The sequence below is a fragment of the Parachitinimonas caeni genome, assembly GCF_030129945.1.
Lineage (GTDB): Bacteria > Pseudomonadota > Gammaproteobacteria > Burkholderiales > Chitinimonadaceae > Parachitinimonas > Parachitinimonas caeni.
In genome coordinates, this window is the sequence record NZ_JARRAF010000009.1 from 57,672 (window position 1) to 173,014 (window position 115,343).

The window sequence follows — 115,343 nt, forward strand, 5'->3', positions numbered from 1 at the left end:
TGATGACCCGTTTTTCGATAACCAGCATGCTGTCATAAAAATGCAGGCCGAATGCCGAGCGGGTGATCTGGGTCGGGTAGAAGCTGTTTGGATCACGGCTATACCAGCCATGCAGATCATCAATAAACCGCTTGGCGTATTCAATGAACGTATAGGGGCTGCGATAGCCACCACCGAATTCCTGATAATACGAGGTGTGCAAATCCTCGCATAAATACAGACCATCCTGCTTGACGTGCGGATACAGCTCTTCAAAGGAAACAATCTGCTGGCTCATGGTGTGGCCACCGTCATCCAGCACAATATCGAAAGGCCCGTGCTTGGCAACCAGCTCTTTCAAAAAACCGCGATCTTCCTGGCTACCAATCTCGATGGTGATATTTTTCTCTTCGAACTCCTTGCATTTCGGGTTGATATCGACCCCGATAATCTCGGCCTGATCGCCAAAATAATGCTTCCACATTTGCAGCGAGCCACCATGAAAGACGCCAATTTCCAGAAATTTGATGGGCCGATGGCGAAACGGGGCGAAATGGCGCTCATAAATGTCGAAATAGTGCAGCCATTTGTAGATCAGTCTGCCTTGATTGTCACAGAAGTAATCAAATAATTCGCTCATGCTGCCCCCGATTATTGATGGATGTTGAATAGTTGATCTCAGAGCGGTTTGCGCCAATAGACGCTGTATTTGTCGATTGGAATTAACTCCTGGGTAATGCCATGCGTCTGGCGAAATTCCTCGATGGCGATCTTGCAGGGTGGAAAGGATTCATAGTCATCCACCACCACAAAGCCGCCCGGTGCCACCTTGTGGTAGAGCGCATTGAGCGCGTCCATCGTTGATTCGTACAAATCGCCATCCAGTCGCAACAAGGCCAGTTGCTCGATGGGAGCGCCAGGCAGCGTGTCTTTGAACCAGCCCTTGAGGAAGCGCACCTGTGCATCCAGCAAGCCATAGCGCTCGAACAATGCCTGCACGTCTTCCAGGCTGATGGCGAGGTAGGGCAGCATGTCCTTGCTGAAGTCGTAGGGGGCATCCTGGCGGAGGGTGGGAGGCGGTAAGCCCTCGAATGAATCTGCGGCCCAGACGGTACGATCGGCGATGTCGTGAGCTGCCAGATACCCCCGCATAAAGATAGTCGCCCCGCCGCGCCAGACGCCGGTTTCGATCAGGTCGCCCGCAATGCCCTCTGCGGTGATCTGATCCAGGCACCAGTGCAGGTGGTTCATGCGCTGGCGGCCAATCATTGTGTGGGCATTGGCGGTGAAGTTACGGGATGCCACGTTTTCAATCAGCCGGCCGTCCTGGGTTTTTTCGAGGATCAGCATCTGCGCGCCTACTTCACGGTTGCCTTCCAGTGTGGCGAAGATCTGCGACTGGCGGATATTTCTGAACGCGCCGACGATATCCTGCGGGCTTTGTGGTTGTTGGCTCATCTGAGTTACGGCCAGATGAATGATGCGGGCGTCGTTTTCAATATACAGGTCGTTGAGCAGACTCTTTTTCAGCAAGGTCAGATAGCGCTCAGCCAATCTAGTCAACATTGCTCTCCTTGTGGGTGGGCTGCGCGCCGGGCGCTGCCTGCCGGCCTGGCGCCGAGCGACTCAGGGTGAAGAACCGTGAGCGCCTCGGCCCGGTACAGGTTTTCGCCGCCCTTTTGCAATTTGCCGCTTAGTCCGCTTCGACGGGGTCGGTTCCCGTCACTTCAGGTTGTTCCTGTTTCTGGCACCATTCCTGCCAGACACGGCGTAGCTGTCGTTCCAGATCGCGCGTTACCAGCTCGGCATCCATCAGGGGCGACGCCTGCAAGTGGCCGCGCAGCTCGGCGCGAATCCTGGCCAGTCCAGGCAAGTCGCTGGCCCAGCGTTCAGCCAGCGCCACATAGCCGCCTTCATCGTTGGCCACGAATTCGGCCGCGAGATCAACCGCTCCCATCATCGTCGCCCCCATGCGCTGGATGGGCTTGCGGCCCGCCAGCGAGAGGACCGGCACGGCCATCCACAAGGCATGCGCGGTGACGGTGCCACCGTTGTAGGGGAAGGGGTCGAGCGCGATGTCGATTTCGTTATGGAAGGCCAGATATTCCGCCATCGGTTTCTTGCCGAACAGCCGCAGGCGCTCCACCGGAAAACCGCAATCGGCAAACACCGACCGGACCTTTTCGTTGAGCACCTCGTCATCATCCTTGCCGCCAGTGGCCATATACAGCACTGCGCCAGGAATCGCCTGCAGCATGCGTCCCCACAGGGTGATGACGCGGGTGTTGATCTTGCCGAAGGCATTGAACGAGGCAAAGGTCAGATGGCCGTTGCGCAGGGCTGGCAGCTCTCCAACCTCGGTGGCCCGGCCTTCGTCATTGGGGCGATAGCACCAGCCCGATACCAGCCGCAGCAGCTTTTCCGAGTGCAGGGCTTCGGTCATGCCGGGCGGGTCCATGCGCGCATCGGTGATCCGGTAATCAATCGCCGACAGGCCGGTGGTGGTTGGCATCCCGATCCAGGTCATCTGAATGGGTGCGGCGCGGCGGGCAAACATATAGAGACGGTGAAAAGCTGTGTGATTGGAGAGGTCGATCAGAATGTCGATCTGATCAAGCCGGATCATCTCCAGCACGGCTTCGTCGGTCAGATCGTGAATCCAGCGCCAGTTGTCCGCAAAGCGGATGAACTTGCGCGTCATGTTGTCGATGTAGTTGTGGTTGGCGTAGCAATAAATCTCGAAGTGCTGATGATCGTGGTGTTCGAGAATCGGCTCGGCAAAAAAGCCCACCGAATGCCCGCGAAAATCGCCCGAAACATAGCCAATACGCAGTTTGCGGTCGGGGTCGGGGTCGTTGGCAAAGTCCACTACCCGGTCTCGATAGTGGGCATTGAAGCGTGTATCCCAGTCTTTGTAGGCATCGGCCAGGGCTTCCGGGCTCATGTCCGGGTCGTAGTTCATGCAGAACAGCATGCCCGACATTGCGTCCGGGTTGCGGGGCTGCTCGGCCAGAATTGCCCGGAATTCGGCCATGGCGCCGGCAATGTCGGCACGCTTCAGATAAAGGTCGGCCCGCGAATGACGGACTTCCTGTGCCGAAGGCCAGCGCTTTTCTGCTTCCTGCTGCAGTGTCTCGGCTTCTTCGTAGTCCTCGGTTTCCTTGCAGAAGGCAATCAGGTTGAGATAGAGCTGCTCCCAGTCCGGATTCAGGGCAATCGCTTCACGCAGCATCTCTTTGGCTTCTGCAACCTTGCCCGCTTCTTTGCGCCGGGAGGCAAGGCGTGCCAGGGTATCGACGTGTTTGGGGTCCGCTTTGAGGGCCTTTTCGTAGGCTTCCATCGCCCGCGGGTAATCGCGCACCGATTCGTACACCATGCCGCACCGGCAATAGGCCTCTGCGCAGTCATCGGCAATCTGGGTGGCTTTATTGAAGTAGAACAGCGCTTCGCCGGCCTGACCAAACGTCTGCAGGGTGATTCCCAGATTGACGCAGGCATCAACGTCGTTCGGAAACAAGGCATAGAGCTTGCGCAGGTATTCGATGCCCAGATGTGGCGAGCCCTGTTCCTGACATTCCAGGCCCAGCGAAAACAGGATGTCCTTTTCTGGCGGCAGGCCTTCGATGATCTGTGAGACGCGACGGGTGGCCTCGGCAAAGTGGCCCATGCGGACCATGCAGATGGCAATGCAGTTGCGCAGCCAAGGGTCGCCTGGTGCATAGGCCAGCGCTTTTTCACAGGTCTGGATCGCCAGCGGCAACTGGCCGAGTTCGCGCTGGCAGACCGCCAGCAGACGCAATACCTCGACCTGCTCAGGCTCCTTTTCGGTAGCCCGCAGCAGATGGCCCAAGGCCTCGGGGTAGCGCGAATCCATGATGTTGAGCCGCCCGAGCTGGGCGTTGACGGCAAAATCCTCGGGACTGATGGCTGCTGCGGCTTCCAGCGGTTCGCGGGCTTCCTTGGGCTTGTCGGCGCTCAAGCGGGCAACGCCGGCATTCAGATGAAAGCGCGCTTCTTCCGGCAGTAGCCGGCGGGCCTTGTCGAAGGACTCGGCGGCAGCTTCGTAGTCTTTGTCGATCAGATACAGAATGCCCTGATAGCTCAGGGCTTCTGCGTCATCGGAATTGTGCTGCAGACGGGTAGTCACCATGCGGCCGGCGGCGGGCCAGTCGCCCGCCTGCAGCTGCTGTTCGATGATGTCGTCACTGGGGAGTCGATCTGCCTCGGGAGCGCTCATGGCGATACTCAGGCAACCATGCTGATATTGGCGTATTCAGGCCGGATGGTGATGGCTTGCGCTCGCATCTCGGCCGCCTCGATGTTCTTGCCTTGTTTCGATAGCAGCAGCGAGAGGTTGATCATCGCCTCGGCGTAGCGGTCATCCAGCCGGATCGCCTCACGGAAGGCAGCCTCCGCTTCGTCCACCTGCTCCAGCTCGCACAGGGCCAGCGCCATATTGTTGGGGATCTCCGGTGCATTCGGGATCAGCTCGGCGGCCTTCTTCAGGGCTCGCACCGCCTCGTCGAATTTTTCGGACAGCATCGAGACATTGCCCAGCTCATACCAGGCCGGGCCAAGGTTCGGGTCGAGCAGGGTAGCGCGGCGCAAAAAGCTGCGGGATTCCACATAGTCGCCCAGCTCTTTCAGGGTGAGGCCCACCCAGTAATAGGCTTCGGCGTTGTCGGGTTGAAAGTCGAGGGCATGGCGAAAACTTTCCAGGGCACCTTGCAGATTGCCCAGCGCGGCGCGGCAGCGGCCTTGCATCAGCAGGCGTGGCACCACGGATTCGGTGGCCGAACTGGCTTTGTCCAGGCAGTCGAGGGCGTCCTGATAGCGAGCCTCGGCATGCGCGACCAGGGCCTTGAAGAACCAGGCCTGGCCGTGGTCTTCACGCCAGGCAATCAGCTTGTTGCATAGCGTATCGGTGTCTTTGAATTTGCCTTGAGCGAGGTATTGCACGGCCATCTCGATCATCTGCTGAGCGTTGACGACCAGTGCGCTGTCTTCTTCGTTGCTGACGGGGGCTTGCGTGCTGTTCTCCATGATTCCTCTCGCTACGTAAGGGGCGTGCTTCAAGGGGATGGTCCGCCGGGCATGGGACTACGCAGCGCACCTAGGTATGCCGCATCAAGCCTGCTTACGCCTTGCCGGTATGCTGGAAAGTACTGCGATTGGTGCCGTGGTGGCGGCTGTCCAGGGTTCCCTGCCGTTTGTCTGCTACATCCCCATCCAAGTCTATATAGGTTGGATCTGCGCAATGTGCCAAGGAGTGAATGGGGCCAAGATCGGCTCTGGAAGCGGGCTTGACGCAGATTGAACAAGACTTGTCTATCGAATCAAATGCTTGCACGACTCCTGCCGCCAGGTATGAAGGGTAACGATGCGAGCCCGGTGTATTCTGGCATGGCCGTGACGGTCGCGCCGGGGCAGAACGAGGGGAGCCCTCGTTCTGCTGAGGGCCGGTGTCTGCTACTTGAAATTGCCGTCGTCTCGGCGGGCGGTGCCCGTGGCGGGGATGGCATAGCTGCGATTGCTGCCGGTTTCCCACATGGTAGTGCTGCCATTCCGCTTGAGGTATTTGTATTCGACGGTCTGACCTGTGGGCAACGCTACTGACTGGCAGGTCCACAGTGGATAGGTGCTGGCGGTGGTGGTGCAGGGCAGGGCCGCCGTGACCGACCAATTGCCCAGCGCGCCCGTGTTGCCAACGACATGAATCGCCTCGCCCCAGCTGGTGGTCGCCCGCACGGTGAAGGTCACACGGGTTTGGCCACCGTCCCCGTCGTTGGCTTTGGCGCCGATATGAATCGCCAGTGCATCCATCGGCCCGACGCTGAGCGTGGCAAAGCCGCTGCCATCGACCTGCACGGTCTTGCCTGAGCAGCGGCCATCGGCTTGCAGGCCGCCGCTGATCACATCGCAATAGCTGCCTGCTGCCAGCCCGGTTTGAAAGCTGCGCGCCCATTGATGGGTGTCATGACGATTGATGACGACAAAGCCCCGGTTGCCCCGGCTGAAGGCAATCTGATCGGCCGAATCGCTGACCCAGTTGCTGACATACCAATTGGCGTTGGTCCAGTTGCGAAAGCCCACCATACCGGCAATGAAGCGGCTTCGATGTGTGCAATCCCAGCCACTGGCCCCGGTCGGATTGACATCCGCCGTGCAATTGACTGCGCTGCCATTCGGATCGTTGTAAACCGGGCTGGAGGGAGGCCCCATATCGTGGTCGTGGTTGAAGTAGTAGCCCGACATCACCTGCGGATAACCATAGGGCCAGGCCAGCATGAAGGTATGGGCCAGCCGGTGCATGGCGCCGAAGTAGACATTCATCGAGTCGTAATGCACGCCATCGGGCTTCTTGCGCTCGGTATCGTGGTTGTTGACGAAGACGGTGGCATTGAGGGATGGCACCAGTCCCCAGGGGTTGGCCACCGGATCAAGAACCGCTTTCAGCTGCGACAGACTTTGTCCGCCCTGGCGGTCGAAGGCATTGCGCATGGCATAGATGTACTTGAACTCGTTGACCGTACCGTTCTTGAAGTAATTCGCCAGCGGTGTCACGCCATCGCCAATGGTTTCCTGGGTCACGAAGTAGCTGCCCGGCACCTTGTTGAGAATCGCCCGGATATCGTCTTCGTGCATATGCTTGGCGGCATCAATACGAAAACCTGCTACCCCCAGCGAACGCAGATGATTCAGATAGTCGGCAATCTTGTTGCGGACAGGGTCTTGTGCAGTATCCAGATCGGGCAGCCCCGGCAACGAACAGTTGAGTACCCGTCCCCGGTTGTTGTCGTAATCGGCCGGAACAATGTCGCAGGCGGCGTGGAAGTTGCCAGGACCATAGGGCACAGCCGGATAGTCGCGGCTATTGTTGGCCGCCATGTGGTTGAACACCACATCAACATATACGTCCACCCCGGCCTGGGCGCAGCGGCTCACCATCGCCCGGAACTCCTCCTCAGAACCACTGCGGCCGCTGATCTGGTACGACACCGGCTGGTAGCGCGTCCACCACGCGCTTCCGGCTATGGAAGCCTGGGGCGGCGACACCTGCACGGCGGCATAGCCACGCGGCCCCAGATGGTTACGGCACTCGGCGCCGATGTCGCTCCACTTCCACTCGAACAGATTGACGTAAGCCGTGCGCGGAACGCCGGGGGCGTATTCGCTGGCAGCCATCACGGGCGATGCCAGTCCAAGCAGGCCACACAGCACGGCAGCGCCATGGCGGCGCAGGAAGCTGGCAGACCCTGGCGCACAAAGCGGGGGCACAGACAGCTGGCGAGAGGTTCCTTGCATGATGTTTTCTCCTTGTTATGTGACATTCAGTGCGGCAAAAGGCCGAAAAATGATTTGCCGCGCCGAAAGCTAGCAAATGAAAAATAGGGATTCAATAGATGCAAGCATTTATTTTTAAATGAGAAAATGCTTATTTTGCAGGGCGGAAATTTTCATGTAACTGGCAAATTAAAATCAGAATAAAACTACTGAAAATACCAAAGTATTTGATGGTTTTCGGGTTACGGGTCACGCCCAAGCCTGCCGGTGCTCGCACGGCACGGGCCTGCCGCCACGGCAGGTCCGCATCGTTTCCACCCACCTGCTGCACCGCAATGGTGCAACCCCGGCATTTTGTTGTGCTGACGGACCGGACTACGCGGGATTGTTGTGCATTGCCGCAAATGAAACAAGCGCTTGCTTGATTGGCGGCGAGCAAGCCACTATCGCCTGTATCCAGCCTCAACGGGGCAAGATTGCTATCTCCATCCCAACAGAGCTTGGCGATGAAATGTGCACGAAACCTGATAAAGGCAGACCAAACACGAATTGCGGGGCTGAATTTGCCATTGTCAATAGAAATGCATTGAATTGGCAGAAATGAATATGACGAAGCATTAGCATGCCGCAATGACAAAATCATGTCAGCGACTGACGGATCTGAAGTGTATTGCTTTGCCAGCAATCTAGCGTGGGGGTTTGGCAATCGAAAAGACCAAGGGCAATTATATTGTGCGCAATATAATTGGTATATTTCCATGCCCGGAAATGGTAGTGGCGTTGGGGAATAAATCTTTTGGCAGGCTGAGTTTGTGGTAACGCAGTGTTGAAAATGCCGGTTATTGAGTAAACCACTCCCTAATGGCAAGACGGGCACCAAAGCCTTCCAGAATCAAGCCTCTGGACGGTGCCTTGCCAATCGACAAGTTCAGAAACACCGCTGCCAGATTAATCCAAATGGCTAATAGCCGGTGAGATAGGTGTAGGTAAATGGGAGGTTAATCCACAAATGAAAAGGCCACCCTTTTGCAAGGGTGGCCGGGTAGACACAATCAAGATTGGAATGTGTTTTAGGTGATGCTAATCCGCTTGATTGCACGGATAAAACCATATTGCGCTTGACATGCGACGACTACGATATAGGGGATAACGTAATTTGCATATTCATATGGTAAAGCATGGTCTACATGAGGGGGTTTTGCTTATATTCTCAAGTAGTATTTGCTTATGTAGATAATCTTCGCATGTTGAAAATTTCTGGTCAACAATAAAATCAGGATTTGCTGATCCTTGGGAGCCACATGCACAGGCCGGGCCGAATGGCTGATCGGGCAAAATGGCTTAAGTATCTGGCAAACAAGATAAAAAACAGGGTCAGGTGTCCTGATGGAATTGTTGCGGATCGGGCGACTGGCATATTGCTTGCTATGCTGATTTGAGCTTATTCACGCTGATCCGGACACCTGCAATGCACGCTCTTGCCCTGCCTGATGCCCGTCACTACGACGAAATGCTGCTCGCCAGCGGTGCGGTGCGACCGCACTATCAGGGGTTCGCCGGCTGGTTGCAGGCACAGAGCCCGGAGGCACTTGCCCGTAAGCGGCGTGAGGCCGATCTGTTGTTTCGCCGTGTCGGGATTACCTTTGCCGTGTACGGGGATGAAGCCGGCGCCGAGCGCCTGATTCCGTTTGATCTGGTGCCCCGCGTTATCCCCGCCGCCGACTGGCAGCGCCTGGAAGCCGGCCTGCGGCAGCGGGTGATGGCGCTCAACCGGTTTCTGGCGGACATCTACCACGAACAGGCTATCGTACGGGCCGGGGTAGTGCCGGCCGAGCAGGTGCTCACCAACAGCCAGTATCAGCCAGCCATGCGTGGTCTGACCCTGCCTCATGGCATCTATGCTCATATCACCGGCGTGGACGTGGTGCGCGCCAGCGATGGCGAGTTTTATGTGCTCGAAGACAATCTGCGGGTGCCCTCTGGCGTTTCTTACATGCTGGAGAACCGCAAGATGATGATGCGGCTGTTTCCCGAGCTGTTTGCCCGCTATGCCGTTGCGCCGGTGGCGCACTACCCCAATTTGCTGCTGACAACCTTGCGCCACGCCACAACAGTCGAGAACCCGACGGTGGTGGTGCTTACCCCCGGCCAATACAACTCGGCGTATTTCGAGCATGCCTTTCTTGCCCAGCAGATGGGCGTCGAGCTGGTGGAAGGTCAGGATCTGTTCGTCAAGAACGACTATGTCTATCTGCGCACCACGGCCGGGCCAGTGCGGGTGGATGCCATCTACCGGCGTATCGACGATGCGTTTCTGGACCCGCTGGCGTTCCGCGCGGATTCGATGCTGGGCGTGCCGGGGCTGCTGTCGGTTTACCGCAAGGGCCATGTCGCCCTGGCCAATGCCATCGGCACCGGCGTGGCCGACGACAAGTCGATTTACCCCTATGTGCCGGAGATGATCCGTTTCTATCTGGATGAAGCGCCGATATTGGCCAATGTACCCACCTGGCAGTGCCGCAAGCCGGTGGAGCTTGATCATGTGCTGCAGCACCTGCCCGAGCTGGTGGTCAAAGAGGTACACGGTGCCGGCGGTTACGGCATGTTGATCGGGCCAGCGGCAAGCCAGGCTGAACTCGCAGATTTCCGGGCCCGGCTGCGGGCTAACCCTGGCAACTATATCGCCCAGCCGACGCTGAGCTTATCCAGTTGCCCCACTTTCGTCGAAAGCGGCATTGCGCCACGACATATTGATCTGCGTCCCTTTGTGCTGACGGGCAAGGAGATCTGCATGGTCGCAGGCGGCCTGACCCGCGTCGCGCTGAAAGCGGGTTCGCTGGTGGTCAACAGCTCGCAGGGCGGTGGCACCAAAGACACCTGGGTGCTGGAGGAAAACGGCAGCAGCACGCCGGGGGATAAGTCGTTTCTGCCAGTTTGATTGCCTGCTATGAGGGCAGTAATTTTTATGAGGGAAGTGAAAACAATGACAACGCATGAATCATTCGCTACAGCAACCTTTCCGGTAGACATCAGGCCCTTGACGGGTGATGAGACCAATGCCGCCTTGCCCGACTTGATCGGGTTATTAAGGGATGCGGTCGATAACGGCGCTTCAGTGGGCTTCATGGCCCCCCTGGCTGAGAGTACGGCTCGGCAGTACTGGCTGGATGTATTCGCCAGCTTGTCGCGTGGTGAGCGCGAGATCTGGGTCGCCCAGGCCGGTGACAGACTGGTTGGTGCCGTTCAGCTCGAACCTTGCGGCAAGGCCAATGGCCGGCATCGGGCAGAGGTTCAGAAGCTGTTTGTTCACTCGCACTGGCGGCGCAAGGGCCTGGCCCGACGCTTGATGCAGGCGCTGGAGCAATGGGCGCTTGAGCACGGGCGCAGCCTGCTGGTGCTGGATACTGAAACCGGCAGCGCGGCTGAGCAACTGTATCAGTCGCTGGGTTTTGCGCTTTCCGGGCAGATTCCCGATTTTGCCTTGAGCCCCGATGGAACCCTGCGCCCCACCTCGGTTTATTACCGCCAGCTGTCTCGCTGACAGCGCCGGGAGTCTGCCATGCTGAGCCGCACCGCCGCGCAGCTTTACTGGATGTCACGCTATCTGGAGCGAGCCGAGAATCTGGCCCGCATGCTGGATGTCAGCTACAGCCTGTCGCTGCTCCCGCAGTCGCGGGGGGCGGCTGCCGAGATTGGTGCGCCGCTGGTGATCACCGGCAGCTGGCAGGCTTTTCACCAGAAACACGCCGGGTTGACGGCTGACCGGCTGGTGGACTTCATGGTGCTGGACCTCGACAACCCGTCGTCGATTGTGTCCTGCCTGCGTTGCGCCCGCGAGAATGCGCATGCCGTGCGCGGCAAGATCACGGCCGAGATGTGGGAGAACATCAACGCCACCTGGCTTGAAGCCCAGGCCCTGCCACGTAGCGATCTGGCCGATGCCGGCGCCTGCTTCGACTGGGTAAAGGAGCGTTCGCACCTGTTCCGGGGTGCCACCTACGGCACCTTGCAGCGCAACGATGCGTACTGGTTCATCCGGCTGGGCACCTTCATCGAGCGAGCCGACAACACGGCACGCATTCTGGACGTGAAAGCCCATCTGATCGGCCCCGGCGTGGCGGAATCGGCCCCGGATTACTACGCCTGGAGTGCCTTGCTGCGCTCGCTGTCTGCCTTCGAGGCGTATCACGAAGCGTATCGCGATACCTTGAGTGCCCGGCGGGTGGCTGAGCTGCTGATTCTGCGCCGCGATATTCCGCGCAGCCTGCGCGCCTGTTGCGATGAGATCCTGCAGATTCTGCCGCAGATCGAAAGTGGCGAAGGAGCGGCCGACCGTGGGCGCCCAGTGAAGCGCATGGCTGCCAGCCTTGCCGCCAGTCTGCAGTATGGCGCCATCGACGAGATCCTGGTCGAGGGGCTGCACCGCTATCTCAGCCATTTTCTTGGCGAAGTCAGCCGCTTGGCTGATTCGATTCACCATGCTTATCTGGAGGCTGCATGAAACACTGCCATCCATCGCTGGTGCGTGATTCGGCACGGGGGTGTTCGTGAGGCTGCATGTCGAACACACCACCGTCTATCGCTATGCCAGCCCAGTGGCCTACAGCGTCCAATACCTGCGGCTAACCCCACGCTCCGGGCCGAGGCAGACGGTTATCGACTGGCAGCTGGCCTTGCCCGGCCCGGCCCAATACTGCACCGATGCCTGGGGCAATGTGCTGCATGTGCTGACGCTTGATCACCCTCATGACGAGATCAGCATTCACGCTCACGGCGAGGTAGAGACCGAAGGCGACGGCTTGCAGGCAGAAGACGATGGCTTGCCCCCCTTGCTGTTCCTGCGGGAGACATCGTTGACCGGTGCCGATGCCGCGATTCGCGACTTCGCACAGACCTTCCAGCAGGCCATCGTCCAGGATCGGCAGGCGGGGTTGGGTCTGATGATGGAAGGCCTGCTCGAACGCATGCCTTATGAGGGGGGAAGCACGGAGGTGGCAACTTGCGCCGCAGAAGCCTTTGCCGGCGGGCGAGGGGTGTGCCAGGACCACACCCAGGTTTTTGTCGCAGCCTGCCGCAGCCTGGGTTTGCCGGCCCGCTACGTCAGTGGCTATCTTTACACCGGCGATTCGACCCATGTTGCCAGCCATGCCTGGGCAGAAGTCTGGCTGGGGCAGGGTTGGCTTGGTTTTGACATCAGCAACCAGCGCCACCCCGGCATGGGCCACCTCAAGCTGGCGATTGGCCTGGATTACCTCGACGCCTGCCCGATCCGGGGCGTGCGACGCGGCGGCGGACAAGAAGCAATGCAGGCCGTGGCACGGGTTTCGCAGGCAGACCAATAGTCAGATATCAGCGGTCAGACATCCTTCGTTGGCACCGCCGGAAACAAGTCATCAAGATGCGACCCGACGCCTGCCAACCGGACTGCAGCAACCGGTTAAGTCGCACAGTGCAATACCAGGCCCCCTTTGAGCAGTACCTGATCAACACGGCAAAATCCCGCCGCTAACAAAGCTTGCTTCTGTTCATCAACAGTCATGTAAAGCTGATCGTTCGACATGCCGCCGTCGCCCACAATGTGATCGCAGACAAGATAGCTGCCTCCGGGTGCCAACACCGACTTCACTTGTCTGTGCAACGCCGGGGCGTATTGTTTGTGGCGAAGCTCATGAACGGCTTGGTTCGTCACAACAAAATCGAATTGTCCAAGGCCGTTAAACCATGTTGGCTCACGGAAGCTACGCTCAATGAACACCACGCGTTCGGCCATGGCGCCCAGGCGAAGTCTGGCGAGTTCATGCATCGCCGCCGAAAAGTCCAACGCCACATAACTAAGTTGCGAATTCGAACGAAGAAGATGCTCCGCTAGAAACGCGGGCCCGGAGCCCAATTCGAGTACTCGGCTCGAGTCACTCGACGACGAGGATTCGATGATCGAGGCAAAGGCCGCAAAGAACTCTACACGCCAGGGGCGCTTGGTCATGGCAGTCTCTGCCCACTCGCGCGCATCTTTCAGGCAACGAAGATCTATTGGACTGGGGATATCTGTGATCATGGCATGCAACCTCATGTTGGAAATAACGAGCCGCCGGGCCGCCGGGGTGTCGAAGGCACATAAGGAACTCGAAGCATCGCTTTGGCGGTCAGTTGATGGAATGCAGTGAGTAGTGGCCACCTTAACCGGACACTGCAATAGGTGCGCGCCCCTCTGGTCTCCGGTCGAAAGCGTTGGGTGATGCTAAGGCCACACCAAGCCTACTCATCCCACACCAGCTCTGAAGCCCGCCCCGTTTGCCCCGCCATGACGGCAGGCAAGCCAAAACGCCGGGCCAGATGCGCGGCGGCGGAAGAATCCAGCCCCACTACCAGCAAGCCAGGGTAGAGCGCACCCGACACCAGCTTGGCCTCACCCTCGAAAAAGCGCAGATGCGCTTTCTCCAGCGCAATCTTGATCTCGGAATACTTGAAGATGTCACCGGCTGCCTGGTGCAGATCGGCCAGGGCGGGTAGCACAAAACACCAGGCATTCAGCCTAAGCCCGTTCAGAATCGCATCCAGCTCGCCAGCGGTTTGGCCGAGCACCCACTCTGGCCGACCTTCGGGCAGCTGGGCGCTCAATGTTGCCTTCTGAGTCTGCGACAGTACCTGTGCCCGAGCATGCAGGTCGAACTGCACACGCTGTTGTTGCCCGGCCCGAGACAAAGGCTGCGCCAGCGTGGCGGGGACCGCCTGGCCAAGCAGCACCCACAGATCGGCCAGACTATCGCGATAGTCTTGATCAAAGCTGGCGACCGCACTGGCGGGCGCATCAAAACCCAGCCACCAGAACCAGTCGGAACTCTCGGCCCGAGCCAATAACATTTCGGCTCGCAACAAGGCTGGCCCCGCCAGAACGCCGGCCGTTACGGCGGTATCGAAGGCCTGCTTGACCTCGCACAACAGATCCCAGGCGCGGTTGCGCATGCTGTCACCAATCCACAGCGAAAATCCGCCTTGCGCCCAGCTACCTGCCGTTAAACCACCCAGGGTTTGCGCAGGGAGGTTGCGCTCTGCCAACGGGGCGGTTTGCAGTGAGGATGTCTTCGCCACTGCGCTATAGAGCGCATCAAAAAAGTCATACGCATTGGCGGGGTAATGCTCCCAGGCATTTTCCCCATCCAGAATCACACAAACATGGCCACCTTCGGCTGTCGCCTTGCCAACCAGACGCTGGAAATCCGCTACCGCTTCGGCTGGCTTGCGCTGCGAATACTCAAAGCCAAACCGCTCCGAAATCGCCTCGTGCCGGAAAAACAGCACTGGCGAACCCTCCGCAAGCTGCCAAGCATGCAATACCGCACGCTCCGCACCCCAGTCAGGCGGCAAGCGGCTTGCGGCCAGCACGCTCTGATTACTGGCTACCCAGCGAATGCCTTCCTCCCCGGCGATGCGCACAAACGCCTCGGATACCGCCGCCTCGGCTGGCCACATACCGATCGGCCGCATCCCAAAACATGCTTCATGCGTGGCCAGCGCCTGCCGAATCTGCCAGCGCACACGTTCTTCACCGCCTGGATAAGCCACGGTCTGCGGCAAGGGCACCTCGGGGCTCTGCGCGTGGGCGGCAGCAAAATCCAGCATCAAGGGTGCGAGCGGATGCGAATATGGGGTACACGACAACTCGACCTGACCGCGCTCAGCCAGCGCGCGATAACGCGGCAGAATACCGGTGATCAAATCCGCCAGCAGGCACAGCAAATCCTGCCGTTGCTCCGGTGAAAAATCGCGCGCTTGCGCAAGCCAAGCCTGCACCCGTGCGTCATGCCGGCGCACGCTCTCCCCCAGCCAGGCGAGGTGATACCAGAACAGCAGGTCATCAAAGGTCTGCTCGGGCAAACCCGCCAGCGCAGCCGGACCCACCAGCGCCAGCGGCTCGAACAACGCCTCCAGCTTTCGATAGGCCGGATACGGATGCACCATCGTCTCGCGCTTGATGCGCAAACACTGATCCGCCAGATGCTCGCGCTGCGCACCAGTCAACAACTGCCCGGCCGGCCGTGCCAGTGCCTGTAACAGCGGGTCGCGCCACGGCCCAAGCGCCGCCTGCTGTCCGTAATCCTGCAGCTGTACCAACAACACCGACGAAAAATTCACCCCCACCCGCACCCCGGCATGCTGCTCCAGATGCCAGGCCATGTCGGCGTAGTCTTTGATGGCATGCAAATACACCCAAGGCTGCCGAAACCCCCCGGCCGCATCACGGTAATCGGGTTGATGAAAATGCCAGAGGAAAGAAAGGGGAGGGGTAGCAGGGTGAGTCATTTTGTGGGTTTTGGTTAGCCGAGAATGTCTAGGTTTTGTTGATATTTTAATGTAAGTGGTTGATTTTAAATTGGTAATTTAAATTTAAAACTTATTGATCCCCTTTATAAACCAAACAGGCATTTTAAGAAATCAACAGAGACTGGGTACTTTTTGGTAAAAAGCGTCGTTTCAGTCAGAAGGCGCCCTAGCACGATACTCTACCATGAGTTATAGGGTTGATATATTCAGATTCAATAAACCAACCCCTCATGGTTCAGATCTTGTTGCATAAATGTATTATCTGAAAATATTGTCAAGCAAGATATTCGATGCGCTGATTTTATTTTCATTTTTATCTATACGGTCTCGGAGTATATGGAAATGGCTGATGCGGATTTTTCAGTATTCAATCAGGAAAGAATGCTGTCAATACAATCATGATATTGTGCTCAGGTTAATTCCACAATATCCATATTTTCCGAAAATATTTCCTCTCGACAGGTAATGACAAATAGGGAATGCCCGGCACCACATAGCCGCTGGAGCTCCAATCATCATGATGGGTGATGTCTGGAAGTTGATCGATATTCGCTGCATTGACCAAATTACTGCTCAACAAACCTGCTGCTAGCAGAGCGCAAAGGAATTTGAAGTTTTGCATGACATGCCCTCTGTGGGGTTTAAATGATAGATGTTTTTATAAGCAATGCTGAAAATGAAAACACTGCATTTATAAAAAGAGAAAACGCCCGCAAGGTTGCGGGCGTCTTCTCTTTAAAATAATCTATTAGCGCGAAACTGGAAAAGTGATGATGGATTTTCCGGTTACGAAAGGCATATAACTGTAACGGCGAAGCATGGCATTAAATGCGAGATTAATACCTTCCTGCCCAGTTAGACCTTCGTCACGTTCATAGCCAAAGTAAATGGTCCATTCTTCACCACTTATCATGCGTAGAGGAGGGCCCGACGACATATAGTCGATAATCATCGAGCGCAGAGCACCTGTCAGGTTCCACCATATCCATTTCAAAACATAGCTGGCCGTTTTACAGGATTTGGGTACGCTAATCGACCGACTTGAGAAACCGTTTCAATCATGGACTTATGACTTCAATGTAATGACCGAGAATGTCGTCAAGCAAGATTTTCGATACGCTGAATTTATTTTCGTATTTGTCAATACGCTCGCGGAGTAATTGGCAGTGCCTAATACGGATTTTTCCGCCATTCAGACCATCAATGATACCACCCATGCAATCGGACACTGCATCTAGGCCAATCCCACAATATCCGTATTTGCCGAAAATCTTTTCTCCCAATAGGCAATAGAAATCCATATCATCTCGAACCTCCATGCCGTCGATGTCTATACCCGACTCTTGATTACGGGGTTGGAAATAATAACTGCCATGCTGGTCCATACAAGCTAACAGCCAAGACTTCCTTTCTTCCCTGCTGGTAATTTCTCGCCATTCAACCAGATTGCCAAATTCCAAAGCTTCTGCAAAACAAAGCCGGGCTTCGTCGATGTAGTCGGAAATATCAAAGAAACCTGCAATCGAGTGGGTATTGATGTCGATCGATATATCCTGCTTGGGGTAAAGATCGTGTAATGGGCCATGCTTTGGCTTTTCTCCACCCCAAATAAATTCGGCCTGCAGGCAAATGCCGGCCGGGATGCGTAGCGGTTCTTTTGCCTGAATGCCAGAAAACAGCAAGTGCTCGGAATACTGTTTCTTGCGCTTGGTGTCATATTTGCCTTGGCTCATGCCATGAATCCAGTGGCATTCAAACGCGAGTTCCGAAGGGTAATCACTCCATATTTTTACTTTCACTGCTTCCCTTTTTTGATGATCGGCCAACTCTGACCTGTATGCGTTCGTCTTTAAGTCATATCGAAATGGATTGAGGTACATCGATAGACCACAATGCCAGTCAGCAGTGCCGCCTGCTCATCGAAAAGAAAGTGGCAACTGCTGAAGGTCATGTTGTTAAATCAACGCCCTTTGGGGTAGAAAATATTGAATTCCTTTGGGGCTGGTTTCAGATCGACATAGTGCTCTTTGAGCGAATAGTAATACTCAACCCGCTTCGGTGATCCATCCGCATAGTATGAGCGTTTTTCAACAACTCGTTTCCCATTTCCTAAATCCCATTCAACAGATCGGATGCTGCCATCTGACGCATAAAAAGTACCTTGGCGTGGATCTCTACCCTCATACAGCTTTTGGTCACCTTCTTTTATGTGTTTGAGTTCAGGGTATTTTTGTCTCACTTCCGCAGCTTCAGCGGCAGTGTAAGTTCGAGGTTTGCCATTGCCTGCCTTGATCGCCTCTAGTGCGCTTTTGACTTCTTTGGGGAAGCAATTGGTGTTATGTACCCAGACCCCTAGTTGGCCGACATAGTAAGTGTGAAACCCATCCACTTCGAAGTTGTAGACCTGATCAAACCTACCGGTGTCGCGAATTTCGGCAATGACTGCCAGGCTACCATCGTGTAATTCAACGACGTCGCCAGCCTCCAGATACTCGGCGCCTGTCCATCCTGTGCCATGCACAAAGAAGGGGTGATTAGGCGTTGCTTCTATCGATTCGGAATTGCCAAACGCATCGATGTAACTTACCAGGAAGATCGATTTCTCTTCGAAAGTGAAGACATCGTTGACGCGTCGATAGGCGCGTTCGCCAGTCAGTTCGGGCTGTGAGAGGACATAGTCACCGATCTGGATGGCTTCAATCGCTTTTAGCCCCTCACGCGTCCAGACCGGTGTGCCAGCAACGAAGCAGCCTTTTGTGGATGAAGGGGTTTGCTTCTCACCCACGGCCTCTGCGGCAGTTGGCCCGGTTGGTGTGGGAGTTTTGCTGGGTGCTCGGGTTTCCAACTTCGCAGCCAACTCTCCCGCCAGCTTGCCGGCCTGCCTTCCTACCGTCGCAATCGTCTTCGCGGCCTTGCCAACAGCGATTAGTGTGAGGGCGACATCTACGGCCAGGCCGCCCGCCGCATAACCTTCGGCGAAGGCCTCCTTGATGGCGGCTTGGCCGCCACGGCTGCGGGCTTCGTATTTGCTGCTGGCTTCCTGGTATTCGGCGAAGCCTTTTACCAGTGAGCCGACCAACAATTCCGATCCCAGCGCCTTGGCCTCTTGCCATGGGTTGTCGGCAAAGCGTTTGGCGTAGGCGGTGGCCTGGGCGGACAGGTTTTGCATCGCCATGTAGTCGTCGCGCAGCTGCGATTTGCCCCACTCGGCGAACGAGTTGTTCATGCCCGAAGCGTCGAGTGCGGCGTAGAGCAGGGCGTTTTCTGCCATGTTCTTCAGCTCGACCAGCTGAACCAGGCCATCGACCATCTCGATGCCTTTGCCGGCGATGCCGCTATAGAAGCCGACATCTCTGGCCAGGCCGTTGGCGAGCGCAGGCGCGATGCCGCCTCGTTCGTTGAGCTGGTCGGAAACCCAGTCGGCAATCTGGCTGGCGTTCTGCTTGGCCAAGCCCAGCTTCTCGGCAATGAAGCCACGGACGTTTTTGCCAAACAGATTGTCGCTGAGCCCGTTGAACTGGGTGGTGTTGACGGCGGCATTGCTGGCGACCATGACGTCGCGATCGAAGACCTTGGCAGCGATGGCGCCACCGAGGCGGCTGACTTCGGGCATCAGGCTGCGGAAGGCATCGACGAGGCCGGCCGGGTTGTCCGAATCGGGCAGGGCTTCACCAAGCCAGCGTTTACCCACTGAATCCAGATACGAGGCGGTGGCCCCGCCAAGGGCGCCGGCCCAGCCATCTTGCCGCTGGATGCGGGCGCTGGTGGCACCGAGGGCGGCATGGGCGGCCATGTGGGTCCAGCCGCCTTCTTCGCCAAACAAGGCACCCTCGCCGGTGTTGTCCCCGATATAGGTGGCACCGACCTGACTCACGGTGTTGCCGAACAGCTGGCGGCCATTGAAGCCGCGCTGCGCGACCAGCTGATTGGTCGCACCGCCCACCAGCCCCTGTACCGCTGAAATGCCGTATTTGCCGAGCAGGTTGCCAACGTCGGTGCCTTGCAGCGCCTGGCCGACCCCGGCCGAGGCGGCACCGCCGGCTGCACCCGCGGCAATGCCACGCCAGTTGAAGCGCCCCTGGCTGAGCTGACCAACCAGCGATCCGGTGGCGCCCTGGATGGCGCCGGCAGCGATGCGGCTCCAGGTGGCGCCAAGCGGCTTGAGGAATTCAGCACCCTTGAGCGCACCACCGACGCCGGCGCTGATGCCAGCGGCCAGGGCGGAGGTGCCGACCTGTTTCCAGCTGAATTTGTCCTGGGCGCCGATGGCAATGCCAACGCCCTGGCTGACCGCCGAGCCAACCGCCGCGCCGATCATGGCGGCACCGGCGCCGGCCAGGGTGGCGCTACTCATGGCGGCGGCGCCAGCGGCCATGGTGGCGCCGAAGCCACCAATTGATCCGCCCGCCATCAGGGCCGAGGCAGCGCCGGCCGTGTAGATGGTGACGATGACGGCGACGACAATCATGATGATCTGGCCCAGCCCGCCACAGGCTTCCTTCGGTGAAGGTGGCGGTGGCGGTGCCGGCAGGGTCGGATCGGTATTACCCAGCGCCTCACCGGGGTTGTACGGTTTGAAGGTGCTGGCGTTGTGGTGCAGGTTGGTGACCTTGTTGGGCAGGACCAGGGTCTGGCCGGCGCGCAGGGGCTCGCTGCCCTTCAGGCCGTTGGCGTCGGCGAGCAGGGTCCACAGGGCCGAGTCGCCCCAGACAGCCAGTGCGATCGACTGCAGGGTGTCACCATCGTGGGCGGTGTAGCTGCCGGCCGCTGCACCGGGGTATTCCGGGCTGATGGGTTCGTAGTTCTGGTCGAAGTCGGCCGACGAGACGGGCGTCCAGTTGCGGTATTCCTCGTCCTTGCTGCGCGGGGTCTGCGCCAGTCGGCTCAGGGTCTGGGCATAGTCGTCACGCGAGGGGCCGTCGTTCGAGACATCGCCGATCCGCTTGCCATCGAGGTAGTAATACTGGCGATAGCGGTGGATGGTGTCTTTATCGAGCTCGTCACGCCGCAGGATGATGCCCTGCGAGTTGTTGAAGTAACGCAGCGCCCGCTTGCCTTCTTCGTCGTAAACCGCCTTGGTGTGGCCGTTGACGTCGTATTCAAAGCGCGAGAAGCCCGGTGCCCAGGTGTCCGGCAGATTGGTGTTGCGGGCCGATACCTTGATTTCGGACTGCTTGGCTGCATCGAACCACTGGTAGCTGTAGCGGGTGGTGGTCGTGGTGTCGTTGCTCTTGCCGTCGGTTTTGCCGGTTTGGGTGGTCTTGTCGAGCGTGCCGTCGGCCAGGTAGTCGTAGACCGTGGTCGATTCGTCGGTGGTCAGTCCGCCGTCGCTCTTCTTGCGGGTGATCGCCTCGATCTGCGTCTTGACGTGGTTGTCCTTGTCGTAGGTGGTGACGCGGTTCTGCAGGATGGTGCCATCCGGGTTGTAGCTGAAGTACTTGGCAACACGGCCCGCAGCATCGTTGACGCGACGGGCGCGCAGTTTGCCGTCGATCTTCACATCTTCCAGGAAGCCATCGGTGGAATAGCTGTACTCCTCCAGATGGGCGCGATCCGCCGTGCCATCGGCCCCCATCGTGGCCTGGGCGCCATAGTTGGCACTGATACGCTGGCCGGCGACGTTGTAGCCGATCTCAACGCCGGTACGACCATTGACGATTTTCACCGAGACGTCATCGGCGCGGCTGGCGCGGGCGCCGGTCGAGAGTTCGCCCATGGTCACGGTGAAGCGGTTCATCCGGTCGTAGGCATACCAATAGTCCTGTACGCGCAGGGTGCCGTTTTTGCCGTCGTGGTAGCTGGCCCACACATGGCGCACATTGCTGGCCGCGTCGTATTCGTAGCGGATATTGGCGGTCGGGTCGGTCACTTCTGCGACTCGGTTCAGCTCGTCGTAGCGGATGCGCGATACCTGGAAGTACTGGCGGTTGCTGGCATCGCCCGAGAGCTTGCCGTAAGCCTCGAAGGTCTTGTTGCCTTCCTCGTCGTAGCCGTATTGGGTCAGGCTGTCGATGGCGCTGTCGCGCATTTCCTTCACATAGCCATTGGCGTAATGCTCATAGCTGATGTTCTGGCCATTGCTGCCAATCTGCTGCTTGAGCCAGCCGGCTGTGTTGTAGCGGTATTCGAAGGTATTGCCGCCCAGATCCTTGTGCCAGGTGGTACGACCGAAGTAGTCGGTCTTGTCGATCATGGTGCGGCCATTGGCATCGGTAGTGGTCTTGATGTAACCGCCTGCCGCAATGCCGCCCACGCCCATCACCCCCTTGTCGTAGACGTAGCTGTACTGCGTTGCACGTTGTTCGGCAGTGAGTGTGCGGGTGACGCGGCCCTGAATGTCATAGTCGGTGGTGCTGCGGAAGCCGTTGGCATCGGTATAGGCGATGCGGTTGCCAGCTTCGTCGTACTCGAAACGGTCTGTTGGTACGGTGCGACTATTATCAGGCAGGGTGCGCTCAGGACGGGCGACTTCGGTTAATCGGCCCATCCGGTCGAAGGTCTGGCTGGTGACCTGATCCAGCTCGTTACGGGTACGACGGATCTGGCCAAATTCGTCATAGCTGAATTGTTTGCGTCCGCCGTCGGCGTGGCGCTCTTCGGCCAGCAAGGCTTCACCGCTGCGGCTATCGGTAGCGGCCAGATAACGGAAGCGGTTGGCATTGCCGTTGGCATCGACGGTCTGCACCAGACGCCCACCCAGACTGTACAGCTGGCGGGTGGTCGGCCGGATGCGGTAGGTAAAGCCGTTCTCGCCGGTGACCGAGGTTTCCGGTGCGCGTTTCTCGATCAGCTTGCCCAGCGTGTTGTAGACCAGCTCGGTGGTACGGCCGAGGCCATCGGTTTCGCTGCTGATCTCCCCAAAGGCGTTGTGTGCCTGCTTGCGGTGGATGGCGACATCGTGTTTGCCCACGCCGTCGATGACCCACTTCAGTTCGGTCATGCCTGAGGGGCGATCCAGCCCCAGGGTGACCGACCCTGGCACGCGGGCGATGATATTGCCGGCTGCATCGTACAGATCGTAGAAGAACTCGTATTCCTGGCTGCCACTCTTGGGGACCAGGGCGGTGGCATCCAGCGAGAAGCGGTTGCCGCCGCCGCTGTTGTCGCGGTTGAACGTAGCATGCAGATAGCCATCGGTCTTGGTCTGGTCGGTGACGGTCTGGCGTGGCGCATCGTCCTTGCGGGCACGGTAGTACATCTCGAAGCGCACGGCACGCGGGTCGCTGGGGCTGAACTCCAGAATCGTTGGCTTGCGCTCGGCAACGGGGGCGCCCAGCGCCTCGCCGTGGGCACCCAGACGGACCAGTCCGCTGGCGCGGTTGACAACCTGGCCACTGCCGGTGCGGGCTTCGATCACGTATTCATAATCGACATCGGCTTTCGGGTCGGTGACCAGATTGCGGGCATCCCAGGTAAAGACGCCGGCCTCGCTGGCCGACTTGGCGGCGGTGGTCCAGGTCCAGGCCGCATTGCTGCCAGGGCGGCGGTGGCCGACGCGCACTTCGCTGGCTTCGGCAGGCTGGCCCTTGATCCGCACCGTGGCGGGCTGCACCGTGATCGGGTAGTACTCCAGCACCCGGCTGGCCTGATCGGCAACGGTGAATTTGCCGCCAATCTGGTTGAGTACCCGTCCTGACTTGTTGTAGCCCTCGTAAGCCGTGAATTCGAACTCGTACGGGCCTTCCAGGCCATCTACCGGCCACTGGAACCAGCCTGGTACTTCGCCAGCCGAGGTGGCAAAGCGCGCTGGATCAGATGCGGTCCAGTTCTGCGTGCCGACCCGGCGGAAGAGCAGGCTGCTGCTGCGGGCACCCACCGGATTCCCCGGCGTGCGGCCCTGATCAAACAGATGCAAGGTGTTGCCGACAAACAGGGCGCCGCCATTGCCGCCCAGCGGCAGCGGCGATTGCTCGATCTGTGGCCCGCTGTCGCTGACAAAGAAGCTGCCCCGCTCGCGGTTGAGGATCTTCTGCACGCCATCTTCATTGCCATAGGCGAAGTACTGGAATTCATACTGGCGGCCGGTGACGAACTGGTTGCCATTGAGGGCAAACCAGCCACTGGTGTTCACCCAGCCATCCACGCCCTGAAAACCGAAGCGCGGCACACTGGCCTGCCGGTAAGCACCGTTGCTGCCGGCTTCGCGGTAGTAGAGGTAGACGTCGTTGACGCGCGCGTCCTGATCCTTGATATGGAACTGCAGCGGAATCGACTGCTTGTTGGTGGGGGCCCAGATATTGAAGCCTTCGCGCGTTTCCGAATTGCCCCGCATGCCGACTTCCTGCTGCCGGCTGCCGGCCGGCAGCTGCACGCTGCCCTCGGCCACCAGCATGCGCCCCCCCGCCACGTACTTATACAGCTTGTAGCTGGCATTGCCCGACACCTGGGCGTTGATGCCAACGGTGATGGTGGTCTGACCACTGTAGGAGAGGCCCTGACGGCGCACATCGCCACAGACGAACTCGATCTGGTACTCCGGCGAGCCGCCTGAGGTGGTGGACGGCAGGTTGGGCAGATTGAAGGTGGCGTTGTCGATCTGGTAAGTCACCGTGGTGGTGGTGTACGGGATCGTGCCGTTCATCTGGCTGGTGACGGTGGTGATCTTGGTGGCACTGATATTGCCGGCCATCTGCTCACCGGCCGACTGGGCCACCGCCATCACGCTGCCGGCCTGGCTGATACCGACATTCGGCTTGCTGGTCGGGCCCTGCGGGGCGGCGGCGCCACCTGACTGGACGATGCGGCTGCTGGCCCCGCCGATTCTGGCCTGACCGTCGCCGGTGTTGATGACCTGGCCCGCGCTATTGAAAGCCTGATACTTGTATTCGTAATCGCCAGCGGCGACCTGACTCCAGTCAATGACAAACCAGCCGGGCTGGGCACGGCCCTCGACCACCATCTGCGGTAGATCGATAGCTGTGAAGGCCGCATTGCTGCCTGCCGTGCGGAAAGAGAAGGACAGACGTGTCGTGGCATCCGGCTGGCCGGCCAGATGGAACTGCTGCAAGGGTTTCAGACTCAGCGACGCGCGCTGGTTGTAGTTGCTGATGCTGGGGCGGGCGGACCCGATGGCCGACCAGCTGCCGAAACTGGCGTGGCTGGCGGTCTGCTCGCCCAGCAGCAGGCGGCCCGAGCCGGCAATGCGGCGGAACAGCCGCAAGGTGTAATCGCCTTTCAGCTCGCGGTTGAGCGCGAGCGTGGCCTGACTGTTGGTACTGCCGGCCGTGGTGGTGACCAAGCCCTGGCTGTCCTGATATTCCAGTTCGAACTGGCCCTCGCCATACCAGCCCAGCGCCGGCAGGCTGACGGTCATGCTCTGGCCTTGATAGCGGTAATAGCCCGCGAAATAAGGAATCGAGCCACCGCCCCGTTCGGTCGTGACCGATTCCAGCGTGCCATCAATGCTGACCGCCTGTGTGGTGCCGGTGGTAATGGCGCTGGTGTGGACATGGCCGACACTACTGACGCTGCCACCGCCACTGCCGCTCACATAGGTACGGTTGACTTCCAGTGTGGTGGGGGCGTAAGGCTCGCCGGCCTTGACGTCGCGGCGGGCGGCGTCGATGCGGGCCAGTGCTTCTTCGGCCGTAAAGCGGGGCTGAATGGTCTCACTGATCAGGTTGCGACGGTCGAACACCGAAATGGTGGCCGCTGTGCCGCTCAGATTCTTGGCTTGGTCGAGCGTCAGATTGCGCAGATCGGCGCCGGTCGATTCGATACTCAGTGTGGCATTGCCGTTGGCATCGAACACATAGGCTTTGCTGACGCCCTTGCCGCTATTGGTTTTCCAGGCACGTCCCAGCGCATCGAACTCGGCGTATTCCTGCCACTCGGCCTTGTCGTTACCACCATTGAGGCGCTTGCCGGTGATCTCGCCATGCGCGTTGTAGCGGATCTCGCGGACGTCACCCGCCTGGGGCGAGAGCGCGCCCGCCAGCTGCCAGCTCTCGCTGCGTTTGATTTCGCGACCCAGCGCGTCGTATTCGGTTTTGATCCACTCGGTACGCTTGGCGCCTGCCGCATCGCTGCGGCTCGTTTGCATCAGCGTGCGGCGGCCGGCGGCGTCGTAGCCATATTCGGTGCGGGCGTTCGCGGCATTGACTTCCGCCGTGTTACGCCCCACGGCGTCGTACTCGTAGCGTGTGATGCGGTCATCGTCGCTGCTGGCATCGTTACGACCGAGTTCGGTGCGACGGATGATCTGGTCATGGCCGTCATAGTCGGTGGTGATGCGACGGCTGACGGTGGCGTTGTCGAAGCCGGTAAAGCTGCCTTCCTCGCGGCGGGTTTCCCGGCCCAGGGCGTCGTAGCTGAAGGTGGTGACGAGGCCATCGGCATCAGTGCTGCGAATGACTTTGCCCAGCGCGTTGTAGGCCAGTCGGGTTTCGGCCGAGCCGGCTTTCTGGCTGTAGCTGCCATCCCATTTGCCATCGCCAGCCTTGCCGGCTTCACCGTATTGCAGATTCAGCAGGCGGCGGACGGTGACCCGGCCGGCCATATCAAATTCCTGCTCGATAACGCGGTTGTCCGCTGCCGTGCCGTCGAGCTGCGCCAGTACAGTGGCCAATGGCGTGGTTTCGGTGGCATTGCCGGTATAGGGCTTGGCGTAGCGGGTTTCGATGAGCTTGCCGGCGCTGTAGTCCCAGCGGGTGGCGTAGCCTTCGCGGTCCAGCATCAGCCGCTTGCGGCCGGCTTCGTCATACCAGCTGAATTCGCTGTTGCCGCGCCCGTCTTCTTCGCGCACCAGATTGCCGGCAAGGTCGTAGACCTTGCGGGTCTGCACATTGCCCAGATAGTACTCGTAGCGGTCCTGCTGACTGTTGTACTCGCCCAGATTGACGTTGCGAACCAGGGTGCTGGTAATGCGGCTGGCGACATCGAAGAACACTTCGGTCTCGCGCCGTTTGGCGGCATCGACCGGTGCGGGAGGCGTGCCACCTGCATTGGTCGGCAGGCTGAGCGGGGTGTCATAGACACGGACGACGCCAGCGTTGCCGGCCGGGTCGCGCAGCCATTGGGTGTAGGTGCCGCTGGCGCTGATCTCGGCGGATTTCTGGTTGGTGGCGTCGTAATAGCTGAGCGTGCGGCCACCGGCGGCATCGGTTTTGCTGATCAGATTGCCACGGGCGTCGTAGCGGAACTGCTCGGTCGGGGTGACATCCTGCCAGCCACCGGCGACGGTGTAGCTGCGCACAGAATTGTTGCGCTGCTCCAGCAGGCGCCCCGCCTTGTCGTAGACGAGGATGGTGCTGCGCTTCTCGGGCAGGCCGTCCGCTTCGATCGCCTGGGTCCGGTTGCCGCTGGCATCGTAGACATAGCGGTTGACCACGGCCTGTGGCTGACCACCGGTATCGGGCGAGGTGATGGGCAGGGTTTCCCGGATCAGCTTGCCGCGTCGGTCATATTCATAACGCCATTCGCCGGTTTGCGCGCCATCCACCGTTACCCGCACGCGCTGCAGGGTTTTCTGGCCGAAAGCGTCCAGTTCATAGCTTTCCGACTTGCCGCTGTTATCGCTGACGCTGGTCTGACGGTTGAGCTTGTCGCGGCCGAAGGTCGTGACCAGATTCAGCGCGGCCGGCTGGTTGCCGGCGGTGACGGTTGGCAGGTAATCGACCGACAGTTCCCCCGTTACCGGGCTGCCGAACCTGGTGATCTGGCTGACATTGCCGAAAGCATCGTAAACGGTTTGGGTGTACTCACGGGCCGTGGTGATCTGGCCAATCTGCCTGCCGGCATGATCAAAATAGAAATAGCTACTCTGGCCGCGCGGGTCGGTGGCTTTGACGGCATTGCCGAAGGCGTTGTACTCGGTCTGGCTGGCGGCGCCGGCGGCATCGCGTACTTCCACCTGACGGCCGGCGGCGTCGTAGCGATAGCGGGTGGTGTAACGGGCCATCAGCGCTTCACGCTCGGCAGCACTCAGCTGGCTGGCCAGCACGCCGGCCTTGCGGGCCGGGGCGTTGCTGTCCTGTACCCGGTTTTCCAGATTGCCCCGGTAGTCGAAGCCGTAGCTGTCGCGCCAGAGCTTGGCGATGGCGGTGCTCTGGGCGGCGATGTCGCTGAACAGTGCGTCACGTCGCACTTGCAGCACACTGCCATCGGCCGCGCGGAAGGTGGCGGTGTCACCCGCATTGCGGGTGAGCTGGCCGCCGGCGTAGGGGCTGACCTGGCCTGCACTGCTGCTGGCCCAGTAGCCGTTCCAGTCGCTGCGCAGTTGGTCGAGCCTGGCGCCATCAACGAAACCGAGGCGGGCCCGCTCGGCGCGCGCCCAGTCGCTATCGCTGCTGGCCAGTGCCACGCCACGCGGATCAATGGTGGCAATACGGTTGCCCGCGCCGTCATAGCGATGACGCACCGTGGTGGCTTCGGCGGTGCCCAGTCCTTGGGTCTGTTCGATCAGGCGACCGGCATCGTCGTAAACCTGCTCGCTACGGCTGGCGTCGGGACGGCCGTAGCCGACCGTGGTCTGCACGGCATGGCGTTTCAGATCGTAGTCGTAGTGGGTAAAGACGTTCTCGCCGTCGACGGTTTCGATAACGCGACCGGCCAGATCGGTGCGGCTGCTGTTGACGATGGCAGTGGCGGGTGCGCCGGTTGGCAGCGCGCCGGCCAGTTGGCCGATCAGGGCTTCCGTGCGGGCAGAGCTATTGGCCTGCTGATCGGCACTGAGGGTGATCGGGGTAGCGTACCGGATGGTACTGATCTGCCGGGTATTCAGTTCGTAGCGGGTTTCGACGACATAGCCTTCGCCATCCACCGCAAAGCGGGGGCGTCCGGCGAGGTCGTAGACGGTGTAACTGGCACGGTCGCGGGCGGCATCCAGCGCAATGCGGGACCAAGCCGCCTGACCCGTCAGCTCCTTGGTCAGCAATGCCATGTCTTCGCCATTGCCAAGGGTGACTGCCTTGGCCAGCTGGCGGGTTTTGACCAAGCGGCCCGTGGCGTCGTAATCGGCAATCGTCAGGGTGTTGAGCGCATTCAGACTCAGGGTGGGGCGATTGGCCGCGTCGTAGGCCGTGCGGCTCACACGGTCGGCCGCGTCTATCGTGGCAAAGCGATTGAGCAGCGCGCTGGTGCTGAGGTCGGTGCGCTCGCTCAAGGCCAGCGTCTGGCCGTGGACGATCTGCATGACCACATTGCCGTTGCCGTCGTAACGGTTCTCCGACACCGTGCCTTCGCCATTGATGGCAAACCGCAGGTGACCATCGCGGTCGTAAGTCAGCTGTTCAAGCCGGTCGCCGTCGGTGGTAGTGGTCAGTGCCTGCAGCTCCTGCAGGCTGTAACCCCGCTCGGGATTCTCCGCTGGTGTCAGCGAGCCCAGATCAATGGCCAGGGCATAGGCCAGGGTCGCGGTCAGCCGGCCTTCTGCATCGTAGCTGCGGGTGCTCAGGGCACCTGTTGCATCCAGCGTGGCCACCAGCCGGTTGTTTTCGTCATAGGCGTAACGGGTGCTGGCCAGCTGCTGGGTATTGGCATCCAGTACCACGTCTTTCTGGATGACATTGCCCAGCTTGTCGTACTGGTAGCGGGTGGTGAGCTTGGCGCCGTCCGGATCGACGATTTCGGCGATGCGCCGGCCGTGGATATCGTATTCATAGCGGGTCAGCGCCGGCTGACCGGGGTGATTGCTGCGGACCGTCAGCTGGCGGCCCTGTGGGTCGTAGCTGTAGCGGGTGCTTAGTTTGGCACCGTCCGGATCAACGATGATCGCGGCTACCTGCCCCTTGAGGTCGAACTCGGTACGGGTGACGCGGCCGTCAGGCTCGGTCTGCTTTACCGTGCGGCCCATGCCGTCGAATTCAAAGCGGGTGACCAGCTTCAGGCCGGCCGGATCGACGGTCTTGCTCAGCACACGGCCGGCGGCGTCGTAGTCGAAGCGGGTGACGAGGCCATTGGCATCGCGGGTTTCGGTGAGCAGGCCGGCTTTGTCGTAGCGGTTGTCGGCAGTCTTGTTGCCATCGGCACCGGTCGATTCCTTGAGTCGGCCCGCCTTGTCGTACAGGAAGGTACTGACGCCGCCGCGACCATCCTTGACCTGCAAGGTCTGCCCATGGCGGTTGCGGGTGGTGACGGTGACCACGCCTTCCTGCGTGGTGGTCGTGATGCTGCGCGCCGTGTCGTCATAGACCACGGTGGTGGTCTGATTGGTGGCGTCGGTGACGGTCAGTACCCGGTCAAAAGCATCGTAGCTGCTGCGGCGCACGCCTTGCAGCGGGTCGGTGCTGGCGACCACGCGGCCCTGACGGTCGTATTCCTTGTGGTTGACCCGGCCCTGGCTGTCGAGCACATCGGTGACCCGGCCGAAAGCGTCATAGACCCTCTGGCTGACCAGGTTCAGCGTGGGTTGCAGTGGGTTGGGGTGAGCGCTTTCCTTTTTCAGCAGACCGCGCCGGTCGTAGTCGTAGCGAACTTCCAGGGTGCGGCCGGCAGATTGCGGCAGGAACTTGCTGCTGATTTCACCGAAGGCGTTGTATTGGAAGCGGCTGGCAACGCCGTCTTCGTCATATCGCACGCTCAGTTCACCACGCTGGTTATAGGTCTGACGGACTCGGGCATCGGTGGCGCCCCACTCGATGCGGGCTAGCGCCGCCAGCAAGGTCTTGCCTTCAGTACTGCTACGGTCGAGCAGCCCGCCCTTGAGTGTCTTGAAGCTGGCAGCCGGCAGTCGGCGGCTGTAGCGCAGGGTGGTTTGGGCCTGCCCAAAGGCGTTGTACTGGATCTCGCTGATTTCGCCTTCCGGGTTGGCCAGATCGCCAGCCGGAATGATGGTATGGGTGAGCCTGCCGGCGAAGTCGTAGTAGAAATAGCGGGTCTGGCCCCTGGCGTCGGTGGTGCTGACGCGCCGGCCTGAAGCGTCATAGTTGTGGCGCACGCCATACTGCTGCCAGATGGCCTCGGCTTCGCTGGCACTCATATTGTCGCGCAGCAGGGCCGCTCCCTCACCGCTGAGTTCACCGGTCAGTCGGCCGTAGCGGTCGAAACGGGCGCGTTGCACGCGCTCTTCATTGCTACCCAGTGCCTGGGTCAGCCGGACCTGGTTGCCGGCGGTGTCGTACTGATGTTCGCTGACGCTGCCGTCTGCGCCGATTTCGGTCTTGATGCGATTGAGCGCATCGTATTGCAGGCTGATGACCTGATCCTTACCGGCCACGCTCGCGGCGATGCGTAGCGCTGCGATGTCTGCCGCTTGCGGGTTGCCATAGAAAGCCTGCGCGACGTCGTTGCCCAGTGCTTTGGCGTAAGACGTGCTGCCGATACGGTTGCCGCTGCGGTCGTAGCGATGTTCGACCAGATAGCCTTCGGCACTGACTTCGGCCACCACCAGGCCGCGACCGTCGTACCGCACGGCGCTGATCTGATCCTGCCCGGTGCGGGCCGGGCGCAGCTCGGCCAGGCTGCCGGTGGCACGTTTGCTGGCGTCGGTGGCGGTGCTGTAGCGCACACTACGTACGAGCTGCCCCGCCGGGTTGATCACCTGCTCGCTCAAGTACCCTTCGGCGTCCAGTTTGGCCAGCAAACGGCCGTCGGCATCGTAGAAGTTGCGTGTAATGCGATCACGTTCAGCATCGGGCTGGGGTTTGACGGTACCAGGTGCGGCGCCTGCAACCAGTTTGCTGACGTCAACCGGTTTGGCATAGGCGGTGCTGCCACTGACAAGGCCCATGCCGTCGTAGCGGGTTTCGGTCACGTAACCCAGCGCGTCCACGGTTTTGCTGAGCCGGCCGGCGGCGTCGTAGAAGGCCAGGCTGCTGCGGTCATCAACCGATGCACTGGGACGTACCAGCTCACCCGGTTTGATGCTGGCCAGCAATAGCGGCTTCGGTTGCCCGTTGGCGTCGAATAGCTGACCCAGCTGGTCGGCGTTGAGGGGATAGCTGTAAAGCGTGGTCTTGATCAGCCGGTCGTTGCGGTCGTATTGGTATTCGGTCATGGCGCCGGTTGCGTCGATGTCGGCGACCTTGTTGCCCGCTGTGTCATAGAGCGAGGCGGTGCGGGTGCCCGTGGCGCTGACGCTGGCGCGCAGACGACCCAGACTGTCGTAATGCAGGCGGCTGGCCGGCAAGTCGCCAGCGATGACAGCCATCAGTTCACCAGCCTTGTTGTACTGGTGCACCGTGGTCAGCCCGGCCAGATCCGTAATGCGGGTTTCGGCCCTGGCGTCGTCGTAGACGGTGAGGGTTTTGCCGAGGGCGGCATTGGTGGTGCTCAGCAGGCGGCCCAGACCGTCATAGCTGAGGCTGGTGCTGCCGGCTCGGGGGTCGAGCGAAGACAGCAGGCGACCCGACTGATCGTAGACGTAGGTCGTGGTGGCGCTGTCAGTATCGGCAATGCCTTCGCCTGCCGCATTGGTGCGGGCGTACTGAGTCTTGCTGCGGACATTGCCCCGGAAGTCATACAGATAATCGGTACGCTGGCATTGGCTGCGATCGATGCCAGTGAGCCAGCTGACCATCTGGTCGTGGGTCGGTGCGCTGGCTGGCGTGTGGCTGGCCTGGGTGTAGATCAACTCGGCTTCGCGCTGGCCCTGAGCGTTGTAGCGATACTCGCTGACCTGACCGCCGGCGCTGATCTGAAAGCGCAGATGACCTTTCTGGTCATAGACAAAATAGCTGCTGCGGGCGCCGGCTGGTGGGGTGGCGGCGGTAGCGTTCGGGTCGAGGCTGCTGAAACGGGTTTCCGAGATCAGCAGATTGCGTTCGTCGTAGCGGCGGGCCAGGCACTGGCCGGTGGCGTCGCGCTGCCAGACCTGGTTGCCTTGTGCATCGTAGCCGTAGACGGTTTTCTGGTTGAGCGCATCCAGCACCTCCAGCACATTGCCGCTGGCGTCGCGTTGGTACTGCACTCTGGCGGTGCTGCCATCGCTGGCGGTCATGCTGGTGCTGGTGACGAGGCCCTTGGCGTCGTAGCTGATAACCGTCTTGCCGTTCTGGGCGTCGGTGATGGTGGTGCTGCGGTTGGCCAGATCGTAGACAAAGCTGGTGCTACGGTTCATGGCGACATCGGTCAGGGTCTTCAGCCGCCATTCGCCGCCTTGGTCGATGTAGTCGAAGGACAGCGAGGTGCCATCCGTATCCTGCAGAGTAGCCAGCCGGTCGCTGTCCCCTGCGTAGGTGTAACGGGTTTCATAGGTCTTGCCGTCGGCAATGCTGCCGTCTTCCGGTGTCAGGTCGGTGACCACCCGTTCCAGTCGGCTCTGGGCGTTGTAGTAGTAGCGGGTGGATACGCGGGTGACGTCCACCGGATTGGGGCCGCTGATATCGCGGAACACCAGCCGGGTCTGCTTGAGGTTGTTGCCTTCGTAGTCGAACAGGATGGTCTCGTTGCTGGACGAGACAACCGAACTTAGCAGGCGGCCGTTGTAGAAATAGCTGAGCTTGTTGCCGTCCCGGTCCTGGCTGTCAACGAGGCGGCCGTTGCTGCCATCCCAGTCGTAGCCTTCGGTGATGCCGCTTTCGCCATCTGTGAATGTCCAACGGCTACCCGACAGGGCCAGGGTGTCATCCGGCCCGCTGCCTTCAGTGCAGACATACAGATTGCGGCTGGCAACATAGCTGTAGCTGAATTCGTGACCATCGCCATCCACCCTGACCACCGACTGGCCGGGCACAAAGCTCTTGATCTGCCGGTACATGCCCAGGCGCCAGTTGTCGTCGTTATCGCCATCAAACCGGGCCTGGCTGTTATAGGTGCGTACCAGACCGAGATCCGGCCCGCGCCCTGTCAGCAACTCATCGCGGCGCTGCAGCAGCAGATTGCCGTTGACGGCGTTGAGTGCCAGTTGCTGACCCCCTCGCCCGACTTCCCCTTTGTCCAGTCCGCCTCCCAACCCTAGCGAAGCACCCGACAAAAAGCCCAAACCATTACCCGTCACGATGGAAACCATCTTGTAGATCCTTAAATTGCGGGCACCTTGCGCACGCCTTGCCCGAACGGACAGGCGGTGGCTCGCGGACCGGCGCGGCGGGAATCCCCGGCGCCCCGTGTCGGCTACGGTGCCTTGTTGTTTGTTTTTCCGGGCAGATAGCCCGGCGTGAGGCATGAAGCGTTTTCATGCCCTTTCATAGGAATGTATCGAGAGATTTGAAAAATAGTTTAGCGTCTGCTTGAAGGTTTTTATTATTTGAACTACTGGTATGTTGGTAGTCGGGATAGGTATCACGGCATTTTGTAGTAAATAAAACCCGCTTACAATTTACTTATTAATTGATTTTAATAAGAAAAACTATTTTAGGCGTGAGCGAGATTTGTATTTGATTTATTTTTTGATTGTGAAAAATTAACAAAAATTGTTCTGAATAGGAGAACACAAAGTTCTGCGGTAATGTGCCAATCAAGACCAAATAAGACGGATAACTTGTTGCGGCGCCGCAAGTCCGGGCGATTGAGCGGGGGGCATGAAAAGCATCAAGCCGGCGTTGGCCGGCTTGATGGGGGAGGGGTGAGGTACTTCAGGACTCGGGCGAGACTTCCTCATCCGGAAGGATGAAGGGCTGGTCAAATTCGCCAGGCATGACCATACGCCGGCCACGCCAGAGGCGGCAGTACTCCAGATTGCTGGTCAGACTGTCACCCGTGGCCCGGTTGCGGCTGTCTGCAAGCTTGATCCAGCCATTGGGCTGGTTGGGCGACGGCTTCTTGCCGCAGTTGGGATGTACCCAGTGAATGCCGCCGGGAAATGGCGCGCCGCACAGTGCCAGGCGTTGCCCGACGGCAATGGTCTTCAGTGGCATGGGTACCGACTCACCCGCTTCGTTGTAACCCGTGGCAAACACATTATCGACCGAGACATCGTAGGTCTTGCCATCCTGATCGGCCTTCAGCTTGAAATGGGTATGCGACAGCTGGATGCCCTTGAGAAAGCCGCCCGGCCGGAAATACGGCTTGCCCGTCACTTTGCCGGTCAGATAAGTGCCGGCAGCAATCTTGCAGTCGGATTGGTCGCTGGCATGGGCCAGCCAGGGCAGGAGGGCCAGGGCGCTGGCCAGAACAATTCGTTTCACCGCTTTTTCCTTGTTTTTGGGGGGGATTGTGCCGGGCCTTGGCTCGGCGGATGGTGCAAGTTCAATGACATTGTATTATCAAATTAAGCGAATGGCATAATTTTCATGCCTTGCGCTACCACCCCGGCAAAATTCACACCCGTTTTGATCTCCCGCCACACCCCTCCGCTTGCTTGATCAGGTCGCGACCTTGCTGCGCGCCGAATGCTTATTAAGTATTTGATATTAAATAAAAAATTTTCGTTATTGATTGAAAGGGCATGGGAAATATGTCATGGGCAAGTTGTCGCGCCGTTTAAAAACGACGATGCGGGTATGCCTGCATTTGCATGATGGCTTCAGGGGGCGGCGCTGGGTACATTCGCCTCGCGCCTGCTGGGCAGAATCGGCCATTGGTCTGATTTTTGTCTCGCGGTGACCAGATAACCATCCGCCTTACCATGCAAGGAACAAGAACATGACAACGATGATTGGTGGCCACAGTGCCGGTGTACTCGACAGCTCGCTCTACCTGCTCAACCGCCAGGACAGGACCGGCAAGTCGGCAGTCGGCAACAACGAGTCGATCTACGTCAACGTTGCCAATGGTGGGCTGGTGGTGCGCCACACCGATGTTCTGTTGCCTTCGCAGGGGGAGGACTATGCCTTCGTCCGCACCTACAACAGCACTGGCCAGCTGGGTAAACAGGGCAAGCCCTGGGCCAATATCGCGTCGCTCGATCTGAGCCTGCAGGACAAGGGCAGGATCACGCTGTTCAATGCCGATGGCAGTGAGTTCCTCTTCAGTTACGACAAGGTGAGCGACAGCTGGATTTCGGTCGATGGTGCCGGCAGCTACGCCTCGCTCAGTTACGACGCCGGTAGCAAGCAGTATCGCGTCATCACCAGCGACCGCATGCGCCTGGGTTTTGATGCGGTCGGCCATCTGGTCACAACGGAAGACGCTTTCGGCAATCTCAACCGGTATCACTACGACGGCGATTTACTGGTGGAGGTTGAAGACGATACCGCTCATGTCATCCGCTACAGCTACACCAATGGCGATTTGACGGCACTGACTGACGAAAACGGCGAAGAGTTGGCCCGCTACAGCTACGATGCGGCACACCGGTTGATCAGCAGCACCGACCGCGCCGGCCGCACCACGCGCTATCACTACGACGACAGCCACGGCAAGCTGGTGCAGATCGACCTGCCGACCGAGCCGGACAAGGCCTTGTTCAGCAGTGATGACGCCTATTACCTCGACTGGCGCAAGCAGCTGGGCGTGGTGTACCAGAAGGCCGGCAATGGTCATCAGGCCGGCGATGCCAAGCTGGTGGCGGACCTCGATGCCAACGACGTCACCCTGATCAAGGATGCAGCAGGCAGCGTTGCCCGTTCTCTCCACTTCGAGTACCAGGCGGCAGATCTGGGTGATGAAGGCGGTACGGAATGGGTGCTGAGTGCGCTGACCGATGCCGAAGGGGGGCGTACCGAGTTCAAATACGGGATCAAACTCGATAACGGCCATTATCAAGGTGGCTCGACCGAGGTGCTGAGCGCCTTGGGCCTGAAGCGCATGAAGTCGAACGAAGACGAGTTCATGCAATGGCGGATGGCCAATGGTTTCTATATCGACTACAGCGATTCGCTCTACGCGAATAACGCGAGCTTCCGGCAGCAGGCCGATGCGATTCGCGAAGGTCACCTGACCCGTTATCGTTTTAACGACAGCGGCGCGATTACCGGCGTGATCGAGCCCAAGGGCTATGAGGCCCGCTATGTCTACGACGCCCAGGAAAACCTGATCGCCTATACCAGCGCCGACGGCGATGCCGTCGTGACCAGTGATGCCAACTACTATCAGGCATTGCGCCAGCAGCTGGGGGTGGTCTACACCGCTGGGGCGCCCGGTGCCACACCGGCCAATCTGGGCAAGGCCAAGCTGGCCAAAGACCTGCAGCCGGCTGACGTAACCGCCCTGCAGGAACGGTTTACCACGCGCATGACTTACGACGGCCACGGCAACCTGCTAAGCCGCCGCGATGCCGAAGGCAATCTCACCACCTATACCTATACCGCCTTCAACAAGCTGGCCAGCGAGACGGCGGCGATGGGCCATGCCCTGATCAGCTCGGATGAGTTGTTCTACGTTAAAAAGCGGCTGGAGCTGGGTTACATCCATCAGGCCGGAAATGTCGCCACCGGCAAGACCGTGGCCCAGCTCAGTCAGCAGGAAAAAGCCCAGCTGCTGGCGCTCTACACCACCACTTACCACTACGACACCGCCACCGAACGCCTGCAGGCGACAGTGGATGGCGGTGGGCGTACCACGCGCTACAAGCACGATGTCTTCGGCAATATCGTCAGCAAGACGCTCAGCACCGATGCCGCTGACCCGGACAATCCGGCCAAGCAACTGGTCACCCAGTACGAGTATTTCGCGTTTGGCACCCTGAAAAGTGTGACAGCGGCGGATGGTGGGGTGACTTCCCACACTTACGATGCCTATGGCAACCGCCTGAGCACCACCGATGCCCTCGGCAACACCACCCAGTTCAGTTACGACGCCGAACACCGCCTGCTGACCTCGACCAACGCGCTGGGCCATGTCACCAGCTACCGCTACGACGCGGTCGGCAACTGCATCAGCGTGACTGATGCAGCGGGCCATACCAGCTACTCGGTGTATGACCGCAATAACCGGCTGGTATCCAGCCACATTCCGGCGGCAGCGGGCAGTGCCTTTGACCGCCACAGCACCGTGACCTATGACGTCAACGGCAATATGACGCGCAGCACCGATGCCGAAGGCCGCGTCACGACCTATCGCTACTCGGCCGACAACCGGCTGCTCGACGTCGAAACCACGGCTGTGGCGGACGCAAACGGCAATACGGTGAGTTATCACACCTACTATGCCTACGATGCCAACGGCAACCAGATTTCCGTGACTGATCGCAATAACCAGGTCAGCCACTATCGCTATAACGGCGACAATCTGCTGGTGGAAGCTCGCGATGCGGTCGGTAATGTCAGCCAGTACACCTACGACGCCAACCTCAACCGGGTCAGCGTGGTGGCGGGGGCCCAGCTGGCGCCGGCCCAGCAGCATCGTCTGACCTTCCGCTTCGATGAGGCGAATCAGCTGGTGGCGGAAGTCGATGCGATGGGCAATGTCAGCGGTTCGTATGTTTACGATGCCGCCGGCCGCCGGGTGGCAGTCACCGACGCCAATGCGCATACCACGGAATTCTTCTACGACTTCTCGTCGGATGGTCTGATCATGACCGAGTTGCGGCCGGAAGTGACCGACCCTGCGACCGGCCAGCCCATGCGCTACGCGGTGGAGCACCGCTACAACCTGAATGGCCAGGAAGTTGCCCGTACCGACGAAAACGGCCGTACCACGAGCTTTGCCTTCGATAAGGCCGGCCGGGCGGCGATGATGACCGATGCCAATGGTGTGCAGACGGTCTACGTCTACGACAGCCTGGGTAATCGCACCAGTGTGCAGATCGGCGTCACCGCCCACCTTGACGCGAAAACCGGCGATGTGGTGGTAGACAGCACGGCCGGCGCGCAGGTCGAAACCTATGTTTACGACGAATTCGGCCAGCTCACTGCCAAAACCGATGGCGTCGGCAATGCCCTGCTCAGCAGCGATGACGCTCAGTACGTCAAGCAACGGCTGGAGCTGGGCTTCAGCAAGGTGGTGAATGGCCAGACGGTAGGAAAGCAGGTGGCCGACCTTACGGCAGCCGACAAGGCGGCGATCCGCTACGGCTACACCGACACCTATGGCTATGATCGGGTGGGCAACAAGACGCAGAGTACCGACCATCAGGGCGTGGTTACCCAGTACGAATACGATGGCCTGAACCGGCTGACAGCGATTGCCGAAGCCGTCGGCACGGCGTTTGCCCGCCGCAGTACTTCAGCCTACGACGGCAACGGCAACCGGGTAGCGGCGATGTCGGCCGATGGTGACGCTATCGTCAAATCGGATCTGCAGTACTACAAGGACTTCCGCAAGCGGCTCGGCATCGTCGATGGCATGGGGCAGGGCGTGGCCGCTGCGGCCTTGACGGCCCAACAGAAAAAGACCCTGCAAAGCGCGTTTACCACCCGCTACAGCTACGACGCGCTCAATCGTCTGAGCGACACCACCGATAGCCTCGGCTATGTTACCCACCGCAGCTATGACGCTTTCGGCAATCTGAGCGACGAGACCCGCAACGCCAGTGGCCTCAACGGCAGCCCGGTGACTACTCACTACGACTACGACCTGAATAACCGTCTGACCAAGCTGACCGATGGCTTGGGGCGTCAAGTCAGCTATCAATATGACGCGGTGGGCAACCGTCGGTTTGTGACCGATGCCCGCCAGAACACCACCGAGTACGTTTACGACGCGCTCAATCGCAATATCAAGGTCATCGACCCGCTCAGCCTGCAGACGCGCTATGAATTCGATGGCGTGGGCAACCAGATTGCCCTGATCGACGCCAGTGGCGGCATCAGCCGCTTCAGCTACGATCCGGCCAACCGTCTGCTGACCACCACCGATGCCGCCAACCGCACCGTGCGTTACGCCTACGATGTGCGCGGCAACCGCATCGCCATCACCGACGCCAATGGCGAAGCGCTGGTCAGTAGCGATCTGCAGCATTACCGCGATCTGCGCAAGCAGCTGGGCCTGATCGACAATGCCACCGGCCAGGGCTTGCTGGCCGCACAGCTGACCGCAGCGCAGAAGCAGGATCTGCGGGCGCGCCATACCACGCACTATGAGTACGACGCCGGCAACCATCTGACGGCGGTGGTGGATGCCGCTGGCCAGCGCCAAACCACGGCTTACGACCGCAACTACAACGTCAGTGTGGTACGCGATGCCAACGGCAACGAGACCCGCTACGGTTTCGATGCGCTCAACCGCACGGTATCGGTGACCGATGCGCAATCGAATGTCACGACCTACAGCTACGACGCCGATGGCAACCGCCTGAGCGTGACCGACCCGCTAGGCCGTGTCAGCACCTTTGCCTACGACAGCCGCAGCCAGCAGATCAGCCAGACTGATGCCAGCGGCAATACCACGCGCTACCAGTACAACGCTGCCGGCAACAAGGTGGCGATTACCGATGCCAATAACCGCACCACCACCTACAGCTACGACGCCACCGAGCGACTGATCGGCGTGACCGATCCGGAGGGCGGCTATACCTCGTACAGCTATGACGCCAACGGTAACCGTACCGATGTCATCGACGCCAATGGCTGGGCAGTGGTCACCAGCGACAACGCCTACTTCCGTGATCTGCGTAAACGCCAGGGCATGGTGGGGGGTGACGGTGAGGGCCTGCTGGCGGCGCAACTGAGCCAGGTCCAGAAAAAGCAGCTGCAGGCCGGCTTCACCACCCAATACCACTACGATGCCAAGAATCGGGTTGATCGCATCACCGACCCGATGGGCGGGGTGACCGAGTACACCTTCGATGCACGGGGCAATCGCATCCAGGTCAAGGATGAGCGCGGCAATGTCAGCACCGTTTGGTACAACGCCGCGAATCAGGCTCTGTTCAAGGCCGATGCCAATGGCTATCTGGTGAAGCTGGATTACGACGCCAACGGCAATGTGCTGAGCCAGACCCTGTTTGCCACCCCGCTGGCACAGCCCGTCAACCCGCATGTGCTGCCGACGCCGGTCAGCAACGCCAAGGATCAGACCAGCCGCTACCGCTATGACAGCCTGAACCGCCAGATTGAAAGCCGCGATGCGGCGGGGTTTGTCAGCAAATCGACTTACGATGCCGTCGGCAATCGCGTCAAGGTTGAGACGGCGCTGGATGCGGCCGGCAGCCAGTGGGCGATCAGCCGCAGCTATTTCGATGCCAGCAACCGCGAAGTATTCAGCCTCGATGCCGAAGGCTATCTGAGCGAGAAACGCTACGATGCCGCCGGCAACGTCACCGCATTGATCCGCCACAATGGCAAGGTATCGCCCCCTCTCAGCGGCATGCCGCAGCCACCGGGCGGCACCACCCGCACCACCCGCCTGTATTACGACGCCAATAACCGCGAGCACTTCCGTCTCGATCCGGAAGGCTATCTGACGGAAACGCTATACGATGCCGTGGGCAACCGGGTCAGCGTGACCGCCTACAACACGATGGTGGGTGTGCCGGCGGCCGGCACCGACCCCAAGCCCAAGGTGGGTGATGGCAAGCGCACCACCAGCTTTGGCTACGATGCCAATCACCGCCTGGTGTCGGAAACCGACCCGATGGGTGGTGTCACCCGCCATGCCTACGATGCCAGCGGCAACCGCATCAGCACGACCAACGCCAATCTGACCCTGCTGATCAACAGCGATCAGCCCTACTACCAGAACCTGCGAAAATTGGCTGGGGTGACGGTCTTCCCCGGCGGGCCGGGCAAGGTTTCAAACAATGGCGCCAATCTGAGCGCCGCCGACATTGCCAAGCTGACAGCGGCTTGCACCAGCAGCTTTGTTTACGACAGCAATGGCCTGCTGATCAAATCAACCGATCCGCTGGGCAATGTCACCCAATACAAGTACGACGCTGCGGGTAACCGCACCCAGACCATCGACGCGCTAGGCAATGTCAGCACCAGCTACTACGACAAGGGCGGCCGAACCGTAATGACGGTGGATAGCCAGGGCTACGCCACGACCTTTACTTATGATGTGTCGGGCAATGTGCTCAGCCAGACCCGCCATGCCAAGGCGCTGAGCCTGCCGCTGGACCCGGCGAGCCAGCCCGTGCCGGTTGCCAGTGCGCAGGATCAGACCGTCAGCTGCAGCTACAACCTGCGCAATCAGCTGGTGCAACGGACCGACGCGCAAGGCTATATCACCCGTTATTTCTATGATGGGGCGGGTAATGTCATCGAGACCGACAAGGCGCTGGACCTGGCTGGCACCCGCTTTGAGAAGACTTACAGCTACTTCGACAAGAACAACCGGGAAATCTACCGGATCGACGCCGAAGGCTATCTGACCTCACGCAGCTACGATGCAGCCGGTAATGCCTACCTGCAGATCCGCTATGCCGACAAAGTGGCGATCCCACCGGCCGGCAGTCTGCCGACCCAGCCGGTTACTGGCAGCCGCGACCAGCGCACCGATTTTGTCTACAACCTGAACAACCAGCTGCTGTTTGAAGTCCGCACTATCGAAAACGGCGTGTTTGCCGTGACGGGCTATAGCTACGATGCCGTCGGCAATCGCACCGAAATGGTCGAAGGGGCCAGCTGGCTGGGGCAGGGCGGGCAGGATAAGCGCGTCACCCAGTTTGCCTATGACGCCAACAGCCGCCAGATCAGCACGACCGATGCAGCGGGCGGTATTACCCGCCGCAGCTACGATGCGGTAGGTAACTGCCTGACCGTAACCAACGCCAACGCCGGCCCGCTGACGCAGAGCGACGATGCCTACTGGCGCAAGCAGCGTGAACTGGCCGGGATGGTGGCGCAGGTCTGGGTCAACGATGTGAATGGCGGGCACGCCGAGTGGGGCGGCAAGCTGGTCAGCATGCTGTCGGCAGCGGAAATCGCCACGCTGCAGGCCCGCTGCACTACCAGCAATGTCTACGACGCCAATAACCGGCTGGTGCAGACGGCCGATCCGCTCGGCAACGTCACCCGCTACAAATACGACGCCAACGGCAATCTGGTGCAGACCACCGATGCCCGCAACAACAGCACGACACGCTATTACGATGCCTCCAACCGGCTGGTGCTGTCGGTGGATGCCAACGGCTACGTCAGTCGCACGGTCTACGATGGCCCTGGCAATGTGCTGAGCAAGACCCTGTATGCCGTGCCGGTGAATCTGCCGGTCGATCCGGCCGTCAAACCGGTGCCGGTCAGCAGCGCTGCCGATCAGACGGTGACCCTCGGCTACAACAAGCTGGGTCAGCTCATCAAGAGCGTCGATGCCGAAGGCTATCAGACGCTGTATACCTATGACGGTGTCGGCAATGTGGTCGAAACCGCCCGTGCGCTGGATCTGGCGGGCACACAGTTTGCCCGGAGCTATACCTACTACGATCAGAACAATCGCGCCGTCATGCAGATTGACGCCGAGGGCTATCTGACCGAAAACCGCTACGACGCCTTTGGCAATCTGCGCAGCCAGCTGGCCTATGGCACGCGGGTGCAGGCCACGCCAGCGGGTACCTTGCCGACCATCCCGGCCGGCTTGCCGCATACCACCTCGTATTACTACGACCAGTTGGGTCGCGAGCTGTACCGGGTAGACCCCGAGGGCTACCTCACCGAACGCCATTACGATACGGTCGGCAATCTGGTGAGTTTTACCGCCTATGACAGCCCGGTCAGCTGCCCGGCGGATGGCAGCAACCCGGTACCGAAGGCCGGTGATGGCCAGCGCACGACCTTGTACAGCTTCGACGCCAACAACCGGGTGCAGGCCATGACTGACCCGGCCGGCGGGGTCAGCCGCTTCACTTATGATGCAGTCGGCAACCGCTTGACGAGCCTCAACGCCAATGCCGACAAGCTGCTCAACAGCAATGAGCCGGCGTATCAGGTGATGCGGCAGACCATGTCGCTGCCGGCCGACTGCAAGAACCTGAGCGCCGCCCAGAAGGTGGGGATTACTGCCAATGGCACCACCAGTTATCTGTATGACGCCAATAACCGGCTGATCAAAGAAACCAACCCGAACAACGTTTCGGTGCAATACGTCTACGATGCTGCCGGTAACAAGGTGCAGACCATCGACGGCCGTGGCAACAGCACGACCGTGTATTACGACAAGCGCAATCTGGCGGTGCTATCGGTGGATGGTGAGGGCTATGCCGTGCGTCAGAGCTACGACGCCGCCGGCAACCTGGTCGGCCAGACCCGTTACGCCACGGCGCTGAGCTTGCCGGTGAACCTGCAGCAGATGCCGGTGCCTGCCAGCAATGTGCAGAAAGACCAGACCACCAGCTATGTCTACAACGCCCGCAACCAGCTGATCAAAAAGACCGATGCCGAAGGCTATGTGACGCTTACCAAGCGCGATAGCGCCGGCAATGCCATCGAAACCGATGTGGCGCTGGATCTGGCCGCGACCCAGTTCAACAAGACCTACCATTATTTCGACAAGAACAACCGCGAAGTCGCCACCGTATCGGCCGAAGGCTGGCTGACGGAACGCCAGTTCGATGCCTATGGCAATGCCTATTCGGTGGTGATCTACGACAAGAAGGTGACGGTGCCGGCCAACGGCAGCCGACCAGTGCCGCAGTCGAGCCCCGGCAAGGATCACGTCAAGAACTATGTTTACGACCAGAACAACCGATTGCTGTTCGAGATCCGGCAGATCGACGCTGGCAGCAAGGTCGTGACCAGCTATAGCTACGATGCACTGGGCAATCGCACCGCGATCACCGAGGCCAGCAGCTGGCAAGGCGTGATCAGCGCCGACCAGCGCACCACCCAGTTCAAGTTTGATGCGGCGGGCCGCGTCAGCGACATCATCGACGCGCTGGGCACGGTGACGCATCGCGAGTACGACGCCAACGGCAATCTGCTGGCCAGCCATGAGGCATACGGCACGACTGACGTGCGCATCACCCGCTTCCAGTACGACCGCGACAACCGCCTGATGTCGGAAAAGAACGCCATGGGCGTCCTCACGCTGATGGCCTACGACAACAGCGGCAACCTGAGCTGGCGCAAGTCGGCGTTCGGCACGCCGGACGAGCGGCTGGAAAGTTATACCTACGACCGCAACAATCGCCTGTTGAGTGCCACCAACCCGGCCGGCGAGACCGTCAGCTACACCTACGATGGCGCAGGCAACCGGTTGACCGAAACCAATGCCAACTACAAGGCATTGACCACCAGCGATTCGCCTTACTACACGGAAATGCGCAAGACGCTGGGCCTGTGGAAGATGGTGAATGGCAAGGTCGTGGGCATGACCGCCGCCGAAGTAAGCGCCGGCCCGACTTATTTGCAGGGGTTGTTTGATGCCTGCAGCACGAAATACAGCTACGACCGCGATAACCGGCTGGTCAAGACCACCGACGCCAATGGTCTGGCCACCGAGTACAGCTACGATGGCCAGGGCAACAAGCTGACCGCCACGCAATATCTGGGCTACGGCATCGATATGCAGGTCCGGCAGACCCGTTACAGCTACGACGGCGAAGGCCGCATCACCCAGGTGACCGACCCGATGGGTGGTGTCACCCAATATCAGTACGACGTGCTGGGCAACCAGACGCAGATGACCGATGCCAATGGCACGGTGCAGACCACCAGCTATGACGGCCTTGGCCGACCGCTGACCGTAACCCGCACGGCAGGCAAGGCGCCGTTCATTTCGCTGAAGACGGCCTACACCTACGACCGCCGTGGCAATATCACCAGCACGACCACCTCGCTCGGCAATGGGCAGGATGCGCGCACCACGCGCTATCAATACGACCTGCTCGACCGCCGCACCGTCGTCACCGATGGTGAAGGCTATTCAACGCTGATTGATTACGATGCCTTTGGTAATCAGGTGAAGATCAATCACGGCGTGTATCTGCTCAAGCAGGGCGATGCCGGCTATGACTACAACAAGGCCAACCGCGCCTTCAGCCTGGTCGAGACCCTCAGTTACGACGCGACCAACCATGTGACGTCGCGGGTCGATGGCGAAGGCAATATCACCCAGTATGGCTATGACAAGTTCGGCAATCGTGTCTCGATGACCGAGGCTGCCAATGGTCTGGGTGGCCAGATGAACTTGCCCAAGCCGGACGCCGACCAGGCCAGCGCCCGTGTGCGGGTGACCAGCTACAGCTACGATCAGGCCAACCGCCTCAAGCAGATCGACACCCCGGTAGGTGGCCGTACCACCTACAGCTACGACGCTGCCGGCAACAAGATCAGCGAAAGCGTGTTGCAGTCGGGCGATCGCAGCTATGTGGTCCAGCACGGCGACACCTGGGCCAGTATTGCCCAGGCGCTGTACAACACCAGCGATGCCTCCACCGCCAGCCAGCTGCGGGCGCAGACCGGCACTGACAGCTACCCGAACCCGGAGCCGATTGCCGGCACCGTGCTGAAGAATCTGCCGCTGTCGATTTCCGGTTTTGGCGGCGTGCGCAGCCTGGGGCCCTACAAGGCGGGGGTGAGTGTGGCGGCCGTGGTGGCCACCAAGACCTTTGAATACAGCAAGACCGGCCAGCTGCTGGCCGAAGTAGACCCCTACGGTACCCGCACCGAGTACAGCTACGACCTGCTGGGCAATGTGGTCAGCCGTACCCTTGCGGCCGACACGCCGCTGGCGCGTACGGTGACGATGGCTTACGACCTTAACAACCGCAAGATTGCGGATGTCGATGCCCTGGGTCAGCGCACCGTCTATCGCTACGACGCGATGGGCAACCGGATTTCCGCGACCAATCCGCTTGGCGACACGGCGCACTACTATTACAACGCCTTCAACCAGCTGATTGCGGTGCTCGATCCTGAGCGCCAGCTCACGACCTATAAGTACGATTCGGCCGGCAATCGCACCGAAGAGCGCATTTATATGTCGCGCTACGGCAGTGTGATCAGTGACGACAAGGTGCCGACTGTCGGTGCGAGCGTTGCCAATATCAATGGCAAGTCGGTGGTCATCGACCGCATCATCAGCCAGAGCTACAACCTTGCCAATCAGCTTGTCTCCCGCACCGAAGCCGACGGTTCGGTCACCAATGCAGTCTATAACGGCGCTGGCCTGAAGATCCGTGAAACGGCCTATGCCAATACCGCCAAACCTCGGGTGATGACTTATGAGTACGACCTCGATGGTCGTCTCAGCAAGTTCACCGATGTTGACTTCAGCACCATTGCCTATCAGTACGATGGCGTCGGCAATCTGGTCAAACAGACGCTGATGGATGCGAAAACGCCCGGCCATTACCGGATCACCGAGTTCGGCTATGACCTCAACAACCGGCGCACCGCCGAGCGCTTCTATGCCGGCATTGGCTATGTGATGAAGATGACCTCGTTTGGCCTGATCACCGTGCCAACCGAGCCGACCGAGCGCACGCTGCTGGGCGATAGCCGCAAGACCTACGATCTTGCCGGCAATCTGCTGGCCGAAATCGTCATGAACGGTACCCCGGCCAAGGGCGATGACACGCCGGCCGAGCCTTTGAGCGCCTCGTCCATTTATCGCTACGACCTGAATGGCCGCCGTGTCGATGAATTCGATGCGATGGCGGCCAATGTCCACACGACTTACGACGCAGTGGGCAATCAGACCAGCGTTACGGACAAGCGCGGGTTTGTGACGAGCTGGACTTACGACAAGAACAACCGTGTCTTGACTGAAACCCGGCCCAATCTGCCGCTGTTCACGATTGCGACGGGGGCTTACAGCCAGCAGCCGGTGGTGACCACCGAGTACGACGCTGCCGGCCGCGTGACCCAGGTCACCGATCCGCGTGGCTTCAAAACCACCAGCTACTACGATGGCAATGGCCGCCTGGTGGCGCAGTACAACGCCGACAATGTGTTGACCGAATACAGCTACGACGCTACCGGCAATATCACCCGGAAGACCGAATACATGACGCGGCTGGCGGTGCCGCACAACCCCGGCATTCGCCCGATGGCACCGGCCGGGGCGAGCCGGGTGACCACCTACAGTTACGATGGTGCCGGCCGTCTGGTGAAAACAGCATTGCCGATTGTCGCTGTCACTTCGCTGATCAATGTGGATCAGCCCGACGCCGTGGCGCCTTCTGCCGCCATGAAGTATCTGACCGAACTGCGCAACTACGATGAATATGGCGATGAGGTTGAAAGCTTTGATCGTGCCGGCAATCGCACGGTCAGTTACTACGACAGCAAGCACCGCAAGGTGGCAGTGGTGGACGCGCTCGGCTATCTGACCGAAACCGACTACGACCAGCAGGGCAATCCGATCGAGACCCGTGTCTATAATCAGGCTTTGGCGAACGTTGCGGCGGTGGATCCAGCCGTACGGCCAACGGTGCCAGCCGGCGAAGTGCTGGTCACCAACCGCACTTATGACGCCGCCTCGCGCCTCATCAAGGAAGAGCAGCCGTATATCGATGTCTTCAACCCGGCAGGCTACGCCGTCGGTAACGACAAGAATCCGTCCAAAACCCTGCCGGTAACCAGCAAGGTGAGACCCACCACGGCCTACGTCTACGATCTGGCGGGCAATCTGGTCAACAAGATCAATGGCACCGGGGCCGGTGCGACCAGTGAGTTCTATCTGTACGACGATGCCCGTCGGGTGATCGCCAGCGTCGATAGCCGTCGCGTACTGACGACCTATGACTACGACGCCAACGGTAACGTCACCCAGAGCCTCCGTTACTTCGGCAGCGTGCCGGTGGGGTTTGCGCTGAATGTGAACACCGACCGCGCCGCGCTCGTCAATGCCGTGAAAGGCAATACCGGCTACGACGCTGCCCAGAACCAGTGGCACACCTATGGCTACGACGCCATGAACCGGCTGGCGATGGAGTATCAGTACCTGACCGATCCGTTTGATGGTCATTCGGTATTGCTCAGCAAGAGCTATGGTTATGACGCCAACGGCAGCCGGACCCTGGTCAAGGACGAAGACGGCTTTCAGACCAAGATCAACTACGACGCGATGGGCCGCGCCATCGAGAGCATCGACGCCGAGAAGCACACCGATTCGGTGTTCGAATACGACGCGGCAGGCAACATCACCCGCATGTATACCGGCCTGACCAATATGGCGGTCAAGGTGGCCACCGACATCAGCGCCAGCAGCGATGAGCATGATGTGTCGGTGGCCTGGTATGCGGCGGAAGGAACGACCCAGAGCTGGGTGGTGTATGCCTCGCACTCGATTGCCACCATCAACCACGCTTCCGAGCTGGATAGCTACGACAGCAAAACCGCTGCCGCCAATGTCAGCGGTCTGGGCGGGCGGCCAACGCCGATGCAGGCCAAACTGGGCTACAACAGCGGCTCGCCGACCTACTTCCGGATCGTGACCAAGGACGCCGCCGGCAATCTGGCCTGGACCGAAGAACAGACGGTAACGTCGGCCCCTAACCTGAATACGCTGCAGATCCAGCAGACGGCGCCCAACAGCTTTGTCTTCACTGCCGTATTCGAGGCCAACGCCAAGACCCCGCAGTTGCAATTCGGCCGCGATAACGCGCCGCGTTCGACGCTCAACTTCGTATTGCAAAGTGGCAATACCTATAGCGTCACCTTGAACATCGCGGCGGATCAGGACCCGCGCACCCTCGACTACAACCTGGTCTGGAAAGACGCTGCCGGCACCAGCTTCACCACGCCGCAAACGCCGTTCGTGCGCGAAGAAGACCGGCTGGCGGTCAGCTCGACCGTGGGGGCTTATGCCTCGGGCAATGGCTTCAATGTCACCATCAATACCCGCATCCCCAACGCCAGAGGGATCGACAGCTTCAAGGCCCAATACCGGCCTGCCGGTTCCAACGCCGCATTTGTCACCAAGAATGGCTGGATCGGCAGCAAGAATGCCGATGCAACCGTCTTCAATGCCACACTGGGCGGCCCGGCCCTGACGCCGGGTGACTGGGAAATCGTGCTGATCGGTGTCGACGATGGCAAGGATGTGGTGGTCGATACGCTGACCTACAAAGTGACCGGCGCGGCGGCCGGTGTGACTTATCAGGCCATCAGCTGGCAACCGCCGGTCAAGCTGGCTTACAGCGGCATGACCGAGGCACAGCTGGTGCTGGTGAACGGGGTGCCGACCCGCAGCAGTCGCAGCGCCGATGGACGGTTACAGCTGGATGTCGGCAATGCCATCGCCAATGGGGATAGCGCCGACTATCAGGTGCTCTACGGCTTTAACCTAAGCAATACCAATAGTGTTACGGTGGCCTCGGCCGCCTCTGGCGCTGCACGCAAGCTGACGGTCAGTACCTCGCTGTCGTGGAATGAGCTGGTCAGCGCCCTTGGCAATGGTCAGCTGCATCTGGCCTGGAAACCGGCTGCCGCCAGCGAATTCACTGGCGATGTGGTGGTGCCACAGGTCTTTATGCAGCAGGGTACCCAGGTAGGTTACCAGACGGTTCTCGATGGCCTGGCTGCGGGCCAGTATGAGCTCAAGCTCTACTACACCGACAAGCAGGGACGCGAGGTCATTGTGCAGTGGCAGCGCGCAGATACCGCCACACCGACCGCGACCACGGCGGGCTATTCGCTGTTCTGCAGGGGCTCCGAAACGGGCACCCTCAGCAATGACGAGGGTGTGTTGAGTGTGAAGGGCGGCATCTACACCGGGGTGGTGGCGGATCTGTACACCGCCAGCAACGACCACTATGCCTTGCTGGCTGGCAGCCGCAATGTCGCGGTGCAGACCGTAGCCAGCAGCCGGGCCGGGATGGCCAACGCCTCCGGCAACCTCACCGGGTACCTGACGACCAGCAGTTACGACGTGCTCAACAACAAGGTACGCAGCACCGAGCGCGATGGCATGGTGCGTACCTATGGCTACGACGCCAATGGCAATACGGTGTCGATGACGCTGAAGGGCTTTGATGGCAACGCCAACATCACCACCCTGTATCAACGGGATGCACGAGGCCGCCTGCTGACCGAGTTTGATCCCTCGGTTCTGGCGCCGGATGGCAAGAATCATCGGGGTGCGACCCGCTACGGCTATGACGCGCTCAACCGCGTCATCAGCAAGCAGTTGCCGGCGACAACCCAGGCCGCGACTTATCAATACGATGCCGTCGGCAATCTGGTGGCGACGACCGATGGTGAGGGCAATGTCCGCCGCAACTATGTGGACCAGTTCGGGCGGGTGACCGCGACGGTCTCGGGTCGCGGTTATGTCTCGCTGAACCATTACGACAATGCGGGCAACCTCAGCAAGGAAGTCGATGCCATCGGTAATGCCAAGGGCTATAGCTACGACTTTTTCGGCCGCAAGATCAGCTTTACCGATGGTCGCGGCATGGCCACGGCCAAGGCAGGCGATTTCACTACCCGCTATGAATACGACCAGCGCGACCATCTGGTGCGGGTGCGGCAGGCGCAGGGCTGGCATCTGGCAAATGATGAGGCGCAGGTCTACGACGAAGAGCGCTATTCACTGGGTTATATCAAGACCGACGATGGCCCGTTCAATATCCGCGCCCTCAAGGCCAGCGAGCTGGGTGCCAACCAGAAGGCAGCGCTGGTTGATCTGTATACAACAACGTACGCCTACGATCGGCGCGGCAATCGAATCAAGTCGGTTTCAAATGGCACCAATGAAGGCGGAAACGCCCTGACCCAAAACCAGCAGGTCACCACTTACGACTACGACGGCCTGGGCCGCATCACCGAAACCCGCCGTTATGTCGGCACCAGCAAGGAAGTTGCCGAAACCACGCAGTACGACAACTACGGCAACGTTACCCAGCGCAAGAATATCGAGGGCTATACCGAGTACTTCAGCTATGGCAATTACGGCCAGCTGCTGGATGAAACCGACTTTGCCGGGGAGAAGGTCTACCACGAGTACAACAACCTCAATCAACGTACCCGCGATTACACCATTGCCCCCTGGCAGCATCCGAATGATCCGGTGCGCAATATCTGGCGCAGTTATGACGTCAAAGGTCGTTTGACCAAGATCGAAGACAAGACCATCGGTACCACCACCAGCTATGTGTACACGCTGAGTGACCGCGTTTACCGCGAAACGCTGAATGCCGTGGGCAACCATGATCGCGACATCCTCTACAGCTACGACAACAATCTGCGGATGACGCGCTGGATTGATAGCAAGACCAATACGCTGGAGAACATCGACTACGACGCCGATGGCAACCGCGTGCGGGTCTACAACGACACCAAGGCCACGCCAGACCCCGAGGCGCCCGGTCCGGTCAACCCGGACAAGCGCACGATGGACCACGCCTACAAGTTCGATGCGCTCAACCGCCTGATCTCGAATGGCCGCAAGTACGACGCCGCCGGCAATGTGATCGAAGAGACGGAATCGAATGCCCGTGCCATTGGCGGTGGCGCCACGTATGGCTCAATCACCTGGAGTTACACCTATGCCGACAACAGCGCCAGCGTGGATGCGCTGGGCCGGGTACACCGGGCGCGTGGCATGGACAGCTACTGGGGGGATACCGGCCAGCACAAGATGTGGCGCTATGACGTGCGCGGCAATGTCACCCGGACGGAAGAGGCGACCAACTCCGGCGGCAATACCGTTCTCAAGGTGGATTCGGACTACAACGTGGCCGATCAGCTGACCACCCAGACCACCCGTGAGAAGGGCAAGGGCAAGGTGTATTCAGAGCGCTTCTATGACAGCGGCGGCCAGATGACCTCGAACCGCGTCACCCGCTATGACACCGACGGGGATCGTGACGACTACTACACCCAATACACCTATCAGACCGACGGCATGGGCCGGGAGTTGTCGGTCAGCGTGGATGAGGTGGATTACGACGACAAGGATGTTCGCCACAAAGGCAAAACCACGACGACCTATGACGTCAACCACAACCGCAAGAAAACCGACTACGGCATCCCTGACGGCTGGAACGACCACGAAATCCGCGAGTACACCTACGACAACCAGAACAAGATTGTCGCCATGCACCATTTCGATGGCCGCAACTACAACCCGGATTATGGGCGCTACCCGCACACTTACTTTGAATATCTGTACGCCAATGGCACGCCAGTGGGCGAGATCAAAGACATTGGCGGCGATGTAGGGGGGCCTCAGGTCACTCTGGATACGGGTGCTTATTCGTTCAACCCCGGCGTGCTGCGCAATCAGGATCTATCGAGCAATATGACCTACGTCGCCCAGCAGGGCGATACCCTGATGTCGATTGCCAATGCGGTGTATGGCGACGCTTCGCTCTGGTTCCACATTGCCGAAGCCAACGGGATGGAAATGGGCTCGGAGGTCAAGGCGGGCACCGCGCTGCGGATACCGCAGAATGTGCGCAATGTGCATATCGACGCCCAGCGCCATGCCCTCTACGACGAAAGCCAGATCGTCGGCAGCAGCATGCCGAACCTGCAGGTCGATCACCCCAGCGCCTGTGCCCAGGCCGCCATGATCATTGGTGTGATTGTGGTGGCGGTTGCTGCGGCCGTGGCCACCTATGGCATTGCGAGTGCGGCCTCGGGTGCCCTGATTGGCGCATTGGCGGCAGCAGAAGGCGTCACCTCGGCAGCCGCAGCGGCCACCACGGCCGGGGTAGCCATTACCGTCGGTGTCGGGGCGGTGACGGGCGCCGCAGTCGGCGCATTGGCCTCGCTGGCGACGCAGGGCATTCAGATTGCCGGCGGCATGCGTGACAAGGTCGATGGTTGGGATGTTCTGGGCGACGCGCTGGGCGGCTTCATCAGCGGCGCAGCCTCGGGGCTGGGCGAAGCGGCCAGCGCCCTCAGCAAGGCCGGCAAGCTTTCAACCATGAGTTTCGGCTATGTCAAGGTGGCGCAGGCAGCGCTGACCGTGAGCAGCCAGGTGGTCAGCCAGCACGTCAAGTACGGCAAGATCACCAACTGGACCGGCATTGCCGCTGCTGCGGTTGGGGGGGCGGTGTCGCTGGGCGCCGGGGCCTATGCCGCCGAGACAACCAAGAACGTGGCTGACGGCATCAAACTGGTACAGAACATTACCGATACCGCAGACCATATCAGCCGCTTCGTCACGCCGTGGGCCGGCATGGCCGAAAGCTATGCCCGCAACGGCGAGCTGACACCGGTGGACTGGGCCAGCGCAATCGGTGGCACGCTGACAGCCGTTACCAGCCTGGGTCATGCCGATGATGCCGGGATTGGCGATCGCCTTCGCTATGGGGCGATTGATGCCGGCGCGCAGCTGCTGGCTGCCGGCGCAGCGTACGGCATTACCGGCAGTGGCGAGGGCTTGGCGGATTACATCGCCAACAGCGTGGGGCAGGAGATCGGTGCGGCGGCTGTTGGGGCCATGCGCATCATCAATCAGCAGGCACAGGTCGAGCAGGAACGGCGTGAAATCGAGCATCTGAAGGATCTGAAGTGGAAGGATGATCCGCTGGTTCAGCTGGGTCTGCGCGGCGGTCGCATGTTCGAAGACGAGCCGGTGGTACAGGAATCCGGCCTGACTTCGGACGAGGCCGCACGCTTCCTGCAAACCCACTGGCGCCTGGAAGAAGAAAAGCGGCGTAGTGACCAGTTCAACGCCTGGTTCAATCAGGGGCTGAACAACATCATCCACAACCAGCTCAGCTGGTCACCGGATACCCCGGAGCATCAGGCCAAGGTGGATGCCGCTGCAGCCCAGATCGAGGGCGAGGAAAAAGCGGCCGCCGCCAAGAAGGCGCGCCAGCTGAAAGCGTATTACGCCACCCCGCAGGGCCAGCACGACCTCAGCAACCCGGCCTTTGCTGCTGAGTTCGTCAAGGAATTGCCGGCGGGAACCGTCCTCAAGACTACTGCGGACTACAAATGGGCGGTTGCCGACCATGAAAACCGCATGGCGATTCGCGCCACACTGAAAATGCCGTCTTTCCAGCTCGATCCCGCCCTCGCCACGCTGGATGTTAAAGGGGCCAAGGCTGCGCTGGATGCCGAGTACCGGGCGAAGAAGGCCTATATCAAGCAGGTCGATGCCGAATTCGACAAGCTCTACCCCGGCCGACCCAGCGATCCTCGCGCGGTGGATCGTATGGACTGGTCTGAAGTGGATGCGCGCATGGCGGGTATCAAGGAATCGCAACGTCTGGCCGGCATCGACAAGCCGCTTGAGCCCTCCATGCCACTGGTCAGCCGCTTTCTGGATGGCGCAGAGTCGGTAGTGCGCGAGCCGGTTTACAACGCCATTGACCTGGGACAGTCGATTGGATTCTTCTACGACGCCTATACCCACCGCAATGTGGCCGGTTATACCCCGCCCGAGCCGCAATACCTTGGCGCGATGGGCAAGTCGCTGACCAAGGATTCGAGTGTCAAAAACCTGGCCTTCCAGGTGGCCGGGCAGGTTGGTCAGGCCTGGGGGCCGCTGGGTAAAGCAATGTTTGCCTATGGCGTGTATGACAACCTGAGCCGGGGTGACTCGGGTGGCATGGCAGAGCTGGTCGGCAATTTTGCCGGCGGCATGCTGCTCAACGCTGCATTCGGACCTAAAGCCGCCCCTGCACGTCCGGTGGTGGAGTCCAGCCCCCTGCAACGGGCATCCGTCGCGGGCGAGAACGGCAGCATCGGCCATTTCGATGCCGACGGCTTCGCCGCCCGCTATGGCGAGCATGGCCAGTTCCCGGCTGAATCCGGCCCGCCGGTGCGGGCGGGTGAAGTCGTGGTGGACCCGGTCATGCGCGCCGCCACTGCCGGTGAAAACGGCAGCCTGCCACCCATCGACATGGCTAGCTTCGCTGCCCGCTTTGGCGAGCATGGCCAGGTGCCGGCTGATCTGGTCTACAGCAATGCTTTCATCAAGGGCCAGCGATACGAAATCACCCCGGATACCCCGCATATCGTGCAGCGCTATCTGACCGAGACCCTGCAGAACAATCGCTACGACTCGGTGGAACACCTGCACCAGAGTGCCAAGGACTTCTACGCGAATATCGGCAATGAGCGGGCGATCATCGCAGCGACCGGCGAAGCCTTGCAAAATCATGCCTCGCCTGAGTTCCAGCTCAGTTCGCATATGGCTGCGGTACAGCGCGGCGTGTTTGCGGAGTCGGGTTTGCTACGGCCGGATTGGGCCCGCAAGATGAGCGAAGAGGCTTACAACCGCCATGTAGACGCCGCGTTTGAACCCGATGCGCTGGCGGGCGAAGCCAAAGCCATGAAGCTTGCGGCGGACCGGCTGAAAGATGCCGAATGGCAGGCCAAGAAAGAAGTTGCCTGGAACCAGCATCTCAAGCCGATCCTGAAAGAATTTGGTGTTGGCGATCTGTCCGAGATTCCCAATCAAGGGGGCAACTTTGCGCGGTTTGAGGGGCTCTTGCGGGAGCAGTTGGCGCAAGAAGTTCTGAACCCAGACTCAGTGGCCAACTCCAAGGCTTCGCCTTTCGCCAAAGGGGCGGTAGAGGTACCCGTTGCTGCCCGCTCGGCCTTTGCCATGATGTTGCGAGGGGAGCAAGGGCCGCTGAGCTTTGAGCAGTCTCAATATGGTGTTGAGCTGGCAGCGTCGGGGCAGCTGGTGATGCACGAGCTGGCACCGGTGTCAGCCATTGGTGAGAGCCGGCTTAATTTCCGTAAGGACACCCGGATCAACGCTAATCGCAACACGCCGACCGGGCAGTTCACACATTCCTCATTCACGCCAGATGGTATGGCACTGCAAGGCGATCTGGGCTCGCAGGTGGCCCGTGACTTTGGCCTGCACGTGATGAGTGGCACCTCGGGTACTTCGTCTGATGGTGTGCTATCCACCCAGTGGGCGGCCAGCCGGCAAGGGGTGTCGTGGAAACCCGAAGGTATGAGCAACAGCCGGGCCGCACAGGCGATGACCGATCTCTCGTTGTACTACATGCGTGAGCAGGTCGTGCCCAGGACCATGGCCGACAACCAGCTCAATCCATTGCGGGTGAAGCTCGGTTACGAAGCGATGCCTGTGCCGGGCCAGGTGCCACTGTCGAATGTGTTTGTCCACAGCTATGCCGAAGTCAACGCGGCCGTGATGCTGACTTTGCGCGGCGTTGATCCCAAGAGTTCATCGGCGATGAACGTCGGCATGGACCTCGCCGCTCAGCGTGCGCTGCTGCGGATGATCGACATGAGCTGGTAAGCCGGATGGGCGGTCTGCCCTGCAACCCAGACCGCCCAGCCCACAGGGAATCGAACAATGAATGCGGAAGATCTGAATCAAACCATTGCCCGCTATCAGACCTATCTGATGGCGGACCCGACCAATCTGACCTTGCAGCTGACCCTGGCCGACCAGCTGCATCGTGCCGGGCGTTTTGACGAGGCGCTGGCAGGCTATCGGCACTGCCTGCTGCAAGCTCCTGGCTTGCCGGCCGCGCGCAGTCGCATGGCCTCGGTGCTGTTGTCCTGCCACCAGTTTGCCGACGCCGAAATGCTCTTGCGCAGCCTGCTGGCAGAAAACGCTGACGACCCGGCGCTACGCCATAACCTCGGCTTCAGCCTGTTTTACCAGAAGCGCTGGTCGGAGGCGGCCGAGTGCTTCCAGCAGGCTGCCGGCCTGGGCCTGGAGCACCCGCGCAATACCGCCTACTGGTGCCGCAGCCTGCATCATCAGCTTCAGCTGGATGAGGCGATAAAGCTTGCGCAGCATTGGCTGACCCAGAGCCCGGGCAACGAGGCGCGTTGCTATCTGGCACAGCTGTATCTCGATCACGGCCAGATGCAGGAAGCTTACCAGTGCGCCAGAGAAGTGCTGGCAAGCGATCCGGGCGCAGTGGATGCCCTGGTGGTGGCCGGCTATGCCTCTGCGGCGCTGCAGGAATTTGATGAGGCGCAAGCGTACTTTGTCAGCGCGGTAGAGCGTCAGGCGCTGGATGCCCGAGCTTGGCAGGGTCTGGGGCTTTGCTATTTTCATCTGCAACAGTTTGATCAGGCCATGGCGGCGCTGGGCGTCGTGGTGAAGCTGGCGCCGGATAATCTGGGCAATCTGGTGGCGCTGGGTTGGGCCCGGCTGATGGCAAAAGATCTGAGCGGAGCCAGACAGGCGTTTGATCAGGCGCTGGCGCAGGACCGGAATTTTGCCGAAGCGCATGGCGGCCTGGCGGCCGTGCTGGCGCTGCAAGGACAGCATGACGCGGCGCGGTCGGCCATCCGGCTGGCGCGCAGGCTTGGCCCCGCCGGGTTTGGTTCGGAATTTGCCCACGCGGTACTGTTGATCCAGCAGGGACAGGCCGCCGAAGGTGAGGCGGTCTACGATGCCGCCTTGGCACGCACCTTGCCCGAAATGAGCCCCTTGCCTCTGATCGAGCAATTGCGCTTGCAGGCGATGCGCAAGTCCCTGGGCAAAACGCGCTTGACTTAGGCTCTGTTGACATTTTATTTCCGGATCGCGTTTCGTCGGATTTGGGCCTGCTGCAAGGCAAAAAGCGCGCCGCTTAGTGATAAGCCACGCGATTTCCCGTCTGGGCGCACAGGCTGTAAGGCTTGCATCGCAAGCCAACAGCCTGGCAGTCAACGCGGCAGCAGGCCCAAACCCGACGAAACCCTCCGGGCCGGGTCGAATTTTGGGACATGGCGTCGTTAGGGTTCGTTTATTTAGCTCGCTAAACTGCACTTACCCTGCCTAGCCCTGCCCCAAAACTCGACCCGGCGCGACCGGAAACAAAACGTCAACAGAGCCTAGGCTCTGTTGACGTCAGGTCTACAGCCGCACCGATTGGTGAGCCAATCCAGCGCGTATGCGATACCCTGAAGCCGGTTGATTATCTGAAACTGCTTCGGGGAATTTTTCATGACGTATTCGGGAGGTTGTCTGTGCGGGGCGATCCGCTACCAACTTGGCGGCGAGCCGAAGGTTGTCGCGCTTTGCCACTGTAACGATTGCCGGCGCAGCGCCGGTGCGCCGATGGTGACCTGGGCGATGTATCCCGAGTCGGCACTGACGGTGAGTGGTGGGCAGGTCAAGACCATCAATTCGTCTGGCAGCGCACTGCGCAGCTTTTGTCCGGACTGCGGCACGGGCCTGTTCTACCGGAATGCGGCTGTCCTGCCGGGGCTCGTAGACATCCAGGCCTCCACGCTCGACAACCCCGATGCCTTGCCACCCACCATTCAGATTCAAACCGCCGAGCGCCTGCAGTGGGTTGAACATCTGCATGAAATCAAAGCCTTCGAGCGATATCCGGGCTGAATCAACGAGTACTCCGCCCTGGCCCGTGACGGTGGCGGCTGTGTTTCGTCTGGTGTGGACGCAGCCAAAGCCGGTAAAATGACCAGGTTACAAACGCTCAATAGAATTGGAGAGACACCATGTCGATGGCTGACCGTGACGGCGTGATCTGGTATGACGGCAAGCTGGTACCGTGGCGTGAGGCAACGACCCACGTACTGACCCACACCCTGCACTACGGTATGGGCGTATTCGAAGGCGTGCGTGCTTACGAAACCCCGAAAGGGCCGGCGATTTTCCGCCTGCAAGACCACACCGACCGACTGTTCCGCTCCGCCCATATTCTTGGCATGAAGCTGCCCTTCACCAAGGAAGCCCTGAATCAGGCCCAGCTGGATGTCGTGCGCGAGAACGGCCTGAAGTCCTGCTATTTGCGCCCGATGGCGTTTTATGGCTCGGGCAAGATGGGCGTGGCGCCACCGGTGAATGACGTGCATATCATCGTCGCTGCCTGGCCGTGGGGGGCCTATCTGGGCGCTGATGGTCTCGAAAAGGGCATCCGGGTCAAGACCAGCTCGTTCACCCGCCACCACGTCAATGTGACGATGTGCAAGGCCAAGGCCAACGGCAACTACATGAACTCCATCCTCGCCAACACCGAAGCCACGCGCGACGGCTACGACGAAGCGCTGCTGCTGGATGTGGAAGGCTATGTGGCCGAAGGCTCGGGCGAGAATATTTTCGTGATCCGCAACGGCAAGATGTACACGCCGGATCTGACCTCCTGCCTCGATGGCATTACCCGCAACACGATCTTCCAACTGGCCGCCGAGATCGGTCTGGAAGTCATCGAGAAGCGCATTACCCGGGATGAGGTGTATGTGGCGGACGAAGCGTTCTTTACCGGCACGGCTGCCGAAGTCACGCCGATCCGTGAGCTGGACGGCCGTCAGATTGGCGAAGGCAAGCGTGGCCCGATCACCGAGAAACTGCAGGCGATGTACTTTGCCTGCGTGAAGGGCGAAGCGCCGAAACACGCCGACTGGCTGTCGCTGGTCTGATGGCTGGCGTGTAAGACTTCATCAATCTTAGTAGAACCCCTGCCACGTCATCGTCCTGGTTTGGAAGATGGCGTGGCGGTTTCGTTGTAAGGAATCACCATGGCTGAACTTATTGACAACAACCAGCGCCGAATCGAAGTCACTGCAAAAGATTTGCCCCTGCATTGCCCGATGCCCAATATGCGGCTTTGGGATTCGCACCCCCGTGTTTTTCTGCCGATCGAAGAGACCGGCGAAGCGCGCTGCCCGTACTGTGGCACGCTGTATGTCCTGAACGGTCCGCTGCCTCACGGCCATCACTGATCCCATTTCCCAAGACGGCAATCGGCATCCGGTTGCCGCCATCTGATCTGCCCTATGCCTAAATTTCTGGTTGTCGCGCCCGCCTGGGTTGGCGATAGCGTCATGGCTCAGCCTTTGTATCGCCGCCTGAAGGACACTCTATCCGGCCTGCAGCTGGAAGTGATGGCGCCTGCCTTCACCTTGCCGCTGTTGCGGCGCATGCCGGAAGTCGATGCGGTCATCGAGAATCCGTTCGGGCATGGTGCCTTGCGGCTGGCCGAGCGCTGGCGTCTGGGGCGTGAGCTGAAACGGCAAGGGTACGATCAGGCCATTGTGTTGCCCAACTCCCTCAAATCGGCGCTGATTCCGTGGTTTGCCGGCATTCCGCGTCGAGTCGGGTTCGTGGGGGAGTTTCGCTACGGTTTGTTGAGCGATGCCCGCAAGCTGGATCCGCGCGCCTTGCCAAAAATGGTTGAGCGGTTTGCCATCCTCTCGCAGGCGCGTGGCGAGATGCTGGCGCAACCGCTGCCGGAACCTCGTCTGCAGGTGAGCCCGGTCAGTCGCTCCAAAGCGCTGAAAAGTCTGGGCCTGGCACTCGACAAGCCGATGGTCGCTTTCTGTCCCGGTGCCGAATACGGCCCGGCCAAGCGTTGGCCGCCGCAGCACTTTGCCGAGCTGGCCCGTCGGCTGGGTCAGCATGGTTATCAGGTCTGGTTGTTCGGGTCGGTCAAGGATAAAGCGGCCGGCGAGGCGATCATGGCGGGTAGTGCGGGTAATGTCCGCAATCTGTGTGGAGTCACCAGCCTCGAACAGGCAGTTGATTTGTTATCGCTGGCCACCCTCGTGGTTAGCAATGATTCGGGGCTCATGCATGTGGCGGCGGCTCTGCAGCGGCCGCTGGTTGCGCTGTACGGCTCATCCAGCCCTGGGTTTACGCCGCCACTGACCGAACAGGCCGAGATTCTGAGCCTGGATCTGAGCTGCAGCCCCTGCTTCAAGCGTGAGTGCCCGTTGCAGCATTTCGACTGCATGCAGAATCTGCTGCCGGAACAGGTTGAACGGGCGATGGCACGCCTGCTGCAGCGGGTAGGCACCCCCACAGTCTCCGAGTAGGGTTGGCCCTTGGCGGTTCGCGCCATATCCAGTGCAATGCGTCCCTGCTAAAGCCGCACTCGCCCTGCCGCAAAGCGACCCGGCGCGACCGAAAACAAAACGTCAACAGAGCCTAGATCAGATACCGCTTCTGCCACTCCATATACAGCCGGTGGGCATGTTCCTTCATGGCTTCGGCTGAGCTGAAGTGGGTGGGGTTGATCGGGTCGAACACATAGCAGTTGGCGCGGTTGTTCGGGCTGGTCAGAATCCGCCACATTTTCTGCAGCAGATGTTCACCGGGGCCCCATTCAAATGCCTGTTGCGCTTCGTAGTGCAGAAATACCGGCAGGATCGGCACCCCGGTTTCAAAAGACGCCACAAACGGGCCGTTGAAAAAGCGTGGCGCGACCCGTCGCCCCTTGCAGCCACCTTCCGGATAAATGCAGATATTGGCACCGGCGCGCACCACGTCGATCAGCGCTTGCTGGGCAGCTTTGCGTGATTCGGATGATTCGCGCTGAACAAACAGCGTGCCGGCAGCCACCGCAATGCGGCCAACCAGCCACCAGTCCTTTACTTCCATTTTGGCCAGCGAGCGCACCGGAAACAGTGCAGGAATACCCACGTCCTCAAAGGCGGAGGGGTGATTGGCGATCAGTACGTAGTGGTCAGGCAATGGTGCTTTGTGTTGTTGATACAGGCGCAGATCAACATTCAGTGCCCTGACAAAGCAGCGGCACCAGCGATGAAACCAGACTGGGTAGAAGCCCTTTACCCAGCTGGGTGGCAACAGGGCCAGCAGCAGCATCCACAGCGTCAACATGGCCAGATCGAGCCAGGCCACCAGAATCTTCAGCCACTTGCCAAGCCATAGCATGCGTTGCCTCCACAGGGCTGGCACAGGGCGGATGCCGACGGTGCCTAATTCGCAGGAAGATTGTCCTCTGGGTAAATATAAGACTTCGTTTTCGGACTCTTCCAGATTTCTGCTTCGGTAAGCTGGGTTTCAATCAACTCGATCAGCATGCCGTTCTCAAGAATCATCGCGACGCGATAGCCCTCAAACGGAAAATACGGGCCAAGCAGGCAGGTTTTTCCCGTGATTTCCGCGTCAATGCTATCAACCCGATAGGCCATATGTGGCAAGGTCTGGATGAGCGGGTGCAGCGAGCTGCCTGGCTCGAAGCGGTGGTATTGGATGTGAAAGTCGCTGCTCTCGTCTTCAGACGTATACATCTTGAAGGTGCTGCTGTAGCGCTCGTTGGCGCGAGGGGTCGAGGTTGGAATGCCGATGTGATCAAACCTGCGGTCAAATTTCTGTGTGTGCATCTCAATGTCTCTTGAGTGGGATTACCTCATGGGTAACGCCTGCAGCGATGAGGTTCCCGGCCAAGCCAGGTGGCCTTGTCAGGGGGATGAGCAATGCCTATCTATGGCTTCGCAATTCGTCGGCAATCAGACGGTAGTACCAGAAGGCTTCGTCATGGGCCAGATGCTCGCCGAAGCGGGCAGGAGACAGGCCGGTAATGCGGCGGATTTCCCGCCCCATATGCGACTGGTCGGCAAAGCCTGCGTCTGCGGCAAGGCTGGCAAGGTCCAGCGGGCCCGCGTCTGCCATCTCCTGTCTGCGCACAAACGCTGCTTCGGCGCGGACATACAGCTGCAGATCCCGGTAGCTCTGACCAGTCCAGTCGCGGATGCGCCGCTGCAATTGACGCAGGCTTTTGCCGCCGTGTGAATGGGCGGCCCGCGTGCTCAAGGCACGGAGCCAGTCACCCAGATGAGGCGGTTGCGTGGCGCATCCGGGTTCCTGCCACAGGGTGTCGAGCACGCGCTGCAGGGTGGTAAACGGCGCCTGGCTGCCGGTATCGAGTACCGCCTGGCAATGGCTGATGAAGGTTGGGTCTGCCACGGACTGCAGCGGTACGGTCTGGTCAAGATAAGGTTCGATCGACCGGCCGATCAGGCGGCTGAGGGCTTCGGGATAAAAGCCGGCCGACAGGGCATGTACCGGGCCGGGAGACCAGCTGGTTGTCGGCCGGCGCTGCGGGCCGCTCAGGGTCAGGCGTGGCAGCGCCGGCCCCAGCACGGGCGCCGCATCCGGGCTGCTGTCTTCGACCAGATGCAGTTGGCCGGAAAATACCCATGAAATCATCGCCATCGGCGTAGCCGGGTAGTAGTTGAAGCGTTCTGCATCGCTGAGTGGACAACCCCGGGTATCGCGCTCAATCGCCGCAATCAGGCAGGCGCCGAGGGCAAATGAAGGGGTGTGCAGGGCGGCGAGAGGGCGTGGCATGATGTGTCGTTTCCGTTCTAGCGGCTGTTTATCGCCCCCGGCATGATCGGCGCATCATTCATGCAGGAGCAGGCAATGCAAAAAACCATCATTCAGGGACGTTTGTCACACCGGCTGCGCAGCATGGCGGTATCTACCCAGGCAGCGATCGCCGTATTGGCGCGGCGGGCGGTGGGTCGGCCGCTGGTGGCGGAGTGGCCTTTCCTTTTCGAGTACGCCACGCTTTTCATGCGGGAGCAATTCAACCACGCCTTCCGGCTGAGTGCCGATATCGACGCCAGCCGAGCTTATTTCGATAGCGTTTATGGCGTGCTGGAGACCTATCCCGATGTCGAAATCCGGCCCAGCGAGCCGGGGGCGCCGCGCGGGCACTGGTTTATTCCGTCGCAGCGCCAGAGTGATGCCACTTTGCTGCATTTTCATGGCGGGGGGTATGCCTTTTACGCTGGGGTGTCCCGGCATTTTACGGCCTGCCTGGCACACACGCTGGGCGTGCCGGTGTTTGCGCCCGATTATCGCCTGACCCCGGAACATGCCCACCCGGCGCAACTCGAAGACGGGCTGGCGGCCTATGCTTATTTGCTGGATCAAGGCGTGGCGCCCGCCCGGCTGGTGCTGTGTGGCGATTCAGCCGGGGGGCATCTGGCCTTGATGACGCTGGCCCGCCTGCCGCAGGCTGGCTTGCCCCGGCCTGCGCTGACAATCGGCATCAGCCCCTGGACGGATATTGGCCGGCGCGGCGCCAGTCAGTTCGGCAATGACCCCTACGATCTGGTGCAGGGCTATATGACCCTGCAGTTTGCGCAGTGGCTGAAAGGCGGGCAAAACCTCAGCGATGCCGAGCTATCGCCCATTTGCCAGTCTTATCAGGATCTTGGCCCGATCTATCTGCAGGCCGGTGGCCGGGAGATTCTGGTCGATATGATTCGTGACTTTGCGCAGGCCGTGGCAGCGCAGGGTTGCCCGGTACGCCTGGATGTCTGGCCGCAGATGAACCATGAATTCCAGTCTTACGGCAGTTATCTGCCTGAAAGCCGGCAGGCGCTTGCCCTGCTGCGCGAAGCGATTGCCACCGCATTGGGGCAGCCAAACCGGTTCGATGCCGGCACCTTCACTGAACTCACCACCTATCCGCAGGGCATGACCTCAGAACGGCGTGACCCGGCGCCGCGTGCGGCTGTCGCAGCCATGGCCTGAGCAGGATTGCCGGAAGAAGACCCCGGGGTGTTGGGCTGACGGCGTGATGCCCCGGAATGAGGATTTGGTTGCAATTGATTCAAATGTCGAACAATCAAACGAAATATTTCTGAATATTTGTCTTATCGGTCTTTTGTCCCCTGTCGCCATGCTGGTTTCAGGCCATTCATCTGTGCGGCACTGTGCTTCAATTGGCTTTAATACAAAGAATTCAGTCACCTATTGCTGATTGGCGAGTTGTCCTGAATTTCTGACTGAGTGTCAGTTAAATTATCACTTTTCGCTCGACGTTGAGGCGAAAAATTTCGCCAAGATGCCAATCTTGCTTTTCTCCGCATGCCCCTCTATCAAATAGCTACAACCCAAAAAACAAAGCTCTTCAGGAGGAGTATCCCATGCGCCCGTTGCATACCTCAGCGCCAGGACTTTTGAATTGCCGCTGAATGGCAGCTGATTTGATCCCCGTTATTCAGACCTTGTTCACGTCATTTTGCTGATCTGTTTCCCCGCTTAGCGGTTTGAAACACGCCGTTGCGCGCCCAGCGTGATGGCAGCGTTACGTCAACAGAGCCTGGAAACCGGGATATTCGAAGTACCCCAATGTTGGTTCAGGAAATCCTGGCGCTATTGGCTTCTGTACAGCGCTTGCGTGGATTCAGGGGGCGGTGCCGATCGACCCTGCCCATGCCTGTCGTACCCCCGTGGCCGTCTTCGGGGCAAGCCAGTGGCGCTTGATGGTGACCGTTCCGTGACGGTTACTGGCACTTGATTGCAGCCAGGAAAGGGGCCGATGCCATCGGCCTGTGTGGTGGCTTGGTGTGCAGCAAGGGCCTGTGAAAGCCTGTGGAGCTGTCTGGTCTGGTGGTTGCTGACGATGGGGTGAGCATCGTCGGTGGCTGCGAGGGGGCCGGATTGGTCTCCTGTCTTCAATGCAGCTGTTTTGTCTGGAGCAAGTTTATGACTGAGAAACCCGACTATGCGATTTGTCACGCGTATACCACGCTGAAGTCGCAGGACGACTTGAAGTTCTTTGTTCAGCTTTCCTGCGAACTGACTGGCTTCAACGAAGTGGATCTGTACGGCACGGGACAGGTGCTGACCTATTACCAGATCATCACCGATTACCTGGATAAGAAGGATGCCAAGCTCGCCACCCTGTTCAGCGGGCTGTCGAGCACCTTGTTTTCCTCTCAGAACGAAACCTATCTGCACAAGCTGATCAATGGCCATGGCCAGCCGGCGAAAGTGGCCGCATCGCTGATCAAGCTCTGGTATCTGGGCCAGTGGTACAACCCGGATAACGCCAACGACACCATGATCCCGTCGTCGCAAAGCTATATCAGCGGGCTGGTCTGGACGGCCATTCATGCCCACCCGCAAGGAGCCAAGCAGCAAGGTTTTGGCGCCTGGTCATTCCCTCCGTTATCTGAAGATCAGGGGCAAGCATGAAACTCATCAAGCCATCCGAGGCAAAGAAGCATTACGACGTGGTGATTGTGGGCGGTGGCATCTCTGGCGCGCTGGTGGCCAAGCAGCTGTCGCGGGCCGGCAAGAGCTGCCTGATTCTGGAAGGCGGCGAGGCCACCGGTAGTGACTATGGCGGGTATCAGGAATTTTTGAATACCTATTACAAAGAGACCGCGAAGATCCCCGACGCACCTTATCCGGTCAATCCCAACGCGCCGGAGCCGACGGTGCTGGACGTCGAGAAGATGCCGCCCACGCCTTCGACCAAGGGTTATTTCGTGCAGTACGGGCCGCTGCCGTTCCGCTCCTCCTACACCACCTATCTGGGCGGGACCACCCTGCATTGGCTGGGCACCTCGCTGCGCATGCTGCCGGAAGACTTCAAGGTCAAGACACTGTTCGGGGTGGGCGAGGACTGGCCGATCAGTTATGAAGACATGCAACCCTGGTACGAGAAAGCCGAGTTCGAACTCGGGGTGTCGGCCAATGTCGAGGAACAGTCGTATCTGGGGGTGCAGTTTCCCAAGGGCTACGTGTATCCGATGCATGGCATGCCGCGCAGCTATGTGGATCAGACCCTGAGCAAGTCGGTGGATGGCATGCAGGTCAAGATCAGCGGGGCTTCGGTTTCGTTGAAAGTGCGGGGCACGCCGGCATCACGCAATGGCATTCCGAACGAGCGCTACGATCATGGCAAAGGCTATGTGCCGCGCGGTGCCGTGGGCGATCCGGCCATCGGCCAGCGCTGCATGGGCAATTCGAGCTGCGTGCCGATCTGCCCGGTGCAGGCCAAGTACAACGCGCTCAAGACCTTGAATGAGGCCGACGAGAATCATTTGTCGATTCAGCCGAAGTCAGTCGCCTACAAGCTGGATATCGACCCCAAGAGCAAGCGGGTGACCGGCATCCGCTACAAGCACTACACCAGCATGCACAGCCCGCATTACACCGAGCATGTAGCGCACGGCACGCTGTATGTGCTGGCGGGCCATGCGGTACCCAATGCGATATTGCTGCTGGCATCGGACGCTGCCAATCAGAGTGATATGGTCGGTCGTAATCTGATGGATCACCCCGAGCTGCTGACCTGGGGCCTGATGCCGGAAAAAGTCTGGCCAATGCGCGGGCCGCTGGCCACCAGTGGAATCGAAGATCTGCGTGGGGGACGCTTCCGTTCCAGCCATGCCGCTTTCCGGCTGGAAATGGGCAACGATGGCTGGGGCTGGCCGGCCGGCGCGCCTGCTTCCAATCTGATCGACTATGTGGATACCCAGAAGCTCTATGGCCCCAAGCTGCGGCAAACCCTGAATGACGAGGTGACCCGGCAGTTCCGCTTCGGCATTCTGGTCGAGCAGCTGCCCGAAGCCAGCAATCGGGTAACGATCGACCCGAAGTATCGCGACGCTATCGGCAATTTCCGGCCGGTCATCCACTACAACCTGTCTGACTACACACGCGCCGGCTTCTACAACGCCTATAAGGTCTCGCAACAGATCTTCAGGCAGGCCGGGATCAAGGACTACTCCAGCTACCCGGAAAGCGACCCTGGCTATTTCACCTACAACGGCGAAGGGCTGGTGTTCAATGGCGCGGGCCACTTTGCCGGCACGCACCGCATGGGCAGCTCGCCCAAGACCTCGGTGGTCAATCCGCAGCAGCGTTGCTGGGATCACGACAATCTCTATCTGGTTGGCTGCGGCAATATGGTCACGCTGGGGACTTCCAACCCCACTCTGACCATGGCCGCACTGAGTCTGTGGGCTGCCCAGAACATGATTGACGATCTGGAGCGCAACCACCCATGAGGCAGATCAACCATCATGAAGCGCTCAGCAAGCACTACCAGATCATCATCGTCGGATCGGGCTTTGCCGGGTCGATTCTGGCCAAGGAATTAAGCGGCAAGAACTATTCGGTGCTGGTGGTTGAGGCTGGAACCGGCGATGCCCTGAGCTTCGGGCAGCATCTGGATTACGTCGATCGTTATCGCACGGCGACGATCAAGATCCCCAACGCCCCCTTTCCCAACTGCAGCAATGCGCCACAGCCGATGGAAACCGATGTCGAGCCGGTGCCCAAGGGGGGGGTCAGTGCCAAAGGCTACTTTGTGCAGACGGGCCCCTATCCGTTTGCCAGTACCTTTACCCGGCGCGTCGGCGGGACTTCGCTGCACTGGTTTGGCAGTTGCCCGCGCATGGTGCCCGACGATTTCGCCATGCGTAGTGTCTACGGCGTAGCGGTTGACTGGCCGATCGACTACGACTTCCTGCAGCCGTTCTACGAGAAGGCGGAGCGCGAAATCGGCGTGTCGGCGAATGTGCAGGATCAGCAATACCTGGGCATTCACTTCTCGCCGGGCTACGTCTACCCGATGGAGCGCATACCGCAGAGCTATCTCGATGGCTGGTTCAGCAAGGGGCTGGCCAATATGCGGGTGGATGAACTCGGCGAGCCGGTGATGGTGCGCAGCATTCCGCAGGCGCGCAACAGCATTCCCAACCCCCGGTTTGATGGGGGCGAGGGCTTCACGCCCAAGGGAGCGGTCGGCGATCCATCAATTGGCCAGCGCTGTATGGGTAACTCCAGTTGCTTGCCGATCTGTCCGGTGCAGGCCCGCTACAACTCGCTCAAGACCCTCCAGCACGCGAACGTCGATCTGTTGACCAAAACCGTGGTCAGCAAGCTCGACATCGACCCGGACAACGGCCGGATCAGAGGGTTGGAGTGCAAGGTCTGGCGGGATGACCGCAGTGCGGATTTCGAAGCGATTTATCTGAAAGCCGACACCTTCATCCTGGCCGCGAACGCCATTCAGAACGCGACCCTGCTGCTGGCATCCGGCGCGTGCAAGAGCAGCGGGCAACTGGGTCGCAATCTGATGGATCACCCGGCCATTCTGTCCTGGGGGCTGGCGCCAGAGGCGATCGGAGCTTTCCGTGGGCCGGGGCTGACTTCGACGCTGGTGAATTACCGCAATGGCAAATTCCGGCGTGAGCGCGCGGGCTTTGTGCTGGAAATCGGCAACTGGGGCTGGAACTGGCCATTCAACGATCCGAATGACACGACCATCCGCATGATCGACGAACAGCACGCTTTCGGCCGGCAATTGCGCGATTCGCTGACCGATATGGTGCCGCGCCAGGTGCGCATCGACATGATGACCGAGCAATTACCCAGCGATGCCAACCGGGTGGAGATCAGCCCCGACTGGCGGGATGCGCTCGGGAATTTCCGGCCGGTGCTGCAATACAACGTCGATGACTACAGCAAGCAGGGCATGGTGTTTGCCCGTGATTTTGGCAGCAAGGTGTTCAAACACCTGGGGATTGCCGACGAAACGACCTTTGACCCCAGCAGCTACGGTTATTTCGACTGGAAGGGCAATGGTTACGTCTGGCAGGGGGTTGGGCATATCGCCGGTACCCATCGCATGGGGACGGACAGGCACAACTCGGTTGTGGACCGCTGGCAACGTGCCTGGGACCACGAAAACCTCTATGTGACCGGCTGCGGCAGCATGCCCACGCTCGGCACGTCCAATCCGACCATCACCATGGCTGCCTTGTGTTTCGCAACGGCAACCCGCTTTTAGCCAAGGATATTTCCCATGCCTCTCAACGCCCAAGCTTCAATCAGTAAAGCGAAAAAATTCGTCCAGGACTATTCGAAGGCATCGATAACACTGGCAAGTGATCTGGAATCCGAACTGGCAGCGCTGCGCACCCTGTTGCACAACGCCATGTTGCTGGAGCACGCCACCATCCCGCCGTATCTGACCATGCTGTACAGCATCGACGACGATGTGCAGTGGCGGATTCTGGAAGTGGTGCGGTCGGTGGTTGTTGAAGAGATGCTGCACCTGACGCTATCGGGCAATGTGCTCAATGCGATCGGTGGCAAGCCGAACATCGACAGCCCGGACTTCATGCCCAACTACCCATCGGCCCTGCCTTATGGTCTGGATGGCATCAAGGTCAGTCTGCTGGCGTTCTCGAAAGCAGCCGTCAAGCAGGGGCTGGATATCGAGCAGCCGCGTGATGTCGATGTCAAGACTGCGCATGCGGGTGATGTATCGAGCATGAACATCAGCGAGTTCTACCACTATATCCAGGCCCGTCTGTGCGCCGCAGTCGCCAGGTTTGGTGAATCGGCGATTTTCTGCGGCAACCCGGCCCACCAGATTCCCCCCAAGGCGTTTTACTACGATGGCAGCGGCGGTGTGATCGAGGTGCGCAATCTGCTCAGCGCCATCCGCGCCTTGCAAATGATCTGCGACCAGGGGGAGGGCGCCAATGACACCATCTGGACCGGTAAGGACAGCGCCCGCGAAGCCGGCTTCCGCATGGTTGCCCACTATTTCCGCTTCAACGAGCTGCACGAAGAGCGCCTCTACAAGGAGGGCGATACCCAGCAGAGCGGACCGACTGGCGAGCGTCTGGAGGTGCCGTGGCATCGGGCGGTGAACACGCTGCCCAACGCCAAGCTGGCGGACTACCCACCGGGAGAGGTTCACGATGCGGTGGCGGCATTCAATGTGCAGTACTGCCGGATTCTGGCCATGCTGCAGGCGGCCTTCACCGGGCGGCCCGAGCTCTTGATCAAGTCGGTAGTGGCGATGTGCGACCTGCGTGACAGTGTCCGTCGTCTGATGGCCAATCCTTTCCCAGGCAAGCCGGGGCTGTTCAGTTCTCCGACCTTTGAATATGTCGCCACCTCTCCCTCACTGGCGATTCGTGGCGGCGGCTGCCCATTCTCCGGCGCCAGTGCCGCAGGTTCCAATCAACAGACGATCGACACGCTGAATCAGGCATTTGCGACGGGGGATCTGCAGCTGGCCTTGTCGTGCCTGAGTGAGGACGTGGTCTGGGACATTTCCGGCCCGCCCTCGGTGCCCTATGCCGGGGTGTTCTATGGCCACGACGGGTATTCGCGCTTCTGGAGTTTGCTCAACGATACGGTGCGCTTTGTCAGCGCCGGTTCGGTCAAGACCTTCTTCAGTGACAACGAGGCCATGGCCTATGGCGGCGAGCAGGGCTTTGTGCAGAGCAATAACGTTCCTTATCACTACGACTGGGCGATTCTGTACCGCTTCAACAGCGCCCACAAAATCACTTTGATTCGTCAGTACTTCAATCCATCCCGGATCGACGCGGCCATTCATGGCCAAAGCAAAGCCTGAGCCACCGCAACACGGCAAGGCGTTTTTTTACCCTGAAAGGAAGGAGTAGTTAGAGTGAAACACTATTACCCGACAGTTCCCTATCCGTTCACCATGCCTTTCTACTATTCGTCGCTGACGAATATCGGCGTGTACTACCTCGTGCCTGTCGATAACGTGGCGTCGTTCCTGAAAGGGACGGGTCTGAAGCCGGCACTGTTCGATGGTCAGGCCATGGTCAGCTACAACTTCCAGCTGTACACCGGCCAGTTCTCATCCGGTATCAACACCCCGATCGAGTCCTGGGCCACTTCCGGCGCATCGGTAACGCAGGAGCTGGAGCTGAATATCGTTGCCTATCCCGAATCGCAGGCTTCGAAGGTGCTGCCGCTGACTGCCGTGCAGTTCATCCAGGATGGCGACCAGAGCAAGATTCTGGGCAACCATCGCGTGCGCGTACCGTGCGATGCCGATGTGGCCATCCAGGCCGGTATCGAGCTGTTTGGCGAGCCGAAATTCAAGACCTCGTTCCAGGTTAATCTGCCGTCGCCCAACCCGCTGCGTCAGGATTCGGTGCCTTACATCCCCGAGTGGGATCAAAGTTGGGGCTTCCAGATCAACGACCCCACCACGGCGGGCGAGTTTATCTTCAATGTGATTACCGACCTGAACGGCCTGACTCCGATCCCCGGCAATATTTCGCCGATCACCGAGTACGGCACCCACGACGGCAAGATGATTGCCTGCCGCTGGAATATTCAGCAGGCGTTCAATACCTACTTCCTCTCGCCGAACGATGCCGGCCGCGTTGCGCTGACTTATGGCAACAGCAGTCATCCGATGCGTGAGGAAACCCAGGTGCTGATCGGCAACAGCCTGCCATTTGCCGTGCAGACCATGAACAGCGCCCCGGCCGCCATCCAGAGCCGCGCTTACTACCCCTGAGCGCCGACGTCTGGCCGGGCAGGTGAGGGCGCCAAGCCGCCCTCAAATCCAACAGACAGCATGCGGGGCATGGCTTGGCTATGCCCCGTCTGCCGATGAAAAAGCAATCTGGAGGTATCCCGTGGGGAACAAGATCGACCAGTTGTATTTCAAGACCTTTGATCAGATCAAGAACGAAAAGTACGACTACATCGTGATTGGCGGCGGTGCTTACGGCACCAGCTTTTCGCATCGCATGCTCGAGCAGAAGCCGGATGCCCGGATTCTGATTCTGGAAAAAGGCGATTATCTGATTCCTGACCATATCCAGAATCTGCCGCCGGCTTATATCGACCTGAACACCACGACCGGTGTGCGTCCCTGGGTTTTCGAGGGGCCGAACAACCTGAACTTCATGCCGCAGATCCCGTTTGTTGGTGGCCGGGCGCTTTACTGGAATGCCTGGGTGCCGCAGCCGGATAGCACCGAGTTGATCGACTGGCCGGAAAAGGCCATCGCCAATCTGCGCGACGAGTGGTACGCCTCGGGTGAGTTCATCGGTCGCCGGTATTCGCTGGCAACACCGGGCAACGACAATCTGTCGCTGGCCAATCTGATGCGCGACCGTTTGTTCAGTGGCCTCAAGGACATTGACGGCGTGACGCCGCAGGGCAACCCGTTCAATCTCGATTCGCCCATGGCCATCGGCCACGGCCAGCCAGCGGAAGGTTTCGCCAAGTTTTCACCGATTCCTACCCTCATCGAAAGCGTGCAGCGCTTCCCCAATCTGGCAGTGTCGGTATCGAGCGAAGTCGTGCGCCTGATTGCGGATGGCAGAACGGTGACTTCCATCGAAACCGTGGCTGGCACACTCGACTGCAAGGGCGCCAACGTCATCCTGGCCTGTAACACGCTGGAAGCCGGTTTCATCCTGTCCCGTTCCTTCCCGAGCAATCCGCTGTATGGCAAGAATCTTTGCGGCCATATCCGCTCTTTCCTGCCGGTACGGATTCCGGCACAGGATGTGCCGGCGCTGACCGATGGGCTGCAGGTGACTGGCTACTACGTGCCGGGCGAGTCGCCTGATGGCCGGCTGTTCCATGTTCATGTCTCGGTGGTTCACAACCCGCACCCCAGCGATTCGCTTGAGGTGCTCTATAAAGTGCTGCCCGATGCTTCGACCCCCGAGGCGGTCGAGACGTATCAAGACCCGAATTACGTGGTGATCATGCTGCACACCATGGGCGAAATTCTGGGCACGCGCAGTGCCGATTCGCCCAACTACGTGGGCCTGACCACGCAAGGCGAGAATCTGGTGCATATGACCATGCAGCCCAGCGACGAGAAGTTCTGGTCGTTCATGGATCAGGTCAGTTACCAGACCATCAATGTGCTGGCAGCCAATGCCCCGGTCGAATATCAGCACACCACCGATGACGGCAAGATCGTCTGGAAGTCGGTACCGCCGAAGTCGATTCGCAACAGCGGCATGGTGCACGAGGCCGGCACCCTGTGGATGGGTACCGACCCCAGCTCGTCGGTGACCGACACCTCCGGCAAGATGCACAACTTCGACAACGTGTTTGCCCTGGGCAGCATGACTTTCCCGCGTCCCGGCTCTTTCAACCCGACTCTGACCGGTATTGCCCAGGCATTTGCCCTGGCCAAGTACATCGCAAAATAAACGGTCACTCCCCAGCCGGGCAGGCCCTCCTCGTGCGGCGCGCACGGCGAGGGACTGCCCGGCCCCGGCGAATGCTTGCCGGTGATGCCTTCCCTTGCTCATCAACGTGGCGGTGAACATGACAACGAACGGAAAACGCAAACTCAAGATCGACCAGGCCAAGATCCCGCGCTCTTACCGGGACTATCTGCAGTTGCTCGCAGATCGTGGCGAACTGGTCGATATACACGACGAGGTGAACTGGAATCTGGAAATGGGCGCGATTTTGCGTCACGCCTGCGAAACCACGGCCGCATTTCCCCGTTTTAACAATATCCGGGGCGCCAAGGGCTTCCGGGCCTGCGAGATGGGCCCGACAGTCAGCGCGGCTCCGGGCAGAAAGTGGCAGCGCCTCGCGCTGATGCTGGGCATGCCGGAAGACGCCACCCTGATGGAAATTCAGGATGCCTATATGGAAGTGGCCTTCGGTCCACCGCATCCGCCTGTCTATGTGGAGCCCGACAAGGCGCCCTGCAAGCAGAACAAGTGGTTTGGCGATGACATCGACCTGACCCGCCTGCCATCGCCCATCCTGCACGACGGCGACGGCGGCCGTTATTTCCAGACGGCCGGGGCGATTATCGCCACCACCCCGCCCGGCACCCAACTGCCGCCCGGCAGCTATACCTATGATCCGAACAGCTGGACCAACTGGTCGTTCAGCCGTGGCATGGTGGCATCGAGCCGACCCAATCAGGCCACTGGCATTGACCCGGACTTCATGACCAAATGGGTGTTCGAGGATGGGGTCTACTACGCCAAACGCCAGACCTGCGGCCTGTGGCTGCCGTTCCAGCATAACGGCATGATTTATACGATGTGGAAGGACGAAGGCAAGGACTGCCCGTTTGTGATTGCGCTCGGCATGCCGCCAGCGGCAGCGTTGCAGCTATCGACCGCGCCACCGGCCTGGCATGACGAGTATCAATATGCCTCGGCCCTGTTCGGTGAGGGCATCGAACTCGTCAAGGCTGAAACCAGCGACATCATGGTGCCGGCCAATTGCGAGATCATCATCGAGGGCCGCGTTTCCCGCGAGCTGACCACCGCCGAAGGGCCGTTCGGCGAGTTCCCCGGTTATCTCTCCAGCTCGGCCGGTTTGCAGCCCACGGCCGAGATCACCTGCATTACCTTCCGTGACAACGCCATCCTGCCCATCTGCATTCCCGGCATTCCGATCGACTCGACCTTGATGATCGGCGGCTTCTCGCTGGGCACCACCTCGCGCCAGCTGTTCAAGGAGGAGCAGCTACCGATCATCGACTGCTTTATCCCTTTCCATGCGGCATCACACTGGTTGGTGATCCGTGCCGAAAAAGACTGGCAGGAAACCACCGGTTATAGCGTCGAACAGTTCATGGACAAGATCGCCAACGTCTACTGGACCGCTCACGTTGGCAAGACCACGGCCAAGCTGTTTGTGGTGGACCACGATGTATCGCCGGACGATGCCGAAGCGGTGCTGGCTGCCTTCATCGCCCGCAACGAGCCGATGGGTGGCACCTTCATGTATCCGCAGTACGACTCGGATGGCACGGGCCTGCAAATCTATTTGAGTGTCGCCACCAAACTCAAAGGCCGTGGCGGACTGGTGATCTACAGCTGCCTGACCGAACCGGGCAAACACGCCAAGAAGCTGGCGCTCCCCGCCCCGCAGGACAAACCGGTGCCAAAGTGCCACCTGCCGATTCTCAAATGCGCCATGCCCTTTGGCCCGGAGGCCAACTACTTTGTGGTGCAGGTAGCCAATGACTGGCACAAGCAGACGGGCTACACCATCGCCGAGTTCATGGATCAGATTGCCGGCGTGTTCGAGTCGGCGTACGAGCCCATCAAACCCGCCAAGATCTTTGTCTTTGCCGAGGACATCGACCCTTCGAAGATGGATGCCGTGATCTGGGCCTTTGCCACCCGCAACAACCCGGTACAAGGGCAGTATCTGTATCTGGAGAAAGGCAAGCCCGGTATTACCTGGCAGCAGTGGTACGACATGCCGCTTCTGGCGGCGCGCAAGAACAAGGTCGGTATGTCGATCTATAGCGGCCTGCCGATCCAGCAGGAGATCAACCAGCCGGTGGAACAGGTGCTGTCCTTCGAAACCAACTACCCACAGCCTTTACAGCAGCGGGTATTGGATAAATGGAAGAAGTGGGGGTTCTAAGTCGTTATCCGTCCGGCCCGACATACCCGCGTAAGCGGGTGTGTCGGGTCAGCCAGAACAGGAGTTGTCGAAAATCATGCAAGCAGACTTTGACTATCTTTGTACGCTGATTCACGAATTTTTCTCGCAAGAATACATTCCCCAACGTTTTAAAGTAATTAATGATTACAATATAACGGGTTGGGAAATTTGGTTTCAGGTTGAATTTTCGCATTTTCTGGCTTCACATATCAGCGAGCCGGAATGGTGGAGAGAATACAAATTAGGTTTTGATCGGCGTAGTGAGAAAAATAGATTACATTTCCGGCCGGATTTCCTGATCCGAAAAAAAGGATGGCGAGTTGATGCCTATGCGGTACTGGAAGTAAAACAGAATCCAAGCATGGTTTCCTGCATAACAAACATGCAAAAAGATATGGAGAAGGTTTCAAAGATGAAACGCTCTGAAATTGACATGCGCTCGTTTTGGGCTTTAGGGATTTTCAAGGCAAATCCAGAGGATGATTTAAAAATAATTGCGGGAGAGTATTTTCCGGAAAGCCCGTCAAGGCTTATCAAAGCTGAACATATCGAGAATACAAATTTTGCCTACTTGCTTGTATAGAGGTTGGGTTTCACCAGAAGTCGTCAGCCACCACCAAGCCAAAGCGGGCGCCGACCTTGCTGGCGGCGCCCACCTTGTCAAATGATCACCCTTTCACACACACCACCTGCCGCAAGGTATGCACGATTTCAACCAGTGACGACTGTGCCTGCATGACGGCGTCGATGTCCTTGTACGCCATCGGGATTTCGTCGATGACATCCGCGTCCTTCCGGCACTCCACATGCGCGGTGGCGCGAACCTGGTCTTCCACCGTAAAGCGCTTTTTGGCCTGAGTCCGGCTCATGGTCCGGCCGGCGCCGTGGCTGCACGAGCAGAACGCCTCTTCATTTCCCAAACCCCGCACGATAAAGCTCTTGGCCCCCATTGAGCCAGGGATGATCCCCAACTGCCCCTTCTGTGCTGATACCGCCCCTTTGCGAGTCACCAATACCTCACGGCCAAAGTGCGTTTCGCGCTGCACATAGTTGTGGTGGCAATTCACGGCTTCCACATCCGCCGCAAACGGCTTGCTGATGATCTTGCGGGCCGCAGCAATGACATTCTGCATCATCACCGCACGGTTACGGCGGGCGAAATCCTGCGCCCAACCCACGGCTTCCACATAGTCGTTGAAGTGCTGGCTACCTTCCTCGAAGTAGGCCAGATCGCGATCAGGCAGGTTCACCATATGCTGGCGCATATCGGCCTGTGCCAGCTCGATAAACAGGTTGCCGATGGCGTTACCCACGCCACGCGAACCCGAATGCAGCATGAACCAGACGCGGCTTTCCTCATCCAGACACACCTCAACAAAGTGGTTGCCGGTTCCTAGCGTTCCCAAGTGCTTATGGTTATTGGTGCGCTCCAGGGCCGGATACTTCTCGGTGATCCGCTTGAAGCCACTCACCAGCTCACCCCACATCGCATCGACGGTCTTGGGCGTATCTTCCCAAGCCCCCTTATCGCGCTTACCCATGGTCTTGCCGTGCGGCACGGCCGCCTCGATCGCCGAGCGTAGCGGTGCCAGGTTATCCGGCAGATCGGCCGCCGTCAGCGTAGTGCGGGCCGCAATCATTCCACAGCCAATATCCACCCCGACCGCCGCCGGAATGATGGCACCCAGCGTCGGAATCACACTGCCAATGGTCGAACCCTTACCCAGATGCACATCCGGCATCACCGCCAGATGCTTGTAGATAAACGGCATCTTGGCCGTGGCCATCAACTGCTTGCGGGCGTCTTCCTCAACCGGCACACCCTGCGTCCACATCTTGATTTCGGCGCCATTCGGCACGGTTAAAGATTCGTATTGCTTGATCGTCATGTCTTTATCCAATTCTATAAATAAGCGTGCTGCAGCGGCTGCTTGATCGATCAGCGCTGCGTCGTTTGATCTGCAACGGGCTTCTCTGGTGAGGATGCCGGTGCCGGACATGGTCCTTTGCGCGCCAGACGACATGCCCGGCACCGCACCGCTGTGGCCCACACCGAGCCCTTTACTTCTTCATACCACCATTGTTGCTGCCTGGCTGTCCAAACCTCCTGCTTACCGCAGTCACGGCAGACAAAAGGCAGATCTTCATACCACCCGCGTGCAACAAAGCGCGGCTCGTCATAACTGCAATAACGACCCAGGCGCCCCCGCTGCACCGCAATCGACTGCTTCGGCCGCTGCATCGACTCGACGCGCAAGGCGGCTTGCACATCCGCTTTCTGCTTATCGCGCCGCTGCGCCCGTTTCTGCTGAAGCTGGGCCCGCTTCTGTTTATTGCTGAGCATGGTGAGTGGCCTGGGTGGGGATGATGGATGGACTTTAGCTAGATGCGTGCCAAGCAATTATTGCTATACAAAACAAATAGTTATAGATTTTTGGTTTTGCTTTGTTTGAATTTTGGTATTTTCTTTGATAGGAGAATATATAAAAAGATAAAGCCGCCAAGGGCGGCTGTTAAGGCGTGAGGCTATGCTGCGCATAGCGGGGCTCAAACCGGCGGAGCCCGGCTTTGGCAGGCTGTTGAAAAACGCTTGGTGATCCGTCGAGAGGCACTGAAAATTGAGGTATTCTCGCTTTCTTAGGCAAAATTCCTCAGCCCGTCAATTCTCGGTTGCGTTTTCTCACCGAAAATACTTGTTAGATCTGATCTAACTTTTAGCCTGGCCGCATGAGCTTATTTAAAATCATCCGGCAAATGTTTTGTGTCAGGCTTTTGTTGGTTATCTGCCTTATCTACCGTTTGACTCCTGCCGATCTCGGTGGTTTTATTATCGTCCTTTGCATTTTCACTGACTTTTTCTGATGGACGATTATCTTCGAGCTCGCTGGCGGATATGATTGCGTTATTTTGATCATCCACTATCTCCCCATGCATATTGGTAAGCGGCCGATCGTCGTTAGCTATCTCTAATTGAACACCACTATTTAGGCTGTGACTATTATCCTTTGAACCAAAAGCAACGAGCTGCCTGCCATCTTTCTCGCTTGCTGGAATAGTTAAGCCCTGTGCCCCAACCTGGAGGTAACTATAATAATTAGATGTGTGTTCGATGAAATCACCGGCATGTCCGGGTTCCTTAGGGCCGCTACCTTCAAACTGAATAAACGTATCATTCTGATTGGTTGTCCCAAAAAGAACGTGGCCTGAGCCTTTTGGTTGTAGATCAATGCCATACTGCGGGCCACCGCCTGGATGGTGGCTGGATATTCTTTCTTCGGCTCCGTTTTGGGCTAAGAGGTCTTGGGCTAATTGACCGCCATCTTCGACAATCAGATGGGCGCCAGAATACATGGCTGTATGAAAATGACCTATATCAGCCACAGCAATAGGATTCCCCCCATCTCCGGTACCCCTGACAATGTTTCTTGTGCTGAAAATATTATCTAGCGATTGATACACATTTCGTGTTGTCTCGCTCGATGATTGGTTCAAACCAGTGCTCCACGATTGGTTTGCCAGATTATGGTTTGTTCTAATTGATCCATCAAATGTACCTTCTCTTTCTTCTGTTTTTTTGTAAAATAAGGAAAGCGTATATCCAGCTGTCGCTCCCCAGCTCTGCAGTGTTGAGGGCTTTATTGGCGCGATGCTTTCTGGCTTAGGGGCTTGTTGCGATGATGCTTGAATGGTGCTGATATTTGATTTGGCAGAAGTTTTGGGCGATGCATGGTGACCGGCATCAGGATCGCTCATTGCCGAAATGCCGGTTGTATTTTTCTGAGTATTATCAAATTTTTCAATGCCACTGGATTCAATTGAATTGTTGCGTGGGGAGGTGTTGCCGGCAATTCTGTCGCTCATGATTTTTCCTGTTGATATTTAAATATTTCTCCAGCTCGATGCTTTTCTGGAGGAAATTAAGAGGCTTTTTCTATGCAAGCTGCATTGACCCCGGAATAAACCCGTCGTCCACTGGCGGCCGTTCCAGTGGCATGGTGCCCCGATCATTGGCTGGCAGGTTTTGGCGGGTTTGGTTGGCGAGTTCGCCGTTATCGACACGGGTTTTCCAATCGCTGCGTACCGCGAGGAAGCGTTTGAGGGTGTCCAAAAGGCGGTCAGGGTCGAGGCTGGCAAGTGAGAGGGTGCGGATCTGGATGAACTTGCCGGCCTCGCGGTTATAGCCAAAGTGGCAGCCATCGGTCTGCAGGCCGAATGCCTGGGCTTCCATCAGAACAGTGGCGATTTCGCCCGGATTGCTGGCAAAGCACAGCTCGGCCGAGATGCCGATTTCTTCGCGGTCTGCGAGGTGGCTGAGGATGACTTCGGAGTCGTCCTCAAAATTGATCTGCACTAATTGCTGGTCAGGCGTAATGCCGCTGGTGTCGAGATTCAGGGTACGGCCAAGTTCGGTAACGAGGGTATGAAAGTCCATGAGTTCACTCCTTGGTATGTCGGCGAGGCGCCGTTCGCTATGGGGTGAACTTTGACGGAGAAAAAAGCAGGGAATGTGGCTGGAATGTGGAAGAAATGTGGAAGTGCGAGGTCTGGTGCTAAAAGGGTGATGACTAAACCAATAATCCACCTGAGTAGAAAAGTGTAATCGACCAATGAGAGTTTTCTCATTGGCCGACAGAGTGGCTAGGCGTAATTAATACTGAAGAGCATTTTCATTTCTTGAACGAATCCAGGTGGTTTTGATAGCCATCATTTATTTCTTTACTCGTCAATATCGTTGTTATTGTTATTGTTATTGTTATTGTTGTTGTACTTCGCATTCCAATCCTCTTTCGATGATGGTTTGTTTAAGTCTGCTTGAGACTTATCAAGTTCGCTATGATTTGAATTGTTGGCATTGATTTCAATTTTCTGGTTGAGTTGGTCATTGTCTTCTTTGATATTGTTTCCTTTTTTCATGAATAATTTGTTATCCATGAAATCGATGTTTGAACTGAGAAGTGGCTCATTATAATTGTTGTTGTTGTTGTTGTTGTTGTTGTTGTTGTTGTTGATGTTGTTGTTGATGTTGTTGATGTGGCCTTGATAGGCTACAAGATGATTCCCATCTTTTTCGCTAGCCTTGATGGAGAAATGGCGAGCTCCAATTTGATCAAATTTATCTCCTTTTGAATGATTGACAAAATCCATAGTGTGGCTAGCTAAATTTTTTGTTTTTTCTATCCCACTGGAAACATTTTTGACTGAGTTGCTAACTGTCTGCCAGGTTAACCAGCTATCGTTAGTATTGCTGTTATCATTGGACTGGGGTTTTGCTTTCGATGATCCATCTGAATGTGCTTCGAACTGAACATAGGAGTTTCCCTTTGCTGTAGTGCCGAATAGCAAGTGACCGTGCTCTTCAACGTCATTGGAATTAATGCCGTATGCGGGATCATTGCTGTCTTTATGATGACTGCTGCCAAATCTTTTTGCGGCATTCTCATCCTTAATCATTTCCTTATAAAATTTTCCTTTGTCTTCGATAATAAGATGGGCGCCGCTAAACATTGCAGCTCGGAAGTCCTCTTTGCTTTCTATGTTATATCCAAATTCACTGTTGTCAATTTTCCCAATTTTGTACTCATCAAAGATATTGTCGACGGATTTGAATATTCTGGATGAGGCGGTGTCGTCAGATTTTTCTAGTTGTGTATCCCAGATTTTGTTAATTTCACTTTTGTTGGTATTTATGGATTTTTTGAAATCATCCATTTCATTCTTTGATTGAATGCTATTTGTATCTTCTTTCCAGAAGAAGCTGCTGGTTTTTTTTATTATTAATGAAGGGGCATTGTGAATGCCGTATATGGTGTTGCTGGCAAATTTGTTAACGCCACTAGGGGGAAAGGATTTCATGCTGCTAATGCTTGGTGCGGATTTTGAGTTGTCAGATATTCCTGATTCGTCGTTTTTCTTGTTGCTGATAATGTTAGGTTGACTGTTTAATTGTGGGGCTGACGCGTTATGGCTTGGGCATTCGGACATTGACTTGATTGCTAGATTATTTGGCTCCGTTTGTTCTTTCTGGTTGTTTTGTAAATCTTCAATATTGTTATTGAGGATTTGTGATTTTATGGTATTGGCACTAACTTGTTGTGACATGATTTTACCCCTTAATTAAAGTGGCTGCCGTGTGTTTACTGAGTCGTACGAATTCGGCAGATTGAACCAATGTTTTCTAACTAGGACTATTACGCAAACGACACCATCCCCGGAATAAACGCATCGCCCATTGGTGGCCGTTCCATCGGTACCGTGCCACGGTCGCTGGTGAACTGGTTGCTGCGCGCCTGGTTGGCGAGTTCGCCGTTATCGACCTTGGATTTCCAATCGCTGCGTACCGAAAGGAAGCTCTTGAGGGTTTCCAGCAGATGGTCTGGGTCGAGGCTGGCCAGCGGGCGGGTGCGGATCTGGATGAACTTGCCGGCTTCGCGGTTGTAGCCGAAGTGGCAGCCATCGGTTTGCAGGCCGAAGGCCTGGGCTTCCATCAGCACTGCGGCGATTTCACCGGGGCTGCTGGCAAAGCACAGTTCGGCCGAGATGCCGATTTCTTCGCGGTCTGCGAGATGGCTGAGAATGACTTCGGAGTTGTCTTCGAAGTTGATCTGTACCAACTGCTGATCTGGCGTAACGCTGCTGGTGTCGAGTTTGAGGGTGCGGCCGAGTTCGGTTACGAGGGTGTGAAAGTCCATTTGCGCTCTCCTTGAGTGGTCGGCTGGGTGCCGTTGCTGTGGAGTGAACTTTCGCAAAAGATTGTGGGGCGATTGTGGTGAGGCTGAGGTTCATGAAAATGACTGAATGCCATTAAGTCCAATAAATTCAATGGTGTAAGAAAATAATACCGGCCGGTGTGAATTCTCACATCGGCCGGAAAATGGGTTTGTTCAGATTTTTTCTTGCTACGGGCTTACAGAATGAGGGTTGGATTGCCGTGACCCGTGGCGGGTAAGCCGCTGAAGGGGGCTGGTATGCGCACCAGCCTGATACCGGAACCAGCCATCAGGCAAGCGGCAAACCCATCAACGGCACCGACGATGGGGAGACATTATGTCTTGAAGCGGGCGACGAGCTGGGTGAGGCTGGTTGATAGTTTGCCGAGCGTATCGACATCGACGCTGACGCTGGCTACAACGTCGCGGTTGCTTTGGGCCATGACGCTGATTTTTTCGACATTGCGGGCAATGTCGGTGCTGGCGGCGGCCTGTTCGCGGGTCGAATCGGCAATTTCCCCGATATTGTTGACGAGCTTTTCGGTGGCCTGCCCGACGCCGCCAATGGCGCTGGCGGCCTCGTGCGAGATAGCCACGCTGTTGCTGATGCTGTTGCGGGTGAGTTTTACGCTGCTATCGGCACTGCCGATTTCTTTCTGGATCTGATTGACGATCTGGCCGATTTCGATGGTGGCTTCGGCGGTGCGGGCCGCCAGCTTGCGCACTTCGTCGGCGACCACGGCAAAGCCGCGCCCTTGCTCGCCTGCGCGGGCGGCTTCGATCGCGGCGTTGAGGGCCAATAGATTGGTCTGTTCGGCAATATCCTTGATGGCACGCAGGATGTTGTCTACCTGGGCTGATTGCTGGCTGAGGCTGCTCATGGCGGCGGCCAGGGTATCGACATTGCGATGGACGAGGTCGATTTCGCTGGCGACTTTTTCGACCAGCTGGCGTCCTTCGCGTGTGGCTTCGCCAGTCTGGCGTGCACTGGCTTCGAAGTCGCGGGCGGTGGCGGCGATGTGCTGGATGCTGACAGTCACTTGCTCGACGGCGGCAGCGGTTGACGTGGCAGCTTCAGTCTGTTCGTCGGAGGAGCTTTCAACCTGAGTGGCGCTTTGTGCGAGGTGGTGGGCGGCTCGGCCAACGGCTTCGCTTTCCTGCCGCACCTGCACGAACATATCGCGTAGCCGTGCCATGAATTGGTTGAAGGCCTGGCTGGTTCGGCCGATTTCATCCTGGGAGTTTACGGCCAGCCGTCGCGTCAGATCGCCCTCGCCGGTAGCCAGGGCTTCCATGGTGGTGGCGAGGTGCGCAAGTGGACGGGTGAGGGTGGTGAGCAGGATGCCGATGACCAGCACGATCAGGGCGGTGGCGATGGCGCCGACGCCGATGGCTTTGTTGCGGGCGGCTGCGGCGCTGTCGGTGATGGCCGATTTGGGAATGTTGACGCCCAGCATCCAGTATTGATCACCTCGTCCGACCTTGATCGATTTCCAGACTTCCAGGCTGCTGCCGTTGTCGGTCTGCATCGATTGGCCGGCCTGCATGGTCTGCATCAGATTCGGTGGGGTGCTGGCGGCGTCAAGGGCCTTGCCGATCTTGGCCGGGTCGAGGTTGACCACATAGTTGCCGCCCGATGAGATCAGCGTCAGATGCCCAACGCCAAATGGCTTCAGCTGGGAAAGTTCGGCCTGCAGGGTGTTCATGGGCAGGTCTACGGCGGCAATGCCCAGAAACTTGCCATCGTTGGCACGGATGGGCACTGCCAGCGACGACATCAATACTTTCTTGCCCAGCACTTCATACGGGAAGGGTTCGGTGACCGTCTCCTTGCCGCGCTCCTTGGGCACTTTATAGAAGTCACCCCAGCCGCTTTCTTCATAACTGGGTTTGTAGCCGGCAGGGTTTTGACGGAAAGGCTCGGCTTTTTTTCGCTCGTTGTCGTCCATCATCGGCTCGACCTGCACCTTGCCGTCGGGGCTGCGGGTGAGATAGGGCGTGAAACGGCCGCTTGGGTCATGCAGGGGCCAGTCCTGCACAAAGTCGGCATCCTTGCCATCTAGCGCGTTGGGTTCCCAGAGCATCCACATCCCGGTAGCGCCGGGCGTATTGGCAAGCACATTGCTGACCATGGCCGTGAGGATTTTGCGGTCGGGCAGGGTGGCGGATTGCATGCCGACAACACTCTGCGCCACGGTACGCGGCAACATGAACCCTTGCTCGAAACGATCCGACACCCGTTGCGCAAAGGCGTCAGCCTGCTCCTGTGCGCGGGCCAGGCCAATGGCTTCGGCGCTGCTGTAAATGCTTTGGGCGATGACAGTGATCATCAGTGTGAAGCCAGCCAGCACGGCCAGTGCGGCGGCGACAAGGACTTTGGTGCGTAATTGCCAGGAAGGAAGCATGGGGGTGCCTTTGACGAGTTACCGATTGGCCAGCCGGATAACTTTGCCCGAGGCGTGTCGCGGCCGTTGTCCTTGAGGTGGGTGTGAGCGTTAAGGTGCTACCAAAGTCGCCGGCTGGCCTCTTTATATTTAGTAGAAATTCAACTTGGTTGTGAAAACCAATACCCATGCGGATCTTGCTTGGAGCCTCTACACATGGCCAGAGTTGGGTTCCTGACCCTTCATAAGTTACTTATTCAAATAGTCAAATAGAATATTTAATTAATAAATTGTCTGACTGTTTGATTGGAAGAATGTCAAAAAATGACATCAAGATTTGATTTTTAATTTTTAGAGTAAATATTCATTGCTTACTAAATGCTTTCTGGATAATCTTGATGGCGTCTGCGGAGTACCTCCAGCGGTTGTTCTGCAGACTCGGCGGCGCAAGCAGCAGCTTGGGAGAGGTGGCTGTTTGTGCTGGAGATTCGAATGTTTTTTGCACAGGAGTGTGTAAAAAACCATCGCAATTTGATCGGAGACAAGATGTCGAGAAGCACTCTTATTCGCCGGTGCGCAGCCATTGCGCTGGCATTCGCCATGGGCAATGCCGTGGCGTCGGAAATTCTGGGAGAAGATGCGCCAAAGTTGCAGGCTGGCGAGGTAACCGTGGTTGACCACGTTAAGCGCCAGACCGCCCGCGAGATTGCCCGTATGCTGGGTGATGCGCGCTTTGCCGGGGTTTTGCAGCAGAAGCTGGATGAGCAGCAGGGCAAGGTCAAAGTGAATGCTTTGGTCGATGCCTATCAGAAGCAGGATATCCCGATGAGCTTGCGTCATCGCTCGTCAGAACTCAAACAGCTTGATACGGCGGTTCGGCGTTTCAAAGGCACCGAGGCGCTGACCAATGGCTTGATGGAAGTCCGGCTGTTCCAGCCGCAAGGCTTTGCGGCCCAGGTTGACGTCAAGGACATGCTGGTGGCGTTCGAGCCAGCAGGGGACGACAAGCGCTGGACCACGGTCGAAGCTTACGACCGCAACGGCAATATCCATAAACTCGACGCCCACCATCGCCCGGATGTGCCGGTGCTGATCGCCGATGTCGATGGTCGTGAAGATCTGCGTGCCGGTATTGCTTACGTCAACACCGCGCTGACCAAGGCAGGCCTGCAGCAAGCCCATAATCCGATGGCCCGCGCCGGCAAGCCGCTCGACACCGCACGTCTGGACAAGATCCGGCTGAAAAACGACGAAGAGCCGTGGATTTCGGGTGCCGCAGAAGTGTATGCCCTGGTTTCAGGCATCCAGCCCGATCAGGCCAAGGCCCAGATCAACCTGGTGGATATGCCCTATCTTGACTACTCTGGCCAGGACTACTACCCGAATCAGGTGCTGATTGTCTGGAACGACTACCGCTATCAGGCAGCCAATGTGCTGTTGTATGAACACGACGACAACACCAACTACAAAGATCTGGTAGTGGCCATCATCTCGGGCGTTGAAAAGATTCTGGGCGCGTTCAAGCCAGAGTTTGCGGTGATCGCAACCGTTGCCGGCGCCATTGTGCAAGCCATGCCGTCTCACTGGTTCAGCAACGACGATGACTATGTAGACAGCTTCTACACCCTGGAAAAAGGCAAGACCTACACCGACTACCCTGGTGCGGGTGCCAACGCGGTCATTACCCTGACTCCGCTACAGATCAAGCCCAACTGAGTGTTTCGGCTTGGATTGATTCTGCTGGAAAAATACAAAGGCCCTGCGGGGCCTTTGTGCATTGGGGGGATTGGCATCTCATTTTAATCTTGGCCCTGGGAGATCTTGCCCCGAATAAAACTGGCCATGGCCGTTTAATGGCTACTTTTGATTTTTATTAAAACTGGGAGGCAACCAAAAGGCTGACGCTTATTGCTAATTCGGTTTGGTCATTACGGGCGATAGCCTTGCAGAGGCAAAAAATCTTTTTTGCATTACATTTAAATACACCGCAAGCAGAAAGAAACGTGTAAATTCATACATCATTTACTGACGGAGTATTGAATGCGCACGACTTCATTGCTGCTTGTTTTGAGCTGCCTGATTCCGACACTGGCTCAAGCCGGAACCAACGCCTCCTCTTCTTTCGCACAATCGTATGCTGCCATGTGTAAAAAAGACGGGGTTAAAGTCCCAGCGGAATACGGTGGCGAAGCCGATATTAAAGATCACCCCAAATTGGATAATTATTGCGGTTGTTTTGGTGAGAAGTTTGCCGAGCGCGCCTTAAAATCCAGCGAGGACGTCAAGAAAAAAGGCCAAGCCGCTTTGAGCAACACCTCGGCCGACCAATCCACAGCGGAAGAATATGCGATGCGTAAAACTTGCCGCGCCCAATTTGGCATGCCTGCACCTGTCAAGCCTAAGTAAATGCTCAATCAGGAACTTGCCCATATGGGCAGGTGAGCGTGAGGAATAAAAACAACGACACCCCATCCCTATAAAAGGTGGGGTGTCGCAATTTAAATATCCGCTTACCTTCCCGATTAATAGGGAGGGGCGCAGATTATTTAATTAACTGCAGAAAGCCGGCAGGCGTGAAGTCGTAAACTCCTGCGACGAAGCAATCGCGCCAGCGATATTGGCAGAGACATCGGCAGGGTAGGACCACATGCTAGGTGCAACACCCCAGACGGCGCCAGGCTGGGTTCCCCAGAACATCAAGCCGGCAAAGTCAGGACTGCGATTGAGCAGCGAGAGGTACATCTTGTTTACTTGGGCTGTAGTGCTCAGAAACTTGCCCATGAACTCAGGCGAGCTGAAGAACGAACGGGCCAATGCAACCGCCTGCGCTTGCGAGCAAGTGCCTTGCGCGTCAAGCTGGGCAATGTAGAAAGCCTTGCCAGCAGCGTCGGGTGCGCGGTCCAGAACGACGTTATAGAGCGTGTCGATAAAAGCAACCTGGCCAGCGGTGGCGGCTTGGGCAGCAGGTGCTGCAGAAATAACACCAGCAGTGGCTAAAGCCAGAGCAAAAGATGTGATTTTCATAATATTGTAGTCCTCGTTATAAATTGTTTACGACTGCAAATACTGTGTAAAAGAAGCCTGAAATAAACAGGCAGCAACATCCTATCATGGCGTTGTGAAGATTTATTAAAAATCTCTCATGGAAAATAATTTAAGTGTGCAAACGGTGCACGAATATAGGTATTTAGACTGATAAAATCAGAGCGGCTTGGGCGAGTGATTCGTTGCGTTCTTGGCAGTAGCGGGAGAGCGCCTGTTCTGATTGCCGCATGGACAGGCGCCGCCGCTGCCGAAGACCATTGAGCCGAGGTGCCAGAACACCCCAGCCCCCGTCGATCAGGCGCGCAATGCCGCCCAATCGCTGCGCAGCATGGCATAGACACACATATCCACATGCCGGCCCCGGACGTAGTTGGCGCCCCGAGCGACCCCCTCCTTACTGAAGCCACATTTGATTGCGACTCTCTCGGAAGGAAGGTTGTCGGTACTCATGCGGATTTCCAGGCGGTTCAAATGGGTGCTTTCAAACAGAAAATCGACTAGCAGCCGGACCGACTGCGACATCACGCCCTGATTGCGCGCCCCGGTGTCGAACAGGACATACCCGATTTCACGGGCGTTGTAGTAAGGGACCGACTTGAAATGCCAGATCGTCCCCAGCAGCTTGTCCGCCTCGTCCGTGATCAACAGCCGCTCAAAATCAGGCGTCGAAAAACCGTCTGCCTGAAACTTCTGGCGAAGCTGGGCTGGTGGCGTGAGCAGGTTCGGCAGATAAGGGCCGCGACGCTCCAGGTCGTTGAGTAGCGGAATCAACCTGTCCAGATCCGCCTCCTCCACATGCCGCAGCCTGATGCCATGTCCAATAAGCATACCGCCTCCTTAACATTGAAAACGCCCCACGCTAAGGCGTTTGGTGGGGGAGGTCAATCTGTGCAGACGCTGAAGGATTGTCAGTCATGAGAGAATATTGGGGAGTACCCTAATGACGAGTTCCTATGCATCTTCAGTTCACCTTTATTGAAGTCGGCTGCACAAGCCAGAAAAGACAAGAGTTGCTACGCCGGAAGTTGGAGGCGGTATGGCCATGCCTGGCAGCAGCAAATCACCCGAATGAAATCCCTGCCAAGCGAGATACGTTTGCGAGAGGGTGTGGAATATGAGTCGGCCTGGACGCATATCAAGAGTTGAAGCGATTTTTCAATTGGCTGTCCATGAAGGTCTTTTACCCCCTAATGCAACATGTCAGCCTGCAAGTCGACTACGTGTTATTGCCAGCATGTTGGCGGGTGCTGTCGCTTGGGCATTCATGCTTTCTATGCTGTATGGACTGTGGATCAAGCTCGACACTGAGCTGTTTCTCAAGCAGCTCTATCTGACTGGCCCGCTTCTTGTAGCTGTCACAACGGTGGCGCTACAGAGACGTCAACTACCTTGGTTGATTGAGCAAATAGTAATTTGCTTGCTGCTGGTCGGGCTTAGCCTGATGGTTTTTGGCGTGTTTCGAGACCTAAGGGAAGATCAAGCCCCTGCCCTCACCCTATTTATGCTCCTTGGCATGGCCGCGCTAATCAAGCGGCAATGGCTGCAATGGCTGTTCGGTGCCATGGCAGCGGTTTCCTGTGCTTTGGTCGTTATACCCTGGAGGGGGGGTATTCAAGAAAAAATACTCGATTGTGAGCATTGGGGAAGATCGTGGCTAGATCAATCACCAGAACCTTTATGGTTTTTTCTCCTGGCTCTGTATAGCTGCTTGGGCGTCTGGATGATTTGCCAATACATGCTGACCTGTTTACTGGACAAAGATCGTCACGCCCAAGGGGCTCTGGCACTGGAGTCATTCGCAGCCGGATGGCTGGCAGTAATTCTGACAGTGATTACACTTTGGGCAAGCTTGGGATCAATTCAGAAAATAGGGGGCGGAGGTGGGTTCTGCCTGTATATCCCGGTATATTTTAGTCACTGGATTGCCAATGTTGCTCGCGTGATATCGGTACATCTTTGCGCAGCGGCAATGATTTTGGCCGTATGGCGCTGGCCAGTACTCAAGCAGTTCTGGTTGCTCGGCGCGGCATTGCCCTTGCTGGCGGCCTCTTGGTTGATGCCCTCGCTTGGTGCCGTATTCCTTATATTCAGCCACTGTATTACATCATTTCGAAAACAGCAGGCGATATTTGCAGGTGTGGTTGGTGTCTGGAGTGTTATTCATTTCGGTTTTCATTCGAACTTCTCTCTGGAAACTCTGGCTTGGTTGCTCCTATTTTCCTCTGCATTATTGGGATTGGTAAGTTTTTTGGGAAAGGCTGGGCAGGTGGATTGTGGAGGTGAATAAATGTCCCGGCGATGAGGTTGTTTTCGTCAAGTTATCCAAGTTTGTGAAAATGCTTAGTAATGGTTTTTTGTGTTCATGCTCTTTCAGAGTGCTGTTGATGCCACGCCCAAGAAAATTTGACTCGTGCGACCCGGGATTTTTTATTTCTTTTGTACGTGTTGAGTTTGGAAATGGCTTTTGCTGATGATGTCCAGATAAATGGTGTCAAAAGTGGCGGGGAAATCATTTTGGGCGCAGCTGCATTTCCCTGTTTGATTTGCTGGAGTGTGCAATGAAGCGCGGAGATGTAATAGCTTGTGCTGCTGTCTATTTTTCTTTTTATATTGCTTGGGGTGTGTATTCATACCCTTATAAAAATGAAAAAATAGAACTGACACAAAGAATTATGGTAGATTATTTTGGAAGTAGGTGTTGGGGGAATGATTTAATGGATTCTTATGTTGATGCCAAAGGAGGGTTGGTAGCTAAGGCTGACTCAGGACTTTATCGATGGGATGCTAAAAAAAGCAAGTGGAAAATATTTTTCAAATTCGATCTCTCGGAGCGAGCGGGAGACTATTTTCCACTGAAAAATGGGGAGTCTGTTGTTTTTCATGGTAAAGAAATTAGTAGAATTAACGTAAAGGACCGTATTTATCATTCCAGTATTTATGATAAATATCAGCCATTCTTTTTAGATGAAAATGGCAGTGCGTATAAATCGAACTATAAGAAGGTGAGATGGAGTGATGATTGGGATACCTGGATGGACGTGCAATGGGATGAGAATTCAGAGAAAAGAATTGAAAAGATGATGTTTAAGGATAATAAAATTTATACTTTGGGCCCCGATGGAAAGGTGTCTGTTGTGGATAAAAAGAGTAGATCATATACCTTGTTGGATAACTTAGGCTCGCTCGATATTGATCGTGAGGGGGTGTACATCGGTAATCATTTGTATCTTACTGCTCATAGGGGTGACTGGGATGAACGGCCAGAAGATTTATCTCGCTGGGTAATCGTAAAAATTGGCCTTGATGGTAAATATTCCAGCATTCTGAATTTCGGTATGAAAGATAAACCTCCAAGATACATGGTATTAAAGGGCTTGGTGGGGGATGATATTTTTTTCGAGGCAGACAGAAGATTATATTTGAGTCGTGATGGCGGGAAGAGTGCGGTCAGAATTGGCAAGAATCTAGAATTAAATAAAGAGAAGAAAGAGAAGCACCTGGATATATGGGGTATTGCCAAAGGACCGGATGGCACGCTCTATGCCACCCGAAGCGATGCGGTATACAAAAGTACCGATTACGGGATGAACTGGACTTCAATGGGAAGGGAGGGCATTCCAGCTGAGGTCTGCTCATAATAATATGGCAATTAAGCACGGAGGGGAAATAGGAATTTTTGTTGAAAGTCCATGACATGGATCTTTAAGCTGCATCAGGGACGTAAGCTATTTAATTACCGTGGCAGAGATGGAGGCAAAAGGACTTTTTGCGCTTTCTCCCGCAGGGAAAGCCTCCGGTCACGCAGTTTGAGGCACCCCAGGTGGAGAGTTTTGGATTTTCATTTACACAGCACCTAACGAGGTAGGCTAATTCATAAGGCTAGCAAATAGAATTTTAATTATGGGAGGATTTTTGGGGGAACCCTATTAGCGGATCCTTGTGTATCCTCAATTCACTTTGGTCAAAACTGCATGTACCAGCAGAAAACGTCAAACACAGTATGAGTTATCAAGTCTGAAGCCCGGACTGGTAAGGTCTCAACTGACTGTGGTAAATCAGAGGAGTGGCTCTGTCGTTTTTCATAAGTGGGATGAGAACGGGCAAGAGCGTGTTTTATGAGTCGAATTACATTTACCTCAATATCAGAGAAGATTATTCAGTCCGCTATCCGAGCGGGGTACTGGCCCGAAAATGCAAAGACTCAGTTTAAAAATGAAGTGAGGGTCATCGCCGGTGGGGCGGCAGAGATCAGCGGATGGCTCATTGCTACCCTGGTGTTGTGTTCAACCTTAGCCACCCTTCGTGCGGAGCTGCTTCTCGAAAACCTCTATCTGGCAGGTTCGCTGCTAATTGTTATCACCACTAACGCGCTGCAGAAGCGCCCACTGCCCTGGCTTATAGAGCAATTGGTTACTGGATTGCTGTTAATTGGCGTTGGTCTGGTGACCCTGGGGGTGTTTCGTGATTTGCCGGAACGTGTAGCCCCTGCGTTCACGTTTCTTTTGCTTCTCGGCATCGCCACGCTCAGCAAACGACCATGGCTGCAATGGCTGTTTGGTGTTCTGGGGGCTATTTCCTGCGCATTAATCTCTATGTCCTGGAGGGAGTTATTTCTGAGAGCTGCGTTCGAGAGTGAGCAGTATCAAAAGGCAATGGAGTTGGGTTGGAGAATGACTCGACCAGATCCTTTATTGTTTTTCCTGGCGGCGCTGTATACCTGTTTGGGCATGTGGTTGATTAACCAATACGCACTGACCTATTTATGGAACAAAGATCGTCAGCCTCAAGGAGAACCGGCGCCTGAATATTTTGCAGATGGCTGGCTGACCGTAATTCTGACCGTACTTGCAATTTGGGCAAGCTTAGGGTCATTTCAGAAGTTGGGGTGGGGCGACTACGGCTTGTCCAATTTCTTTAATCTGCATATCCCGGTTTACTTTTGCCATTGGATTGCCAACGTCGCACGCGTGGTGTCGGTGCATCTGTGCGTAGCGGCAATGATTCTGGCTATCTGGCGCTGGCCTGTGCTTAGAAAGCCTTGGTGGGTGGGTGTGGCACTACCCTTGCTGGGTGCCGCTTGGCTGATCCCCTCGCTTGGGATAGCAATTCTTATACTCAGCCAATGTATTACATCATTTCGCAAACGGCAGGCCGTATTTGCCGGCTTGGTTTGCGCCTGGAGTATCATTAACTTTAGCTTTTATTCGAATTTTTCCCATAAAGTGCAAATCGGGTTGTTTTTATTTATATCTGGATTATGGTTTGCGGTGGGCCTCTGGGTAAAGAGGAATTGGGGAAGGTTGCCTAGTCTGTGCAATATTGGCGAAAGACGCAAAGATATTGCGACTTATGCTGCGGTTTATGCTTTGATTTTTGTTACTTGGGGAGTTTATTCTTACCCTTATGAAAGCATAAAAATTAGAACCACAGATTTAATAATTGATGAGCTTAGACTGCAGTGTCAGAGTAATTCTATACGGGATTCTTATGTTGGCGCCAAAGGCGATCTGGTAGTGAGGGCTAATACTGGGCTTTATCGATGGGACGTACAAAGCAACCAATGGAAATTGTTTTTTACATTTAATCCTTCAGAACGAGCAGGACAATTTTTCCCGTTGAAAAATGGTGGGGCCGTCATTGCTTACGATGACAAAGTGTATAGGGTCAATGAAAAAGGTCGGATTCATCACGCTGTGGTAGAGAGAGAATATCGATCTTTATATGTTGATGAAAATGGCAGCGCATACGTTTTGAGCCATGATGGAGTGACATGGACTGACGATTGGCATACTTGGGTTAAAATGAAATGGCCGGAAGAAACATTCAATGCAGATGAGGTTATCGCATTCAAGGATGGAAAAATTTATGCTTCGAGAACAGGCAGCTCGGTGTTTGTTTTGGATAAAAAGAATAAATCCTATACTCTGCTTGATAGTTTTTACCCTCTTACGATTGGCGAGAAAGGGGCGTATGTTGGTAGTTATTTGTATCTTACTGCGCATAGAAGGGGCGAGCAAAGAAAACAACCAATGGAATCATCTAAGTGGATGATTTTAAAAATTGGTCTTGATGGTAGATATTCCAGTGCTCTGAATTTCGGCATGGGAGATAAATTCCCAAAATACATGAAATTGCGGGGGCTGGTGGGGGATGATATTTTTTTCGAGGCAGACAGAAGATTATATTTGAGTCGTGATGGTGGGAAGAGTGCGGTCAGAATTGGCAAGAATCTAGAACTAAATAAAGAGAAGAAAGAGAAGCGCCTGGATATATGGGGTATTGCCAAAGGACCGGATGGCACGCTCTATGCCACCCGAAGCGATGCGGTATACAAAAGTACCGATTACGGGATGAACTGGACTTCAATGGGAAGGGAGGGCATTCCAGCTGAGGTCTGCTCATAAAGGTAGACGAAAAGCCCGTCGCCCTCTCGCTGCTGCGAAAAATGCTTGATCCCGCAAATCCCGCATCCGTTGCAGAGAGAGAGGGAGACTCCCCCTCTGGCCGCTAATACTGCAACTGCACACTCAACCGCTTGGTAATGTCAGATTTAAGGACGTCGGGCCAGGGGTTGCTGTCGTAGCGTTTTTCCCAGCCTAGCGACACCATCACGTTCTGGCTCATCTGGTAATTCAGGCTCAGTGAGGCAAGGTAGCGATAGCGTTTGACGTACTCGGCAGCCTTGTACAGGCCGGTGGCGGCCGAGGCCAGCACATAGCGGCCGGACTCGCCCTGATCCTGGATCAGGCGAAAGCCTTCGCGGAGGCTCCACGAGGGGTTGATCTGCCACTGCAGGGTTTGATAGGCGTAGACGATATTGCTGTCGCGGCTATTGAGGCGGACATAGGTGCGCACGAAGTCGTCGTAGTTTTCGCGAAAGCGACCGAGAGCCAGATAGGTGTCGAGCCGTAGTCCCGGCTGGTCTATCCAGTAGTAGCCCAAGCCGGCCAGCAGTGTGTGACGGCTGGTGATCAGGTTCTGGTCATCCACTTCATAAATGTAGCCACCCCCCAGATACCACTGCGGATTGAGGTCGTAACGCACGCTCTCCTGCAGGATTTCATAATCCTTGACGTTGCCGCCCCCGCTTACCTGCTGGATGTTGCGGTTGTCCACCGAGAGCGATAGCTCATTGTTCCAGGCGTTGTAGTTGCTATAGACCTTGCCACTGGCACGCAGGGCACGGCCGCTGTCATTGCCATCCAGCCAGGTGCCGGAATAGCTGGCCTCGATGTGGTGGCGCCAGCTGTCGCGTTGCGGGTAGAGGTAGCTGCTGTGGTTCCACCAATCGCTGCCAACTTGCACCTTGGGGGTCGGATCGGGGCTGTTGGCGGCAGGGGCGGCCTGACTGGCCGTGCTGGCGGGGCTGGTTGGGGGTGCCGTCTTGTTGCTATCGTCGCTCCGCTGGGCGGCCAGGGCTTTCAGGGCGGCGGCATAGCCTGCCTGATACCCTGCGTCGTAGCCGGGCTGCTTGCTGGGGTCGTCGGCAGCCAGACTGGCCTGGTGGGTCAGTACGGCCAACAGGCCGGCGGCAATCGGGTGCATGCGCATCAAGATTCCTCCTGTTGTGGCTTGGCGGCCTGCCGCGCTGCCGGGCATCGCCAGTCAAGCCGTCTTGGGTGTTTTCTGTTTATAGGTCTGGCAGATCGAATTCTTCCAGCAGGATCTGGAAGGTGATCACCAGCATCATCAAATCGACATCAAAGGTCTGGTTCACCTCGAAGCCCGGCTTCAGGTAAGCCTGCCGCAGGCGTTCGACGGTCTGCGGGTTGAAGTAGCCCTGGCGCTGAATGCGTTCCGGAGCCAGCAGGTCGGCTATCCATCCGCTATCTGCCCGCAGTAGGGCTGGGCTGCCGGGCGCGACAAATGCGAATTTTTCCCGGTTGATGATGGCAGGCGGCACGTAGTCACGAGCGATGCAACGCAGCGGATATTTCTCCCTCTGGTCTTGCACCAGCAGGCCGGGTGGCAGACGGGTGACGAAGGCGATCAGGTCTTTATCGAGGAAGGGGTAGCGGCCTTCCACGCTATGGGCAAAGGTCATGCGGTCGCCGTGGTCGGTCAGCAGGTGGTCGGCAATCCGCAGCTTGAAATCGACATACGAACGCTGGTGAATTGGATGCCGGCGCTTCAGGCGGGCATGCGGCACCGGGGCGTGGCGGGTGGCGCCGAATTCGCCGTGACGCTGGGCGAGGGCAGGGGAATACAGCGCCTGCAGCGTCTCGTTGAAGGCGTGGTAGTCGCGCTCGTAAAAGAAATTGCCGTCGCCCCACAGCCGTTCACGCAGCTGCATTTCCTGCCAGTCGTCGCCATCGAGCGGATCGGCGCCAAGATTGTTGCCGCGCAGCGCATCCAGCCGGTAGCCCACATAACCGGCAAACAGCTCGTCCGCCCCTTCGCCCGAGAGCACCACCTTGCAGCCGGCTTCGTGGACGGCCTGGGCCAGTGCATGCGAACAGGTGTCGTAACTTTCGCGCAGGGGAGATTCGGCATGGCGGATGACGGCACGCAAGCGCTGCTCGACGTCGCTCGGCTTGAATGGGATCTCGTGGTGGATGCTGGCCAGCCGGTCGCTCACCATGCGCTGATAGCGGCGTTCGTCGAGCCGTTCGTCATCGAACACAATCGAGAACGAATGCCATTGTGCGTTGGGCCGCTGGGCGTGGATCAAGCCGGCAATCAGCGAGGAATCGAGCCCGCCGCTCAGATAAAACCCCACCTGTGCATCAGATTGCAGACGACGGGCGACAGCTTGCCGCAGCAGGTGGTCGAGTTCCTGCTGCCAATTGGCCGGCGGCTGGCGCGGGGCGTCTTCCGGGTAGTCCAGATCCCAATAACAACGGGCCTGGACCACCCCGTTTTCCATGACCAGCAGATGCCCGGCCGGCAGGCTGTGGATGCCCTTGAACAGCGTGTTGGGGCTAACCAGGCCGGGAAAGGTGAAACATTGGTCCAGCCCGGTCAGATCAACCGCCCGTTTCACGGCCGGGTGGGTGAGCAGCGCCTTGATCTCGGATGCAAACAGCAGCTGGCCATCGGCCACCGTGTAATACAGCGGGCAAATGCCCACCGGGTCGCGTGCCAGAACCAGCCGATGCCGGGCCTGATCGTAGATGGCCAGCGCAAACTGGCCATTCAGCCGGTCGAGCAGCGCTTCGCCCATGTCCTGATACAGATAAGGCAGCACCTCGACATCGCAGCGCGAACGCAGCTGATGGCCCCGGCCCTCCAGCTCACGCCGCAGATCTTCATGGTTGAAGATCTCACCATTGCAGACCGACACCACCTGCCGGTTTGCGCTGAAATGCGGCTGATTGCCGATGGGGCGGGGATCGATGATGGCCAGCCGGCGAAAACCCAGCCCGACCGGGCCTTCAACGTGAAAACCACTGTCATCCGGCCCACGGTGGACCAGACTATGGGTCATGACCTCCAGCGGCGCCCGTTCAACCGGGCGTCTGGGGTCGAGAGAGATGATTCCGGTGATGCCGCACATGGGGTGAGCCTTTTGATGTGTGATTTGTTGGATGTTTATTAAGGATTTGTTTTTGTTGTACCCAAAGCTATTCCACGCAAAACCGGCTCAAGATCTGTAGCGAGCGGCCGTCAGCAGGGTGAAGAGCAGCGCAGAAACCGGAATGTACAAGTGGTACATGAGGATTTCGAGCAGCGCATGAGCCCTGATCACGGCCGCGCAGTAAGATCTTGGGCTGGTTTTAAAACTCATCATCCAGCGCCAGGCTTGCTGCCACAAACGCATCGGCATCCTGCACCGGCTGGCGGGCGCCGGGCAGGCGGTGGGCGAGTTCGGCCAGCGTGGTGTCGGGTTCGGTGGCCAGTGCCAGCAGCACCGCCTGCCAGTGTTCGGCATAACGGTGGGCGCTGGAGGGCTGGAACAGGCTGCTGTCGTATTCGATGAAACCGTGCAGACCTTCCGGGCCGGTCCACAGCTCGAAGTCCAGATCAAAGCGGCTGGACCAGCTTTGTTCGGCCCAGGGGCGGCCCTGACTGCCGGCGAGGTCCGGCACGGGCATCGCTTGCTGATGCAAGATCAACATCACGTCAAATACCGGGTGCCGGCCGGGCGGGGCGTTGAGCCCCAGACTATCGACGAGGCGGGCAAACGGGAATTCGGCATGGGGTAGCACGCTGTCGATTTCGCTGCGGGCGGCGGCCTGCAGGCTGGCCAGGCTCATATCTGGTGTTAGCTGCAGGCGCAACGGCAGCAGGTTTAAAAACAGCCCGACCTGATCCTGCAGCTCGGGGCGGTCGCGGCCCGATAATGGCGTGCCGATGACCACATCGGTCTGCCCGCTGGCCAGATGCAGAACAGCCGCCACACTGGCGATGGCTGCTGCAAAGCGTTCAGAACTCGGCAGCGTGCGCCATGCGGTCTGGCTGTCGGGGGGGCATTGCCAGTTATGACGGGCTCCGTCACGTTGCGGGCGGGCCAGCCGCAGGCCATCCAGCGGCAGGGACAGCAGCGGCAGATCGGCCAGATGCTCGCGCCAGAAACCGGCATGCCCAGCCTGCTGCCAGCCCGCCAGTTGCTGCCGCTGCCAGACGGCGTAATCGCGATAGCGCAGCGGTGGTGCGGGGGGCAGGGGCTGGTCGCGATAAGCGGCGGCCAGATCCTGCACCATCAGGTTGTCAGACCAGCCATCGCTGATGATGTGATGGGTCACCAGAACCAGAATCGACCAGGGGCGCTGGCCATTGACGGTCGGCGGTTCGATCAGGGCCAGCCGGAACAGCGGACCGTGCATCAGGTCGAATGGCTGGCGGGTGAGGTCGCCGACCAGCGCTTGCAGGGCCATATCGTCCCTGCCATCGGTCGCGATACGGTCTATCACGAAGGGCATGTCGGCCAGCACGCGCTGGCGGGGCACATCGTCCACGCTGATGAAGACCGTGCGCAGCGACTCGTGGCGGGCCACCAGCTGGCTCCAGGCCCGGTGCAGCGTGGCGGGGTCGAGGCCGGGCTCGAAGCGGTAAGCACCAGGCACGTTGTAGCCAGCGTAGCCGGGCACCAGCTGATCGAGCACCCAGAGCGATTCCTGCTGATAAGACAATGGGTAATCCGCCGCATCGGCGGCGGGGCTGATGGCTGCATCGCCACGTTGACCAGCCGGCCGCGCCGCCAGCGCCTGGGCGCTGCGGGCCTGGTACAGATCGGCCAGCCGGTACGAGGCTTTGAGCGCCCGGTTGATACGGCCGATGGCCTGCATGGCCAGCAGGCTATGACCACCCACTGCAAAGAAGTCGTCATCGACGGCAACCGGGCGGCCCAGTACCTCGCCGTAGACTTTCATGATCGCAGCTTCGGTGGCATTGGCCGGTTGACGGCCGCTGCACAGCTGGCCGGTGCGTCGCACGGGCGCTGGCAGGGCGCGCCGGTCGAGCTTGCCGTTAGGCGTCTGCGGCAGCTCGGCCACGGCCAGCCAATGGCTGGGCATCAGCGCGTCCGGCAGCTGGCTGGCCAGTCGCTGGCGCCAGTCGGCCGGGTTGATGGCAGTGCTGCCGTCGGCCAACACCAGCCAGGCTACCAGCTCCCGCTCGCCGTCATCCCGCTCGACGGTGCCAACCACCGCATCGCGCAGGGCGGGCTGTCTTTTCAGGATCGCTTCGACTTCGCCGGGCTCGATGCGCACGCCACGGATCTTGACCTGATCATCACGCCGGCCCAGATAGCGCAGATGACCATCGGCATCCCAGGCGGCCAGATCGCCGGTCAAGTACAGCGGGCCTTTGGCGATATGTGGGCGCTCGATAAAACGACTGGCCGTGAGTTCCGGCTGGTTCAAATAGCCCGCTGCCACGCCGACCCCGCCGATTGCCAGCTCGCCAATTGCGCCTTCGAGCTGCATTTCTCCTTCTGCGGTCAGCAATACCAGCTGCTCGCCGGCAAACGCCTGCCCCAAATGAATCGGCCCCCGGCCCAGCTCGGCAAAACTCGACCAGATCGTGGTCTCGGTTGGGCCGTAGACGTTGAAGACCCGTGCCGGCAGGGTGTGCAACGGGCCAGCCAGGGCAGGCGTCAGGGCTTCCCCACCTACCAGCAGCGTACTCAGCCCGGCCAGACACTCCCGGCCGCCGTGTTCAAGCAGCAGTTTGAGCCGGGTGGGCGTCAGCTGCAGGCAATCGATGCGCTCGCTGCTCAACAGCCCGGCCAGCAGGGACGGGTCGCGTGCCTGGCTGGTGCTGGCCAGAACAATGGTCATGCCGGCCCACAGCGCCCCAATCAGCTCCAGCGCGGCAATATCGAAGCTGATGGTGGTCACGGCCAGCAAGCGCTGCCCGGCGCTCAGGCCCAGTTGCGCGGGCAGGCTGCCAAAGAAGGCTGCTGCATTGCGCTGGCGCAGCATCACGCCTTTGGGGCGACCGGTCGAGCCCGAGGTGAAAATCACATAGGCGAGGTCGTCTGGCGTGGTAGCGATGGCGGGGGCGGTGTCCGGCGCGTCGTCGAGCGGTTGGTCGATGCGCTGGCCCTTCCAGGCCAGCGAAGCGGGCAGACGGCGCAAGGTCTGCTCGCTGCCCAGAATCAGCCGGCAGTCGCTGTCCTCCAGCATCTGTGCGATCCGGTCTGGTGGAAAGTCGGGGTCTACCGGCACATAAGCGGCGCCGGCCTGCAGTACGGCCAGCAACCCGATCAATAGATCCGGGCTGCGTTCGCACAGCACGGCTACACGCTCGCCGGGCTGCAGGGGCACTCTGGCCAGCAAGGTGTGGGCCAGCCGGTTGGCGTGGGCCAGCAGGTCGCCATAGCTGAGGCTGAGGCCGTGCTGCTCCAGCGCAATCCGCTGCGGCTCGCGTTGCGCCTGGGCAATAAAGCCGGCCAGCGCCCGCTCCGGCGCTTTGTCCCAAGGCTTGCCCCGGCCGCGTTTGCGCAAGGTACGCTGGCGCTCGGGGGAGACGACCGCCAGCTCGCCGACGGGCCGCTCCGCCTGTTGTACCACCTGTCCCAGCACCGTACACAGCGCATCCGCAAGGCCGAACAGTACATGCGCGGCCACCACGCCGCCGCCACTACGAAAAGTCAGGCCCAGGCCCAGAGGCCCTGGCGTGGCAATCACTTCCAGCGGATAGGGGGTGTGCTCACTGAAGACGATTTCCGCCAGCTCCAGTTCGGCGGTGACCGGGCCGGCAAACTGGCCCTGATCGGCGTATTGCATGATGAACAGGTGGTCGATACCACTACCGCAGGTGGCCAGCGCTTCGGCCAGGGGCAGATGCTGCTGGTGGAGTGCCGCGAACTGGTGGTCGCGCACGGCCCGCAGCAACTGGCTGAACGGGGTATCTGCCTGCCAGCGCAAACGCAATGGCAGGGTGTTGATGAACAGCCCCACCAGCTGCTCCACTGCGTCGATGTCGGCCGGGCGGCCTGCTACCACGGTAGGGATGATCAGATCGTTGCGGCGGGTGATGGCCCCGGCTACCAGCCCCCAGGCTGCCAGCAGCACATGCTGCAAGCCGGCACCGTGGGCCTGTGCCAGCTGGGTGAGCTGGCCTGACAGCTCGGCCGGCAGGTTGACGGTCAGTTCCTGACTCTGGCCGACTTCATCGCCCGTGGCTTTCAACAGGCCCTCGGCCAACAGGGCTTCACCGGGGTAGCCGGCCAGCTGCTCGCGCCACCAGTCTCGCGCCGATTCGACGCTTTGTTGAGCCAGCCATTGCTGAAACACGGCGTAGTCGGGTGCCGGTGGCAAGGGGTCGATGGCGCGGCCGGGCTCGGCCAGCTGCCGGTACAGCGTCAGCACTTCATGCAAGACGAGGCCAATGCTCCAGCCGTCGAGCAGCACATGGTGAAAGCTCCACAGCAGGCCGGTCAGCCCGCCGGGCTCGCAGAATGTCGTCAGCCGCATCGCGTGTTCGTTGCCGGGGGAAAACGGCTGGGCGCGGTCGAGCCGCAAGGCGGTATCGCGCAGTAGCGGTGTTGGCAGCTGGCGGATCTGCAGGGTCTCGACATGCGGGACGACCTGCACCGGGCGCGAGACCTGTTCATAGAGAAAGCGGCCACGCAAGGCATCGTGGCGGTTGATGACGGTCTGCCAGGCTTCGTTCATGGCCGCGAGGTCGAGCACGCCTTCGAACATCATCAGCAGTTGTTCGTGGTAGGCGGCGGAGTCGCTATCTTGTACCGCATGGTGCAACAGGCTTTGCTGCATGGGGGTGAGCGCGTAAACCTGTTTGACTTCGGCCTTTGTGTACATTCTCTTTCCCTTTCCCCGCTCTGGGAGCACCGCTTGAAAACCTGGCTTGTTGTGGTGATGCGTTGTTATGTGTGAAGTAGATTGCTTACTTCATCAGTATCTTGGTGCGTAACTGTTGAAGTTTCGTGATGTCGTGTTGTGTAACTCGGTTCCTGCTGGTTGCGATGTTAGGCGCTATTTGGCGCTAAAAACTTGAACATCATCGTGATGCTCAACTGCCAGAGATTCTGGTTAAGCGCCTTACAGTGCGTGGTTTTAAGGGTGGGGCGCACCCCGCATGTGCCTTTCTTCTTTGCTTCGCCAGTTATGCGCCTTGCGGCGCCAAGATTGGGTGCGGGGGGTGCCCCGCAGGCACCATCCTTTCTTTGTCTCGCCAAAGAAAGGAAGCAAAGAAAGGCGACCCGACTTCACCGCCCTGCGGGTTCCCTGCGCGCCTGCATCCCGGGTGGCTGGCGCAGAACTCGCCCATCCTTTGGCCGTGCTCAGACAGGCTGCGCCAGACGGCCCCACCCGCGATTCCGGTGCTCGGCGGTTCAGACGGGAAGGGATTCATAACAACCCTTTCCAGGCCGAAGTCATGGCAGGCCAATGGATTGAGGTACTCACTGTCTGGATCACAACGAACCGCTATCGCACACTTAGCAAAGCCATCCAGCTATCTTCCCAACTACTCCTGTTTCATCGCTCAAATCGCTGTTATGCATCCCCTCCCATCTGAACCGCCGAGCACCGCAGGCCGGAGTGGGGCCGTCCGGGGCGTTTGTCTGAGTCCGGCCGCAGGGCGGGCGAGTTTACGCACCGGCCACGCAGGGCGAGGCGCGCAGGGCACCCGAAGGGCGGTGAAGCTGGGTCGTCTTTCTTTGCCTTCTTTCTTTGACGAAGCAAAGAAAGAAGGGCGCATGCGGGGCGCCCCCCGCCCACAAACCAACGCGCCGTATGGCGCTAAAAACTTGAACATCGTCTTGATACTCAACTGCCGAGATTCCGGTTAAGCGCCTGCGGCGCGGTATTTCGGTGCGGGGGGTGCCCCGCAGGCACCTTCCTTTCTTTGTCTCGCCAAAGAAAGGAAGCAAAGAAATGCGATCCCGCTGCGCCGGTTGCTACGCAACTTCCCTCGGTCCGGGCCACTGGCCGGGCGTCGGCAGAACTCGCCCGTCCTTCGGCCGTGCTCAGACAGGCTGCCGCCGACTTCCCCCGCCCAGCCACCCGGCCCTCGGCGGCTTAGAGGGCGGTAGGGGCTCGCTGTGGTTAAAGCCGCTGCATATCTCCAAGACGTCAACAAGGCCATCTGCCACACACTTGGCAAAGCCATCCAGCCATCCAGCCATCCAGCCATCCAGCCATCCAGCCATCCGTCCCACTGCCCATTTTTCACCGCACAAATCGCTGATATGCGCCCCCTTCCCATCTGAACCGCCGAGCACCACAGGCCGGAGTGGGGCCGTCCGGGGCGTTTGTCTGAGTCCGGCCGCAGGGCGGGCGAGTTTACGCACCGGCCACGCAGGGTGAGGAGCGCAGGGGACCCGAAGGGCGGTGAAGCTGGGTCGTCTTTCTTTGCCTTCTTTCTTTGACGAAGCAAAGAAAGAAGGGCGCATGCGGGGCGCCCCCCGCACCTAATCACCGCGCCGTAAGGCGCTTACCGAATAAACGAAACGAATAAACGAAACGAATAAACGAAACGAATAAATGAAACCACTGGCGCCTACTTGAACAAATCCGCCAACTCATCCTCATCCAATCCCGTCACCTGCGCAGTCGAATGCGGGCTGCTGGCCTTGCGTGGCGTCAGATGGCGGGCGATGGCCTCGGCTTGCGGATGCGCGAACAGCGCATCCATCGTCAGATCGAAGCCAGCGGCGCGCAGGCGGGCGATCAGCTTGAGTGCGCGGATCGAGTCACCGCCCAGACTGAAATAACTGTCACCCAATTGCGCCTCCACCTGCAGCACCTCACGCAAGGCCGCCAGCACGGCTTGCTCGGCCGCATTGGCGGGTTGGCGCTGTGCCGACTGGCCGGCGCGTAGGCGAGCCGGTGGCTCGGGCAGGGCGCGGCGGTCGAGCTTGCCGTTGGGCGTCTGCGGCAGACTGGCCAGCTGCACAAAACGGCTCGGCACCATGGCATCGGGCAAGTGCTCGGCCAGCCAGTTGCGCCATTCGCCCTCATCCCAGGCGGCGGCCGGCATCGACTCCCGGCATACCAGATAGGCCAGCAACTGGGCCTCGCCTTCGCCATCCCGTCGCAGGATCACCGCAGCGTCGGCAAGGGCAGCATGGCGCTTGAGCTGCTGCTCGATTTCCGCCAGTTCGATCCGCACCCCGCGTACCTTGACCTGCCCGTCACTGCGGCCCAGAAATTGCAGCGTGCCGTCGCGGGTCCAGCGGCCCAGATCACCGGTCAGGTAGATCCGGCCTTCTGCCAGTTGCGGATTGCGAATAAAGCGGGCGTCGGTGGCATCGGCCTGATCGAGATAGCCGGCCGCCACACCGACCCCGGCAATGGCGATTTCACCCGTTGCACCCATGATCTGCAGCTGGCCGGTCTTATCCAGTACAAACAGCTGCTGGCCGGGCAGGGCGCGGCCCAGGCCGGTTTGGCCATCGTTCAGCGGCAAGGCGGCCGACCAGATCGTGGTTTCGGTCGGGCCATAAACGCTGAAACACTGGCCGGGCAGGGTTTGCAGACGTTCTGCCAGCGGTGCGGGCAGGGCTTCGCCGCCCACCAGCAGGGTTTTCAGGCGCTCAACGGTGCCGCTGGCATCCAGCGCCAGCAGGGGCGCGAGCCGGGTCGGGGTCAGCTGCAGGGTGTTGATGTCTTCCTGCTGGATCAGCGTCAACAGGGCTTCGGGGTCGCGTGCCTGCGCCGTGGTGGCCAGCACGAGGGTCAGGCCATGCCACAGGCTGCCGATCAGCTCGAGCGAGGCGATGTCGAAAGAAATGGTGGTAACGGCCAGCAGCCGGTCGCCAGCACTCAGTCCAAAGCTGTGGGCCAACTGGCTGAAGAAAGCCGCCGCGTTGCGCTGGCGCACCATCACGCCCTTGGGCTTGCCGGTCGAGCCGGAGGTGAAGATGACATAGGCCAGGTCATCAGGTGTGGTGCGGATTGCCGGCGCCGTTTGCGGGGCGGTCGGGTCGATCTGATCCACCGGCTGCGTGACCACATCGGTCGGCAAGGCCAGCCGGCCGAGGGCGCTGTGGCTGCCCAGAATCAGCCGGGCGCGGCTTTCATCCAGCATCAGCTGGATGCGCTCGGCCGGAAAGTCAGGGTCGATCGGCACATAGGCGGCCCCCGTCTGCAAGATCGCCAACAGGCCGATCAACATATCGGGCGTGCGTTCGCAGATCAGCGCCACGCGGTCGTTGGCCTGCAGCGGCTGGCGGCGCAGCAGGGTGTGGGCCAGTTGATTGGCCCGGCGCAGCAGTTCGCCGTAGCTGAACTGCACTTCACCCTGGCTGAGAGCGATGGCATCGGGCTGGCGGCTCGCCTGTTCGAGGAAGCCGGTCAAGGCCAGCGTCGGCACCTCGGTCCACTCCTCGCCACGCCCCCATTCGCGCAGCAAGGCGGCTTCGGTCTCGCTCTGCAGGTTCAGGCTGATGGCGGGCTGCTCCAGTTGCTCGGGCAGGCTCTGCAGGAGCGCCAGGTAGCGGTCGAGATGCTCTTGCGCACTATCGGCGCTGAACAGATCGGTGGCGTATTCGCAGCGCAGTTGCAGACGGCCTTCGGCTTCGACCACTTCCATGCTCAGGTCGAACATGGCAGCGCCGCGAGAGATGGTCAGGGTTTCACACTGCAGCCCCGCCAGCTTGTAAACGCGATCGTTGCCGTTTTCCATGATGAACATCACATCGAACAGCGGGTTGCGCGAGAGGTCGCGCTCGACATTCAGTCCGCGCAGGATTTCGTCGAGCGGGTAGTCCTGGTGACTCATCGCCTGCAGGAAGCTGCGATGACACTGGCGCGCCGCCTCGGCGACGGTGAGGTCGTTGCCCGCAAGGCGTAAGGGCAGGGTCTGGGCAAACATGCCGACGGTGCCGGCAAATCGCTCATCACTACGCCCGCCCACGGGCACGCCCACCACTACTTCGTCCTGCCCGGCCAGTCGCTGCAACAGCAGGCTCCAGCCGGCCAGCAGCAAGGGAAACAGAGGCAATTTGTGGCGCAGGGCGGCCTCTTTCAGGCGGCGGGTGGCGGTCGCATCCAGCTCGGCAAAGCGGTCGTCTCCGCGCTGGCTGCGGCGGGCCGGGCGGGGGAAATCAGTCGGCAGCGCCAGCGGTTCCGGCAGGCTGGCAAATTGCTGTTGCCAGTAACGGCTGGCTTCGGCGTGGGCTAAGCTGTGCTGCCACTGCTGGGCACTGGCGACCTGATCCAGCGGCTGCGCCGGGACGGCGGGCAGGGTCTTGCCTTCATACAGGGCCATCAGTTCTGAGGCGATCAGGTTGAGCGAGAGGCCATCGACCACGATATGGTGGGCGTCCATCACCAGTACATGGTGGTCGGCCGCCAGTGTGAACAGAGCGGCGCGGAACAGGGGCGCCTCGGTTAGTTCGAACGGGCGAATGAAGGCCTTGACCTGCTGTTCGAGCGTGGCGGGCGTTGCTGTCTCGCGCTGCAGCACAAAGCGGGCGTTGGCCACTACCTGCTGGCGAACGCCTTCTTCGGCCAGCACAAAGCGCGTGCGTAGTGCCTCGTGCCGCTGGAACACCTGTTGCAGCGCGGCGTCGAGCGCCTCGCTGCGCAGGGCGCCTCGCAGCGCAATCGAGAGCGGCACGTTGTAGGCGGTGTTGGCGCCCTCGATGGCGGTCAGCGCAAACAGACGCTGCTGGGCGGCGGTGACGGCACCTTCGGTGGGGCGGCTGACGGGGCTGGGGAGCGATTTGCCGCCATGCGGGCCTTCAGGGCTGCGAAAGGCAAAGCCCCCGGCCCGCAACTCGGACACTGCCTGCTTGACAGCGCTGATGATGCGCTCGATGTCGGCATCGGTGTGTGCGGTGGAGAGGAAACAGATCCGGCGCTCCCAGATGTAGACCCCATGCAGGTTCAGCAACAGACCGAACAGATCCATCTCGATTGGCTGGAACAGCGCGGTGAAGCGGCCGGTGCCATCAAACCGGAACAGCGAGCCGAAGTGATTGAGCTGGATCGGTACCGACTCGGCGGCAAAAAAGGCGTTGAGCCGCTCAGCCATCCGTGCTGCCTTCTGATTGAGTCGGGTGTAGAGGTCCGGTGTCGTTTCGATGATCTGCAAGGCGGCGCGAGCGGCGGCCAGCGCGATCGGATGTTTGACATAGGTGCCACCGAAGTAGATGACTTCGTGCTCGGGGCGCGAAGCGTCGCCATAGCGCCAGTCGCCACCATCGACGGCATCCAGATAGCGGGCGCTGCCGCTGACGATGCTCATCGGCAGACCGCCGCCAACGATCTTGCCGTAAACCGCCATGTCGGCGCGGATGCCGAACGCCTGCTGCGCCCCTCCGGCGGCAATGCGGAAGCCAGTGATCATCTCGTCGAAGATCAGGGCCACATCATGCTGGCGGGTGATCTCGCGCAGGGTCTTGAGGAAGGCCACCGGATGAAAGCCCGGCCGGCGGGATTGCACCGGTTCGACCAGTACGGCAGCCAGTTCATGGGCATGGGCGCGGATCTTGTCGAGACCTTCTTCGGTGCCGTAATTGACGATCAGCAGATCTTCGACCATGCCGGGTGGAATGCCGGCGCCGGTCGGGAAGACATGGCCATCGTGCTCCATGCCGAGCACCCCGTCCCAGGTGCCATGATAGGCGCCGCTGAAGATGACGATCTTGCGGCGGCCGGTCACGGCGCGGGCCAGCCGCACCGCCATCATCACCGCTTCGGCACCCGTGTTGCAGAAAGTTACCCGCTCCATGCCGGTCAGGCGGCTGATCTGCGCCGCTACCTCGGCTGCCAGCGGGTTTTGCGGCCCGATGGCAAAGCTGTGGGCGGCCTGGGCCTGTACGGCGGCGACCACCGCCGGTTCGGCATGGCCCAGCAGGCCCACGCCACAACCCATGGTGATATCCACATAGTCATTGCCATCGACATCGATCATATGGCTGCCGACCGTCTGGTCGGAGGCGATGGGGTACATCATCTCCTTCAGCGTGTAGCGGAAACTCAGGGTGTTCTTCCAGTCGCACAGCGTCTTGCGGTGATCGGCTGCCAGCTGGCGCGAGCCGCCCGTGCGCTGGGTGTAACGCTGCGTCAGCGCTTCGAGAAAGGCCTGCTGCCGTGCATCGAGTACATCCTCGTCGAGCTTGAGTGAGCGGAAGTTCGGCGCCGCCGGCTTCTCCGCCTTGCCGGGGGCTTCTGCTGCCGGTGTGGCCGAGGGTAGTGGTGATGGGACGAGGGCGGGGGCCGGCACCGGGTTGGTCGGCCCGGCTTGCCCAAGCAGGGTCAGCTGATCCTGCATCAAGCGTGACAAGGCATCGAGTTGCTGGCTCATCAGGCTGTGCAGGCTGCCATCGGCCTGCAGCGCCGGACGTGGCTGGGCTGGTGCAATCGGCGATGACGGCAGTACGGCAGCGGGCGCGGCCACCGGCGCAGGCATCGACACCGGTGTGGCTACCAGGTTCTGCGGAGCGGCCGCCACGACTGGCGCGGCAGCCACGGGGGCCGGCTGACAGTCGGCCAGCCGGCCGGCGATCTTGCGGGCGGTGTCGAGGTCGTCATAGAACTCGGCCAGGGTGGCCTGCAAGCCATGCTGTTTTTCGAGCTGGGTGCCCAGCTGCACCATCATCAGCGAATCCAGGCCCAGTTCCAGCAGGCTGTGGTCGGGGTTGACCTCGTCGTTATCCAGCCCGGTGAGCTGGGCGATCAGATGGATGACGATGGGCAGGGAAGTGAGGGCGCTGATATGGGTGGACATAGCAGGGGTTCTCGCAGAAAGAGGGCTGATTGGAAGAGGGGCTGCGGGTAGCGAGGCGGCAGGCTGCGCCAGATCGGCCTGGCCATCGTGGCGGGCCAGCAGGATGAACTGGCTGGCATCGCTATCCCCGTGCTGGGCCGGGCCGGGCTCGAACCCGGCCTGTTGCAGCAGCTGGCGCCAGTGCGGCAGATCAAGCAAGGGAGAGTCGGGCAGGCGCAAGGCTTTGTCGGTGGCGCGGTGCCAGCCATCGGCCAGACCGAAAGTCAGATGAATAAAGCCATGCGACACCACCTGCTCGTGAACCAGCAGACAGCCACCGGGCCGCAGCAGGGGCCGTAGATTGGCCAGGGTGCGGGCGATGTCGGCCGTGGCGTGCAAGACGTTGTTGGCAATGACCAGATCGACCGAGGCTGGCGCAAAGCCTTGTGCCAGCGCCGGCTTTTCGAGGTCGAGCACGGCCATGTCCAGACGGTCACTGCCAAGACGGCGCCGTGCCTGCGCAAAAAAGCCCCGGCTGACGTCGGTGCAGAGATAACGGCCGGGCCAGTTTGCCGGCAGCACCTTCAGGATGGCTGCGGTGGTGCTGCCGGTGCCCGTGCCGACTTCGAGCAACTGCGGCGCCGCGCCAGCCGGCTGCTGGGCCAGCCAGCCGGCGACCGCTTCGGCTACCAGCCGGTTATAGCTGTCCTGCACCTCGTTGTCGGCATAGCAGGCGGCCACGCGAGAGAGATCGCCCCCCGGGAACAGCACTTCGGTCGGATGTTGACTGCCTCGCAACACCGCCGGATAGCTGGCAAGGCAAGCATCAATCAGCGCCAGCGTGCCAGCCATCGAGGGATGTCGCGCCAGAATCTGGGCGCGCTTGCGGTCGATGTCGAGCTGGGTGTCCTGCAACAGAACCAGCCACTGTTCGTCCTGCTGGATCAGCCCGGCACGGGCCAGCACCGCCAGCCCGCTGTCGAGAATGGCCCGGCGGCTGCCGTCAATCTGTGCGTTCAGGGTGATCCGGGCATCGGCCTGCCCCGGCGTGCGCAGCACACCGAAGTGCTGGCGCAGCATGTCGAGGAAGCCGTACTCGGCATAAGCATCCAATAACAGGTAGGCGGCGGAGATGGGGGTGCCCTGGGTGTCGGCCGGCACATTGCCGGCAGCTATCGGCATTGGCATCACCGGCTCACGCCAGTAGCGCTTGCGCTGGAACGGATAGCCCGGCACATCAACCTGACGTCGCCCTGCGCCATACCAGCCCGTCCAGGCGATGGTATGCCCTTGCGCGGCCAGGGACGCGACGGCTTCAGCCAGGCAATCCCGCGCCGGCTTGTTGCGGCGCAGGCTGGGCAGCCAGCAGCGTTGGTCAGCACCGGCGCGTTCGCTGCCCAGTGCGGTCAGCACGGCCGCCGGGCCGATTTCGACCAGACTGCGGCAGTCGGCCGCTTCGACCGCACGCAAGGCGGCATCAAAGCGCACCGGGGCGATGATCTGCCGGGCGAAGTAGTCGGGCGCAGGCACGCGGCCGTAGTAGTCCTCGCCATCCTGCGTGGAAATCCAGTGGATCTGCGCGGCATGCAGACGAACCTCGGCGCAGCGTGCGGCAAATGGCGCCACGGCGCCTTGCATGTGCGACGAGTGGAACGCATGCGAGACCTGCAGACGCCGGGCCTGGCGGCCAATGGGGCCGAGCTGGGCCAGCAGCTGATCCAGCGCGTCGGCATCGCCCGACACCACGGTGCGCTGCGGGCCGTTGAGGGCGGCAATCGCCAGCCGGCTGCCAAAGGGGGCGATGGCAGCCAGTGCGGTGGATTCATCCAGTGGCAGCGCCGCCATTGCGCCGTCGTGGCGTTGCGCATCCATCAGCTGACCGCGAGCGAGCACCAGCTGCAGCGCGTCGGCAAACGTCAACACGCCGGCAACCACGGCTGCGGCAAATTCGCCGATGCTGTGGCCCACCACATAGGCTGGCTCCTGGCCCCAGCTGCGCCACAAGGCGGCCAGCCCGCACTGCAGAATGAACAGTCCCAGCTGGGCATGGCGCGTCTGGGCCAGTACGGCCGCATCGGCAGATGGATCAATCAACAGGGAAAGGATGCCGGCGTGGCCCTCAGCCCGCAGGCGGGCCTCAGCATCGTCGAGCAGGTCGCGGAACACGGGCTCGTGTTGGTACAGCTCGGCGGCCATGCCGGGGTACTGGCTGCCCTGGCCGGTAAACAGGAAGGCCAGCGGGCCGGCGTTACCCTGACCGCTGCGGCGCTGGCTGGCGCCCTCGGCCAGCAGCTGCTGCGCCAGTGTGGCGGCATCCTGGCCCCATACGGCCAGCCGTTCGGAAAAGGCTTGTCGGCCCAGGTGGCTGCTGCAGGCCAGATCGGCGGCTTCGTCATGACTCAATCCGCCCAGTGCGGTGGCGTAGCGTTGCGCCATCGCCTGCAAGGCGGCCGGGGTGGCGGCACTGAGACTGAGAACCAGGGGGCGGTGGACGGGCAGTGGCTGTCGGGTATCGTTGGCGGTTTCTGCCACCAGTACCGCATGCGAGTTGGTACCGCTGAAGCCAAATGAGCTGACGCCGGCGACCCGCCGGCCATTGCGCGCCGGCCAGCTGCGTGGCGAGCGGACCACGGCCAGCGGTAGCGATGACCAATCGACTTTGTTCGACAGGGTGTCGGCATGCAGACTGGCCGGAATCTGGCCGGCCTCCATCGCCAACACCAGCTTGATCAGCGAGGCCATGCCGGCAGCGGCCTCCAGATGGCCGATCTGCGACTTCACCGAACCAATCAGCAACGGTGATTGTGGCTGGCGACCTTCGCCCACTGCGGCGGTCAGCGCTTCCAGCTCGATCGGGTCGCCGATCTGGGTGCCGGTGCCGTGGGCTTCCACATAATCAATGGCGTCGGCACTGACCCCGGCTTGCGCCCACGCTTGCTGGATCACCTGGGTCTGGGCGCTGCCATTGGGGGCGGAAAATCCGCTGCTGGCGCCATCCTGATTCAGTGCCGTGGCGGCGACACGGGCGCGGATGCGCCGCGTGTGGCGACGGGCGTCGGTCTCGCGTTCCAGAATCAACACGCCACACCCTTCCGAGCGCACATAGCCATCGGCCGCATCCGAGAAGGTGTGGCAACGGCCGGTTGGCGAGAGGATGCCGGCTTTCGAGAAGTAAACGTAAAGATGCGGCGTCAGCAGCGCGTTGACGCCCGCCACCACCGCCAGATCGCAATCACCGCTCTTCAACGCCTGACAGGCCAGATGCAAGGCCACCACCGACGATGAACAGGCGGTATCAATGGCCATGTTCGGCCCCTGCCAGCCAAAGAAATAAGACAGGCGGCCGGCCGCCGTGCAGTTCATGGCACCGGCCGCTGCGTAGGGGTCGAGGCTGTCGAGATCGTCGGTGTAGAGCGTAGCGGCCTTGTAGTCGTCGGTACTGAGCCCGGCATAGACGGCTACCCGCTGGCCTTTGAGCGATAGCGGCGGAATGCCGGCGTTTTCGAGCGCTTCCCAGGTCACTTCGAGCAGCAGCCGCTGCTGCGGGTCGAGCGCGCTGGCTTCCTTGGGCATCAGCCGGAACAGGCGGGCATCGAATTCGTGCAGATCCTGCCCCGCGATGAAGCCGCCCCAGCGGCTGACACTCTTGCCGGGCGCCGTGCGATCGGGGTGATACCAGCGGCTGGCATTCCAGCGGTCAGCAGGGATTTCGCTGATCGGGTCGCGGCCGGAGATCAGCAAATCCCAGTATTCCGAAGGGCTGTTGGCGCCGCCGGGAAAGCGACAGGCCATGCCGACGATGCCGACCGGGCTGTCATCGGCCGGGCGGACAGGCGTTGGCTGGGGTGCCGGGCTGGCAGTGAGTTCGGCCAGCAGCAGGGCCGGTGTCGGGCAGCGATAGGCGAGGGTGGCCGGCAGCTTGCGGCCCAACTGTTGCGAAAGCGCCTTGAGCAAGGTGACAGATTGGGCTGAATTCAGGCCCAGCTCGCTCCAGCGCTCGTCCAGCTTGTCGGCCAGATCAACGGGTTGCGCCAATACCTCGCTCAGCGCATGCGTGAGCGCAGCCAGCAACGCACTCGGGCCAGGCTGGCCGGCGGGCGATGGTGCTGCGCCATCCAGCAAGGTGGCCACGCTGTCGTCGAGCAGACTGCAGTGAGCATCGCGATGCAGACTCGGCAGCAGCGGGAACGTACGGCTACGGCGGCTGCAAAGTTTGTCCAGATGCTGCAGCAGACTCGGATGCGGGCCGATTTCAATCGCGGCGGCGGGCTGCTGCGCAATCAGGCATTCCACTGCTTCGACAAAGCGGATCGGCTGGCGGATTTGCCGGGCCCAGTAGTCCGCATCCAGCGCACTGCCCGGCAACAGGGTGCCGGTGCAGGACGAGATATAAGGTATATCGGCCCGATGGGCCTGCAGCCCGGCAATTTGCTGGCGGAACGCGGCGAGCCCGGCCTCGACCGCCGAGGTGTGAAACGGCAGGCTGACTTTCAGCTCACGGCAGAAAACCCCTTCGGCCTGCAACTGGGCCGCAAACGGGGCCAGTGCCACGGCGCTGCCGGCGACGATCACGGCATCGTCGGCATTGATGGCGGCCAGCTCCAGGCCGGGGCAAACCTGCAGGCGTGCGGTGATCTGATCTGCACTGAGCGCCACATGCAGCATGCTGCCCGCTGGCGTTGCCCGCATCAGGCTGCAGTGCGCCGCAACCAGTGGCAAGGCCGCTTCGAGCGACAGGGCGCCGGCCGTAACCGCTGCTGCGACTTCGCCGGCGCTGTGGCCGAGCACCAGCGCCGGCCGGATGCCGCGCCGGGCCAGGACTTCGGTGAGCACAAGCTGCAGGGCAAAAATTGCCGGATAGCTGACGTCAGTGTCGGCATCGGCGGCAGGTCCGCCACCGAGCAGGAGGTCGAGTAAGGGAAGCGAGGAAACACGGGACCATGCAGCTGAAATCGTTTCAAAGCTGCGCCGGGCGGCAGGGTCCTGGTCCGCCAGCTGTTGAGCCATGCCGGGCCAATGGGCGCCGACTCCCGAATAGATGAATGCCACGTCGCGCAAGCGGATTTCCTTGTTCGAATTGTTGCGGTAGCGGCCGCCGCCTTTGCTGGAATCAAGGCTCCAGGCAGCGGTCAGTATTTGGGGTGATGCAGAGGGGGCAGGTTCTGTTGATGCCACTAGGCTCTGTTGACATTTTATTTCCGGATCGCGTTTCGTCGGATTTGGGCCTGATGCAAGGCGAAAAGCGCGCCGCTTAGTGAGCTAAGCAAGCGATTTTTAACGCAGCAGCAGGCCCAGATCCGGCGAAACCCTCCGTCCCCGCAAGGGGGATGCCGTGGCTGTAAGCCGCTTTGCGGCAACAGCCACGCAAGGCCAGGTCGATTTTTGGGGCATGGCGTTGTTAGGGTTCGCTTATTTAGCCCGCTAAACCACGCTTACCCTGCCTAGCCCTGCCCCAAAACTCGGCCTGGCGCGACCGGAAACAAAACGTCAACAGAGCCTAGCTGGCAGCCGATGGATGCAAGGCCGGTGCAGACCGGTTCCCGTCGTGGCAGATGTCCGCCAGTGTTGATTGGGTGCAGCGTCGGCCCCTGCGGGCTCTGACAAATTCGGTAAAACTGGCGCCGCCTCCCTCCAGAGCGGCGCCAATGACGGCAAGCGGAGCCGGATCAGCCTTTCTTGGCGGTAGGAGCCGCATCCTTCAGCACATTTTTGCCTTCGGCAAAATAGCGCTCGAAATGCTTTTCAACCGATGCCGGGTTGAAGTCGAGGAAGGTGCCGCCCGACTCGAAGTGCTGGACGAATACCTTGCCCAAGGCGTAGGTCGAGGCTCCTGCGGTCAGCGATACCGCAGCGGCGCCGGCAAACTGGCCAACCAGAGGCACGATTTTCAGCAGGCTGGCAACCGGTGTGGCGATTGCGGCCGGGGCATAGGCACCGATCACGGCGCCGGCGAGCTTTTTGCCAAGCTGCTCGGTGAGGGTGTAGCCATAGAAATCGCCAAGCTTGCGCAGCAGGTTTACCTGCACTGCGCTCAGGGCCACGATATCAACCCCTGGTACGGGAATCAGGCCCACGCTCAGGGCCACCAGCGAGTGGGTCTCGATGGTGCTCTTGGTGGCCGCCATGCGCTGATCCAGACTCAGATTCTTGGCAGTGGGTTCGGCGGGAGTGGTGGCAGGTGGCGTTGCTGGCGCTTTGCTATCAACGGTTGTTGCGTCCATATGCTGACATCCTTATTCAATGAAGATGAGACACTGAGGCCAATCAACAATAGACCATTTTTTCAAAATGTGTAGGAAGTGAAAGCGCCGTAGACAAAATTTAATAATCCTCACGTAATCGGCCATACGTAAGGGTTTTATGCAAATTGCAAGGTTGT

General features: G+C 59.1%; 53 protein-coding genes and 1 other RNA gene (1 of these 54 only partly in view). 24 read left to right on the top strand and 30 right to left on the bottom strand.

Annotation, left to right across the window (positions count from 1 at the left end):
- The 6 genes from PZA18_RS09800 to PZA18_RS09825 all read right to left on the bottom strand — a co-directional run.
- Nucleotides 1-619 carry the 5' portion of a class I SAM-dependent methyltransferase gene (locus PZA18_RS09800; protein WP_284100655.1) on the bottom strand. Its footprint begins 41 nt before the window's first position, so the window shows 619 of its 660 coding nt (coding positions 1-619); it begins with the start codon at nucleotides 617-619; its stop codon lies off the left edge, out of view.
- Between the two features lie 38 nt (nucleotides 620-657).
- Nucleotides 658-1,545, bottom strand: a complete 888-nt coding sequence (locus PZA18_RS09805; protein WP_284100656.1) for a TylF/MycF/NovP-related O-methyltransferase — start codon at nucleotides 1,543-1,545, stop codon at nucleotides 658-660.
- A 127-nt stretch (nucleotides 1,546-1,672) separates the two neighbouring features.
- Nucleotides 1,673-4,216, bottom strand: a complete 2,544-nt coding sequence (locus tag PZA18_RS09810) for a tetratricopeptide repeat protein (protein ID WP_284100657.1) — start codon at nucleotides 4,214-4,216, stop codon at nucleotides 1,673-1,675.
- An 8-nt stretch (nucleotides 4,217-4,224) separates the two neighbouring features.
- The gene (locus PZA18_RS09815) at nucleotides 4,225-5,022 is read right to left on the bottom strand and encodes a tetratricopeptide repeat protein (protein ID WP_284100658.1); all 798 of its coding nucleotides are present in this window, start codon (nucleotides 5,020-5,022) and stop codon (nucleotides 4,225-4,227) included.
- Between the two features lie 426 nt (nucleotides 5,023-5,448).
- Nucleotides 5,449-7,284 carry a carbohydrate-binding module family 20 domain-containing protein gene (locus tag PZA18_RS09820; RefSeq protein ID WP_284100660.1) on the bottom strand — a complete coding sequence of 612 codons (1,836 nt, stop codon included), beginning with the start codon at nucleotides 7,282-7,284 and terminating at the stop codon, nucleotides 5,449-5,451.
- A gap of 130 nt (nucleotides 7,285-7,414) precedes the next feature.
- Nucleotides 7,415-7,906: a hypothetical protein gene (locus PZA18_RS09825; RefSeq protein ID WP_284100661.1), complete on the bottom strand. Its 492-nt coding sequence runs from the start codon at nucleotides 7,904-7,906 to the stop codon at nucleotides 7,415-7,417.
- A gap of 825 nt (nucleotides 7,907-8,731) precedes the next feature.
- Between PZA18_RS09825 and PZA18_RS09830 the strand changes: the two genes are divergently transcribed.
- The 4 genes from PZA18_RS09830 to PZA18_RS09845 are packed head-to-tail and all read left to right on the top strand — an operon-like array spanning nucleotide 8,732 to nucleotide 12,605.
- A complete protein-coding gene (locus PZA18_RS09830; RefSeq protein ID WP_284100662.1) occupies nucleotides 8,732-10,201 on the top strand; it encodes a circularly permuted type 2 ATP-grasp protein in 1,470 nt (489 codons plus the stop codon).
- Nucleotides 10,202-10,246: 45 nt separating this feature from the next.
- Nucleotides 10,247-10,804, top strand: a complete 558-nt coding sequence (locus PZA18_RS09835) for a GNAT family N-acetyltransferase (protein ID WP_284100663.1) — start codon at nucleotides 10,247-10,249, stop codon at nucleotides 10,802-10,804.
- An 18-nt stretch (nucleotides 10,805-10,822) separates the two neighbouring features.
- Nucleotides 10,823-11,764 (top strand): alpha-E domain-containing protein, encoded by a 942-nt coding sequence (locus PZA18_RS09840; protein WP_284100664.1) that lies wholly within the window; start codon nucleotides 10,823-10,825, stop codon nucleotides 11,762-11,764.
- A 46-nt stretch (nucleotides 11,765-11,810) separates the two neighbouring features.
- Nucleotides 11,811-12,605 (top strand): transglutaminase family protein, encoded by a 795-nt coding sequence (locus PZA18_RS09845; RefSeq protein WP_284100665.1) that lies wholly within the window; start codon nucleotides 11,811-11,813, stop codon nucleotides 12,603-12,605.
- 95 nt (nucleotides 12,606-12,700) lie between these two features.
- On the opposite strand, the gene PZA18_RS09850 is transcribed toward PZA18_RS09845, so the two are convergent.
- The 6 genes from PZA18_RS09850 to PZA18_RS09875 all read right to left on the bottom strand — a co-directional run bounded on the left by PZA18_RS09850 (nucleotide 12,701) and on the right by PZA18_RS09875 (nucleotide 34,589).
- Nucleotides 12,701-13,246 carry a class I SAM-dependent methyltransferase gene (locus PZA18_RS09850; protein WP_284100666.1) on the bottom strand — a complete coding sequence of 182 codons (546 nt, stop codon included), beginning with the start codon at nucleotides 13,244-13,246 and terminating at the stop codon, nucleotides 12,701-12,703.
- Nucleotides 13,247-13,518: 272 nt separating this feature from the next.
- The gene (locus tag PZA18_RS09855) at nucleotides 13,519-15,564 is read right to left on the bottom strand and encodes a glycoside hydrolase family 57 protein (RefSeq protein ID WP_284100667.1); all 2,046 of its coding nucleotides are present in this window, start codon (nucleotides 15,562-15,564) and stop codon (nucleotides 13,519-13,521) included.
- Nucleotides 15,565-16,000: 436 nt separating this feature from the next.
- Nucleotides 16,001-16,207, bottom strand: a complete 207-nt coding sequence (locus PZA18_RS09860; RefSeq protein ID WP_284100668.1) for a hypothetical protein — start codon at nucleotides 16,205-16,207, stop codon at nucleotides 16,001-16,003.
- 436 nt (nucleotides 16,208-16,643) lie between these two features.
- Nucleotides 16,644-17,318: a hypothetical protein gene (locus tag PZA18_RS09865; RefSeq protein WP_284100669.1), complete on the bottom strand. Its 675-nt coding sequence runs from the start codon at nucleotides 17,316-17,318 to the stop codon at nucleotides 16,644-16,646.
- Nucleotides 17,319-17,545: 227 nt separating this feature from the next.
- On the bottom strand, nucleotides 17,546-33,472 hold the full coding sequence (locus PZA18_RS09870) for a polymorphic toxin-type HINT domain-containing protein (protein ID WP_284100670.1): 15,927 nt from the start codon (nucleotides 33,470-33,472) through the stop codon (nucleotides 17,546-17,548).
- Nucleotides 33,473-34,037: 565 nt separating this feature from the next.
- Nucleotides 34,038-34,589 carry a hypothetical protein gene (locus PZA18_RS09875; RefSeq protein WP_284100671.1) on the bottom strand — a complete coding sequence of 184 codons (552 nt, stop codon included), beginning with the start codon at nucleotides 34,587-34,589 and terminating at the stop codon, nucleotides 34,038-34,040.
- A 457-nt stretch (nucleotides 34,590-35,046) separates the two neighbouring features.
- Here PZA18_RS09875 and PZA18_RS09880 point away from each other — a divergent pair, with 457 nt between their 5' ends.
- The 6 genes from PZA18_RS09880 to waaF all read left to right on the top strand — a co-directional run bounded on the left by PZA18_RS09880 (nucleotide 35,047) and on the right by waaF (nucleotide 60,830).
- Nucleotides 35,047-56,346 carry a DUF6531 domain-containing protein gene (locus PZA18_RS09880; RefSeq protein WP_284100672.1) on the top strand — a complete coding sequence of 7,100 codons (21,300 nt, stop codon included), beginning with the start codon at nucleotides 35,047-35,049 and terminating at the stop codon, nucleotides 56,344-56,346.
- A 57-nt stretch (nucleotides 56,347-56,403) separates the two neighbouring features.
- Complete coding sequence (locus PZA18_RS09885; RefSeq protein WP_284100673.1) at nucleotides 56,404-57,567, top strand: tetratricopeptide repeat protein; 1,164 nt, start codon at nucleotides 56,404-56,406, stop codon at nucleotides 57,565-57,567.
- 429 nt (nucleotides 57,568-57,996) lie between these two features.
- The gene (locus PZA18_RS09890; RefSeq protein ID WP_284100674.1) at nucleotides 57,997-58,395 is read left to right on the top strand and encodes a GFA family protein; all 399 of its coding nucleotides are present in this window, start codon (nucleotides 57,997-57,999) and stop codon (nucleotides 58,393-58,395) included.
- 119 nt (nucleotides 58,396-58,514) lie between these two features.
- On the top strand, nucleotides 58,515-59,435 hold the full coding sequence (locus PZA18_RS09895; RefSeq protein WP_308447360.1) for a branched-chain amino acid transaminase: 921 nt from the start codon (nucleotides 58,515-58,517) through the stop codon (nucleotides 59,433-59,435).
- Nucleotides 59,436-59,534: 99 nt separating this feature from the next.
- Nucleotides 59,535-59,738, top strand: a complete 204-nt coding sequence (locus tag PZA18_RS09900; RefSeq protein WP_284100675.1) for a zinc-finger domain-containing protein — start codon at nucleotides 59,535-59,537, stop codon at nucleotides 59,736-59,738.
- 54 nt (nucleotides 59,739-59,792) lie between these two features.
- Nucleotides 59,793-60,830 carry a lipopolysaccharide heptosyltransferase II gene (waaF, locus tag PZA18_RS09905; RefSeq protein WP_284100676.1) on the top strand — a complete coding sequence of 346 codons (1,038 nt, stop codon included), beginning with the start codon at nucleotides 59,793-59,795 and terminating at the stop codon, nucleotides 60,828-60,830.
- A 112-nt stretch (nucleotides 60,831-60,942) separates the two neighbouring features.
- Here waaF and PZA18_RS09910 read toward each other — a convergent pair whose 3' ends face one another.
- The 3 genes from PZA18_RS09910 to PZA18_RS09920 form a co-directional block, all read right to left on the bottom strand.
- A complete protein-coding gene (locus PZA18_RS09910; RefSeq protein ID WP_284100677.1) occupies nucleotides 60,943-61,689 on the bottom strand; it encodes a lysophospholipid acyltransferase family protein in 747 nt (248 codons plus the stop codon).
- Nucleotides 61,690-61,733: 44 nt separating this feature from the next.
- On the bottom strand, nucleotides 61,734-62,141 hold the full coding sequence (locus PZA18_RS09915; RefSeq protein WP_284100678.1) for a VOC family protein: 408 nt from the start codon (nucleotides 62,139-62,141) through the stop codon (nucleotides 61,734-61,736).
- 97 nt (nucleotides 62,142-62,238) lie between these two features.
- Nucleotides 62,239-63,108: a helix-turn-helix domain-containing protein gene (locus PZA18_RS09920; RefSeq protein WP_284100679.1), complete on the bottom strand. Its 870-nt coding sequence runs from the start codon at nucleotides 63,106-63,108 to the stop codon at nucleotides 62,239-62,241.
- 75 nt (nucleotides 63,109-63,183) lie between these two features.
- Between PZA18_RS09920 and PZA18_RS09925 the strand changes: the two genes are divergently transcribed.
- From PZA18_RS09925 to PZA18_RS09965, 9 genes are all read left to right on the top strand, one after another.
- Nucleotides 63,184-64,305, top strand: coding sequence for an alpha/beta hydrolase (locus tag PZA18_RS09925; RefSeq protein ID WP_284100680.1), 1,122 nt, complete (start codon nucleotides 63,184-63,186; stop codon nucleotides 64,303-64,305).
- 957 nt (nucleotides 64,306-65,262) lie between these two features.
- On the top strand, nucleotides 65,263-65,754 hold the full coding sequence (locus PZA18_RS09930; protein ID WP_284100681.1) for a hypothetical protein: 492 nt from the start codon (nucleotides 65,263-65,265) through the stop codon (nucleotides 65,752-65,754).
- Nucleotides 65,751-67,577 (top strand): GMC family oxidoreductase, encoded by a 1,827-nt coding sequence (locus PZA18_RS09935; protein ID WP_284100682.1) that lies wholly within the window; start codon nucleotides 65,751-65,753, stop codon nucleotides 67,575-67,577. The genes PZA18_RS09930 and PZA18_RS09935 overlap by 4 nt, the downstream gene beginning before the upstream one ends.
- Nucleotides 67,574-69,364 carry a GMC family oxidoreductase gene (locus PZA18_RS09940; protein ID WP_284100683.1) on the top strand — a complete coding sequence of 597 codons (1,791 nt, stop codon included), beginning with the start codon at nucleotides 67,574-67,576 and terminating at the stop codon, nucleotides 69,362-69,364. The genes PZA18_RS09935 and PZA18_RS09940 overlap by 4 nt, the downstream gene beginning before the upstream one ends.
- A gap of 15 nt (nucleotides 69,365-69,379) precedes the next feature.
- A complete protein-coding gene (locus PZA18_RS09945) occupies nucleotides 69,380-70,951 on the top strand; it encodes a ferritin-like domain-containing protein (RefSeq protein ID WP_284100684.1) in 1,572 nt (523 codons plus the stop codon).
- Between the two features lie 54 nt (nucleotides 70,952-71,005).
- The gene (locus PZA18_RS09950; protein ID WP_284100685.1) at nucleotides 71,006-71,875 is read left to right on the top strand and encodes a hypothetical protein; all 870 of its coding nucleotides are present in this window, start codon (nucleotides 71,006-71,008) and stop codon (nucleotides 71,873-71,875) included.
- 121 nt (nucleotides 71,876-71,996) lie between these two features.
- Complete coding sequence (locus PZA18_RS09955) at nucleotides 71,997-73,538, top strand: GMC oxidoreductase (RefSeq protein WP_284100686.1); 1,542 nt, start codon at nucleotides 71,997-71,999, stop codon at nucleotides 73,536-73,538.
- A 118-nt stretch (nucleotides 73,539-73,656) separates the two neighbouring features.
- Entirely contained in the window at nucleotides 73,657-75,738 is a 2,082-nt protein-coding gene (locus tag PZA18_RS09960) for a UbiD family decarboxylase (protein WP_284100687.1), read from the top strand.
- A gap of 76 nt (nucleotides 75,739-75,814) precedes the next feature.
- Nucleotides 75,815-76,342 (top strand): hypothetical protein, encoded by a 528-nt coding sequence (locus tag PZA18_RS09965; protein WP_284100688.1) that lies wholly within the window; start codon nucleotides 75,815-75,817, stop codon nucleotides 76,340-76,342.
- An 85-nt stretch (nucleotides 76,343-76,427) separates the two neighbouring features.
- Here PZA18_RS09965 and PZA18_RS09970 read toward each other — a convergent pair whose 3' ends face one another.
- The 7 genes from PZA18_RS09970 to PZA18_RS10000 form a co-directional block, all read right to left on the bottom strand.
- On the bottom strand, nucleotides 76,428-77,648 hold the full coding sequence (locus tag PZA18_RS09970) for an RtcB family protein (RefSeq protein ID WP_284100689.1): 1,221 nt from the start codon (nucleotides 77,646-77,648) through the stop codon (nucleotides 76,428-76,430).
- 50 nt (nucleotides 77,649-77,698) lie between these two features.
- Nucleotides 77,699-78,103 (bottom strand): zinc-ribbon domain containing protein, encoded by a 405-nt coding sequence (locus PZA18_RS09975; protein ID WP_284100690.1) that lies wholly within the window; start codon nucleotides 78,101-78,103, stop codon nucleotides 77,699-77,701.
- Nucleotides 78,104-78,492: 389 nt separating this feature from the next.
- Nucleotides 78,493-79,620 (bottom strand): hypothetical protein, encoded by a 1,128-nt coding sequence (locus PZA18_RS09980; RefSeq protein ID WP_284100691.1) that lies wholly within the window; start codon nucleotides 79,618-79,620, stop codon nucleotides 78,493-78,495.
- Between the two features lie 70 nt (nucleotides 79,621-79,690).
- Nucleotides 79,691-80,191: a type III secretion system chaperone gene (locus tag PZA18_RS09985; RefSeq protein ID WP_284100692.1), complete on the bottom strand. Its 501-nt coding sequence runs from the start codon at nucleotides 80,189-80,191 to the stop codon at nucleotides 79,691-79,693.
- A 284-nt stretch (nucleotides 80,192-80,475) separates the two neighbouring features.
- Entirely contained in the window at nucleotides 80,476-81,858 is a 1,383-nt protein-coding gene (locus PZA18_RS09990) for a hypothetical protein (RefSeq protein WP_284100693.1), read from the bottom strand.
- An 89-nt stretch (nucleotides 81,859-81,947) separates the two neighbouring features.
- Complete coding sequence (locus PZA18_RS09995; protein WP_284100694.1) at nucleotides 81,948-82,448, bottom strand: type III secretion system chaperone; 501 nt, start codon at nucleotides 82,446-82,448, stop codon at nucleotides 81,948-81,950.
- Nucleotides 82,449-82,801: 353 nt separating this feature from the next.
- Nucleotides 82,802-84,871, bottom strand: a complete 2,070-nt coding sequence (locus tag PZA18_RS10000) for a methyl-accepting chemotaxis protein (protein WP_284100695.1) — start codon at nucleotides 84,869-84,871, stop codon at nucleotides 82,802-82,804.
- A 525-nt stretch (nucleotides 84,872-85,396) separates the two neighbouring features.
- On the opposite strand from PZA18_RS10000, the gene PZA18_RS10005 reads away from it, so the two are divergent.
- Complete coding sequence (locus tag PZA18_RS10005; RefSeq protein ID WP_284100696.1) at nucleotides 85,397-86,566, top strand: DUF3103 family protein; 1,170 nt, start codon at nucleotides 85,397-85,399, stop codon at nucleotides 86,564-86,566.
- Between the two features lie 324 nt (nucleotides 86,567-86,890).
- The gene (locus tag PZA18_RS10010; protein ID WP_284100697.1) at nucleotides 86,891-87,256 is read left to right on the top strand and encodes a hypothetical protein; all 366 of its coding nucleotides are present in this window, start codon (nucleotides 86,891-86,893) and stop codon (nucleotides 87,254-87,256) included.
- A 144-nt stretch (nucleotides 87,257-87,400) separates the two neighbouring features.
- Here the strand turns inward: PZA18_RS10010 and PZA18_RS10015 are convergent, their stop codons facing one another.
- Nucleotides 87,401-87,874 (bottom strand): DUF4214 domain-containing protein, encoded by a 474-nt coding sequence (locus tag PZA18_RS10015; RefSeq protein ID WP_284100698.1) that lies wholly within the window; start codon nucleotides 87,872-87,874, stop codon nucleotides 87,401-87,403.
- Between the two features lie 315 nt (nucleotides 87,875-88,189).
- Complete coding sequence (locus PZA18_RS10020; RefSeq protein WP_284100699.1) at nucleotides 88,190-88,723, bottom strand: GNAT family N-acetyltransferase; 534 nt, start codon at nucleotides 88,721-88,723, stop codon at nucleotides 88,190-88,192.
- A gap of 286 nt (nucleotides 88,724-89,009) precedes the next feature.
- On the opposite strand from PZA18_RS10020, the gene PZA18_RS10025 reads away from it, so the two are divergent.
- The 3 genes from PZA18_RS10025 (at nucleotide 89,010) to PZA18_RS10035 (ending at nucleotide 94,299) form a co-directional block, all read left to right on the top strand.
- The gene (locus tag PZA18_RS10025) at nucleotides 89,010-90,182 is read left to right on the top strand and encodes a DUF4401 domain-containing protein (protein WP_284100700.1); all 1,173 of its coding nucleotides are present in this window, start codon (nucleotides 89,010-89,012) and stop codon (nucleotides 90,180-90,182) included.
- Between the two features lie 271 nt (nucleotides 90,183-90,453).
- A complete protein-coding gene (locus PZA18_RS10030) occupies nucleotides 90,454-91,533 on the top strand; it encodes a beta propeller repeat protein (RefSeq protein ID WP_284100701.1) in 1,080 nt (359 codons plus the stop codon).
- A 477-nt stretch (nucleotides 91,534-92,010) separates the two neighbouring features.
- Nucleotides 92,011-94,299 (top strand): DUF4401 domain-containing protein, encoded by a 2,289-nt coding sequence (locus tag PZA18_RS10035; protein WP_284100702.1) that lies wholly within the window; start codon nucleotides 92,011-92,013, stop codon nucleotides 94,297-94,299.
- Between the two features lie 103 nt (nucleotides 94,300-94,402).
- Here the strand turns inward: PZA18_RS10035 and PZA18_RS10040 are convergent, their stop codons facing one another.
- The 6 genes from PZA18_RS10040 to PZA18_RS10065 all read right to left on the bottom strand — a co-directional run bounded on the left by PZA18_RS10040 (nucleotide 94,403) and on the right by PZA18_RS10065 (nucleotide 115,185).
- On the bottom strand, nucleotides 94,403-95,446 hold the full coding sequence (locus PZA18_RS10040) for a DUF481 domain-containing protein (protein WP_284100703.1): 1,044 nt from the start codon (nucleotides 95,444-95,446) through the stop codon (nucleotides 94,403-94,405).
- A 79-nt stretch (nucleotides 95,447-95,525) separates the two neighbouring features.
- Nucleotides 95,526-97,391 carry an asparagine synthase (glutamine-hydrolyzing) gene (gene asnB, locus PZA18_RS10045; RefSeq protein WP_284100704.1) on the bottom strand — a complete coding sequence of 622 codons (1,866 nt, stop codon included), beginning with the start codon at nucleotides 97,389-97,391 and terminating at the stop codon, nucleotides 95,526-95,528.
- 84 nt (nucleotides 97,392-97,475) lie between these two features.
- Nucleotides 97,476-97,550: non-coding RNA, sX9 sRNA (locus PZA18_RS10050), on the bottom strand.
- Between the two features lie 61 nt (nucleotides 97,551-97,611).
- Nucleotides 97,612-102,105 carry an amino acid adenylation domain-containing protein gene (locus PZA18_RS10055; protein ID WP_284100705.1) on the bottom strand — a complete coding sequence of 1,498 codons (4,494 nt, stop codon included), beginning with the start codon at nucleotides 102,103-102,105 and terminating at the stop codon, nucleotides 97,612-97,614.
- A gap of 1,702 nt (nucleotides 102,106-103,807) precedes the next feature.
- On the bottom strand, nucleotides 103,808-114,139 hold the full coding sequence (locus tag PZA18_RS10060) for a non-ribosomal peptide synthetase/type I polyketide synthase (protein WP_284100706.1): 10,332 nt from the start codon (nucleotides 114,137-114,139) through the stop codon (nucleotides 103,808-103,810).
- Nucleotides 114,140-114,630: 491 nt separating this feature from the next.
- A complete protein-coding gene (locus tag PZA18_RS10065) occupies nucleotides 114,631-115,185 on the bottom strand; it encodes a YcjF family protein (protein ID WP_284100707.1) in 555 nt (184 codons plus the stop codon).
- Between the last annotated feature and the right edge of the window lie 158 nt (nucleotides 115,186-115,343).

Bases quoted from the DNA above. Each gene is read 5' to 3' on its own strand.
- PZA18_RS09805 (WP_284100656.1), bottom strand. From the start codon at position 1,545: ATGTTGACTAGATTGGCTGAGCGCTATCTGACCTTGCTGAAAAAGAGT.
- PZA18_RS09810 (WP_284100657.1), bottom strand. From the start codon at position 4,216: ATGAGCGCTCCCGAGGCAGATCGACTCCCCAGTGACGACATCATCGAA.
- PZA18_RS09815 (WP_284100658.1), bottom strand. From the start codon at position 5,022: ATGGAGAACAGCACGCAAGCCCCCGTCAGCAACGAAGAAGACAGCGCA.
- PZA18_RS09820 (WP_284100660.1), bottom strand. From the start codon at position 7,284: ATGCAAGGAACCTCTCGCCAGCTGTCTGTGCCCCCGCTTTGTGCGCCA.
- PZA18_RS09825 (WP_284100661.1), bottom strand. From the start codon at position 7,906: ATGATTTTGTCATTGCGGCATGCTAATGCTTCGTCATATTCATTTCTG.
- PZA18_RS09830 (WP_284100662.1), top strand. From the start codon at position 8,732: ATGCACGCTCTTGCCCTGCCTGATGCCCGTCACTACGACGAAATGCTG.
- PZA18_RS09835 (WP_284100663.1), top strand. From the start codon at position 10,247: ATGACAACGCATGAATCATTCGCTACAGCAACCTTTCCGGTAGACATC.
- PZA18_RS09840 (WP_284100664.1), top strand. From the start codon at position 10,823: ATGCTGAGCCGCACCGCCGCGCAGCTTTACTGGATGTCACGCTATCTG.
- PZA18_RS09850 (WP_284100666.1), bottom strand. From the start codon at position 13,246: ATGACCAAGCGCCCCTGGCGTGTAGAGTTCTTTGCGGCCTTTGCCTCG.
- PZA18_RS09855 (WP_284100667.1), bottom strand. From the start codon at position 15,564: ATGACTCACCCTGCTACCCCTCCCCTTTCTTTCCTCTGGCATTTTCAT.
- PZA18_RS09860 (WP_284100668.1), bottom strand. From the start codon at position 16,207: ATGCAAAACTTCAAATTCCTTTGCGCTCTGCTAGCAGCAGGTTTGTTG.
- PZA18_RS09865 (WP_284100669.1), bottom strand. From the start codon at position 17,318: ATGAGCCAAGGCAAATATGACACCAAGCGCAAGAAACAGTATTCCGAG.
- PZA18_RS09870 (WP_284100670.1), bottom strand. From the start codon at position 33,472: ATGGTTTCCATCGTGACGGGTAATGGTTTGGGCTTTTTGTCGGGTGCT.
- PZA18_RS09880 (WP_284100672.1), top strand. From the start codon at position 35,047: ATGACAACGATGATTGGTGGCCACAGTGCCGGTGTACTCGACAGCTCG.
- PZA18_RS09885 (WP_284100673.1), top strand. From the start codon at position 56,404: ATGAATGCGGAAGATCTGAATCAAACCATTGCCCGCTATCAGACCTAT.
- PZA18_RS09890 (WP_284100674.1), top strand. From the start codon at position 57,997: ATGACGTATTCGGGAGGTTGTCTGTGCGGGGCGATCCGCTACCAACTT.
- PZA18_RS09895 (WP_308447360.1), top strand. From the start codon at position 58,515: ATGTCGATGGCTGACCGTGACGGCGTGATCTGGTATGACGGCAAGCTG.
- PZA18_RS09900 (WP_284100675.1), top strand. From the start codon at position 59,535: ATGGCTGAACTTATTGACAACAACCAGCGCCGAATCGAAGTCACTGCA.
- waaF (WP_284100676.1), top strand. From the start codon at position 59,793: ATGCCTAAATTTCTGGTTGTCGCGCCCGCCTGGGTTGGCGATAGCGTC.
- PZA18_RS09910 (WP_284100677.1), bottom strand. From the start codon at position 61,689: ATGCTATGGCTTGGCAAGTGGCTGAAGATTCTGGTGGCCTGGCTCGAT.
- PZA18_RS09915 (WP_284100678.1), bottom strand. From the start codon at position 62,141: ATGCACACACAGAAATTTGACCGCAGGTTTGATCACATCGGCATTCCA.
- PZA18_RS09920 (WP_284100679.1), bottom strand. From the start codon at position 63,108: ATGCCACGCCCTCTCGCCGCCCTGCACACCCCTTCATTTGCCCTCGGC.
- PZA18_RS09925 (WP_284100680.1), top strand. From the start codon at position 63,184: ATGCAAAAAACCATCATTCAGGGACGTTTGTCACACCGGCTGCGCAGC.
- PZA18_RS09930 (WP_284100681.1), top strand. From the start codon at position 65,263: ATGACTGAGAAACCCGACTATGCGATTTGTCACGCGTATACCACGCTG.
- PZA18_RS09935 (WP_284100682.1), top strand. From the start codon at position 65,751: ATGAAACTCATCAAGCCATCCGAGGCAAAGAAGCATTACGACGTGGTG.
- PZA18_RS09940 (WP_284100683.1), top strand. From the start codon at position 67,574: ATGAGGCAGATCAACCATCATGAAGCGCTCAGCAAGCACTACCAGATC.
- PZA18_RS09945 (WP_284100684.1), top strand. From the start codon at position 69,380: ATGCCTCTCAACGCCCAAGCTTCAATCAGTAAAGCGAAAAAATTCGTC.
- PZA18_RS09960 (WP_284100687.1), top strand. From the start codon at position 73,657: ATGACAACGAACGGAAAACGCAAACTCAAGATCGACCAGGCCAAGATC.
- PZA18_RS09965 (WP_284100688.1), top strand. From the start codon at position 75,815: ATGCAAGCAGACTTTGACTATCTTTGTACGCTGATTCACGAATTTTTC.
- PZA18_RS09970 (WP_284100689.1), bottom strand. From the start codon at position 77,648: ATGACGATCAAGCAATACGAATCTTTAACCGTGCCGAATGGCGCCGAA.
- PZA18_RS09975 (WP_284100690.1), bottom strand. From the start codon at position 78,103: ATGCTCAGCAATAAACAGAAGCGGGCCCAGCTTCAGCAGAAACGGGCG.
- PZA18_RS09980 (WP_284100691.1), bottom strand. From the start codon at position 79,620: ATGAGCGACAGAATTGCCGGCAACACCTCCCCACGCAACAATTCAATT.
- PZA18_RS09985 (WP_284100692.1), bottom strand. From the start codon at position 80,191: ATGGACTTTCATACCCTCGTTACCGAACTTGGCCGTACCCTGAATCTC.
- PZA18_RS09990 (WP_284100693.1), bottom strand. From the start codon at position 81,858: ATGTCACAACAAGTTAGTGCCAATACCATAAAATCACAAATCCTCAAT.
- PZA18_RS09995 (WP_284100694.1), bottom strand. From the start codon at position 82,448: ATGGACTTTCACACCCTCGTAACCGAACTCGGCCGCACCCTCAAACTC.
- PZA18_RS10000 (WP_284100695.1), bottom strand. From the start codon at position 84,871: ATGCTTCCTTCCTGGCAATTACGCACCAAAGTCCTTGTCGCCGCCGCA.
- PZA18_RS10005 (WP_284100696.1), top strand. From the start codon at position 85,397: ATGTCGAGAAGCACTCTTATTCGCCGGTGCGCAGCCATTGCGCTGGCA.
- PZA18_RS10010 (WP_284100697.1), top strand. From the start codon at position 86,891: ATGCGCACGACTTCATTGCTGCTTGTTTTGAGCTGCCTGATTCCGACA.
- PZA18_RS10015 (WP_284100698.1), bottom strand. From the start codon at position 87,874: ATGAAAATCACATCTTTTGCTCTGGCTTTAGCCACTGCTGGTGTTATT.
- PZA18_RS10020 (WP_284100699.1), bottom strand. From the start codon at position 88,723: ATGCTTATTGGACATGGCATCAGGCTGCGGCATGTGGAGGAGGCGGAT.
- PZA18_RS10025 (WP_284100700.1), top strand. From the start codon at position 89,010: ATGAGTCGGCCTGGACGCATATCAAGAGTTGAAGCGATTTTTCAATTG.
- PZA18_RS10030 (WP_284100701.1), top strand. From the start codon at position 90,454: ATGAAGCGCGGAGATGTAATAGCTTGTGCTGCTGTCTATTTTTCTTTT.
- PZA18_RS10035 (WP_284100702.1), top strand. From the start codon at position 92,011: ATGAGTCGAATTACATTTACCTCAATATCAGAGAAGATTATTCAGTCC.
- PZA18_RS10040 (WP_284100703.1), bottom strand. From the start codon at position 95,446: ATGCGCATGCACCCGATTGCCGCCGGCCTGTTGGCCGTACTGACCCAC.
- asnB (WP_284100704.1), bottom strand. From the start codon at position 97,391: ATGTGCGGCATCACCGGAATCATCTCTCTCGACCCCAGACGCCCGGTT.
- PZA18_RS10055 (WP_284100705.1), bottom strand. From the start codon at position 102,105: ATGTACACAAAGGCCGAAGTCAAACAGGTTTACGCGCTCACCCCCATG.
- PZA18_RS10065 (WP_284100707.1), bottom strand. From the start codon at position 115,185: ATGGACGCAACAACCGTTGATAGCAAAGCGCCAGCAACGCCACCTGCC.